This is a genomic window from Pseudonocardia sp. MH-G8 (genome assembly GCF_002262885.1).
In the GTDB taxonomy this organism is placed as follows: domain Bacteria; phylum Actinomycetota; class Actinomycetes; order Mycobacteriales; family Pseudonocardiaceae; genus Pseudonocardia.
Window position 1 is genome coordinate 1 of sequence record NZ_NKYF01000005.1, and the last position, 115343, is coordinate 115343.

General features: G+C 73.4%; 101 protein-coding genes (1 of these 101 running past the window's edge). 62 read left to right on the plus strand and 39 right to left on the minus strand.

Going from position 1 to position 115343, the window contains the following annotated elements:
* Positions 1-923: 923 nt before the first annotated feature.
* Genes CFP66_RS14120 through CFP66_RS14130 form a run of 3 tightly spaced genes read left to right on the plus strand, consistent with a single transcriptional unit; the run spans position 924 to position 2909 of the window.
* Positions 924-1889: an NADPH:quinone oxidoreductase family protein gene (locus CFP66_RS14120; RefSeq protein ID WP_094924698.1), complete on the plus strand. Its 966-nt coding sequence runs from the start codon at positions 924-926 to the stop codon at positions 1887-1889.
* A 35-nt stretch (positions 1890-1924) separates the two neighbouring features.
* Positions 1925-2353, plus strand: a complete 429-nt coding sequence (locus tag CFP66_RS14125; protein ID WP_094923970.1) for an STAS domain-containing protein — start codon at positions 1925-1927, stop codon at positions 2351-2353.
* A 40-nt stretch (positions 2354-2393) separates the two neighbouring features.
* Positions 2394-2909, plus strand: a complete 516-nt coding sequence (locus tag CFP66_RS14130; protein ID WP_143517257.1) for an ATP-binding protein — start codon at positions 2394-2396, stop codon at positions 2907-2909.
* 6 nt (positions 2910-2915) lie between these two features.
* Here the strand turns inward: CFP66_RS14130 and CFP66_RS14135 are convergent, their stop codons facing one another.
* Both CFP66_RS14135 and CFP66_RS14140 read right to left on the minus strand, forming a co-directional pair.
* Complete coding sequence (locus CFP66_RS14135) at positions 2916-3566, minus strand: response regulator transcription factor (protein ID WP_094923976.1); 651 nt, start codon at positions 3564-3566, stop codon at positions 2916-2918.
* The gene (locus CFP66_RS14140; protein ID WP_094923979.1) at positions 3563-4720 is read right to left on the minus strand and encodes a sensor histidine kinase; all 1158 of its coding nucleotides are present in this window, start codon (positions 4718-4720) and stop codon (positions 3563-3565) included. Before CFP66_RS14140 ends, CFP66_RS14135 begins: the two co-directional genes overlap by 4 nt.
* Positions 4721-4851: 131 nt before the next feature.
* On the opposite strand from CFP66_RS14140, the gene CFP66_RS14145 reads away from it, so the two are divergent.
* Positions 4852-5307: a hypothetical protein gene (locus CFP66_RS14145; RefSeq protein ID WP_094923982.1), complete on the plus strand. Its 456-nt coding sequence runs from the start codon at positions 4852-4854 to the stop codon at positions 5305-5307.
* Here the strand turns inward: CFP66_RS14145 and CFP66_RS14150 are convergent.
* Positions 5294-5974, minus strand: a complete 681-nt coding sequence (locus tag CFP66_RS14150) for a FadR/GntR family transcriptional regulator (RefSeq protein ID WP_158228097.1) — start codon at positions 5972-5974, stop codon at positions 5294-5296. The two genes, CFP66_RS14145 and CFP66_RS14150, sit on opposite strands and share 14 nt — an antisense overlap.
* 171 nt (positions 5975-6145) lie before the next feature.
* Here CFP66_RS14150 and CFP66_RS47900 point away from each other — a divergent pair, with 171 nt between their 5' ends.
* The 7 genes from CFP66_RS47900 to CFP66_RS47905 all read left to right on the plus strand — a co-directional run bounded on the left by CFP66_RS47900 (position 6146) and on the right by CFP66_RS47905 (position 12636).
* The gene (locus CFP66_RS47900) at positions 6146-6352 is read left to right on the plus strand and encodes a hypothetical protein (RefSeq protein ID WP_158228098.1); all 207 of its coding nucleotides are present in this window, start codon (positions 6146-6148) and stop codon (positions 6350-6352) included.
* A gap of 79 nt (positions 6353-6431) precedes the next feature.
* Complete coding sequence (locus CFP66_RS14155) at positions 6432-7352, plus strand: carbohydrate ABC transporter permease (RefSeq protein WP_158228099.1); 921 nt, start codon at positions 6432-6434, stop codon at positions 7350-7352.
* Positions 7353-8219 carry a carbohydrate ABC transporter permease gene (locus CFP66_RS14160; RefSeq protein ID WP_198961445.1) on the plus strand — a complete coding sequence of 289 codons (867 nt, stop codon included), beginning with the start codon at positions 7353-7355 and terminating at the stop codon, positions 8217-8219.
* A gap of 28 nt (positions 8220-8247) precedes the next feature.
* Positions 8248-9639 (plus strand): ABC transporter substrate-binding protein, encoded by a 1392-nt coding sequence (locus tag CFP66_RS14165; protein WP_094923991.1) that lies wholly within the window; start codon positions 8248-8250, stop codon positions 9637-9639.
* 23 nt (positions 9640-9662) lie between these two features.
* Complete coding sequence (locus tag CFP66_RS14170; RefSeq protein WP_094923994.1) at positions 9663-10859, plus strand: enolase C-terminal domain-like protein; 1197 nt, start codon at positions 9663-9665, stop codon at positions 10857-10859.
* Between the two features lie 20 nt (positions 10860-10879).
* A complete protein-coding gene (locus tag CFP66_RS14175) occupies positions 10880-11677 on the plus strand; it encodes an HpcH/HpaI aldolase/citrate lyase family protein (RefSeq protein ID WP_094923997.1) in 798 nt (265 codons plus the stop codon).
* Positions 11674-12636 (plus strand): 2-hydroxyacid dehydrogenase, encoded by a 963-nt coding sequence (locus CFP66_RS47905; RefSeq protein WP_158228100.1) that lies wholly within the window; start codon positions 11674-11676, stop codon positions 12634-12636. The genes CFP66_RS14175 and CFP66_RS47905 overlap by 4 nt, the downstream gene beginning before the upstream one ends.
* Positions 12637-12901: 265 nt before the next feature.
* On the opposite strand, the gene CFP66_RS14185 is transcribed toward CFP66_RS47905, so the two are convergent.
* Positions 12902-14272 carry an MFS transporter gene (locus tag CFP66_RS14185; protein ID WP_094924000.1) on the minus strand — a complete coding sequence of 457 codons (1371 nt, stop codon included), beginning with the start codon at positions 14270-14272 and terminating at the stop codon, positions 12902-12904.
* On the minus strand, positions 14269-16638 hold the full coding sequence (locus CFP66_RS14190) for a PEP/pyruvate-binding domain-containing protein (RefSeq protein ID WP_094924003.1): 2370 nt from the start codon (positions 16636-16638) through the stop codon (positions 14269-14271). The genes CFP66_RS14185 and CFP66_RS14190 overlap by 4 nt, the downstream gene beginning before the upstream one ends.
* 96 nt (positions 16639-16734) lie before the next feature.
* Between CFP66_RS14190 and CFP66_RS14195 the strand changes: the two genes are divergently transcribed.
* The 4 genes from CFP66_RS14195 to CFP66_RS14210 all read left to right on the plus strand — a co-directional run bounded on the left by CFP66_RS14195 (position 16735) and on the right by CFP66_RS14210 (position 21187).
* Positions 16735-17346 carry a TetR/AcrR family transcriptional regulator gene (locus CFP66_RS14195; protein ID WP_094924005.1) on the plus strand — a complete coding sequence of 204 codons (612 nt, stop codon included), beginning with the start codon at positions 16735-16737 and terminating at the stop codon, positions 17344-17346.
* A 138-nt stretch (positions 17347-17484) separates the two neighbouring features.
* Positions 17485-18687, plus strand: coding sequence for an acetyl-CoA carboxylase biotin carboxylase subunit family protein (locus CFP66_RS14200; RefSeq protein ID WP_094924704.1), 1203 nt, complete (start codon positions 17485-17487; stop codon positions 18685-18687).
* Positions 18687-20711: a CocE/NonD family hydrolase gene (locus CFP66_RS14205; protein ID WP_094924008.1), complete on the plus strand. Its 2025-nt coding sequence runs from the start codon at positions 18687-18689 to the stop codon at positions 20709-20711. The genes CFP66_RS14200 and CFP66_RS14205 overlap by 1 nt, the downstream gene beginning before the upstream one ends.
* 77 nt (positions 20712-20788) lie before the next feature.
* On the plus strand, positions 20789-21187 hold the full coding sequence (locus CFP66_RS14210; RefSeq protein ID WP_143517259.1) for a hypothetical protein: 399 nt from the start codon (positions 20789-20791) through the stop codon (positions 21185-21187).
* 4 nt (positions 21188-21191) lie between these two features.
* On the opposite strand, the gene CFP66_RS14215 is transcribed toward CFP66_RS14210, so the two are convergent.
* Entirely contained in the window at positions 21192-21617 is a 426-nt protein-coding gene (locus CFP66_RS14215) for a TetR/AcrR family transcriptional regulator C-terminal domain-containing protein (RefSeq protein WP_158228101.1), read from the minus strand.
* 709 nt (positions 21618-22326) lie between these two features.
* On the opposite strand from CFP66_RS14215, the gene CFP66_RS48545 reads away from it, so the two are divergent.
* The gene (locus tag CFP66_RS48545; RefSeq protein ID WP_233159416.1) at positions 22327-23010 is read left to right on the plus strand and encodes an amidohydrolase family protein; all 684 of its coding nucleotides are present in this window, start codon (positions 22327-22329) and stop codon (positions 23008-23010) included.
* A 15-nt stretch (positions 23011-23025) separates the two neighbouring features.
* Here the strand turns inward: CFP66_RS48545 and CFP66_RS14225 are convergent, their stop codons facing one another.
* Both CFP66_RS14225 and CFP66_RS14230 read right to left on the minus strand, forming a co-directional pair.
* Entirely contained in the window at positions 23026-24441 is a 1416-nt protein-coding gene (locus CFP66_RS14225; protein ID WP_094924014.1) for an NAD(P)/FAD-dependent oxidoreductase, read from the minus strand.
* A gap of 34 nt (positions 24442-24475) precedes the next feature.
* On the minus strand, positions 24476-24919 hold the full coding sequence (locus CFP66_RS14230; protein ID WP_158228102.1) for a MarR family winged helix-turn-helix transcriptional regulator: 444 nt from the start codon (positions 24917-24919) through the stop codon (positions 24476-24478).
* A gap of 139 nt (positions 24920-25058) precedes the next feature.
* Between CFP66_RS14230 and CFP66_RS14235 the strand changes: the two genes are divergently transcribed.
* The 5 genes from CFP66_RS14235 (at position 25059) to CFP66_RS14255 (ending at position 30057) form a co-directional block, all read left to right on the plus strand.
* A complete protein-coding gene (locus tag CFP66_RS14235) occupies positions 25059-26300 on the plus strand; it encodes a TIGR03618 family F420-dependent PPOX class oxidoreductase (RefSeq protein ID WP_198961474.1) in 1242 nt (413 codons plus the stop codon).
* A 200-nt stretch (positions 26301-26500) separates the two neighbouring features.
* The gene (locus CFP66_RS14240; RefSeq protein ID WP_094924021.1) at positions 26501-27691 is read left to right on the plus strand and encodes a cytochrome P450; all 1191 of its coding nucleotides are present in this window, start codon (positions 26501-26503) and stop codon (positions 27689-27691) included.
* Between the two features lie 2 nt (positions 27692-27693).
* A complete protein-coding gene (locus CFP66_RS14245) occupies positions 27694-27891 on the plus strand; it encodes a ferredoxin (protein ID WP_094924023.1) in 198 nt (65 codons plus the stop codon).
* A gap of 19 nt (positions 27892-27910) precedes the next feature.
* Positions 27911-29104: an acyl-CoA dehydrogenase family protein gene (locus CFP66_RS14250; RefSeq protein WP_094924025.1), complete on the plus strand. Its 1194-nt coding sequence runs from the start codon at positions 27911-27913 to the stop codon at positions 29102-29104.
* An 80-nt stretch (positions 29105-29184) separates the two neighbouring features.
* Positions 29185-30057 (plus strand): SDR family NAD(P)-dependent oxidoreductase, encoded by an 873-nt coding sequence (locus CFP66_RS14255; protein ID WP_094924027.1) that lies wholly within the window; start codon positions 29185-29187, stop codon positions 30055-30057.
* A gap of 64 nt (positions 30058-30121) precedes the next feature.
* On the opposite strand, the gene CFP66_RS14260 is transcribed toward CFP66_RS14255, so the two are convergent.
* On the minus strand, positions 30122-31093 hold the full coding sequence (locus CFP66_RS14260) for an ABC transporter substrate-binding protein (protein ID WP_094924029.1): 972 nt from the start codon (positions 31091-31093) through the stop codon (positions 30122-30124).
* 220 nt (positions 31094-31313) lie between these two features.
* On the opposite strand from CFP66_RS14260, the gene CFP66_RS48550 reads away from it, so the two are divergent.
* The 3 genes from CFP66_RS48550 (at position 31314) to CFP66_RS14270 (ending at position 33785) form a co-directional block, all read left to right on the plus strand.
* On the plus strand, positions 31314-31979 hold the full coding sequence (locus CFP66_RS48550; RefSeq protein WP_233159418.1) for an ATP-binding protein: 666 nt from the start codon (positions 31314-31316) through the stop codon (positions 31977-31979).
* Between the two features lie 78 nt (positions 31980-32057).
* Entirely contained in the window at positions 32058-32183 is a 126-nt protein-coding gene (locus CFP66_RS49925; RefSeq protein ID WP_255413864.1) for a hypothetical protein, read from the plus strand.
* Positions 32184-32453: 270 nt separating this feature from the next.
* Positions 32454-33785: an ABC transporter substrate-binding protein gene (locus CFP66_RS14270; RefSeq protein ID WP_094924031.1), complete on the plus strand. Its 1332-nt coding sequence runs from the start codon at positions 32454-32456 to the stop codon at positions 33783-33785.
* Here CFP66_RS14270 and CFP66_RS47215 read toward each other — a convergent pair.
* Complete coding sequence (locus CFP66_RS47215) at positions 33728-33973, minus strand: hypothetical protein (protein ID WP_143517262.1); 246 nt, start codon at positions 33971-33973, stop codon at positions 33728-33730. The genes CFP66_RS14270 and CFP66_RS47215 overlap by 58 nt on opposite strands.
* On the opposite strand from CFP66_RS47215, the gene CFP66_RS14275 reads away from it, so the two are divergent.
* The 3 genes from CFP66_RS14275 to CFP66_RS14285 are packed head-to-tail and all read left to right on the plus strand — an operon-like array spanning position 33954 to position 38483.
* The gene (locus tag CFP66_RS14275; protein WP_094924710.1) at positions 33954-34808 is read left to right on the plus strand and encodes a carbohydrate ABC transporter permease; all 855 of its coding nucleotides are present in this window, start codon (positions 33954-33956) and stop codon (positions 34806-34808) included. The genes CFP66_RS47215 and CFP66_RS14275 overlap by 20 nt on opposite strands.
* Positions 34805-35644, plus strand: coding sequence for a carbohydrate ABC transporter permease (locus CFP66_RS14280; protein WP_094924033.1), 840 nt, complete (start codon positions 34805-34807; stop codon positions 35642-35644). Before CFP66_RS14275 ends, CFP66_RS14280 begins: the two co-directional genes overlap by 4 nt.
* Positions 35645-35666: 22 nt before the next feature.
* A complete protein-coding gene (locus tag CFP66_RS14285; RefSeq protein WP_094924035.1) occupies positions 35667-38483 on the plus strand; it encodes an alpha-L-rhamnosidase in 2817 nt (938 codons plus the stop codon).
* Between the two features lie 12 nt (positions 38484-38495).
* On the opposite strand, the gene CFP66_RS14290 is transcribed toward CFP66_RS14285, so the two are convergent.
* Positions 38496-39704: a CynX/NimT family MFS transporter gene (locus tag CFP66_RS14290; RefSeq protein WP_094924037.1), complete on the minus strand. Its 1209-nt coding sequence runs from the start codon at positions 39702-39704 to the stop codon at positions 38496-38498.
* 219 nt (positions 39705-39923) lie between these two features.
* Between CFP66_RS14290 and CFP66_RS14295 the strand changes: the two genes are divergently transcribed.
* Positions 39924-41015 carry a LacI family DNA-binding transcriptional regulator gene (locus tag CFP66_RS14295; protein ID WP_198961446.1) on the plus strand — a complete coding sequence of 364 codons (1092 nt, stop codon included), beginning with the start codon at positions 39924-39926 and terminating at the stop codon, positions 41013-41015.
* A gap of 161 nt (positions 41016-41176) precedes the next feature.
* Here CFP66_RS14295 and CFP66_RS14300 read toward each other — a convergent pair whose 3' ends face one another.
* The gene (locus CFP66_RS14300; RefSeq protein ID WP_233159420.1) at positions 41177-42229 is read right to left on the minus strand and encodes a LacI family DNA-binding transcriptional regulator; all 1053 of its coding nucleotides are present in this window, start codon (positions 42227-42229) and stop codon (positions 41177-41179) included.
* A gap of 256 nt (positions 42230-42485) precedes the next feature.
* On the opposite strand from CFP66_RS14300, the gene CFP66_RS14305 reads away from it, so the two are divergent.
* The 5 genes from CFP66_RS14305 to CFP66_RS14325 are packed head-to-tail and all read left to right on the plus strand — an operon-like array spanning position 42486 to position 47408.
* Positions 42486-43808: an ABC transporter substrate-binding protein gene (locus tag CFP66_RS14305; RefSeq protein ID WP_198961447.1), complete on the plus strand. Its 1323-nt coding sequence runs from the start codon at positions 42486-42488 to the stop codon at positions 43806-43808.
* Positions 43805-44698: a carbohydrate ABC transporter permease gene (locus CFP66_RS14310; RefSeq protein ID WP_094924039.1), complete on the plus strand. Its 894-nt coding sequence runs from the start codon at positions 43805-43807 to the stop codon at positions 44696-44698. The genes CFP66_RS14305 and CFP66_RS14310 overlap by 4 nt, the downstream gene beginning before the upstream one ends.
* 1 nt (position 44699) lies before the next feature.
* The gene (locus CFP66_RS14315; protein WP_094924041.1) at positions 44700-45614 is read left to right on the plus strand and encodes a carbohydrate ABC transporter permease; all 915 of its coding nucleotides are present in this window, start codon (positions 44700-44702) and stop codon (positions 45612-45614) included.
* A gap of 10 nt (positions 45615-45624) precedes the next feature.
* Complete coding sequence (locus CFP66_RS14320) at positions 45625-46320, plus strand: ThuA domain-containing protein (protein WP_094924043.1); 696 nt, start codon at positions 45625-45627, stop codon at positions 46318-46320.
* Complete coding sequence (locus CFP66_RS14325) at positions 46317-47408, plus strand: Gfo/Idh/MocA family protein (protein WP_233159422.1); 1092 nt, start codon at positions 46317-46319, stop codon at positions 47406-47408. The genes CFP66_RS14320 and CFP66_RS14325 overlap by 4 nt, the downstream gene beginning before the upstream one ends.
* Before the next feature lie 19 nt (positions 47409-47427).
* Here CFP66_RS14325 and CFP66_RS14330 read toward each other — a convergent pair whose 3' ends face one another.
* Complete coding sequence (locus CFP66_RS14330) at positions 47428-48105, minus strand: GntR family transcriptional regulator (RefSeq protein ID WP_094924047.1); 678 nt, start codon at positions 48103-48105, stop codon at positions 47428-47430.
* Positions 48106-48299: 194 nt separating this feature from the next.
* On the opposite strand from CFP66_RS14330, the gene gcl reads away from it, so the two are divergent.
* From gcl to CFP66_RS14390, 12 genes are all read left to right on the plus strand, one after another.
* Positions 48300-50069: a glyoxylate carboligase gene (gene gcl, locus CFP66_RS14335; RefSeq protein WP_094924051.1), complete on the plus strand. Its 1770-nt coding sequence runs from the start codon at positions 48300-48302 to the stop codon at positions 50067-50069.
* A gap of 34 nt (positions 50070-50103) precedes the next feature.
* Positions 50104-51249, plus strand: coding sequence for an allantoicase (gene alc, locus CFP66_RS14340; RefSeq protein ID WP_094924054.1), 1146 nt, complete (start codon positions 50104-50106; stop codon positions 51247-51249).
* Positions 51250-51531: 282 nt separating this feature from the next.
* Entirely contained in the window at positions 51532-52629 is a 1098-nt protein-coding gene (locus CFP66_RS14345; protein ID WP_094924057.1) for a zinc-binding dehydrogenase, read from the plus strand.
* An 18-nt stretch (positions 52630-52647) separates the two neighbouring features.
* Entirely contained in the window at positions 52648-53877 is a 1230-nt protein-coding gene (locus CFP66_RS14350) for an acyl-CoA dehydrogenase family protein (protein ID WP_094924060.1), read from the plus strand.
* A gap of 23 nt (positions 53878-53900) precedes the next feature.
* Positions 53901-55178, plus strand: a complete 1278-nt coding sequence (locus tag CFP66_RS14355) for an MFS transporter (RefSeq protein WP_158228103.1) — start codon at positions 53901-53903, stop codon at positions 55176-55178.
* A gap of 12 nt (positions 55179-55190) precedes the next feature.
* Positions 55191-56465 carry an MFS transporter gene (locus CFP66_RS14360; RefSeq protein WP_158228104.1) on the plus strand — a complete coding sequence of 425 codons (1275 nt, stop codon included), beginning with the start codon at positions 55191-55193 and terminating at the stop codon, positions 56463-56465.
* Entirely contained in the window at positions 56462-57718 is a 1257-nt protein-coding gene (locus CFP66_RS14365) for an acyl-CoA dehydrogenase family protein (protein ID WP_094924068.1), read from the plus strand. The genes CFP66_RS14360 and CFP66_RS14365 overlap by 4 nt, the downstream gene beginning before the upstream one ends.
* A 53-nt stretch (positions 57719-57771) precedes the next feature.
* The gene (locus tag CFP66_RS14370) at positions 57772-58482 is read left to right on the plus strand and encodes a GntR family transcriptional regulator (RefSeq protein ID WP_198961449.1); all 711 of its coding nucleotides are present in this window, start codon (positions 57772-57774) and stop codon (positions 58480-58482) included.
* Between the two features lie 118 nt (positions 58483-58600).
* The gene (locus CFP66_RS14375) at positions 58601-58822 is read left to right on the plus strand and encodes a hypothetical protein (protein ID WP_094924070.1); all 222 of its coding nucleotides are present in this window, start codon (positions 58601-58603) and stop codon (positions 58820-58822) included.
* Between the two features lie 2 nt (positions 58823-58824).
* Positions 58825-60858, plus strand: a complete 2034-nt coding sequence (locus CFP66_RS14380) for a hydantoinase/oxoprolinase family protein (protein ID WP_094924072.1) — start codon at positions 58825-58827, stop codon at positions 60856-60858.
* Positions 60855-62789, plus strand: a complete 1935-nt coding sequence (locus CFP66_RS14385) for a hydantoinase B/oxoprolinase family protein (RefSeq protein ID WP_233159423.1) — start codon at positions 60855-60857, stop codon at positions 62787-62789. The genes CFP66_RS14380 and CFP66_RS14385 overlap by 4 nt, the downstream gene beginning before the upstream one ends.
* Complete coding sequence (locus CFP66_RS14390; RefSeq protein ID WP_094924074.1) at positions 62786-63901, plus strand: zinc-binding dehydrogenase; 1116 nt, start codon at positions 62786-62788, stop codon at positions 63899-63901. The genes CFP66_RS14385 and CFP66_RS14390 overlap by 4 nt, the downstream gene beginning before the upstream one ends.
* Here CFP66_RS14390 and CFP66_RS14395 read toward each other — a convergent pair.
* Positions 63876-64550, minus strand: a complete 675-nt coding sequence (locus CFP66_RS14395; RefSeq protein ID WP_094924076.1) for an FCD domain-containing protein — start codon at positions 64548-64550, stop codon at positions 63876-63878. The two genes, CFP66_RS14390 and CFP66_RS14395, sit on opposite strands and share 26 nt — an antisense overlap.
* 109 nt (positions 64551-64659) lie before the next feature.
* Between CFP66_RS14395 and CFP66_RS14400 the strand changes: the two genes are divergently transcribed.
* Positions 64660-65700, plus strand: coding sequence for an ABC transporter substrate-binding protein (locus CFP66_RS14400; protein WP_094924078.1), 1041 nt, complete (start codon positions 64660-64662; stop codon positions 65698-65700).
* Between the two features lie 53 nt (positions 65701-65753).
* Here the strand turns inward: CFP66_RS14400 and CFP66_RS14405 are convergent, their stop codons facing one another.
* Positions 65754-66602 carry an alpha/beta fold hydrolase gene (locus CFP66_RS14405; protein ID WP_094924081.1) on the minus strand — a complete coding sequence of 283 codons (849 nt, stop codon included), beginning with the start codon at positions 66600-66602 and terminating at the stop codon, positions 65754-65756.
* 123 nt (positions 66603-66725) lie between these two features.
* On the opposite strand from CFP66_RS14405, the gene CFP66_RS14410 reads away from it, so the two are divergent.
* Together CFP66_RS14410 and CFP66_RS14415 are read left to right on the plus strand one after the other, a co-directional pair.
* Entirely contained in the window at positions 66726-67286 is a 561-nt protein-coding gene (locus CFP66_RS14410) for a TetR/AcrR family transcriptional regulator (RefSeq protein ID WP_094924083.1), read from the plus strand.
* Between the two features lie 249 nt (positions 67287-67535).
* The gene (locus CFP66_RS14415) at positions 67536-68483 is read left to right on the plus strand and encodes a U32 family peptidase (protein ID WP_233159424.1); all 948 of its coding nucleotides are present in this window, start codon (positions 67536-67538) and stop codon (positions 68481-68483) included.
* Between the two features lie 11 nt (positions 68484-68494).
* Here the strand turns inward: CFP66_RS14415 and CFP66_RS14420 are convergent, their stop codons facing one another.
* Positions 68495-69631 carry a hypothetical protein gene (locus tag CFP66_RS14420; protein ID WP_094924085.1) on the minus strand — a complete coding sequence of 379 codons (1137 nt, stop codon included), beginning with the start codon at positions 69629-69631 and terminating at the stop codon, positions 68495-68497.
* Positions 69632-69760: 129 nt separating this feature from the next.
* On the opposite strand from CFP66_RS14420, the gene CFP66_RS14425 reads away from it, so the two are divergent.
* Positions 69761-70729: an LD-carboxypeptidase gene (locus CFP66_RS14425; protein WP_369805049.1), complete on the plus strand. Its 969-nt coding sequence runs from the start codon at positions 69761-69763 to the stop codon at positions 70727-70729.
* Here CFP66_RS14425 and nikE read toward each other — a convergent pair.
* The 4 genes from nikE to CFP66_RS14445 are packed head-to-tail and all read right to left on the minus strand — an operon-like array spanning position 70726 to position 76032.
* A complete protein-coding gene (nikE, locus tag CFP66_RS14430; protein WP_233159425.1) occupies positions 70726-72318 on the minus strand; it encodes an ABC transporter ATP-binding protein in 1593 nt (530 codons plus the stop codon). The two genes, CFP66_RS14425 and nikE, sit on opposite strands and share 4 nt — an antisense overlap.
* A gap of 8 nt (positions 72319-72326) precedes the next feature.
* The gene (locus CFP66_RS14435) at positions 72327-73214 is read right to left on the minus strand and encodes an ABC transporter permease (RefSeq protein WP_094924091.1); all 888 of its coding nucleotides are present in this window, start codon (positions 73212-73214) and stop codon (positions 72327-72329) included.
* Positions 73211-74245: an ABC transporter permease gene (locus tag CFP66_RS14440; protein WP_094924093.1), complete on the minus strand. Its 1035-nt coding sequence runs from the start codon at positions 74243-74245 to the stop codon at positions 73211-73213. Before CFP66_RS14440 ends, CFP66_RS14435 begins: the two co-directional genes overlap by 4 nt.
* Before the next feature lie 2 nt (positions 74246-74247).
* Positions 74248-76032 carry an ABC transporter substrate-binding protein gene (locus CFP66_RS14445; protein ID WP_158228105.1) on the minus strand — a complete coding sequence of 595 codons (1785 nt, stop codon included), beginning with the start codon at positions 76030-76032 and terminating at the stop codon, positions 74248-74250.
* A gap of 162 nt (positions 76033-76194) precedes the next feature.
* On the opposite strand from CFP66_RS14445, the gene CFP66_RS14450 reads away from it, so the two are divergent.
* The 3 genes from CFP66_RS14450 (at position 76195) to CFP66_RS14460 (ending at position 80390) form a co-directional block, all read left to right on the plus strand.
* A complete protein-coding gene (locus CFP66_RS14450; protein WP_233159426.1) occupies positions 76195-77517 on the plus strand; it encodes a M20/M25/M40 family metallo-hydrolase in 1323 nt (440 codons plus the stop codon).
* Between the two features lie 114 nt (positions 77518-77631).
* Positions 77632-78906, plus strand: a complete 1275-nt coding sequence (locus CFP66_RS14455; RefSeq protein ID WP_094924101.1) for an MFS transporter — start codon at positions 77632-77634, stop codon at positions 78904-78906.
* A gap of 11 nt (positions 78907-78917) precedes the next feature.
* Positions 78918-80390 carry an amidohydrolase family protein gene (locus tag CFP66_RS14460; protein WP_094924104.1) on the plus strand — a complete coding sequence of 491 codons (1473 nt, stop codon included), beginning with the start codon at positions 78918-78920 and terminating at the stop codon, positions 80388-80390.
* Between the two features lie 5 nt (positions 80391-80395).
* Here CFP66_RS14460 and CFP66_RS14465 read toward each other — a convergent pair whose 3' ends face one another.
* Genes CFP66_RS14465 through CFP66_RS14475 form a run of 3 tightly spaced genes read right to left on the minus strand, consistent with a single transcriptional unit; the run spans position 80396 to position 84084 of the window.
* Positions 80396-81193, minus strand: coding sequence for an ABC transporter ATP-binding protein (locus CFP66_RS14465; RefSeq protein WP_094924106.1), 798 nt, complete (start codon positions 81191-81193; stop codon positions 80396-80398).
* Positions 81190-83088 (minus strand): dipeptide/oligopeptide/nickel ABC transporter permease/ATP-binding protein, encoded by a 1899-nt coding sequence (locus tag CFP66_RS14470; RefSeq protein WP_233159427.1) that lies wholly within the window; start codon positions 83086-83088, stop codon positions 81190-81192. Before CFP66_RS14470 ends, CFP66_RS14465 begins: the two co-directional genes overlap by 4 nt.
* Positions 83089-83091: 3 nt before the next feature.
* Positions 83092-84084 (minus strand): ABC transporter permease, encoded by a 993-nt coding sequence (locus CFP66_RS14475; protein WP_094924108.1) that lies wholly within the window; start codon positions 84082-84084, stop codon positions 83092-83094.
* A 215-nt stretch (positions 84085-84299) separates the two neighbouring features.
* Between CFP66_RS14475 and CFP66_RS14480 the strand changes: the two genes are divergently transcribed.
* The gene (locus CFP66_RS14480) at positions 84300-85892 is read left to right on the plus strand and encodes an ABC transporter substrate-binding protein (RefSeq protein ID WP_158228106.1); all 1593 of its coding nucleotides are present in this window, start codon (positions 84300-84302) and stop codon (positions 85890-85892) included.
* Positions 85893-85909: 17 nt separating this feature from the next.
* The gene (locus CFP66_RS14485) at positions 85910-86842 is read left to right on the plus strand and encodes a serine hydrolase (protein ID WP_094924112.1); all 933 of its coding nucleotides are present in this window, start codon (positions 85910-85912) and stop codon (positions 86840-86842) included.
* A gap of 4 nt (positions 86843-86846) precedes the next feature.
* On the opposite strand, the gene CFP66_RS14490 is transcribed toward CFP66_RS14485, so the two are convergent.
* Genes CFP66_RS14490 through CFP66_RS14510 form a run of 5 tightly spaced genes read right to left on the minus strand, consistent with a single transcriptional unit; the run spans position 86847 to position 95071 of the window.
* Positions 86847-88544 carry a CdaR family transcriptional regulator gene (locus CFP66_RS14490; RefSeq protein WP_094924114.1) on the minus strand — a complete coding sequence of 566 codons (1698 nt, stop codon included), beginning with the start codon at positions 88542-88544 and terminating at the stop codon, positions 86847-86849.
* A 27-nt stretch (positions 88545-88571) separates the two neighbouring features.
* Entirely contained in the window at positions 88572-89681 is a 1110-nt protein-coding gene (gene menC / locus CFP66_RS14495; RefSeq protein ID WP_094924117.1) for an o-succinylbenzoate synthase, read from the minus strand.
* Entirely contained in the window at positions 89678-90577 is a 900-nt protein-coding gene (locus tag CFP66_RS14500; RefSeq protein ID WP_233159428.1) for a GNAT family N-acetyltransferase, read from the minus strand. Before CFP66_RS14500 ends, menC begins: the two co-directional genes overlap by 4 nt.
* Positions 90570-91673 (minus strand): M20 family metallopeptidase, encoded by a 1104-nt coding sequence (locus tag CFP66_RS14505; protein ID WP_198961476.1) that lies wholly within the window; start codon positions 91671-91673, stop codon positions 90570-90572. The genes CFP66_RS14500 and CFP66_RS14505 overlap by 8 nt, the downstream gene beginning before the upstream one ends.
* Before the next feature lie 56 nt (positions 91674-91729).
* Positions 91730-95071, minus strand: coding sequence for a serine hydrolase (locus CFP66_RS14510; protein ID WP_094924119.1), 3342 nt, complete (start codon positions 95069-95071; stop codon positions 91730-91732).
* A gap of 186 nt (positions 95072-95257) precedes the next feature.
* On the opposite strand from CFP66_RS14510, the gene CFP66_RS14515 reads away from it, so the two are divergent.
* The 4 genes from CFP66_RS14515 to CFP66_RS14530 all read left to right on the plus strand — a co-directional run bounded on the left by CFP66_RS14515 (position 95258) and on the right by CFP66_RS14530 (position 99764).
* Complete coding sequence (locus CFP66_RS14515; RefSeq protein ID WP_094924121.1) at positions 95258-95554, plus strand: DUF3040 domain-containing protein; 297 nt, start codon at positions 95258-95260, stop codon at positions 95552-95554.
* A gap of 139 nt (positions 95555-95693) precedes the next feature.
* The gene (locus CFP66_RS14520) at positions 95694-96176 is read left to right on the plus strand and encodes a MarR family winged helix-turn-helix transcriptional regulator (RefSeq protein WP_143517263.1); all 483 of its coding nucleotides are present in this window, start codon (positions 95694-95696) and stop codon (positions 96174-96176) included.
* Positions 96177-96231: 55 nt separating this feature from the next.
* Entirely contained in the window at positions 96232-98961 is a 2730-nt protein-coding gene (locus tag CFP66_RS14525) for an MFS transporter (protein WP_198961450.1), read from the plus strand.
* A complete protein-coding gene (locus tag CFP66_RS14530; RefSeq protein WP_094924125.1) occupies positions 98958-99764 on the plus strand; it encodes a YceI family protein in 807 nt (268 codons plus the stop codon). The genes CFP66_RS14525 and CFP66_RS14530 overlap by 4 nt, the downstream gene beginning before the upstream one ends.
* A gap of 73 nt (positions 99765-99837) precedes the next feature.
* Here the strand turns inward: CFP66_RS14530 and CFP66_RS14535 are convergent, their stop codons facing one another.
* The 7 genes from CFP66_RS14535 to CFP66_RS14565 form a co-directional block, all read right to left on the minus strand.
* Positions 99838-100869: a 5-methyltetrahydropteroyltriglutamate--homocysteine methyltransferase gene (locus CFP66_RS14535; RefSeq protein ID WP_094924127.1), complete on the minus strand. Its 1032-nt coding sequence runs from the start codon at positions 100867-100869 to the stop codon at positions 99838-99840.
* Positions 100870-100884: 15 nt separating this feature from the next.
* On the minus strand, positions 100885-101829 hold the full coding sequence (locus CFP66_RS14540; protein ID WP_233159430.1) for a zinc-binding alcohol dehydrogenase family protein: 945 nt from the start codon (positions 101827-101829) through the stop codon (positions 100885-100887).
* Positions 101826-102188: a hypothetical protein gene (locus tag CFP66_RS14545; RefSeq protein WP_094924129.1), complete on the minus strand. Its 363-nt coding sequence runs from the start codon at positions 102186-102188 to the stop codon at positions 101826-101828. Before CFP66_RS14545 ends, CFP66_RS14540 begins: the two co-directional genes overlap by 4 nt.
* Positions 102185-103045, minus strand: coding sequence for an extradiol ring-cleavage dioxygenase (locus tag CFP66_RS14550; protein ID WP_094924131.1), 861 nt, complete (start codon positions 103043-103045; stop codon positions 102185-102187). Before CFP66_RS14550 ends, CFP66_RS14545 begins: the two co-directional genes overlap by 4 nt.
* On the minus strand, positions 103038-103856 hold the full coding sequence (locus CFP66_RS14555; protein ID WP_094924133.1) for a citryl-CoA lyase: 819 nt from the start codon (positions 103854-103856) through the stop codon (positions 103038-103040). Before CFP66_RS14555 ends, CFP66_RS14550 begins: the two co-directional genes overlap by 8 nt.
* Positions 103853-105040 (minus strand): CaiB/BaiF CoA-transferase family protein, encoded by a 1188-nt coding sequence (locus tag CFP66_RS14560; protein WP_094924135.1) that lies wholly within the window; start codon positions 105038-105040, stop codon positions 103853-103855. The genes CFP66_RS14555 and CFP66_RS14560 overlap by 4 nt, the downstream gene beginning before the upstream one ends.
* 96 nt (positions 105041-105136) lie before the next feature.
* Positions 105137-105943, minus strand: coding sequence for an IclR family transcriptional regulator C-terminal domain-containing protein (locus tag CFP66_RS14565; protein ID WP_094924137.1), 807 nt, complete (start codon positions 105941-105943; stop codon positions 105137-105139).
* Positions 105944-106137: 194 nt separating this feature from the next.
* Here CFP66_RS14565 and CFP66_RS14570 point away from each other — a divergent pair, with 194 nt between their 5' ends.
* Together CFP66_RS14570 and CFP66_RS14575 are read left to right on the plus strand one after the other, a co-directional pair.
* On the plus strand, positions 106138-107598 hold the full coding sequence (locus CFP66_RS14570) for an amidohydrolase family protein (protein ID WP_094924139.1): 1461 nt from the start codon (positions 106138-106140) through the stop codon (positions 107596-107598).
* A gap of 26 nt (positions 107599-107624) precedes the next feature.
* Entirely contained in the window at positions 107625-108893 is a 1269-nt protein-coding gene (locus CFP66_RS14575) for an MFS transporter (protein ID WP_094924141.1), read from the plus strand.
* Here CFP66_RS14575 and CFP66_RS14580 read toward each other — a convergent pair.
* Positions 108877-109749, minus strand: a complete 873-nt coding sequence (locus tag CFP66_RS14580; RefSeq protein ID WP_198961451.1) for a ketopantoate reductase family protein — start codon at positions 109747-109749, stop codon at positions 108877-108879. The two genes, CFP66_RS14575 and CFP66_RS14580, sit on opposite strands and share 17 nt — an antisense overlap.
* Positions 109750-109795: 46 nt before the next feature.
* A complete protein-coding gene (gene fucP / locus CFP66_RS14585; RefSeq protein ID WP_233159432.1) occupies positions 109796-111145 on the minus strand; it encodes an L-fucose:H+ symporter permease in 1350 nt (449 codons plus the stop codon).
* A 213-nt stretch (positions 111146-111358) separates the two neighbouring features.
* On the opposite strand from fucP, the gene CFP66_RS14590 reads away from it, so the two are divergent.
* A complete protein-coding gene (locus tag CFP66_RS14590) occupies positions 111359-113860 on the plus strand; it encodes a molybdopterin oxidoreductase family protein (protein ID WP_094924146.1) in 2502 nt (833 codons plus the stop codon).
* Positions 113857-114342 carry a hypothetical protein gene (locus CFP66_RS14595; RefSeq protein ID WP_094924149.1) on the plus strand — a complete coding sequence of 162 codons (486 nt, stop codon included), beginning with the start codon at positions 113857-113859 and terminating at the stop codon, positions 114340-114342. The genes CFP66_RS14590 and CFP66_RS14595 overlap by 4 nt, the downstream gene beginning before the upstream one ends.
* On the opposite strand, the gene CFP66_RS14600 is transcribed toward CFP66_RS14595, so the two are convergent.
* Positions 114284-115084, minus strand: coding sequence for an ABC transporter ATP-binding protein (locus tag CFP66_RS14600; RefSeq protein ID WP_094924736.1), 801 nt, complete (start codon positions 115082-115084; stop codon positions 114284-114286). The two genes, CFP66_RS14595 and CFP66_RS14600, sit on opposite strands and share 59 nt — an antisense overlap.
* A gap of 20 nt (positions 115085-115104) precedes the next feature.
* On the minus strand, positions 115105-115343 hold the 3' portion of the coding sequence (locus CFP66_RS14605; RefSeq protein WP_233159433.1) for an ABC transporter permease. It continues 586 nt past the right edge of the window; 239 of the gene's 825 nt are visible here — the last part of the coding sequence; its start codon lies off the right edge, out of view — the gene reads right to left on this strand; it ends in the stop codon at positions 115105-115107.

The following is a 115343-nucleotide window of genomic DNA, read 5'->3' on the forward strand; positions in this document are numbered from 1 at the left end:
CGATCACCGCGGACCGCGCCCCGACCGGCAGCAGCAGTCACAGGCGGACGATCATGATCGAAGATCGCCGACCGCCATGCGCCCATGCTCGAGGCAGCGCGGGAGCGCGCAGCGTGTCAACGTCGGCTGAAACTGACCCCTTGTCGACCCCGCCGCATGGGGGTCAGTCTTCAGGCGCCGTCGACACAGCGCGGGAGCGGCACGGCCGGGACCGATTCTGCAACGCCCGCCCCCTGCCGCCCATGTCCCGATCCCGCCGACCATGGCCGGAAACACGCCCGAACCGGCCCGACGATCGTTGTGAGGGGGTGGAACGGGACCACCGCAAAGTGCGCGAGCACGCGGCAGCGACGGGCTCGTCCCGGACAGGCCTGGGCCCGCGCCGGGAACGGCCGCCCACCCAGCCACGATATTCGGTCGGCAGTTGCGCCAACCCGACCACCCCGCCAACGATCGAGAACAGGGAAAACCCGGCCGATCACATGGAAGGCCCAGACCTGGCGTGAGGCAGTGGCAGCGAGCCGGGAACGGCGCGCCCACAGGAGATTCCACGACGACGTAGACGTGAGAGGGGCTGGATCTTCCTCGAATTCCTCTCACGTCTATCGGATCATGAAAACGGGAATGCTCGGGGAGCGCGAGCGGCAATGATCGGAGAAAGTGTCGCCGAGTTCGGAACAGCCTTGTGCCGGGAACGCCGCCCCTGGCCGCTCCGCCGACTTCGAGCCGGGACCGGGGGTGCTCACGAGACGACGGTCGTGACCCCGCGGCTCTCGACGCAGGCTTCCACGCCGGCTCGGGCTGTCCGACCGGGAGATCACCTGCGGCCGTGGGGTCTCCGGCTGGAGCTGATCTGGCCGACTCGATCCTGCTGCGCCTGGGACACTGGCAGCGCCGATGGTTGATCGACAGGGGTGGTGCGCGTGCGTGCGGTGCAGGTGAAGCGGCTCGACGGGCCGGAGGCGGTCGAGGTCGCCGACGTCGCGGACCCGGTCCGCGGCGAGCAGGACGTGCTGGTCGAGGTGAAGGCGGCCGGGGTGAACTTCCCGGATCTGCTGCTGACCAAGGACATGTACCAGTACAAGCCCGAGGTGCCGTTCGTGCTGGGCGGCGAGTTCGCCGGGGTGGTGCGCGAGGCCCCGCCCGGCTCGGAGTTCGCGCCCGGCGACAGGGTCGCGGCCACGAGCACCATCGGCGGGTTCGCCGAGCTGGCCGCCGTGCCCGTGCAGAACGTCTACCCGCTGCCGGACGCGGTCTCGTTCGCGGCCGGGGCCTGCGTTCCGCTGAACTACCTGACGATGATCTTCGCGCTGACCACGCGCGCGCAGCTGGTCGAGGGCGAGACCGTGCTCGTCCAGGGCGCGGCGGGTGGGATCGGCACGGCGAGCATCCAGCTGGCGAAGGCGTTGGGGGCGCGGGTGATCTCGGTGGTCTCCACGCCGGAGAAGGCCGAGTTCACCGCATCCGTCGGTTCCGACGAGTCGGTGCTCGCGGACGGGTTCAAGGACGCGGTCCGGGACCTGACGGGCGGCAAGGGTGTCGACGTGGTGGTCGACCCGGTCGGCGGTGACCGGTTCACCGACTCCCTGCGCAGTCTCGCCCCGCTCGGCCGGTTGCTGGTGATCGGCTTCACCGCGGGCGACATCCCCACGGTGAAGGTCAACCGCCTCCTGCTCAACAACATCGACGTCCGCGGCGTCGGCTGGGGCGCCTACGCCGCGTCACGGCCGGGGTTCACCCGCGCGGAGTGGGACCGGCTGCTGCCGCACCTCGGGTCCGGCGTGATCGATCCGCCGATCAGTGCGACGTTCCCGTTGGAGCGTGCGGGCGAGGCCGTGGCGTTGCTGGGGGCGCGCAGCGTGCTGGGCAAGGTCGTCGTCGAGCCGTGAACCGGCAGTGAACGCCGGGCCGTTAGGGTCGTCGCGTGAAGCCTGCTGGGGACGAACTCACTCCTGACGGTGGCGAGGCGACGACAGTGCACCCGCCGGTGGAGCAGCTGATCGGCCTCCGGCGAGAGGATCGGCCCGATGCCGTCGTCGTACAGGTGAGCGGCGCGGTCGACGGCCTCACGGCGCCCCGGCTCCGCACGCTCATCGTCGCCGCGCTCGACCAGCTCGACGGGCGCCCGCTCGTCCTGGACCTCACCGAGGTCGGGTTCTTCGGGTCGTCCGGGCTGCGCGCGCTCGCCGACGGCACCGAACGGGCGGCGACGCGCCCCGGGTTCGAACCGCTGCGCGTCGTCGTCGACCACAACCGGCCGGTACTGCGGCCGATCGAGCTCACCGGCTACGACGCGGTCCTCGCGCTCTACCACGACGTGGACGCCGCCGTGGCCGGCACCGTGACGGAGTGATCGGTCTGCGGGCCGAGTACTCCGGGAGGACGATCCTGACGTGAAACCGCCATCCGACCAGGACGAGCATCCGGGCCGCCCGCCTCGGGTGCCACTGTCGGGCGCCGCCGCGCGGTCGCCGTCCACCGTTCCCCCGCTGCGGATGGCGCTGCCGGCCGACTGGGTGGCGCCCTCCATCGCGCGTGACCGGCTCGAGCACTGGCTCCGTGACCTGGTCTGGCCCGCCGCGCAGCGCGAGGACCTGGTGTTGGCGCTCAGCGAGGCCGTCAGCAACAGCGTGGAGCACGGTTACGGCGTGCGGTCGGGCAGCGCGGGGCACGAGGACGCCGTCGTCGAGGTGGTGGCCGAGCTGGTGGCAGATCCCGACAGCGCCCAGCGGGTGGCGCTCACGGTCCGCGACTCGGGCGGGTGGCGGCAGCCGAGCGACGCCGCGCACCGCGGCCACGGGCTGCGGATGATCCGCGCCGGCGGCGACGAGGTCGTCATCGACGGCGACGAGGGTGGCACCACCGTGAGGCTGACCAGCCGGCCGGCGCCGCGGGCACGGCGGGGCTGAGGCCGGTCAGCCCGTCAGCCCCGAACGGTGGGCGATCACGGCGAGCGCGGTGCGGTCGCGGGCGTGCAGCTTGCCGAGCAGCCGGCTGACGTAGGTGCGTGCGGTGGCCGGGCTGATGTACAGGGCGCGCCCGATCTCGTCGTTGGTCTCGCCGAGCCCGACCCGGGCGAGCACGGCCAGCTCGCGGTCGGTGAGCAGGGACAGACGCGGGTCGGGTTGCGGCGGGGCCGGCGCGGCGGCCAGCCGGTCCATGACGCGGCGGGTGATCGCGGGGGACAGCAGGTTGTCGCCCGCGGCGACGGTGTGGACGGCGCGGCGGAGGTCCTCGGCACCGATGTCCTTGAGCAGGTAGCCGGCGGCGCCGAGGGTGACGGCCTCGACGATGTCGGCGTCGTCGTCGAACGTGGTGAGGATGACGGTGCGGACGGCGGCGAGTGCGGGGTCGGCCCGGATCGCGGCCACCGCCTCCAGCCCGGTCATCACGGGCATGCGGATGTCGACCAGCACGACGTCGGGCCGGTGCTGCCGGACGACCGACAGCCCGGCGCGACCGTCCGCGGCCTCGCCGACGACGGTGATCCCGGGCTCGGTCTCCAGCAGCGCCCGCAGCCCGGCGCGCACGAGGTCCTGGTCGTCGACGAGCGCCACGCGGATCACGGCGGGGGCTCCAGGGGGATTCGGGCCTGCACGCCGAACCCTCCCTCCTCGCGGGCGCCGGCCGTGAGCTCACCGCCGAGGGCGTGGGCGCGTTCGGTCATGCCGGCGATGCCGTGGCCGCCGGTTCCCGGCGACGCCACCGCGCCACCGTCGTCGGTGACCGACAGCGCGAGCGCGGTCCCGTCCGTGCGGGCGACGACGTGGACGTGCTCCGCCCCGGAATGTCGCACCGCGTTGGTCACCGCCTCCTGCACGATCCGGTGGGCGGCCGCGTCGACCGTCGCCGGGAGTGTGCCCGGCGCGACGTCGATGTCCTCGATGACGCGGATGCCCGCCTCGCGCGCGGTGCGCAGGACCGGCTCGACACCCGAGAGCGACACCAGCCGGTCGGTGGCCTCGTCGGGCGCGCGCAGCACGGCCACGGTGGTGCGCAGTTCGCGCATCGTGCGACCGGCGGCGTCGCGGATGAGCGCGAGGGCCTCGCGGGCCGCGCCCTCGTCGCGACCGACCGCCTCGCGCGCCACGTCGGCGTGCAGGGAGATCACCGCGACCGTGTGGCCGAGTGAGTCGTGCAGGTCGCGGGCGATCGCGAGGCGTTCGGCGTGGACGCGCCGCTCGGCGTCCTGCGCGTATTGCCGCGCCTGCAACCGCGTGAGCTCGTGCTGCTGCGCGCGCTGGGCCCGGCGGCTGCGCAGCGTGTCACCGAGCGCGATGGCCGCGGCCATGAGCGTGACGTGCGGGACGAGGTCGTAACCCAGGACGAACGCGACGTCCTGCCCTTCGAGCAGCCGGAACCACAGTGATGTGCCGACGGCGACGAGCGAGGCCCCGATCGCGGTGGCCAGGCGTCCGGCCTCCGCCGCCGAGAACAGGGCGGCGGCCACCGGGACGGCGAGGCCGACGGCGGGGTAGCCCGCGGCGTAGTAGGCGAACAGGCCGAGGACGCTGACGGCCAGCACGGCACGGGGGTAGCGGCGCCGGGCGAGCATGAGCGCGCCGAGGCCCACCGCCCACAGGTACGCGGCCGCGTCCGGGTGCTGGCGCCCGCCCTGCCCGGCGGAGATCACCACCGAGACCACGACCGCGACTCCCACGCCCAGCGCGGTGTCCACCGACCACGCCGGGAACGGCCGGCGCCTTGCGTGATCGTCCACGTGAGGAGCGTAGGGAATCCGGGGCGGCGCGGTCAGCGTCGAGGAGCGACCCGATCCGTCGCTCCTGGACGTACCCGGTCGAGATCGGAGACGGATGGCGCGCGGTTCCCGCGCTCCTAGCGTCGCCCGACATGGAGAACACCCGCCGGCAGGAGCGCTCCGCGCTCGGCCTCCCCGTGCTCGCCCTCGTCGGCCTGGCGCTGCTCGCCGCGCCGCGGGTGGTGTTGCACGACCTCGACGTCATCCAGGAGGGCACCTTCCCCAACGCCCTGTTCGTCTTCGTGCCCCCGGTGGCCTGGATCGCGGTGGTGGTGCTGCGGCGGGTGCCCAACCCGTTCCTGACCCTCCTGGTGATCGGCGCGATCTACGGCGTCCTCCTCGCGCTGGGTCACCAGCTGCTCTGGGACGTGAGCTTCCCCGACGGCACGCCCCGGCTGGGCGGGAACCTCGCCGACGTCCCGGCGGCGACCAGCGCGGTCGTGGTGCGGAGCTTCGCGGCGGTCGGCAGCGTCTTCACCGGTGTCCTCGTGGGCGCGGTGAGCGGGCTGGTGGCCTGGGGGATCAGCAAGGTCGTCAGCCGACGATGAGCTCGTGCCAGTAGCTGCCTGCGCTCACCAGGTGGGCGCCGAGGAGGTCTGCGGCGCGGTCCTCGTCGCGCTCGAGGACGGCCTGGAAGATGCGCCGGTGCTGGGCGTCGGACGTGCGGCAGCGTTCGCGGTCGCGGAAGTAGTACTCCCGCTGGCGCACGGTCATCAGGTAGAAGATGTTGACCAGGCGCAGGAGCACCGAGTTCTGGGTGGCCGAGACGATGCCGCAGTGGAAGTCGCGGTCCAGCTCGCCGACCGGGCCGCCGGTGGCGAGGGCGTGGTCCCACTCGGCGAGGCAGCGCCGTAGCGCGTCGATGTCCTCCTCGCGGTGGCGGCGGCAGGCGAGGCGGATGGCCTCGAGCTCCTGGATGCGCCGGACCTCGGCGGTCTGGTCGATCTCGTCGCGGGACAGCGGGATGCCGAGCTCGGCGAACAGGGCGAGCGCCTCGATGCTGGCCGACTCGGTGGTCATGTAGATGCCCGACTTCGGGCGGCGCTCGATCACGCGCAGCGCCTCGAGGACGGACAGGGCCTCGCGCACCTGGGGCCGGCTGGCCCGGAACCGCTCGGCGAGCTCGCGCTCCGACGGCGCCCGCTCGTGAGGGGCGTAGCCCCGGGAGAGCAGGAACGGGACGAGCTCGGCCACCAGTGCGTGCGGTTCCTTCACGACCACTCCTCCATGCCCACTCCTCCTGTGCCGACCGGGCGGGCATCGGGGACGCGCGGTCTTCCAATCTGGTCAGACCAGATGTTACGCTTCGGCCACGTTCCTACGCTCCCGGGGGCCACCGCCGTCCCCGCTCGCCGCTGGTTTCCACGTCGAGAGGAGTTCCGCCCGATGCTCGACGCGCTCGATCCGTCCGTGCCGGAGGCGCCTCGCGGGTACGACTCGCCGACCCCGTCCGATGCGATCGAGACGTTCGACGTGCGCCCGCCTGACGAGGGGTACCCGGGCGCAGACGTCGGTCGGATCCGCTCCCCGGGCTCCGACCTCGACCGGACGGGAGAGCGGCTCGCCGCTCTCGGGAAGGCCCTCGCCGGGTAGCCGCGCCCACTTCCGCCCCGCCGATCGTCCGACCGGCTCGGACGGTGGTCGCCGCACGCCCCGAGGAGGAGGACCCGCGATGACCAGGCACACGGTCGACCGTTCGCCGCGCCCTGCGCCGGACGGGGACGCCGCGCCGTCCTGGCCCGCGGAACGCACGCCCTGGCCCGCCCGCCTCCCGCCGCTGGCCAACTGGCCGGTGATCTTCGCCGTCCCGTTCGTCATCACGTCGCTGCTGGTCGTGGGCTACCCCGTGGTCTACGGGTTCTGGCTGGGCAGCGACCTCGATCTGTACGAGGACCTGTTCACCGACGAGACCTACCTCTGGACGGTCTGGAACACGGTGCTGTTCGTGGGCGTGGGGGTGAACCTCAAGCTGGTGCTGGCGCTGCTGCTCTCCGGGTTCTTCGCGTTGGGGTCGGGGTGGATCCGGGCCCTGCTCGCGATCAGCCTGCTGCCGTGGGCGATCCCCTCGGTGCCCGCGTTGCTGTCGATCCACTGGATGCTCAACCCGCAGTGGGGGATGCTGGGCACGCTGCTGGGCACGGTGGGGGTCGAGAACCCGGCCTGGCTGATCGACTACTGGTGGGCGATGGCGGCCGCGATCGGCGCCCACATCTGGAAGTGGCTGCCGTTCTGGACGCTCATCATGCTCGCGGCCCGGATGGCGATCCCGCAGGACGTGTACGAGGCGGCCGCGGTGGACGGCGCCACCGGGCTGCGGCGCTTCTGGTGGGTGACCTTCCCGATGCTCAGCAACGTGTTCCTGACCAGCGCGCTGCTCTCCACGATCTGGACGCTCTCGGACTACAACAGCATCCACTTCATCACCGGGGGCGGCCCTGCCGACTCCACGCACGTGCTGGCCACGCTCGGCATCCGGTACGCGTTCGCCGTCGGCGACATCGAGCAGGGCGTCGCGGTGGCGCTGAGCGCACTCCCGGTGATCGTCCCGCTGATCGTCGTGCTGGTGCGCAGGCTCGGCAGGGAGGGGGTGTAGGTGGCCACGACGACGATGGGCACGCCTGCCGCACGGGCGCGGCGGGCGGTGGGGCTCGGGGCGATCGCGGTCGTCCTGCTGGTGTGGACGCTGCTGCCGATCTACCACATGGTGATGATGGCGCTGAGCCCCGACGGCGAGGTGTTCGAGCGCCACCTGTGGCCGCAGAACCCCACGCTGGAGAACTTCTGGACCGTTCTCACCGCGGGCGACTTCTTCATCGAGCAGTTCTGGCGGCAGCTGTGGAACAGCATCTACGTCGCCGTGGTCACCACACTGCTGGTGCTCGCGATCGGCACGCTCGCCAGTTTCGCGATCGCGCGCCTGCGGCCCCGCTGGGGCAACGCGCTGTCGAATGCCGCGCTGGCCACCTACGTCGTTCCCACGAGCTTCCTCGCCATCCCGCTCTACCAGGCGATGGCCACCTACAGCCTGCTCGACACGGCGTGGGCGCTGATCCTCTCGATGACCGCGTTCGCGTCGCCGTACGCGATGTGGGTGTTCACGCAGTACGCCAAGAGCGGCATCCCGCGGGAGCTGGACGAGTCCGCGCGCGTCGACGGCGCCACCAACTGGCAGATCTACTTCCGCATCTACCTGCCGCTGATGCGACCGGTGCTCGTGGCGATCGGCACCTACGCGATGTTGAGCGCCTGGAACGAGTACCTGCTCGCGTTCCTGCTGCTGAACTCCGCGGAGAACATGACGCTGCCCGTGGCGCTCGGGTCGTTCCTCAACACCGACCAGGTGCCGTGGAACCTGCTGATGGCCACATCGCTGTTCTACGCGGTCCCGCCGGTGATCGTCTACTACGTGTTCCGCAAGAACGTCACCAGCGGGATGACCGCCGGGGGCGTGAAGACGTGACCTGCTCGACGAGGAGAAGGGAACGGCGATGAGAACGGGGATGCGCTCCGACCACCGGTTCATGGGAAGGCGCGAGTTCCTGCGCGGCGCCGGGCTCCTGGCCGCAGGCGCGTCGGCCGCGCCGCTGCTCTCGGCCTGCGGCAGCTCCGGCGCCGGCAGCAGCGACGCGCTGGTCGTGTGGTGGAACCAGGGCTTCTACCCGGCGGAGGACGAGGCCGTGATCCAAGTGGGCCGGGCGTGGGAGCAGCAGTCCGGTCAGCGCCTGGACCTGCAGTTCTACGGCACGCAGGACATCGCGCAGAAGGAGCAGAGCGCGGTGGCCGCCGGTCAGACGCCCGACGTGCTGTTCGCCGAGAAGGGGATGACACCCAAGCACGCGTGGGAAGGGCTGCTCGCCGACGTGACGCCGGTGGTCGAGGCGCTGGACCTCACCGAGGGCGCGCTGCGGTCCGCCCAGCTGTACAACAACGAGGAGGAACGCACCGCGTACTACTGCGTGCCGATGTGGCAGTTCACGGTGTCGCTGTTCCACTGGCGCAGCATGCTGGCCGACGTCGGCATGGACCACGCCCGGGCGCCGGCCGACTGGGCGGGCTACTGGCAGTTCTGGCGCGATGCGCAGGACGCCCACCGCGCCCGTGGCAACGACGAGGTGTTCGCCCTCGGCTGGCCGATGGGCACGGCTGCGGGCGACACCAACTACGACACCCAGCAGGCGCTACTGGCCTACGGCGTGGACATGTTCGACGACCAGAACAACCTGCGCCCCGTCGACGAGCTGCGTGGCGGGATCGCCGACGCGCTGGCCTGGATCACCGATCTGCACAAGCAGGCCTACACCCCGGGCGACGCCGTCAACTGGCAGGACAGCAGCAACAACACCTACTTCCTCAACCACTCGGTGCTGTGCACGCCGAACGGGTCGCTGTCCATGCCCGGCGCGGTGAAGGACGAGGACCCGCAGCAGTGGCAGGACATCGTGACCACCGGCTTCCCGGAGCGGGCGGTCGGCGGACCGATGCCCTCGATCACGCTGGTGCACGACGCCGTCGTGTTCGAGGCGAGTGAGAAGAAGGAGATGGCGCTCGACTTCCTCACGTTCGCCATGCGCCCGGAGAACATGGTCGAGATCCTGAAAGGCGGTCAGGCCCGCTGGTTCCCGGTGCACACCCAGCTGCTCGAGGACCCGTACTTCGCCCAGTCCGAGGACCCGAACATCCAGGCGGTCGTGGCGCAGCTGCGCGGGCCGACCGTCCCGTCCTGGGCGAACCTCAACCCGGCCTACGCCCAGGTCGAGAGCTTGCAGGTGTGGGGCAACGCGCTCGGCCGGGTGGCGTTGCAGGGCCAGTCACCGCAGGAGGGTGCCGACTGGGCACTCGAGCAGATCCAGGAGCAGTTCGAGGACTTCGACCGCGGCTAGCGGCCAGGAAGGGGACCGGACACGTGAAGATCGCAGCCGTTCGCTGCGTGGAGTACACCGGCACGCTCGACCACCCGGGTGCGTTCTGGGAGGAACGCCTCATCCGCCCGGTCGACATCTACCCGCAGTTCCGGGCCGAGGGTCCGGGCTTCCTCCCGCCCACCGGTTCGGGCTCCTACCGGGTCACGTCGGTGTTCGTGCACATCCAGACCGACGAGGGCGTCACGGGGACGGCGGGGCCGATCACCCGGGAACAGGCGCACGTGATCGAGACCGGCTTCGTGCCGTTGCTGACGGGCCAGGACCCGCTGGCCACCGAGTACCTGTGGGACGTCATGTACCGCTACGCGGTGCACGGCCGCAAGGGTGTGGAGATGATGGCGATCAGCGCGCTGGACTGCGCGCTGTGGGACCTCAAGGGCCGCTTCTTCGGCGTGCCGGTGCACGTCCTGCTGGGCGGGCCGACACGGGCGACGATCCCGGCCTACGCCTCCGCGCTGGGCTACTCGCTCGACCCGGACAAGGCGCGGGAGCGCGCCGCGGAGATCGTGGGCCGCGGCTTCACCGCCACCAAGTGGTTCCCCCGGCACGGGCCGACCGACGGCAAGGCCGGGATCGAGGCCAACGTCGCGCTGGTCGCGGCGCTGCGCGAGACGGTGGGTCCGGACGTCGACATCATGGTCGACGCCTGGATGTCCTGGGACGTGCCGTACACGCTGCAGATGGCCGAGCGGCTCGCCGAGTACGCGCCGCGGTGGATCGAGGAGCCGGTCATGCCGGACAAGCCCGCGTCCTACGCCGAGATCACCCGCCGGATGCGCCCCGGGATCCTGGTGTCGGGCGCCGAGCACGAGTACACGCGCTGGGGCATCCACCAGCTGATGGCCGCCGGCGCCATGCACCTGTACCAGCCCGACACCTACTGGGCGGGCGGCATCAGCGAGATGCTCAAGATCGCGGCCCTGGCGAGCGCGTACGACGTGCAGCTCATCCCGCACGGGCACTCGGTGCCGGCCAACACCCACCTGAGCTTCGCGCTGTCGCCGACGCTCACACCGATGATCGAGTACCTGATCAAGTGGAACACGCTGCACCAGTGGTTCCTCGCCCATCCCGTCCACCCCGTGGACGGCGTGCTGACCCCGCCGACCCAGCCGGGTCTGGGCATGGATCTGGACGAGAACCGCATCGAGAGCAGGCAGGAGCTGACCTTCGCGTGACGACGAGCAAGGGAGACGGCATGGCACGGACGCTGCGGGAGCACTGGGACGGCACCGAGGCGACGATCGGGGGGTGGTGCTCGATCCCGAGTGCCTTCTCCGCTGAGCTGATGGGCCGCTCGGGCTTCGACTGGGTCTGCGTGGACACCCAGCACGGCCTGATCGGCTACGACCAGCTGGTCCCGATGTTGCAGGCACTGTCGATCACCGCCACGCCCGCGTTCGTGCGCGTGCCGTGGAACCAGCCCGACCACATCATGAAGGCCCTCGACGCCGGCGCGCAGGGAGTGATCGTGCCGATGGTCAGCTCGGCCGACGAGGCGCGGGCGGCGGTGGCGGCCGTGAAGTACCCGCCGATGGGGATGCGGTCCTGGGGGCCGATCCGCGCGGCCCTGGACGTCGAGGGCTACAGCCCCGAGCTCGCCAACCGGCGCACCGTCGTCGCGGTGATGATCGAGACGCCGGGCGGGGTCGAGAACCTCGACGCGATCCTCGCCGTGCCCGGCGTCGACGCGGTGTACGTGGGCCCGTCGGACCTGGCGCTGGGCCACGGCATGACCCCCACGCTCAACGTCACGGACCCGGAGCACGAGGCGCTGATCGAGACCGTCATCGAGGGCTGCCGGCGGGCCGGGATCGTCGCGGGCATCCACTGCGACAGCGTCGAGACCGTCCGGCGCTGGCACGCCCGCGGGTACGGCATGTTCACCGTCGGTTCCGACGCGGCGCTGATGCGGCAGGCGGCCACGACCGTGGTCGCGCAGGCGTTCGAGGGCAGCCGCGACGTCGTGCTGCCCTCGACGGGGCAGTACGCGTGACGGCCCCGGCAGACCGGGTCGAGCTAGCCGTGATCGGCGGTGCCCGTCCCGCGGTGCTGGAGGCGCTGGGTGCCGAGTTCACGCTGCACCACGTCGGGGCGGGTGACGATCTCGCCGCCGCGCTGGGGCCTGCGGCCGAACGGATCCGCGGCGCGCTTTCCAGCCCGATGGTGGGGCTCTCGGCGGCCACGATGGAGGCGTTGCCGAAGCTGGAGATCGTGGCGCTGTTCGGCGTCGGGCTCGAGCGCACCGACCTCACCACGGCGGGAGAGCGCGGCGTCGTGGTCACGACCACCCCGGTGCTCTACGAGGACGTCGCCGACACCGCCGTCGTCCTGGCCATGGACGTCTCCCGCCGGGTCACCGCGGGGGACCGGTGGGTGCGGGCGGGCCGGTGGGGGACCGGCGGGCCCCCGGCGTCGGGGCGCCGGTTCTCCGGTAAGAAGGCCGGGATCCTCGGGATGGGCCGGATCGGGCGGATGCTCGCGAAGCGCCTCGCCGCGTTCGACATGGAGATCGGCTACTACGACCCGCGGCCCGCGCCGGACGTCGAGTACCGGCTCCACCGCACCGGCGTGGAGCTGGCCGAGGCCTCGGACTTCCTGTTCCTGTGCGCGGCGGGCGGGCCGGGGCAGCGCGACCTCGTCGGCGCCGAGATGCTCGCCGCGCTCGGCCCGGAGGGCGTGTTCGTCAACATCTCCCGCGGCTGGCTGGTCGACGAGCAGGCGCTGGTGGACGCCGTGGTCTCGGGCACGATCGGCGGGGCCGGCCTGGACGTGTTCGCCGAGGAGCCGCACGTCCCTGCGGCGCTGCGCGAGGCGGACAACGTGGTGGTGCTCCCGCACATCGCGAGCAACACGGAGGAGACCCGCCAGGACATGGACCAATGCATGATCGACAACATCCGGAGCTGGTTCGCCACGGGTCAGGCGGTCACCCCGGTGCCGCCGCCCGGCTGAGGCGCGAATCGTCGCGGTGGTCCGGGACGCACCGTCCTCGTGGCGGCCGGTGCAGCACGAGCGAGACGTGAGCGGGGTCGCGCCCTGATCGAACCCCGCTCACGTCTCGCTCGTCGTGGGATCTTCCTCCAGCAGGGCTCGCGTCTGTGATCGTCGGACCCCGGGCGGCGGCGAGGCAGGAAGTGTCGAGCCGGGAACGGCACGCCCACCGCAGCCCGGGCTACGAGGCAGGGCCACGGGGAGGAGCTCACGCCCACGAGCCGGCTCAGCGCCCCCCGCGGGAAGCCGGGCTCGCCTGCGCTCCGGAGGGCAGGGCGGCGGCCGCCGCGACACCGGCTGCCGCGGCGATCGCGAGCACGATGAACAGCAGCGTCTCCGTGCCGGGGCTCGTGGGGGCCAGTGGGCCTGCCAGCAGGCTCGCCCCGGCCACGCTGCCCAGGTAGCGGCTCGTGAAGAAGACACCGGTCGCCGTCCCGGTGTCGTGCTGCGCCACGTCGTGCAGGGCGCCGAGTTGGAAGGCGGGCATCGACAGGCCGACGCCCGCGCCCATCACGGCCAGCGCGGCGACCAGCAGCGGGAGGGGGAGCCCTGCCGGGTCGAGCACCAGCGGCACCAGGCCGGCCAGGACCAGCGCGAGCCCGGCGACGGCGGGCAGCCGCAGCCCGGCGCGGTCCGCGAGCCGGCCGCCGAACACGGCCAGGGGGGAGGACGCGAGCGTCAGCGCCCCGAGGACGAGGCCAGCCTGCGCGCCGTCGATCCCGCGGTCGTGCAGCAGCAGCGGCACGGCGAGCAGCGTGACGTAGAAGGCGAGGTTGGACAGCCCGATGCCGGCGGCGGCGGCGACGAAGCTGCGGTGCGTGAACAGCCGCGGCGGGAGCACCGCGTCGGGATGGCGCCGCTCGTGGCGGACGAAGGCCCACGTGGCGACGGCCAGGACCGCGCACGCCGCGGCGAGCACGGCGCCGCCGGGAGCGGTGTCCAGCAGCACGGTCAGCCCGATGAGCAGGGCGCACAGCCACCCGGCTCCCACGACGTCGAACCCGCCGGCGCTGCGGTTGGCGGGGCGCGGGGCGTGCGGGATGACCCACCAGCCCAGCACCAGCGCGAACAGGGTGACCGGGAGGTTGACCAGGAAGATCGCCGGCCAGCCGCCGAACTCGACGAGGACGCCGCCGAGCACCGGGCCGACCGCCGCCGCGAGCGGCAGCACCGCGCCGACCACCCCGAACGCCCGCCCCAACCGGTCGGGCGGAGCGGCTTGACGCAGCAGCGCGAAACCCGTCGGTGCCAGCAGCGCGCCCGCGACGGCCTGGACGACGCGGCACGTGACGAGCAGCGGCAGGCTGTGGACGAACGCCGCGAGTCCGGAGGCGAGGAAGAGCAGCGCGTACCCGGTGAGCAGGACCGGTCGCGGCCCGAGCCGGTCGCCGAGCTTGCCCGCGAGGGGCTGCAGCGCGGCCATCGTGATCAGATAGGCGGTGACCAGCCAGCTCATCGTGCCCGCGTCGACGCGCAGGTCGGCCGCCATCGGTGGCAGCGCCACCGCGATCATCGTGGAGTTCAGCGGGCCGAGCACCGCGCCGCACAGGACGACGGCGGTGATCGCGCCGGGCCGGAGGGGGCGGGTCGTGGTCAACCCGCCGCACCGACGTGCGCGACGGTCCCGGCGTTGCCGTCCACCACGACCCGTTGCCCGTCGACCAGCAGCCGGGTGCCGTTGACGGTGCCCATGACCGCCGGGATCCCGTGCTCCCGCGCCACGATCGCGGCGTGCGACGCGGCGCCGCCCGCGTCGACGACCACGGCTGAGGCGAGTGCGAACAGCGGCGTCCACGTCGGGTTGGTGTAGGGGCAGACCAGGACCTCGCCGTCCTGCAGGGTCGCGAACTCCGACTCGTCGTGGACGACTCGGACCGGGCCGACGGCGGTGCCCCGGCTCGCGGGGGTGCCGCGCACCCCGCTGCCCTCGGCGGGCAACGCCATCAGCTCCGCCGGGATGATCGTGTAGCCGGGGAGGGCGGCCCGGCGGGCGGCCTTGCGCCGCGCCACGGTCTCCCGGACGGCGGCGGGCACGAGGTCGGACACCTCGGCGCGCTCCAGGTAGGCGATGTCGTCGGGGGTGTCGAGCAGGCCGCGTTCGCAGTACCGGCGTCCGAGCTCCAGCAGCACGCGCCGCACCACGGCGATCGTCATCATGAGCTGGTAGTGGCTGTCCTCCCGGAATCCCGCGGCCGTGCGGGCCGCGTCGACCAGCCGCCGGACCACGGGGGCGAGCAGCCGCGCGCGCGGCCCGCGGGCGCAGGCGAGCTCGGCGCGGGCACGGGCGAGGCGGGTGGCGGCGTCGACGTCGGCGGGCCGGCCCCGGGCGAGGCCCTTGATCAACCCGTGTGCCACCTCCGGGGTCTCCCGCAGCGGTGGCAGGCCGACCGTGAAGATCGACATCTCGCGGAAGCCGAACTCGCGGAGGTAGGCGTCGACGTCGGCGAGCAGCGCCCGCCCGGCCGCCGACCCGCGCAGCCGCTCGGCCACCTGCGCGGGTTCCTCCTCGCAGTAGGCGTCGCGCAGCTCCGGGTCCGCCCGGACGGTGGCGGCCATCCGCTCGAGCGCGGCGTTGGCACTGGTCGTGACGCAGGGGATCGCGGACATCAGCCCGGCGTGCAGGGAAGCCACCCGCTCCCGGCCGACGACCGCGGCCAGCAGCCGCTCGGACATCGCGCCGGCCAGCACGCCGCGGGGAACGGCCCCGAACCGCGACGGCATGAGCCCGCCCGTCGTGGCCAGCAGGGCGTCGACCTGCTCGAGCAGCTCGCGGTCGGAGAGCCCGCGCAGGTCGGCTGCGTCCGCGCGCCGGCAGCCCGCCACCAGGGTGCGATCCGACCGGTCCCGCCACGCGGTGGTCGAGGTGCACAGCAGCCGGACGAGGCCCGGCAGGGCGCGGGGGAGGCCGGTGACGGCCCGTCCCGTGAGCCGCACTCCGGGCGGCGGGACGAGCTGGACCACGCCGTCGTCGATCTCGACCACGGTCTCCTCGAGCGTCGGCGTGGCGAGGCCTGCCGACCGGGTGGCGGCGAGGACCGCGCGGAGCGCGGGGCGCAGGAAGAGCGAGGTGTCCATCGGGAACGGCGGGAACGGCATGTGGTCGGCGGCCATCCCGTAGTCCCGACGCCGGCGCCCGCCGCGCGGCGGCGCGTCCGGCTCGTCCGGGAGGGCCGTCAGCGGCCGGGCCTGCACGAGCTGGAACCGCCCCGCCGTGTAGGCCCACTCGATGTCCTGCGGCGCGCCGAACGCCTCCTCGACGTCGCGGCCGATCCGCACCAGCTCGCAGGTGCCGGGCACCGCCGCGGCGCCGCTCACCGGCCGCCCGGTGGCCTTGTCGGCGACGAGGTGCTCGCCGGTGGCGGTGCCGGAGACCAGCGCCTCGCCGAGGCCGCGGACGGCCTCGACCACCACGCGGTCGCGCCGTCCGGTGACGGGGTCGGCGGTGAAGAGCACGCCCGCCCACTCCGCGTCCACCATCTCCTGGACGACGACGGCGAGCGCGAGGTCGCTCTCGTCCCAGCGGTAGCGCTCGCGGTAGGCCACCGCCCGCGGCGTCCACAGCGACGCCCAGCAGTTGCGGACGGCCGCGAGCACCGCCTGTTCGCCGTCGACGCCGAGGTAGGTGTCGTGCTGCCCGGCGAAGGAGGCTCCGGCCAGGTCCTCCGCGGTACCCGAGGACCGGACGGCCACCGGCCCGCGCAGCCCGGCGCCGGCGGCTCGCACGGCCGCGACGATCCGTTCGGGAACCGGTGCGCACGGGATCCGCTCGTGCAGCTCCTGCGGTCCGCGTCCGGCCAGGCCGGTGGTGTCCAGGAAGTCGCGGTAGGCGGCAGTGGTCACGACGAACCCGTCCGGCACCGGGAAGCCCGCCCCGATCAGTGCGCCGAGCCCGGCGGCCTTGCCCCCGACGAGGTCCGCGTCGTGACGTCCGACGTGCGACAGCGCAAGCGTGTAGTCGGCCACGGCAGGCCTCCCGTACGGATTTGTTCACCAGTTGGTGGAGTTCACGCTACCGCGGCGACACCTGTTGTTCAACATCCGATGAACTAAGCTGCGCCGATGACCGTCGAGGAGTCGGAGGGCCGACCCGGCCGACCCGGCCGGTGGCGCACGGGGGAGCGCAGCCGCCGGCGCATCCTCGACGCGGCCCGGGCCTGCTTCGCCGAGCGCGGGTACGCCCGGGCCACGATCCGCCAGATCGCCGCGGAGGCGCAGGTTGACCCGGCGATGGTCTACTACTTCTTCGAGGCGAAGTCGCAGCTGTTCGCCGCGGCGCTCGCGATGCCGGTCAACCCGGCCGAACGGGTGGCGTCCGAGCTCGCGGGCGGAATGGACGGCCTGGGGGAGCGCATCGTGCGGCACTTCCTCGCCGCGTGGGACCACGCCCCCGTCGAGCCGCTGCTGACCCTGCTGCGGTCCGCCCCCACCGACGAGCGCTCGGCCACGATGTTCACCGAGTACGTCGAACGGGAGATCGTCGCCCGCATCGCCGCGGCCGTACCGGAGCCCGCGCGCCTGCGCGCCGAGCTCGTCGGTTCGCAGCTGATGGGCCTGGCGCTCGCCCGCTACGTGGTCCGCATCGAGCCGCTCGCCTCCACCCCGGCGGACGCGCTGGCGGACTGGATGGGACCGACGTTGCAGCGCTACCTCACCGGCCCCGCACCGGCGTGACGGGCGGCACGCGGGCCCCCTGCCGGGTTTCGGCGGGCCCGGCACGGGCAACGGAACCGTGTGGATCGAGAAGCAACGGACGACACGACGATCGCGGTCCTCGGGGCCGACGAGACCAACCTGGACGTCCTGCGGGCGATGCCGGGCCATGAACGGCAGCGCTTCGTGCCGGTGTTGACGCCGGAGGAGATGCAGCTCGGCGAGGTGTCCGTCCCGGACCTGCTCGACCGCGCCGTCGCCACCCTCGACGAGCGGGAGACACCCGTCGACGCGATCGTCGGTTTCTGGGACTTCCCGATCAGCACTCTGGTCCCGCTGCTCGCGCGCCATTACGACCTGCACTCCGCGCCGCTGTCGGCGGTGGTGAAGTGCGAGCACAAGTACTGGAGTCGGCTCGAGCAGCAGAAGGTGACCGACGCCTACCCCCGCTTCGGGCTCGTGGACCTCGACGAGCCCCGGCTGCCCGACGGGATCGAGTTCCCGGTCTGGCTCAAGCCGGTGAAGTCCTACTCCTCCGAGCTGGCCTTCCACGTGCGCGACGCGCAGCAGTTCGCCGACGCCATGGCCGAGATCGCCGACGGGGTGGGCCGGCTCGGCAGGCCGTTCGAGTGGGTGCTCGACCAGGTCGACCTGCCGCGGGAGATCGCCGAGGTCGGCGGGCAGGCGTGCCTGGTCGAGCAGGCGATGACCGGGGCGCGCGCGGCCACCGAGGGCTACGTGCACGACGGGCGCGTGGTGGTCTACGGGGTGCTCGACTCCATCCCCTACCCGCAGCGGTCCAGCTTCCTGCGCCACCAGTACCCGTCGCAGCTGCCCGAGCGCGTGCAGCGGGAGCTCGTCGACGTGTCCGAGCGCGTGATCGCGCAGGTCGGGCTGGACTGGACCACGTTCAGCGTCGAGTTCTTCTGCGATCCGGACTCGGGCGCCGTCTCCGTACTGGAGATCAACCCGCGGCACTCGCAGTCGCACGCCGAGCTGTTCGCCGACGTCGACGGCATCGCCAACCACCACGCCATGGTGGAGCTGGCGCTGGGGCACGACCCCGACATGCCCCGCGGCAAGGGCCCCTACGAGATCGCGGCGAAGTGGTACCACCGCCGCTTCGACGACGGGGTGGTGCGGCGCGTCCCGACCGCGGAGGAGATCGCCCGCATCGAGCGCGACATCCCCGGTGTGCGGCTGTCGCCGGTGCCGCAGGAGGGGCAGCGGCTGTCCGAGATGCCCGCCCAGGACAGCTACAGCTACGAGCTCACGGACGTGATCGTCGGTGCGCGCGACGAAGCGGAGCTGGTGGCCAAGTACGAGAGCGCGGTCGCCGCTCTCGACTACGAGTTCGACTGATGCGCACCGTCACCTCCCTCCCGCACGAGCTCCGCCCGGCCGAGGCCGTCCGCATCCCGATGTCGGACGGCGCCGAGCTGGCGGGGAGGCTGTGGCGGCCGATGTCCTCCGACGGCGAGCCCGTGCCCGCGGTGTGCGAGGCGATCCCGTACCGCCAGCGTGACCTGACCTCGGTGCGCGACTCCGTCCACCACCCCTACCTCGCCGGTCACGGCTATGCCTGCCTGCGGCTGGACCTGCGCGGCAGCGGCGACTCCGACGGCGCCCTGCTCGACGAGTACACCGAGCAGGAGCACCGCGACATCGAGGAGGCGCTGGCCTGGCTCGCGGAGCAGCCGTGGTGCACCGGGCGCACCGGGATGATGGGCATCTCGTGGGGCGGGTTCGCGGGGCTGCAGGTGGCCGCGCGCCGGCCGCCGAGCCTCGGTGCGATCGTCATCGCGTCCTTCACCGACGACCGGTACGCCGACGACATGCACTACATGGGCGGCTGCCTGCTCTCGGACAACCTCGCAGAGGCGGGCACGATGTTCGCCTACTCGACGCTGCCGCCCGACCCGGCCGTGGTCGGCGAGCGCTGGCGGGAGATGTGGCACGAGCGCCTCGAGGCGGCGGAGCCGTGGATCCTCAAGTGGCTCGCCCACCAGCGTCGCGACGACTACTGGCGCCGCGCGTCGGTGTGCGAGGACTACGCGAGCGTGCAGGTGCCGGTGTTCGCCTCCAGCGGCTGGGCCGACGGCTACTCCAACGCCGTCTTCCGCGTGCTCGAGCACCTCGACGTGCCGCGCAAGGGTCTGGTCGGACCGTGGTCGCACAAGTACCCGCACCTGGGCGTGCCGGGCCCGGCGATCGGCTACCTGCAGGAGGTGGTCCGCTGGTTCGACCGGTGGCTGCGCGACCGCGACAACGGCGCCGAGGACGGGCCGATGGTGCGCACGTGGATGCAGGAGAGCGTGCCGCCCTCCACCGCCTACGAGGAGCGGCCGGGGCGCTGGGTCGGGGAGCCGAGCTGGCCCTCGCCGCACGTGCAGCCCGTGAGCCGCGCGCTCGCCCCGCACCGGATCGCGCGTCCCGAGGAGGAGGTCGAGCCGGGCGAGGTGCACGTCCAGTCGCCGCTGTCGGTCGGCCAGTTCGCCGGGAAGTGGGCGTCCTACAACGCACCCCCCGACCTGCCCTACGACCAGCGCGAGGAGGACGGCGGCTCGCTGGTCTTCGAGACCGACCCGCTCACCGAACGCTGCGAGATCCTCGGTGCGCCCGCCGTGGAGCTGGACGTCGCCGCCGACCGGCCCGTCGCGATGGTCGCGGCGCGGCTGTCGGACGTGGCGCCGGACGGGCGGGCGACCCGCGTGACCTACGGGCTGCTCAACCTCACCCACCGCGAGCGTGACGACGCGCCGGAGCCGGTGGAGCCGGGCGAGTTCCAGCGGGTGCGGGTGCAGCTCAACGGCGTGGCCCAGGCGTTCCCGCCCGGGCACCGGATCCGGCTGTCGCTGTCCACCTCGTACTGGCCGCTCGCGTGGCCCCCGCCGGAACCGGCCGCCCTCACCGTCCGCACCGGGTCCAGTCGGCTGGTGCTGCCCGTCCGCCCGGTCGCCGAGGCCGACGAGGTGTCGCTGCGCCCGTTCGACGAGCCCGAGGGCGCGCCGCCCGCGCCCACCACGCAGCTCGAACCCGGCGACAACAGCTGGACGGTGTCGCGGGACCTCATCGACTACCGGTCGGTCCTGGAGATCGTGAAGGACGGCGGGGTGCTGCGCTACGACGACACCGGGATGACGAGCGGCCGGCGCGTGGTGGAGCGCTACAGCTCGCTCGCCGACGACTTCGCCTCCCCCCGCGGGGACGTCGAGTGGTCGCTGTCGCTGCACCGCGACGGCTGGAGCACGCGCACGATCACCCGTACGGTGCTGACGTGCACGCCCACCACCTTCGAGGTGCACGGCCACCTCGACGCGTACGAGGGCGAGCACCGCACGTTCTCCCGCGACTGGTCGCGCAGCATCGCCCGGGACCACCTGTGAAATGGCGCGCTATCGTGCCGGGTATGTCCGACTTCTGACGCAGGACGTTTGACGCAGGACGAGAGGCGGGAGCGACGATGGGGCGCAGCGGTGTGGGGTCGGAGCTCGTGCCGGCCCTGGTGCGTGTCCGGGTGCCGGATTCACCGGGGCCCGCACTGGTCGAAGCGGTGCTCACCCGCGCCCTCGCGTGCCTCGACCCACCGGTCGTCGCGGAGATCGTGTGGGTCCCGGTGCTCAGCCGCTCGTTGCGGTGGCGGGAGGAGCTGACCTTCGCCCTGATGTTCGAGCCGGCCTGCGACGCGGTGCCCGGTGACGACGAGGAGCTGGTGCGCCGGATCCGTCGCACGGTGCGCAAGGCCGTGCGGCGGGAGTTCGGCTCGAGGTCGGAGGTCGCGCTCCGGTTCGCCCGCGGCCACGAGGAGGTGGCCGCCTGCTACCGCGCGATGGTCGGCAACCCGCGCGAGGTCCACGCCTGAACGGTCAGACCCCGCTCGGGTGGGTCTGCGAGAGGCCGTCCAGGTAGGTGGTCAGGGCGTGGTCGAACACCCCGTCGACGTCGTCGACGACCGCAGCCTGCTCCACCTCCGCGAGCCGCGGGAGACGCCCGGAGCCCAGCAGGGAAGACACCTCGGCGTCGACCACCGACCACCACTGCGCGGTGCGCATCCGGGTCTCACGTTCGGCGCGCAGCTCGCCGGCGGCGCCGAGGGCGAGACCGCGTACGAGCGCGGGGAGCGCGAGGGCGGCCCGGGTCCGCTCGGGCGGTGGGAGGCCGAGCTCGTCCAGCGCCTGCAACGTCCACTCGCTGTGCGCCATCGCCTCGGGGACCAAGGGCGGCCTGGTGACCGAGAGGAGCTCGGCCAGCCACGGATGCCGCCGGTAGAGCCGCCACTGCAGCCGGTACACGCCGACCAGACCGTGCTGGTCGACGGCACGGTGATCACGGCGGTCGGCCCGTCGGCCCAGGTGCCCGTTCCCGAGGGGGCGGCCGTCGTGGACCTGACGGGGAAGTACGTGATCCCCGGGCTGGCCGACATGCACGTCCACAGCGGTGGGACGGACATCGACGACGAGCGGCTGGCCCCCGCGCTCTACATCGCGAACGGCAACACCACGGTGCGGGAGATGTGGGGCCGGCCCCGGCTGCACGAGTGGCGCCGCCGCCGGGATGCGGGCGGGCTGCTGGCGCCGCGCTCGGTCATCGCCGGCCCGCTGGTGGACGGTGCTCCTGCCCTGTGGTCCGACATCCCCGGCGACGAACTCGGCATGGAACGACCGGTCGTCGTCGCCACCACGGCTGCGCAGGGACGCCGCGCCGTCGCCGACGCCGTGGACGGCGGCGCGGACTTCGTCAAGGTCTACTCGCGCCTGGACCGGGAGCCCTACTTCGCGGTGCTGGACGAGGCGTACCGCCGCGGCATCCCGGTGGCAGGCCACCGGTCGGACAGGTTCCCGCTGGCCGACCAGGTAGAGAGCGGCCAGCGCTCGTTCGAGCACCTCTTCGGGCTCGGGCCGGCCACGTCAGGCGACCCGGAGCGGGTGGAGGCCGCGCTGGCGCGCATCTCGCTGGAACCCGACTTTCTACTTCGGCAGCTGGTTCACCCAGGTCGGCGAGGTGGAGTGGGACGCGGTCGGCGCCCACAGCCGGTCGGCGGCCACCGCGCTGTTCGACCGCATCGTCGCCGCCGACGTCGCCGTCTGCCCGACCCTCGTCATGCACGCGGCCATCGACCTCCCCGACTTCGTGCGCACCGACGATCCGCTGCTGCGCTACCTGCCGCCCGACACCCCCGAGGCCTGGTCGTTCCTGCAGGATCAGGTCTTCCACGACGGCGGGCGCAGCCCCGAGGTCGAGGCGAGGCGGCGGGCCCTGTTCGAGCACCGCCGAGCGGCGGTGGCCGCGATGGACGCGGCGGGTGTGCGCCTGCTGGCCGGCACGGACAACGGCACGCCCGGCACCCTGCCCGGGTTCGCCCTGCACGACGAGCTCGAACTGCTGGTCGGCGCGGGGCTGACCCCGATGCGCGCGCTCCAGACCGCCACTCTGGAACCGGCGCGCTTCCTCGGCCGAGAGGACCGGGCAGGCACGATCCAGCCAGGGAGGACCGCCGACCTGGTCGTGCTGGACGCCGACCCGCTGCACGACATCCGCAACACCACGCGGATCCACGCGGTGGTGGTCGAGGGTCGCTGGGTGGGCCCCGCGGAACGTCGTGAGCTGCTCGCCACGGCCGCAGCCGTTGCCGCTCAGATCGGTGTTCCCGCGCAGCCCTCACCTGCCCGGACCCCGAGCCGGTGACCCCGTGGCCACCGCTCAGGCCGACAGGGCGGTCTCCAGCTCGGACCGCGTCGGCTGCGGCACCGGTGCCGGCGGGCCCGCGGCCAGTACCTCCCGGACCCGGGCGACGAGGGCCGGGTCGTCGTAGACGTCCGACGGGCGACCGAGCATGCCCATCACCCTCCACATCCCGCGGAACGCGACGGGGTCCACCTGCGCGGCGGAGCGCAGCTGCCCGAACGTGATCCGGCCCGCGATGGCCGGCGGCGGTGGGGGCGGGGGCGCGCCCAGGACGGTGTGGCGCAGCGCCGCCAGCCTGCCCGCGTCCGTCGCCGCCTGGTCCGCGTACCACGGCGCGACGTGGTCGGCGACGGCGCGGTCCATCGCCAGGGCCTGGGCGTGCAGGTCGTCCGGGTGGGCCGCCAGCGTGTCGGCGAGGTCGGCGACCCCGCGCATCATCATGCTCATCCCGCGCCCGAACGTCGGGTTGGTCGTGCACACCGCGTCGCCCACCGCGTGCAGGCCGGTGGCGATCGGGCGGCCGTCCACGACGAGGCGGCGCAGAGTGTTGTGCAGCCCGCCCATCACGGCGACGTCGGTGATCGGGTCCATGACGTCGAGCCACGAGGCGTACAGAGCCACCGTCCGCAGCACGGCGGTGAAGGCCCGCGGGTCGCGCGCCGCCCGGAAGCGCCGGTCGGCGGCCAGCGGGGCGAGCGCCACCTGCATGGTGGCGTTGTCGCCACCCCAGAGACCGATCGTGAACTCGTCGAGGCCGGCGACGACCCGCGTCGTGGGATGCCCGGGCAGCGGCCCGGGGCGCAACCGGAACTGGCGGCTGTAGTAGGCCACGCCGCAGTCCGCGCGGGTCCGCCGCGGAGGCCGGGCCCCGATCGCGGTGAGCCAGCGGTCCGTGGGCGAGCGCCGGCCGGTGGTGTCGACGACGAGATCGCCGGTGAGCGCTCCGCGGTCGGTTCGCACGCCACGTACGCGCGGCGGGTCGCCCGGATCGGCCAGCAGCCCGCTGACCTGCACCCCGTACCGCACATCGACGCCCGGTTCGGTGGCAGCGGCGCGGCCCAGCACCCAGTCGACGGTGGACCGGCGGGTCACGAGCAGGGGGAGCCGGTCGTCGCCCACCAGGGTGGCGCGGTCGGTGAGCGAGGGCGGCATCTGGGTCACCAGCGGCGCCTCGACGACCCCGGCCGCCAGCAGCCCGGCGTAGACGTCCGGGAGCCGCTCGCGCAGGACCTCCCGGAACGTCGCGAGCACGACGTGCGGCGCCACGATGTGCGGCGCGGTGGCACGCAGCGCACCCCCGGCGGCGGCCTCGACGTCCGCGGCCGGCGTCAGGTCGGCGCGTTCGACGACGATCACTTCATGCCCGGCACGGGCGAGCACCAGCGCCGCGGACAGTCCCGCCGCGCTCCCCCCGATCACGATGACCCGCACCCGGCACCCCCCGATGGACGAGTGGGCGCCGACGCTAGTGCAGTTCGCCGGCCTCCGGCAGGGTCGCGGCGGCCTCGGCGTCGGCCACCCGGTCGAGGAAGCCCGTGATGAGGTCCAGCTGCTCGGCGTCGTAGTCCCGCGTGATCGCGGCGAGCCGCCGGGAGCGGGCGTCCCCGGCGTCGAGCCGGTCCTCGTCGAGCTGGACGAGGACCTTGCGCCGGTCCTCGACGCACCGCTCGCGGTGCACGTAACCGGCGCGCTCCAGCCGGTCGATCACACCGGTGATCGTGCCGGAAGAGGTGAAGCCGGCCAGCTGCCCGATGCGGCCGGGGGAGAGCGGGCCGTGCTGCAGCAGCACGTTCACGGCGATCGCCTCGCAGCTGCTCACCGTGACGCCGGACATGGTGCCGACCTCGTGGTCGACCCGGGTGGACGCGGCCACGAGCCTGCGCAGCGCGATCTGGAGCTCGCTCGACACCCACTTCTCCATTCTGTCGCGCAGACGATAGAGTCGCGCAGACGACATAGTCGTCGGCGCGTCTGTGTCTCTTGAGCGAGATTCTAGGGCCGCGCGGCGCGCCGAAGGTGACGACAGGGGGAGACGGACCGTGGGATCGATGGTCATCAGCGGCGGTACGGACGGCATCGGGAAGGCCGTGGCGCTCGCCCACCTCGGCCGCGGCGGCGAGGTGGCGGTGATCGGGCGCGACGAGGCGAAGGGCGCCGCGTTCCTGGAGGACGCCGCGGCGCTCGGCGCGGCGGATCGCGCCCACTTCGTGCGGGCCGACCTGAGCCTCGTCGCGGGCACGCGCGCCGCGATCGACGAGATCCGGACGATCTTCACCAGGGTCGACGCGCTCGTGCTCTGCGCGCGCCACCACCGGTCCACGCGGCGCGTCACGGCCGAGGGTTTCGAGCACACCTTCGCGCTGTACTACCTGAGCCGCTTCGTCCTGAGCCACGAGATGGCCGACCTGCTCGACGCCGCCGACGCGCCGGTCGTGCTCAACGTCGCCGGCCGGCCCGGCGACGGCACGGACGCGGTCGACTGGGACGACCTGCAGGGCGAGCGCCGCTACGACGGCATGCGCGCCCTCGCGCAGGCCGGCCGGCTCACCGACCTGCTCGGGATCGGGTTCGCGCAGGACCGGGTGTCGGCGAAGGCACGGTACGTGCTGCTGTTCCCGGGCGTGGTGGCCACGAGCTTCTCCGGGGAGTACGACGCGGCCACCGCTGCCGCGGTCGAGGCGCTGCGGGCGAGCGCGACACCGGTCGACGAGGCGATCCTCCCGATCCTCGACGTGCTGGACCACCCGCCGGTCGAGCCGCTCAGCGCGTTCGACACCGGACGGCGGCTGGCGGTGGACACCCCGGCGTTCGACGTCGCGCCGGCGCGGCGGCTGCACGCCGAGACGGTCCGCCTGCTGTCCCGGCTCGCCTCGGCCGAGCCGGGCGTCTCCCCCGCGAAGCTGCGCCGGCTGCTGGACCGTCCCGTGTTCGCCACGGTGGCGACGGTCCAGCCCGACGGCAGCCCGCACCAGTCGGTGGTGTGGGTGACCAGGGACGGCGACGACGTGCTGTTCGCGGTGGCCGTGGGCAGTCGCAAGGAACGCAACCTGCGCCGCGACCCGCGGGTGAGCGTGCTGCTGACCCCGCCCGAGGCTCCCTACACCTACGCGGCGGTGCACGGCCGCGCGACGATGCGGGAGGACGGGGCCGGCGCGCTCCGCGACGCCCTGGCCGTGAAGTACACCGGCGCGACCTACGCCGAGCACAACCCGGAGGCCGCGGCCCGCAACGGCGAGGTCGCCATGACGGTCGTGCGCGTCGCCCCGGAGCGTGTGGTGGGTCGGCTCTGAATCCGCAGGAGCTGTGTCCGATCTGCCGGACGGCTGTCCGCATGGTGGCCGTCCGCGATCCGCTGTGCGCGCTTCCGGCGGGCGAGAGGAACCTTGACAGTCGTTCGAGGCCTCCGGCATCGTCCGGGCTGTCCGCGACGCGGACGACTGTCCACGAACAGTCTCGTGGGTCTGCAGCGTTGCCCCGGGAGGACCTCGGAATGCCCACCACCTCCGCCGTGCCGACGTACGGATCCGACATCTACGAGGACGACGCGCTCCTCGAACCGTACGAGCACTACCGCGCCCTGCGGGAGCTCGGGCCTGCGGTCTGGCTCGAGCAGCACGGCGCGTTCGCCGTCGCGCGCCACACGGAGGCCCGCGCCGTCCTGCTGGACACCGACACGTTCCGCTCGGCGGGCGGCATCGCCCTCAACGAGCCGGCCAACCAGGCGATCCTGGGCTGCACGCTCGCCAGCGACGGCGACCTGCACGCCACGCTGCGCAAGGTGGTGGCGCACCGGCTCACCCCGCGCGCGCTGCGCCCGATGCGTGACCTGGTGACCGAACGCGCCGACGAGCTCGTGGCGCGACTCGTCCGGCAGGGGTCGTTCGACGCGGTCTCCGACCTCGCCCGCGCGCTGCCGCTCTCGATCGTCCCGGACTTCATCGGCTGGCCGCAGGAGGGCCGCGAGCACCTCCTGGAATGGGCCGGCGCCAACTTCGACTCCTTCGGGCCGATGAACCCGCGCGCGGAGCGGGCGATGCCCAAGTGCGGCGAGATGGCCGCCTACGGCGCGGAGATGGTGCGCACCGGCAACGTTCTGCCCGGCAGCCTCGGTGCGGGCGTGCTCGAGGCGCGGGACCGGGGCGAGATCAGCACCGAGCAGAGCATGATGCTGATGCTCGACTACCTGGCGCCGTCGCTGGACACCACCATCAGCGCCGTCGGCAGCGCGGTGTGGCTGTTCGGGCAGCACCCCGAGCAGTGGGACCGCGTCCGGGCCGACCCCGGCCTCATCCCGAACGCGGTGAACGAGGTGGTCCGGTTCGAGTCGCCGATCCGCGCGTTCGGCCGCCTCGCGGAGGTCGACACCGAGATCGGCGGGATCGCGGTCCCGGCGGGGTCCCGGGTGCTCGTGATCTACGCGGCCGCCAACCGTGACGAGCGCGTCTTCGAGCGCCCCGACGACTTCGACGTCACCCGCAGCAACGCGGTCCAGCAGCTCGGCTTCGGCGTCGGCGAGCACGGCTGCGCGGGCCAGGGCCTCGCCCGGATGGAGACGGAGTCGCTGCTCGCCGCGCTCGCCCGCGACGTCACGCGGTTCCGCCTCGGCGCGCCCGAGCGCGCGCTGAACAACCTGATCCGGGCGTTCGGGTCGCTGCCGGTCACCGTCGAGACGGGGTCCTGAACGTGCGGATCACCGTCGACCACGACCGGTGCGAGGGCCACGGCCTGTGCGAGGAGCAGGCACCCGAGGTCTACACGCTCGACGACGCGGGCGACGTCGTGCACCGGTTCGAGGGCCGCGACGTGCCCGACGAGCTCGCCGACGCCGCGGAGCGCGGTGCGACGGTCTGCCCGGTGGCCGCGTTGCGGGTGGCGAATTGATCCCCGAGAGGAGAGATCGATGACGACAGCACCCGAGACGATCGGGCGGACCGGTGGATCCGACCAGCAGGCGGACCTGATCACCGCGGCGCGCGGGCTCCAGCCGCTGCTGCGCGAGAACGCCGCCGCGGGCGAGGCCGCGGGGCAGCTCACCGCACCCGTGGTCGACGCCCTGCACGACGCCGGCCTGTTCGGCATGTGGGTGCCCGCGCCGCTCGGGGGAGCCGAGCTCGACCCGGTCTCCTCGCTCGAGGTCGTCCAGGCGCTGGCCGAGGCCGACCCGTCGGCGGCGTGGGTGACCATGGCTGCGGCACTGGCCACCGGCACCGGTGGTGCCTACCTCGGCGACGAGGCGGTCGCGGAGCTGTTCGGCGGCCCGCGCTTCCCCGTCGTGGCGGGCCAGGGCACCCGACCGGGTCGTGCCGTCCGCGATGACGGCGGCTACCGGCTCTCGGGCTCCTGGGGCTTCGCCTCGGGGATCAAGCACGCGAGCTGGATCCACACCCTCGCCGTCGTGGAGGAGACCGGAGACCCGCTGATCTTCGTGCTCCCCGTGGGGAAGGCCGACCTGGCCGACAACTGGGACGTGCTGGGCTTGGCGGCCACCGGCAGCATCGACTACACGATCGACGACGTGCACGTCCCGGCCGCGTTCACCCACCTCGGCCCCACCGAGACCCCGGTGCGCGGCGGCGCGCTGTTCACGCTCGGGATCATGCATCTGGCGTTGATCGGCCACTCGGGGTGGGCGTTGGGCGTCTCACGGCGCATGCTCGACGACCTGGCGCAGCTGGTCCGTGCCAAGGCGGGCCGCCCGGGAACGATGGCCGACAACCCGCGCTTCCAGGCCGTCTACGGCGAGGCCGAGGCCCGCTGGCACGCCGCGCGCGCCTTCGTCCATGAGACGTGGCGGGCGGTGGGCGCCACCATCGCCTCCGGTGCCGCACTGGACGTCGAGCAGAAGACGATGGCCCGCCTCGCGCTCTACCACGCCACCTGGACCGCGGAGGAGATCAGCGTGGCCGTGTACCGCGCGGGCGGCACCACCGCGCTGCGCTCGGGCGCGCTGCAGCAGTACTTCCGCGACATGCACGCCGGCACCCAGCACGTCACCTCCGCGCCGGGCGTCATCGAGGCCTGTGGACGGTCCCTCGGCGGCCTGGCTCCCGGTCACGACTGGCTCTACATGAACCTGGTGCCGCCGAAGGAGTAGCGGGCGCCTCGATCGGGTGGCAGTCACTAGGCTGGGTGGCGCAGGCAGCCGACGTGGTCGGCCGCCACGGTGGGGGAGTCATGAGCCAGGTCTTTCTCGTCACGGGCAGTTCACGGGGGCTCGGGCGCCGGATAGTCGATGCGGCTCTCGCGGCGGGGCACCGTGTCGTCGCCACCGCGCGTCGGCCGGAGCAGCTCGCGGACCTGGCCGACCGGTACGGGGAGCGCGTGCGCACGGCGGCCCTCGACGTCACCGACCCGGTGGCGGCCGTGGCGGCCGTCGGCGTGGCGGTGCAGGCCTTCGGCCGCCTCGACGTCGTGGTCAACAACGCCCGTCACGCCGACCTCGTGGCGATCGAGGACGTCGACCTCGAGGGCTTCCGCGCGCAGGTGGAGACCACATTCTTCGGCCTCGTCACCGTCACGAAAGCCGCCCTCCCCGTGCTTCGGGAGCAGGGCCGCGGGCACATCGTGCAGGTGTCGTCGGTCGGCGGCCGGCTCGCCAGCGCCGGGTTCGGTGCCTACCAGGCGTCGACGTGGGCGGTCGGTGGCTTCGCGGGCGTGCTCGACCAGGAGGTGCGTCGACTCGGCATCCGGGTGACGGTCCTCGAGGCCGGCGCCATGCCGGTCGACCGGGCGGAGTCGGCGATGACGACTCCGCCGATCAGTGCGCCCTACGCGGCCACCGTCGGCGGCCGGGCGCGCATGGTGGCGGCGGGCGCGCGCGGCCGGGCCAGCGACCCGGCGAAGGTCGCCCAGGTGGTACTGGCCGTCGCGGCGATGGACGACCCGCCACTGCGGCTGCTGCTCGGCAGCGACGCCGTGCGCGTCGCCGGCATGGCGGCCCGCGACCTGGCCGACGCCGACGAGCGGTGGCACGAGCTCAGCGTCTCCACCGACCAGGACGAGTCGACCGCTGCCGATCTCGACCCGCTCGGCGCCGCCTCGCGCTGACCACGGCCACGCCGCCGAGGCGCGCCGCACGTCCTCCGCGCGCGCCTGTGGCTCGTCGCGCCCGTCACGGTGTGGACCGGGAGCGGTAGCCGCGCAGCCGCGTCAGGCCCGCCGGTGAGGCCGCCCCGAGGACGGGCGCAACCCCGTGGAGCAGGAGCGAAGCCAGGTCGTCGAGCACCCAGCAGCTGCCCAGGAGGCACGACATCGATGCCCAGCGCATCGCGTCGACCTCGACGACGCGGCCGTCCCGCACCGCCCCGAGCCGTCGCCACAGGGGTTGCTCGCGCAGGAAGGCCGGGTTCGCGGTCGGACCGGTGAGGAGCAGGACGAGGTCGGCGTCGTGCTCGGTGAACCGCTCCGCGGAGATCGGGACGAAGGGCTGCGCCGGGTCGGTCTGGCTGCGCTGCGCCCCGGGGCGGGGCAGATCCAGTTCCGCGATCACGGCTCCGGCGGGGGTGGCGGTGCCGAGCGCGTACAGCGACGCGCCGTCGAGGCCGGGGGAGAGCACCGACACCGTGGGCGCGCGGCCGCCGCGCAGCCGCGCGGCCGTCTCGGCCGCCCGGGCGTGGACGTCGGCCAGCACGTGCTGGACGCGGTCCGCGCCGCCCATACCGGCGGCGAGGGCTCGGCAGTCGGTGTCGACGTCGCCGGTGCGCGGCACCGCGTGCAGGGGTGCGAGGCTGCTCAGCGCCCGGTCCGGCGGCGGGGTGTCGAAGCCGACGAGCAGGTCGGGCGCCAGCCGGGCCAGCCGCTCGAGGTCGATCTCGCCGCCGGCGTCGGACACGTCGGCCACGGGTGTCTCCTGGATCCGGGCGATGGCGTCCAGGAGCGGGTCGGCGGACAGGAACGACGCCGTGCCGACCTGCGTCGGGCCCAGGAGCAGGGCCAGTCCGGCCGCGGCGCCGCCGAGGGTGACCAGCCGGTCGGGCGGCGCCGTCGCGCCCGGGCCCGCGGTCGCAGAGGTGGCGCAGCCGGCGAGCAGAGCTCCCGCGCCGGCGAGCAGCGTCCGTCGGGTGAGCGGGCGACGACCAGGCATCGTGTCCTCCGGGGCTCGGCGCGGCCGTTCGGCAACGCCCGCAGCGGAGGTCGTCCTGCGCCCCGCACCGGTTCCCGGCTCGCAGGAGAGGGCCCGAGCGCGAGGCGAGCGCGACTCGTCCACATCGACACCCCGACTCGCGAGCCCGCGTGCCCGCGAGCCCGCGAGCCGGGCTGTGGCTGCACGTGTGTCGCGGTGCGGGGGCACTAACGTCCGGCCGGTGCGGGGAACTCGTCGGGGCTGGGTGAGCTGGTCGTCGGGCAAGGACGCGGCGTTCGCCCTCGAGGCCGTGCGCGGCACCGTCGAGGTCGTCGGCCTGCTCACCACGCTTGACGCCGGGAGCGGGCGGGTCCCCGTGCACGGGGTGCCGCACGAGTTGGTGCGGGCGCAGGCCCGGGCGCTCGGGCTGCCGCTGCACGCCGTCGAGCTCCCGTGGCCGTGTCCCGGCGAGGTCTACGAGGCGCGGGTCGGTGAGGCGGTGGCCGGGGCGCGGCGCGACGGCGTCGAGCGGCTGGTGTTCGGCGACCTGCACCTGCGCGATGTCCGCGACTACCGGGAGGCCTCGCTGACCGGCTCGGGGGTCGTGCCGCTGTTCCCGCTGTGGGGAAGTCGCACCGCTGCGCTCGCGGCGGGGATGGTGCAGCGCGGGTTGCGCGCCGTCGTCACGTGCGTCGATCCCGCGCAGGCGCCCGGTGACCTGGCCGGCCGGTGGTTCGACGCGCGCTTCCTGGCCGACCTCCCGGGGGGTGTCGACCCGTGCGGGGAGCACGGGGAGTTCCACACGTTCGTCGTGGACGGCCCGGGGTTCGTCCACCCCGTCGAGGTCGAGGTCGGGGCCACGGTGGAGAGTGACGGCTTCGTGGTCGCCGAGCTCTCCGCAGGCTGATCCTCGTCACCCGTTCGGCCCGGACGGGGAGAAGCTTGCTACCGTGTGGTTCGAGCGACCGCGTTGAATGGATGAGGCATGGACGATCTCTGGGAAGTCGTACTGGACTACTGGACGGTGACGATGTTCCTCCCTGCCGTCCTGCTCCTCCTCGCTTCGCTCGCCTTCGTCACGAGGGTGATGGACAAGAAGGCCGAGCGGTAAGAGTCATCGCTGCGCCGTGAGGCGCTGAGCGACCCGATCCGGCAGCGGAGCTCCTCCGCAGGCCGTTGATCCCCCGTGCGTCAGGTCGTCGCCTGGGTGAAACGTTTCACGCCGCTGGAGACGCCCGTGCCGGTCCTCGCCGGCCGGCGTTCTCGCGCCCTCGTGGTGCCGCCCTCCAGGTCTTGACGCCGTCGAGGGCGAGCCCTATCGTCGGCCGCGCCTTCTGAAACGCTTCAATTCGAGCGCTCCCGTCCTGACAAAGAGGTCCCGATGCGGAAGCACACATCCTCGCGGCGGCAGATCCGCCTGCTCGCCCTCGTCGCCGGCGCCGCGCTGGCCCTCACCGCCTGCAGCGCGGGCAGCCTCGGCTCGAGCGGAGGTGGCGGGGACGGGGTCTCGTTGACGTTCCTCGTCGACAGCAACGAGAGCAACCTGGCGGCCGCCGAGAGCGCGGCCGCCGCGTTCACCGCGCTGCACCCCGACATCACGGTCGAGGTCGAAGGGCGCCCCGGTGGCTCCGAGGGCGACAACATCGTCAAGACCCGGCTCGCGACCGGCGACATGCCCGAGGTCTTCCTCTACAACTCCGGCTCGCTGTTCCAGGCGATCGGGCCGGTGCAGAACCTCGTGCCGGTCTCCGACCAGCCCTGGGTCGCCGACCTCGAGACGAACTTCAAGAACGTCGTGACCGCCGAGGGTCAGGTCTACGGGGCGCCCTTCGGCCCGCAGATGACCGGCGCCGTGCTCTACAACAAGCGCGTCTACGCCGACCTCGGGCTCGAGATCCCGACGACGTGGGAGGCGTTCACAGCCAACAACGCCGCCGTGGCGGCGGCGGGCCTGACCCCGGTGATCCAGACCTACGGCGACACCTACACCTCGCAGCTGTTCGTCCTCGGCGACTTCCACAACGTCGCCTCGGCCGAACCGGACTTCGCGCAGCGCTACACGGCGGGCGAGGCCAAGTACGCGACGTCGCCCGCGGCGCTCAAGGGCTGGCAGCACCTGCAGGAGCTGCACGACGCCGGCTACTACAACGAGGACTTCCCGACCGCCAAGCTGGAGGACGGTCTGCGCCAGCTCGGTGCGGGCGAGGGCGCGCACTACCCGATGCTGTCCAACGCGCTCGCCGTGCTCGCCCTGACCTCGCCGGAGGGCGCTCAGGACGTGGGGATCTTCCCGATCCCGGGCGAGGATGCGGGTGCCAACGGTCTGACCGTCTGGTCCCCGTCCGGCGTGTACATCCCGAAGACGACCGAGGGCGCCCAGCTCGACGCCGCGCGGCAGTTCCAGGCGTTCCTCGCCGGCCCCGAGGGGTGCGCCGCGCAGGCCGAGGGCGCCACCCCGACCGGCCCGTACGCCGTGAACGGTTGCGAGCTGCCCGACGACGTGCTGCCCGCGACGCACGACTTCCAGTCCTACATCGACGCGGGCGCGTTCAGCCCGGCGCTGGAGTTCCTGTCGCCGATCAAGGGCCCGGCGCTGGAGCAGATCACGGTGGAGGTCGGTTCCGGCATCCGCCCGGCGGCCGACGGTGCCGCGCTCTACGACGAGGACGTCCGCAAGCAGGCTCTGCAGCTCGGGCTCGAGGGCTGGGAGTAGCAGGACCCGGAGCGGGAGGACGCCGCCATGGCCGCGACGACCAGGACGACGACCAGGACGACGACCAGGACGACGACCAGGACGACGACCGACACGACCGGGCCGGCGACCGGCACCACGCCGGGAACCGCCGCCGTGGAACGGAGCGCGCCCTCGCGGAAGCGGGGGATGCGCAGCCCGTACCCCACGTGGTTCTACCTGCCGGCGGCGATCATCTACGCCGTCCTGTTCCTGGTCCCGACGTTCGCGTCGTTCTACTTCAGCCTCACCCGCTGGAGCCTGTTCGACTTCGAGTTCATCGGGTTCGACAACTTCGTCCAGTTCTTCCGGGAGCCGGCGCTCGTCACGGGGTTGACCAACACCGTGATCTACGGGGTCGTGACCTCGGGCCTGAAGGTCGTGCTGGGGCTGCTGCTCGCGGTCCTGCTGACCTCCCAGGTCATCGCCCGTGGCTTCCTGCGCTCGGTGGTGTTCTTCCCGGTGCTGGTCAGCTGGATCGGCATCGGGATCACCTTCCAGGTGCTGATGGACCCGTTCGGCGGGTTCATCAACGAGTCGCTCGCGGTGATCGGGATCGAGGGGCCGGGCTGGTTGACCGACCCGTCGCTGGCGCTGTTGTCGGTGGCGCTGGTGGACGTCTGGAAGGGCGTCGGGCTGGCCACGGTCATCTACATCGCCGGCATCGTCTCGATCCCGCAGGAGTTCTTCGAGGCGGCGAAGGTGGACGGCGCGAGCGCGTGGCAGAACTTCTGGCACATCCTGCTGCCGCTGGCCCGCCCGGCGACGACCACGGTGATCATCCTGTCGCTGATCGGCGGGCTGCGCTCGTTCGACCTGATCTGGGCGATGACGCGCGGTGGGCCCGGGTTCACCTCCGACGTGATCGCGTCGGTGATCTACAAGCAGTACCAGGCGGGCTTCTACGGGCTGTCCACCGCGGGCAACGTCCTGCTGTTCGTCCTGGTCACCGCGATCGTCCTGCCGTTGTCGCGGTTCCTGAACCGCAAGGAGGTGGAGCTGTGAAAACGGCGACGAAGACCGCGAGCCGCTACTGGCTGGGCGCGGCCGCGATCATCGCGTTCTCCGTCGTCTTCATCATCCCGTTCGCCTTCATCCTGGTCACCGCGCTGAAGACGCGGCAGGAGGCGAGCATGCTCCGGTTCTCCTGGCCCACGGAGATCGCGCTCATGGAGAACCTGCGGGCCGTGTTGGAGGCCCGGGACTACATCCTGATCATCGCGTTCATCAACAGCACGATCCTCACCGTCGCGAGCGTCGCCGGAATGGTGGTGCTGGCCGCGATGGTCGGGTTCGTGCTGCAGCGCCGGAAGACCCGCTGGACCGGCTTCGTCAACTTCCTCGTGCTGTCCGGGCTGATCATCCCGCCCGCGGTGGTCCCGACGATCTGGGTGCTGCAGGGGATGGGCCTGTTCCGGACCATGCCGGGGCTGATCCTGGTGGAGATCGCCTTCGGGCTGTCGTTCTCGATCCTGCTGTTCCGGGCCTTCATCTCGACGATCCCGCGCGAGCTCGACGAGGCCGCGATCATCGACGGCGCGGGCCCGTTGCGCCTGTTCTTCCGCGTGATCTTCCCGCTGCTGCGCTCGGTGGTCGTCACGGTGATCGTCGTGCAGTCCGTCGTCGTGTTCAACGACTTCACCAACCCGCTGTACTTCCTGCCCGGTGAGGAGAACGCGACCGTCCAGCTGACGCTCTACAACTTCCAGAGCCAGTACGAGACCCAGTACAACCTGCTGTTCATGAACATCCTGCTCATCACCATCCCGCCGCTAGTGATGTTCCTGTTCTTCAACCGCCAGATCGTGGCGGGAATGACCGCCGGAGCCGTCAAGGGCTGAGAAGCCCGCACCAGGAGGATTCGTGCCCATCCGCGTTGCCCGCATCACCGCCGAGTACGCCACCGACCGCGCGACCGTCGCCACCGCGCGCCCACGCCTGTCGTGGGTGACCGAGTCCGACGGCACCGACTGGCGGCAGGCGGCGGCGGAGGTGCAGCTGCAGACCGGCGAGGAGCGCCGATCCGTGCGCCTGGACGGGCAGGGCTCGGTGCTCGTCGACTGGCCCTTCGACGCCCTGGAGCCGGGTGCGGCGCACGAGGTCCGGGTCCGCGTCACCGGCACCGACGGCGAGACGTCGGAGTGGAGCGCGCCGCAGCCCGTCGTCGCCGGGTTCCTGCCCGAGGGCGGCTGGACCGCGCGGATGGTCGGGCTGGCCGAGCCGGCGGCGGAGGCCCAGCCCGCGCTCGTCCGGGCGGCGTTCACCGTGGACGGGGCGCTGCGCCGTGCCACGTTGTACGCCACGGCGCACGGCGTCTACCAGGTGGAGCTCAATGGCCGCGAGGTCGACGACGAGGTGCTCAAGCCGGGCTGGACGACGTATGCGCGGCGGCTGCTCCACGAGACCACCGACGTCACCGGTCTGCTCACCGAGGGCGAGAACGCGGTGGGGGTGTGGCTGTCGGGCGGCTGGTTCTGCGAGCGGTTCGGTTTCCGGGACAGCGCGGCGCGGTTCTACGGCACGCAGCCGGCGGTGGCCCTCCAGCTGGTGCTCGACTACGCCGACGGGCGCACCGAGACCGTGGCCAGCGGCCCGGACTGGCGCGCGACGGGGGAGGGGCCGATCACCGCGGGCGGCATCTACGCCGGCGAGTCCTACGACGCCACCCGCGCGCTGCCGGGCTGGTCGGCGCCCGGTTTCGACGACTCCGGCTGGTCGCCGGTGCGGGTGGACGGGCAGTTCCCCGTGCCCGAGGCCCGGATGTCCCCCGGCGCCCGGCGCACCGAGGAGGTCGCGGTCCGCGAGGTGCTGACCACCCCGAGCGGCGCCACCGTCCTGGACTTCGGCCAGAACCTGGTGGGCTGGCTGCGGATCACCGTGCGCGGCGAGCGGGGCAGCACCGTCACGCTGCGCCACGCCGAGGTGATGGAGGACGGGGAGCTGAGCACCCGCCCGCTGCGGGCGGCCGCCGCGGTCGATCACTACACCCTCGCCGGCGGCGAGGCGGAGACCTGGGAGCCGCGCTCGACGTTCCACGGTTTCCGCTACGCGCAGGTCGAGGGCTGGCCGGGTGCGCTGGACCCGGCCGACGTCGTCGCCGTCGTGGTGCACAGCGACATGCGCCGCACCGGCTGGTTCTCCAGTTCGCACGAGCTGGTGAACCGGCTGCACGAGAACGTGGTGTGGGGGATGCGGGGCAACTTCCTGCACGTGCCCACCGACTGCCCCCAGCGCGACGAGCGGCTGGGCTGGACCGGCGACATCCAGGTGTTCGCCCCGACCGCGTCGCTGCTGTTCGACTGCGACGGCTTCCTGGCCTCGTGGCTGCGCGACCTCGCCCTCGAGCAGCGTGCCCACCACGGGGTCGTGCCCTACATCGTCCCGAACGTCCTGGAGAAGGCGCGCACGCCGGCGGCCGCGTGGGGCGACGCCGCGACCGTGCTCCCGCTCGTGCTGCACGAGCGCTTCGGGGACCGCGCGGTGGTCGCCGCCCAGTACGACAGCATGCGCGACTGGGTCGAGGTGTTGCTCGGGCTGTCCGGGTCGCGGTTGCTGTGGGAGGGCGGGTTCCAGTTCGGTGACTGGCTCGACCCGGCCGCCCCGCCGGAGCGTCCGGGTGACGCGACGACCGACCAGGACCTCGTGGCCAGCGCGCACCTGTTCCGCAGCAGCGATCTGCTCGCCCGTGCCGCCGCGCTCCTGGGGCGGGAGCAGGACGCCGCGCACTACCGGGAGGTCGCGGAGCGGGTGCGCGCGGCCTTCCTGCGCGAGTACGTCACGCCGGCCGGGCGGATGCTCTCCGACACCCAGACCGCCTACGCGATGGCGCTGGTCTACGGCATCGTCACCGACCTGGACCTGCGGCGGGTGATGGCCGAGCGGCTGGCCGCGCTCGTGCGGACGGCGGGCTACCGGGTGGCCACCGGCTTCGTCGGCACGCCGATCGTGCAGGACGCGCTGACCGCCGCGGGGCACACCGACGCCGCGGCGCGGCTGCTGCTGCAGACCGACTGCCCGTCGTGGCTCTACCCGGTGACGATGGGCGCCACCACGGTCTGGGAGCGCTGGGACAGCCTGCTCGAGGACGGATCGGTCAACCCCGGGCAGATGACCTCGTTCAACCACTACGCGTTCGGGGCGATCGCGGACTGGTTGCACCGGGTCGTCGCGGGACTGGCCCCCGCCGCACCCGGGTACGCGGAGATCACGATCGCGCCCCAGCCGCTGCCCGGCCTGGAGTTCGCGCGCACCGCGCACGACACCCCGTACGGGCGCGCGTCGGCGGGGTGGGAGCGCCGCGGGGACCGGATCGTGGTCGACGCCGTCGTGCCGGCGAACACCACCGCCACCGTGCGGCTGCCCGGCGCGTCGCAGGTGCTGACGGTCGGGTCGGGCGCCCACCGCTGGGAGGTGGCCGCACCGGCGGCGTCCAACGGCCACGGCCCGGTCGGCCTGGACACCCCGCTCGCCGAGGTCATCGACGACCCGGAGGCCTACGAGGCGCTCGTGACCACGCTGCGGACACAGGACGCCGCGCAGGCGCGGGACTTCCGCGACCGCACGCGCTGGCTGCCGAACCAGCCGCTGTCCGAGGCCCTGGACCGGGTGTCGCCGCAGGTCAGGGAGCACGTGCGGGCTGCGCTGGAGTCGGTCAGCAGCGGTCGGACCGGCGTGCGCTGACCCCGCAGGCGGTCAGGCCGCGCGGCTCGCCCGCTGCCCGACCGCCACGGCGGTGGCCGCCGTCGCGAGCAACGCGATCGCGGCGACCACGACGAGGAGCGGCGCCGTCCAGCCGCCGGTAGCGGCGTGGACGGCGCCGATCACCGGCGGCCCGGCCGCGGCGACGGTGTAGCCGCCGCCCTGGACCAGGGCCGAGAACCGCCGGTTCTCCGCCTCGTCCCGGGCGACCCGCACGACCAGCGAGAAGATCACGGTCAGGCCGCCGCCCTGCGCGGCGCCGCCGAGGACGCACCAGAGCGCCCACAGGTGCGGTGCGAGCAGCAGGCCGAGCGGGAGCGTCACCCACGCGGCGCACACGACGAGCACGGTGGTGCGCGCGCGGCCGTACCGCAGCAGCACGGGCACGCCGAACGCCCCGCCGAGCGCGGCGATCTGGAAGACCGACGACGCCGCGCCCGCACCGGCGGCGGGCATCCCGAGCTCGTCGCGCAGCAGCTGCGGCAGCCACGCCGTCACGCCGTAGTAGGCGAAGGACTGCCCGGCGAACGCCGCCGTGAGACCCCAGGCGGCCGGCTGCCGCCACGACGACGCGGGTGCTCCCGCCGGTGCTGTGGTGCCGGCCGCCGGTTCGATCCGGGGCCTGCGGGTGGCGTGCCACCAGAGTGCGGCGGCCACGACGACCAGCACGCCCCAGCTCGCGAGCGCGGCCCGCCAGCCGGTGGCGGCCGCGATCGGCACCGTCAGCGTGAGCGAGAGCATCGACCCGACGTTCAACGTGGCGGTGTAGGCGCCGAGGATCGCGCTCGCGTGCCCGCGCAGATCCCGGCCGATCACCACGGGCACGGCGATGTTGGCCGTCGTGATCGCGAGCCCGAGCAGGAGCGTCCCGGCGATCGCGGCGGGCAGGCCGCCGAGCGAGCGGACCACGATCCCGACGAGCAGGACGGCCAGCGCGACGAGCACCCCGCGGCCGGTGCCGGTGCGGGCGAGCAGCGCGGACGCCAGGGGAGCGGCCAACCCGAAGCACAGCACCGGCAGGCTCGTGAACAGGCCGACGGTGGCGGCGTCGATCCCCAGATCGGCGCGGATCGGGTCGACGACCGCCGACACGGCGACGAGGGGCCCGCGCAGGTTCAGAGCCAGCAGCAGGATCGCGGCGATCAGCAGCGCCGCCGGTACCGCCCGTGCGTCGGTCGGGGTCGCGGGACGGACGGTGTTCACCGGTCCTCATCGTCCTACCCCGCGTCCGCCGCGTCATGCGGAGGTGAAAAGCCCGACAGGACAGTCGTAGCCACGGTCGCCGGCTTCGACCATGGGCGGCGAGCGATGTGGGCTGCAGGCGAGGCCCTCGACGCCGTCATGATCGCCTCCCGCGGTGGCCGCGGGCCGGCCGCTGCATGACCCGGTGAACGTTCGTGGCCGCCGCACTAAGGTGCCCCCATGTCCTCCGGCGGCTCGGCACGGTCGGGGCGGGTCAAACCGAGCATGACCGACGTGGCGGCGCGTGCGGGGGTCTCGCTGGGCACCGTCTCGCACGTGCTCAACCACCCGGAGCGGGTCAAGGAGTCCACGCGGCGGCGCGTGCACGCCGCGATCGACGCCCTCGGCTTCGTGCGCAACTCCCAGGCCCGCTCGCTCGCGGCCGGCGAGAACCGCACCATCGGGCTCGTGCTGGTCGACCTGGGCAACACGCTGTTCGTCGACATCGCCCGGGGCGCGCAGCAGGAGGCCACCGCCCGCGGGATGACCTTGCTGCTGGCCAACAGCGACAACGACGACGATCTGCAGGACGTCCACCTGGACTTCTTCGAGGGCGCCCGGGTCAGCGGGATCCTGCTGGCCCCGATGACCGACCCGCGCACCGGCGTGGACCGCGTGCGGCGCCGGGGCACGCCGGTCGTGGTGCTGAACTACGACTCCGGCCGCCCCGACTGCTGCACCGTGCTGGTCGACAACGAGCAGGCGGGCCACCTCGCCGCCCGGCACATGCTCGACCTCGGGCACCGGCGGCTGGCCTTCGTCGCCGGACGCGACCACCTGCAGCCGGTCCGGGACCGCCGCCGGGGCGTGCGCCGCGCGGTCACCGACGCCGGGGCCGAACTGGTCGAGATCCCCACCGAGGACCTGAGCGCCGGAGGCGGACCCGGTGCGGCCGCCCGGCTCGCGGCGCTGCCGGCGCATCGGCGTCCGGACGCCGTGATCGCGGTGACCGACCTGCTCGGCATGGGTCTGGTGCAGGAGCTCGGGCGGGCCGGCCTCGCGGTGCCCGGCGACATCGCCGTGATGGGCTGCGACTACGACAAGCGCGCCTGGGGCGGGGCCGTGCCGCTGACGTCGGTGCGCATGCCGGGCGAGGAGATCGGTGTGGCCGCCGTCGGCCTGCTGGTCGACGAGGTGGCCCGTGGCGGCGAGCACCGGCACGAGACCGTGGTCGTGCAGCCCTCGCTGGTGGTGCGCGAGAGCAGCGCAGGCCGCGAGCACGACCCGCTGGTCGCCGCGAGGAGCCCTGCGGAGCCCCGCCGGAGGGGCTGAACTCCAGCCGCAGCCGTGCGCTTCCGCCGCGCCCGGCGCGGGCACGCTCGAGGCCATCGCGCGCCTCCAGCCCCGACTCGCGGAATGGGGGGGAGCACCCGCTCCGCGAGTCGGGGTCCGTACCCCGCGAGTCGGGGTCTGGGTGCGCGTGTGTCGCTCTGTCAGGCGCCGGGCGGCGGGGCCGTGGTGTTGCGGACGACGAGTTCCGTGGCCAGCTCCACGTGGTGGGAGTCGAGCGTCTCGCCTGCAGCCAGGCGCAGCACGGTCTTGAGGGCGACGCGGCCCATCTCGCGCAGCGGCTGGCGGATCACCGTGAGCGGGGGAGCGGCCATCGTGGCCACCTCGGTGTCGTCGAAGCCGGTGACGCTGAGCTCGTCGGGGATCCGCAGGCCCCGCACGCGCGCCGCCTCCATGATCCCCAGCGCGATGGTGTCGCTGCCGCCGACGATGGCCGTGGGCCGGGTCGGCAGGTCCAGCAGCGCGGCGCCCGCGCGGCGTCCGACGTCGTAGCTGAAGTCCTCGCCGTGGACGAACTCGGGACGCGCGGTGATCCCGGCGGTCTCCAGCGCGGCGCGGTAGCCGTGCAGCCGTGCCTGGTTGCAGCCGGCTGTCGGCGGGCCTCCGACGTAGGCGATGTCGCGGTGGCCGAGACCGATCAGGTGCTGGGTGGCGGTCATACCGCCGGCGAAGTTCGTGGAGCCGACGCTGGTGACCTCGGCGCGCGGCAGGTTCAGCGGGTCCATCAGGACCAGCGGCACGCCGGCGAGCGCGAGCGCGTGGATGTGCGCCTGGGTGAGGGCACCGGTGACGACGATGACGCCCACGCGCCCGGCGGCGGCGAGGCGGCGGGCCCACGCCTGCGGGGTGGTGCCGGAGAGGCGGTCGTCGAGCGCGCCGACCACGACCGAGGCGCCTGCCTGTGCGCCCGCGTGGACCAGCCCCTCGATGACCTGGGTGGAGTACGCCCCGAACGAGCCGTGGATGAGCAGCTCCACCGTGGCCGGCGCGGTCGAGGTGCGCCGGGTGGACGGAGGCACGTAGTCGTGGCGGCGCAGCAGTTCCTCCACGAGCGCGCGCGTGCCCGCGGCGACGTCGTCCCGGCCGTTGACGACCTTGGAGACCGTGGCGACCGACACCCCGGCCGACGCTGCGACGGTGGCGAGCGTCGCGCGTGTGGCGGACCGGCGTGGGGCAGGCCTTTCCAGTGCACCCACGGCAATGCCTCCTCCTCTGACGACGCGCAGTCTAGGCAGACCACGGAGCACAGCGCCACCGAAACTTTTCGAGATCGAGCCCGGGAAGACGTTTCGATATCGGGCTGGCCACGGGCTGTATCTGGCTATTGACCCGCTTCCGCTCCACTGCCTATCGTCTGCGGCGCACGCCAGCTGTTTCGAAAAGTATCGGCATGGCGGCCCCCGCTCGAACGGAGCGGCCGCAGTGGTGCGGCCCGGCGCAACGGAGATCGACGTGGATCAGAACCCGCTTTCCCGAAGGTCGTTCCTGGCCCTCGCGATGGCCGCACCTCTTGGCGCGAGCGCGCTCGCCGCATGCGGCACCACGGGCCCCGGCCAGGCGGCCGCAGGCGAGGCGAGCATCTGGTACCTCACCGGCCAGCCCCAGGAGGGCCTTCGCAAGGCGACGGTCGACGCGTTCAACGCCTCGCACCCCGACGGGCAGCTCGCGGCCACGTTCTTCGAGAACGACGCGTACAAGACCCGGATCCGCACGGCCGTCGGCGCGAACCAGGCGCCCTCCGCCATCTGGACCTGGGGCGGCGGCGGCCTGCGCGACTACGTGAACAACGGTCAGGTGGACGACCTCACCGACTGGTTCGCGCAGAACCCCGAGATCAAGTCGAAGCTGTTCGAGAACGCGTTCCCCGCGGCCACGATCGACGGACGCATCTACGCGATGCCGTGCGAGCAGGTGTCGCCGATCGTCATGTTCCACAACAAGCAGCTGTTCGAGCAGGTCGGCGCGCAGCCGCCGACCACGTGGGACGAGCTGATGGCGCTCGTGCCGGTGTTCAACGACGCGGGCATCGCACCGTTCTCGCTCGCCGGGCAGTCGCGCTGGACCAACATGATGTGGCTGGAGTTCCTGTTCGACCGGCAGGGCGGCCCCGAGGTCTTCGACGCCATCGCGGCGGGCGAGCCGGACGCCTGGTCGCACCCGGCCGCGATCGCCGGGCTGACGAAGGTGCAGGACCTCGTGCGGGCGAACGGGTTCGCCAACGGGTTCCAGTCGATCTCCGCCGACGCCAACGCCGACCAGGCGCTGCTGCACCAGGGCCGGGCCGCGATGATGCTGCACGGCGCGTGGACGTACGGCTCCATGAAGGAGGAGGGCGGCGACTTCGTGACCGGCGGGCACCTGGGCTGGTCCCAGTTCCCGGCCATCGAGGGCGGCGCGGGTGACCCCACCGCCGGCGTCGGCAACCCGGCGTCGTTCCTCGCGCTGTCCTCCCAGGCCTCGGAGGAGCAGAAGGCCATCGCGCTGGACTACTTCGCCAACGGCCTGCTCACCGACGCCGACATCGACGGCTGGGTCGCCAGTGGTGCCGTGCCGATCGTCCAGGGCGTCGACAGCAAGTTCTCCGGGCCGGACGCTCCGTTCCAGCAGTTCGTCTACGACTCGGCCACCCAGGCGTCGAGCTGGGTGCACTCCTGGGACCAGGCGCTGCTGCCCGGCCCCGCGGAACAGCTGCTCAACAACATCGAGCAGCTGTTCTCGCTGTCGATCACACCGGAGCAGTTCGCCACCAACATGAATGCGGTCCCCTCGTCGTGAGCAGCGGTTCGGTCAGCGTCCGGCAGGGCGGGTCACTCACGTGGCTCGTGCTGCCGGCGTTGGCATTCTTCACGGCGTTCGGGATCATCCCGCTGATCGGCGTGCTCGTCCTGAGCTTCACGAGCTGGAACGGCATCGGCGAGATCACGCCCACCGGGTTCGGCAACTGGGTGTCGGTGCTCGCCGACCCCGGCCTGCTGCACTCGCTCGGCGTCACGTTCCTGATCATGGCGCTGTCCTGGGCGGTGCAGACCCCGCTGAGCATCCTCCTCGGCGTGTTCATCTCGGGCCCGCACCGCTACCGCGCGGTGCTCGCGGTGCTGTACTTCACCCCGCTGCTGCTGAGCTCGGCGGCGATCGCGATCACCTACAAGGCGCTGCTGGACCCCAACTTCGGTCTCGGTGCGTCGCTGGGGATCCCGCTGCTGGTGCAGAACTGGCTGGGTGACCCCGTCCTCGCGGTCGGCACGGTGGTCTTCATCGTGTCCTGGCAGTTCATCCCCTTCCACGCGCTGATCTACCAGGGCGCGGTGCGCCAGGTCCCCGCTTCGCTCTACGAGGCCTCCCGGATCGACGGTGCCGGGCGGGTGCGGCAGTTCTTCTCGATCACGCTGCCGCAGCTGAAGTACACGATGATCACGTCCTCGACGTTGATGGTGGCGGGATCGATGACGTTCTTCGACCTGATCTTCGTGCTCACCGGGGGCGGCCCGAGCGATGCCACCCGGGTGCTGGCGCTCGACATGTACCTGCGCGGTTTCCGGGGCAACGCGATGGGGCCGGCGAGCGTGATCGCGCTGATCATCGTCGTCGTCGCGGTGCTGCTCGCGATGGGCATCCAGCGCCTCGGCGGCAAGGACGCGGGCGCGAGCCAGCTGGAAGGAGCCTGACATGGCCACACCGACCAGCACCACCGTCCCCGACGTGCGCTCCGGGGGCCCCGTGCCGGGTCCGCCGCCGAGGCGGGCGTCGCGACGGCGTCCGGCGGGCGCGGACCGGCCCAACTACCTCGGGGGCCTCGCGGGCTACGTGTGGCTCGCGATCATCATCGTCCCGATCTACTGGGTCGTCATCACCAGCTTCAAGCCGCAGTCGGCCTACTACACGAGCAACCCGATGCTGCCCGCCGAGCCGACCCTGGAGAACTACCAGGCGGTGTTCGAGGCCGACTTCCTCACCTACTTCCTCAACTCGGTGATCGTGACGCTCGGCGCGACGATCCCCGCGGTGCTGGTCTCGTTCATGGCGGCATTCGCGATCGTCCGCGGCGGGCGCGGCCGGTTCCTGCGGGTCAGCAACACCATCTTCCTGATGGGGCTGGCCTGCCCGCTCCAGGCCGTGATCATCCCGGTCTACCTGATCATCATCCGGCTGAGCCTCTACGACAGCCACCTCGCGCTGATCCTGCCCTCGATCGCGTTCGCCATCCCGCTCTCGGTGCTGATCCTGGCGAACTTCATCCGGGACGTCCCGAACGAGCTGTTCGAGTCGATGCGCCTGGACGGTGCCAGCGAGTGGGGCACGATGTGGCGGCTGGCGTTCCCGCTGACCAAGCCTGCGCTCATCACGGTGTCGATCTACCAGGGGCTGCAGGTGTGGAACGCGTTCCTGCTGCCGCTGGTGCTCACGCAGAGCCCGGAGATGCGGGTGCTCCCACTCGCGCTGTGGGCCTTCCAGGGCGAGTACGGGATCAACGTCCCGGCCGTGCTGGCGTCCGTGGTGCTCGCGACGCTGCCGATCCTCGCGCTGTACGTGGTCGGTCGGCGACACCTGTTGGCGGGAATGACCGCCGGTTTCTCGAAGTGAAGGGGTTCTCGTGACGGATCGGCAGGCACTGGTGGTGCGCGGCGGCTGGGAAGGACACCACCCGGTCGCGGCGACCGACCACTTCATCCCGCACCTGCAGGAGAACGGCTTCGCCGTCCGGGCCGAGGACTCGCCGAAGGTCTACGCCGACGCCGAGTTCATGGCGGGCGTCGACCTGGTCATGCAGTGCATGACGATGAGCACCATCGAGAAGGACGAGCTCGCCGGGCTGACGAGGGCCGTCGCGAACGGCACCGGCCTCGCGGGCTGGCACGGCGGCATCGCCGACTCCTACCGCAACTCCAGCGACTACCTGCAGATGATCGGCGGCCAGTTCGCCTGCCACCCGCCGAAGAAGGCCGAGGAACGCACCGGCGAGCAGGCCGACTACTTCATCCCGTACCGGGTGGAGATGCAGCCGGCGGCGGCGGATCACCCGATCACGCGGGGAATCGCCGACTTCGACCTCGTCACCGAGCAGTACTGGGTGCTCGCCGACTCCTACAACGACGTGCTGGCCACCACGACGGTGGCGTCGCACGAGTGGGAGCCGTGGCACCGGCCGGTCACCACACCCGCCATCTGGACCCGCGGATGGGGCCGGGGCAAGGTCTTCGTCTGCACCCCGGGCCACGACATGGACGTGGTCCGCGACCCGAACGTCAACACGATCATCGAGCGGGGGCTGCTGTGGGCGGCCCGATGAGGGTCGGGATCGTCGGCGCGGGCAACATCTCCGGCCAGTACTCGGCCTCCCTTGCGCGGCTGCCGCAACTGCAGGTCACCGCCGTCTGCGACCTGCGAGCCGACCGCGCCGAGGCGCTCGCCGCCCAGCACGGGGACGCGCGCGTGCTGGGGATGCCGGAGCTGCTCGCGGCGCCGGACGTCGACGTCGTGCTGGCGCTCACGCTGCCGGCCACGCACGCCGACGTCGCGCAGGCGGCGCTGGGCGCGGGCAAGCACGTGTACGTGGAGAAGCCGCTCGCCGCTTCCGTGGCGGAGGGCCGGGAGGTCGTCAAGGCGGCCGCCGCGTCCGGGCTGCGCGTGGGTTGCGCGCCCGACACGGTGCTCGGCACGGGCGTGCAGACCGCGCGCGCCGTCGTCGACGCGGGCCGCATCGGCACGCCGCACGCCGCCACGGCGTTCATGACCACGCCCGGGCACGAGCGCTGGCACCCGGACCCCGAGTTCTACTACCAGCCCGGCGGCGGCCCGCTGCTGGACATGGGGCCCTACTACCTGACGTCGCTGGTGCACCTGCTCGGCCCGGTCGTGCGGGTCACGGGTGCCTCCGCGCGCCCGTCGGCCACCCGCACGATCGGGAAGGGCGCGCGGGCGGGGGAGTCGTTCGACGTCGCGATCGACTCCACGATCACCGGTGTTCTCGAGCACGCTTCCGGCGCCCTGTCGACGCTGATCATGAGCTTCGACATCTGGGCGGCCCGGCTGCCGCGCATCGAGGTGCACGGCACCGCGGGCTCGCTCTCGGTGCCCGACCCGAACCACTTCGACGGCCCCGTCGAGCTGTTCTCGGCGAGCGCGCCCGACGATGGCTGGGTGGACGTCGGCGTCGAGGCCGGCTACCGGGATGCCGGGCGCGGGTACGGGTTGGCCGATCTGGCCCTGGCGGTCGCGGCGGACCGCCCGCACCGCGCGGGCGACGAGCTGGGCCTGCACGTGCTCGACATCATGGAATCGGTCCAGCAGGCAGCTGACGATCACACGTCGGTGCAGCTCACGACGACGTGCCGCCGTCCGGACCCAGTGGCCGGGGTGGTGGACCTGACGGCCTGAGCACCCGCTCCCCGACCGGTCATGCGTCTCTCAGCATCGCCAGGACCATCCGGCGGGAGGCGCGGATGTGGGCCAGTGCCAGTTCCGCGGCCTTCTCGGCGTCGCGGTCGGCGAGGGCCCGGGCCAGGCGTTCGTGGTCGTCGAGCACCCGCTCGTGCTCGACGTTCTGGCGGAACAGCCAGCGCAGTCGCCCCGTCAGCGGTCCCAGCATCTCCGGGACGAGCGGGTTGCGGCCCAGCTGGTGCACCTGCTCGTGGAAGGCGGTGTTGGCCGCGTCGACACCCGGCGCGTCGCCGGCGCGGTGGGCCTCGCGGGCGGTCGTGACCAGCCGGCGCAGCTCCGCCAGCCCCACCTCGTCGGCCCGTTCGGCGGCCCGCCGGGCGGCGAGCACCTCGAGGGCCTCGCGCACGTCGAACAGGTTCTCCACGTCCTCCCGGTCGAGCTGCCGGACGAGCACCCCGCCGCGGCGGGGCAGGACCGAGACCATGCCCTCGCTCTCGAGCATCCGGATGGCCTCCCGGACGGGTAGCCGTGAGACGCCCAGCTCCGCGGCGAGGGCGATCTCGTAGAGCCGCTGGCCCGGCTCGATGCGGCCGTCGGCGATGCGCTCCCGCAGCTCGTCGCGAACCCGGTCACGCAGGGGGCCGCTGCCGCGATGGCGCACATCCGGGGCATCACCCGCGGCGTCGACGGCCATCGCACCTCCCCGCTCGCCGGACCGCGGAAGTCTAGACGGCGGCAGAACGTGCATCGGGCCGCGCCGGAACCCCTTGACGTCAGCGCGGGCAGAACCTCACACTTGTTCCCGCAATGAGAAAGTATACATCCACGATGCGGAAGTTGATCCGGTAGCAACTGCCTGACCTGCGCTGATCCGAGAGGTGACCGACCATGCCCCGAATGACCGCCGCCCGCGCCGCCGTCGAGATCCTGGCGCGCGAGGGCGTCACCCGCGCCTTCGGGCTGCCCGGCGCCGCGATCAACCCCTTCTACGCCGAGATGCGGGCGGCCGGCGGCATCTCGCACGTGCTCGCGCGGCACGTCGAGGGCGCGGCGCACATGGCGGAGGGCTACACGCGGGCCCGCGCGGGCAACATCGGCGTCTGCGTCGGCACCTCCGGGCCCGCGGGCACGGACATGATCACCGGTCTCTACTCCGCGGCCGCCGACTCGGTCCCGATCCTCGCGATCACCGGGCAGGCTCCGGTGGCGAAGCTGCACAAGGAGGACTTCCAGGCCGTCGACATCGCCGCCGTCGCGGGCCCGCTCACGAAGATGGCCACGACGGTGCTCGAGGCCGCACAGGTGCCGGGGGTGTTCCAGCAGGCGTTCCACCTGATGCGCTCCGGGCGGCCCGGGCCGGTGCTGATCGACCTGCCGATCGACGTGCAGCAGACCGAGATCGAGTTCGACCCGGAAACCTACGCACCGCTGCCGGTGTACAAGCCCGTCGCGAGCCGCGCGCAGGTCGAGAAGGCACTGGACATGCTCGCCCGCGCCGAGCGGCCGGTGATCGTCGCCGGCGGCGGTGTGATCAACGCCGACGCCGCGGACCTGCTCGTGGAGTTCGCCGAGCTCGTCGGCGTGCCGGTGATCCCGACGCTCATGGGATGGGGCGCGATCCCCGACGACCACCCCCTCGCCGCCGGGATGGCGGGGCTGCAGACCGCGCACCGCTACGGCAACGCCACGTTCCTGGAGTCGGACTTCGTGCTCGGCATCGGCAACAGGTGGGCCAACCGGCACACCGGCGGCCTTGCCACCTACACCCGCGGCCGCACGTTCGTGCACGTCGACATCGAGCCCACGCAGATCGGGCGGGTCTTCGCGCCCGACTACGGCATCGCCTCCGACGCGCGCGCGGCGCTGGAGCTGTTCGTCGCGGTCGCGGGGGAGCGGCGGCACGCGCTGCCGGACCGCTCGACGTGGGTGGACGCCTGCGCCGAGCGCAAGCGCACGATGCTGCGCCGCACCCACTTCGACGACGTCCCGATCAAGCCGCACCGCGTGTACGAGGAGATGAACCGCGCCTTCGGGCCGGACACCCGCTACGTCACGACGATCGGGCTCTCGCAGATCGCCGCGGCGCAGTTCCTGCACGTCTACCGCCCGCGGCACTGGATCAACGCGGGGCAGGCGGGCCCGTTGGGCTGGACCCTGCCGGCGGCGCTGGGTGTGTGCGCCGCCGAACCGGAGGCCACCGTGGTGGCGCTCTCGGGAGACTACGACTTCCAGTTCATGATCGAGGAGCTGGCGGTGGGGGCGCAGTTCCAGCTGCCCTACATCCACGTGGTCGTGAACAACGCCTACCTCGGCCTGATCCGCCAGGCCCAGCGCGGGTTCGACATGGACTACTGCGTGCAGCTGTCGTTCGAGAACATCAACGCGCCCGAGCTGGGCGGGTACGGTGTCGACCACGTCGCGGTCGCCGAGGGCCTGGGCTGCAAGGCGCTGCGCGTGCGCCGCCCCGACGACCTGGTGCCCGCGTTCGAGAAGGCGCGCACGCTGATGGCCGAGTACCGGGTGCCCGTCGTCGTCGAGGTGGTGCTCGAGCGGGTCACGAACATCGCGATGGGCACCGAGCTGGACAACGTGAACGAGTTCGGGGAGCTCGCGACGACCCGCGAGCACGCTCCCACCGCGCTGGGCGCGCTGGCGTGAGCGGGCCCGTGACCCGGCTGCAGAGAGGTGGAGGATGACTGACGGGCGTGAGTTCCTGCGACTGCCCGACCTCGCGTCGCGGACGCTCGGCGGCGGCGTCCCTTACGCCAACGACGAGCTGTTCGCCCCGCGGGAGAACCTGATCACGCCGGGCCCCGCGGTGTTCGACACCGAGGACTTCGGGCACAAGGGCAAGGTCTACGACGGCTGGGAGACCCGGCGCCGCCGAGAGCCCGGCCACGACCACGCGATCGTGCGGCTCGGGGCGCCGGGCATCGTGCGCGGGGTGGTGGTCGACACCGCCTGGTTCCGCGGCAACTACCCGCCCTTCGCCTCCGTGGAGGCCACCGGCGTGGAGGGCTACCCGTCCCCGGACGAGCTGGCGGCGGCCGAGTGGCGCACGATCGTGGCTCGCTCGCCGCTGCAGGGCGACACGGCCAACCCGTTCCCGGTGACGGCGGGGGAGCGGTTCACCCACGTCCGGCTCTCGATCCACCCGGACGGTGGGGTCGCGCGGTTCCGCGTGCACGGCGACGTCGTGCCCGACCCGCGGCTGCTGCCGTCGACGTTCGACCTCGCGGCACTGGTGAACGGCGGCCGGATCCACGACTGCTCCGACATGTTCTACTCGTCACCGGTCAACCTGATCCTGCCCGGGCAGGCGCGCACCATGGGTGAGGGCTGGGAGAACGCGCGGCGCCGCGACGACGGCAACGACCACGTGACGTTCGCGCTGGCGGCGCCCGGGGTGGTGGCGATCGCCGAGCTCGACACCAGCCGCTTCGTCGGCAACGCGCCCGGGTGGGCGTCGCTGCGCGGGATCGACGCCCGCACTGCCGCACCGGACGATCCGCAGGCGTGGGCCGAGCTGCTTCCCCGTACCCGGCTGCAACCCGACACCCCCCACCGGTTCCGGCTCGCCGCCGGTGACGTGGTCACCCACGTCCGGATGGACGTCTACCCCGACGGCGGGCTGTCGCGCGTCCGGTTGCACGGCGCCCTGCCCCCGGACGAGCGCCGGGAGCTGGGGTTGCGCTGGTTCCACGCGCTGCCCGGGACACAGGCCCGCGAAGTGCTCGCCCCGCTGGTCGGGGCCGAGCGGGCCGGTGGGCTCGTGTCGGATCGGCCGTTCGCCGGGTTCGCGGACCTGCCCGACGCGCTGCGGGCCGCGCTGGGTTGATCGTCACGCGCGACGCGCCCGCCGCTCGTGATCGACGCCGAGGACCGTTGATCGGCCCGAGATCCGGCGCAGCGCCCCGAGGAGGGCGCTGAGCTCGACCTCGCAATGATCGATCGTTCCGAGGTCGAGCTTTCCGCCCTTACGAGGGCGCTGAGCGCGATCTCGGAACGATCATGGCCCGGGTGGCGGGACGGTCGTCGCCGCGGCGCTGTCGTCTCGCGCGGACACTTGACAGTCCTCACGCTCGCCTGGATTGTATGACCATCCGACAAGGAGGTCCAGGTGCGCGCAGCGGTGCTCCCCGAGTTCGAGGCCCCGCTGGTGCTGGAGGAGCTGGAGCTGCTTCCGCCCGGTCCGCGCGACGTCGTGGTCCGCCCGGGCGCGGTGGAGGTGTGCGTGACCGACTCCTACGCCACCCGCCCCGGCCCGCTCTCCCGGCCGCCGGCGATCCTCGGCCACTCCGCGGCCGGCGTCGTCGAGGCCGTCGGCTCGGCCGTCACGACGGTGGCGCCGGGCGACCGGGTGCTCGTGGCGGGCACGCCGGCCTGCGGCGACTGCTTCTGGTGCCGGCGCGGCGAGGGCCACCAGTGCCGGGAGATCTTCGAGGGCGGGGTGCGTCACGTGGCGCGCCGCGCGGACGGCACGCTCGTCAGCGCGGCCGGCGGTGTCGGCACCTACGCCGAGCAGTTGCTGGTGCGCGAGTACGGGGTCGTCCGGATGGACACCACACTGCCCGACGAGCACCTGTGCCTGCTCAGCTGCGGTGCGGCCAGCGCGCTCGGCGCTGTGTTCGGCATCGCGCGGGTCGGCCTCGGCGACACGGTCGCGGTGCTGGGTGCCGGCCGGATCGGCGGCTGGCTCCTCCAGGCCGCCCGGCTGGCCGGGGCGGTGCGCGTCGTGGCCGTGGAGCCGCTGCCGGAGCGGCGGAAGCGGGCGGCCGCACTCGGGGCCTCCGACGTGCTCGACCCGGCCGACGGGGACGTCGTGGAGCAGGTCCGCGACCTCACCGGGGGCCGCGGGGTCGACGCCGCCTTCGAGGCGACCGGCGGGCCGGGCACCGCGGCCGCGGTGCGCACGGCGTTCGCCGCCACCCGGCGCGGCGGGGTCGTCGTCCCGCTCGGGATGACCGACTTCGGCGTCACCGTGGACCTGCCCGTGAACGACCTGGCGATGCGCGGGCGGGAGGTGCGCAGCTGCCAGTACGGCAACGTCGACCTGCAGCGCGACCTGCCGCGGTACGCCCGCGTGCTGGAGTCGGGGCTGCTCGACCCCGTCGCCATGGTCGAGCGCACCTACCCGCTGCCCGACGCCGGCAGCGCCCTCGCCGCCGCGGAGGACCGCGAGGTGCTCACCGCCGTCCTGCTGCCGAACTCCGACTGACCGACCACCGGGGGGACCATGACCACCACCGCGACCGCCACCACCGCCACCACGCCGGAGCAGCTGATCCGCACCGTGGTCGACCTGCGCCCCACGCTGGTCGCCGCCCAGGCCGAGACCGAGGAGCGCACGTACTACTCGCAGGAGATGCACGACGCGTTCGTGGCGGCGGGCCTGTACCGGGTGGTGCAGCCGCGACGCTACGGCGGGCTCGAGTTCGACTTCCCCACCTTCACCCGCCTGCAGATCGAGATGGCGCGCGGGTGCGTGTCCACCGCCTGGTGCTGGGCGCTGGCCAGCAGCCACGCGGTCCAGATCGCCTCCTACTTCCCGGAGGCCGCGCAGGAGAAGATCTTCGGTGACGGTGACTTCCGCTGCGCGTCGGTGGCCGCCCCGGACGCGAAGGCGCAGCGGGTGGAGGACGGCTGGCGGCTCGACGGCACGGTCCGCTACTGCTCGGGCATCCCGTACTCCACCCACTTCATGGGCCAGGCGTTCCTCGCCGGGCTGCCCCCGCAGGACGCGGCGCAGCACATGTTGCTCTACGTGGCCCCACGCAGCGAGTGGGCGATGGTCGAGGGCTCCTGGGGCGATTCGCTGGGCCTGCGCGGCAGCGGCTCGCACAGCATCGTCCTCGACGACGGGCGGATCCCGGCGGAGTTCGCGGTCGAGGACACGAGCATGGTCAACGTCGACGTCAGCGGCGGCACGCCGGGCCTGGCGCTGCACGGCAACCCGATGTACGTCGGGCGCGCACTCTCGCCGTTCACGATCTCGCTGGCGGCGCTGACGCTCGGGGCCGGCTACCACGCGCTCGACGAGTTCGAGCACCAGATGCGCACCCGCAAGACCACCGTCCCCCCGATGGTGCCGCGGCTGGGCGACCCCGACTACCAGCGCTGGTACGGCGCCGCCCTCGGGAAGCTCGCGACGGCCGAGGCCGCCGTGCTGCATTGCGCCGAGGAGCACATGCAGCTGTGCGAGCGCACGGCGTCGGGTGGCGAGCCCTACAGCGAGGAGGACGAGCAGCGCATCGGGATCATCGCCCGCGAGGCGATCGTCGCCGTCTGGGAGACCGTCGACGAGCAGCTGTTCCGCAACATCGGTTCCAGCGCGCTGCGCGCGGGGGAGCGCTTCGAGCGCGTCTGGCGGGATCTCACCATGATCGCCAGCCACCGCAACACGGGCTTCCGGGAGCTGATGTTCCGCAAGCTCGCCCAGCTGCACCTCGGGCTGCCGGTGACCTGATGGTGGCGAAGGACCGGACAACGGTGTCCACCTGGCGCGTCGCGTCGGCGAGCTTCGCCGGCACCACCGTCGAGTACTACGACTTCGCCATCTACGGCACGGCGGCCGCGCTGGTCTTCCCGCGGCTGTTCTTCCCCGCGGCCGACCCGTTCCTGGGAACGCTCGCCGCGTTCGGGACGTTCGCGGCCGGCTTCCTGGCCCGCCCGATCGGCGGCCTGGTGTTCGGGCACTTCGGCGACCGCATCGGGCGCAAGCGGATGCTGGTGGTCACGCTCGTCCTGATGGGCGTGGCGACCACCGCGATCGGCCTGCTGCCCGGCTACGCCTCCGCGGGTGCGCTCGCCCCCGCGCTGCTGATCGGCCTGCGCCTGGTGCAGGGGTTCGCGTTCGGCGGGGAGTGGGGCGGCGCGGTGCTGCTCGCCTACGAGTACGCCCCGCCGGAACGCCGCGGGTTCTTCGCGAGCCTGCCCCAGACCGGGCCCGCCGCCGGTGTGCTGCTGGGCAATCTGGTCTTCCTGCCGGTCGCGGCGCTGCCCGACGCGGCGCTCTACTCCTGGGGTTGGCGGGTGCCGTTCCTGGTCAGCATCGTGCTGATCGTCTTCGGGATCGTCGTGCGGCTGCGCATCGCGGAGTCACCGGAGTTCGTGCAGGTGCAGCGCTCGGGTACCGAGGCGCGGGTCCCGCTGTTCGAGGTGCTGCGCCACTACCCGTGGAAGGTGCTGCTCGTCTGTGGTGGCTTCCTGGGCTTCGGTACGCTGCCGATCGTCGCCACCACCTTCCTGCTCGGCTACGGCACGACGATCGGGGTGGACCGGACGTCGATGATCACGGCGATCCTGCTGGGCAACGTCGTGCAGCTGGTGGTGGTCCCACTGTCCGGGGCGCTGTCGGACCGCATCGGCGCGCGCCCGATCGTGCTGGTCGGGTCGGTCACGGCGATCGCCGCCATCTTCCTGCTGGTCGCGGCGGTCGGCACGGGCAGCTTCGGGGTGATCGTGGCCGGGTACGTGTTCGGGTTCGGGTTCCTGTACTGCATCGGCTACGGCGCGCAGCCCGCCGTCTACGCCCGCGCGTTCGACGCCCGGGTCCGCTACACCGGCATGTCGCTGGGCTTCCAGCTGTCCAACGTGCTCGGCAGCGCGCTCGGCCCCGGCATCGCGACGATCGTGCTGCGGGTGACCGGGCAGCCGATGGCGGTGGCCGGCTACGTCGGGCTGATGCTGCTGATCTCGATGGCCTGCCTCGCCGTGCTGACCGGCCGGACGCACGCGGCCGCGGTGCCGGCGACGGTCGCGGACTGAGGGGTGCCGGTCGTGGCCACCGAGGGACGCGCGCCGTGGCGGGTGGGCGCGGCGAGCTTCGTGGGGACCGCCGTCCAGTACTACGACTTCTCGATCTACAGCACAGCCGCGGCACTGGTGTTCCCCGCGGTGTTCTTCCCGTCGTCGGACCCGCTGTTGGGCACCGTCGCCGCGTTCGGCACCTTCGCCGCGGGGTTCCTCGCGAGCCCGCTGGGCGCCGTCCTGTTCGGGCACCTCGGCGACCGCTACGGCCGGCGGACGACGCTGTGGATCACGCTCGTGCTGATGGGCGGGGCGACGATCGGCATCGGGCTGCTCCCCGGCTTCGGTGCGATCGGTGTCGCCGCACCGATCCTGCTGGTGCTGCTGCGGGTCGTGCAGGGCGCGGCGTTCGGCGGGGAGTGGGGCGGGGCGGTGCTGCTGGCGTACGAGAGCGCGCCGGACGGGCGCAAGGGCCTGCTGGCCAGCCTCCCGCAAGCCGGTCCGGCTGCGGGGGTGCTGCTGGGCAACCTCGCGTTCCTGCCGGTGCTCGCGCTGGGGCCGGCCGCGGTGTCGTCCTGGGCATGGCGGGTGCCGTTCCTGGCCAGCGTCGTCCTCGTCGGCCTCGGGCTCGCGGTGCGGCTGTCGGTGGCCGAGACGGCCGACTTCGTCGAGACGCAGCGGGTGGGCACCGTCGAGCGACTCCCGCTGATGCGGGTGGTCCGCCGGTATCCCCGCGAGGTGCTGCTCGTGGCGGGCGGGTACCTGGGCTTCGCCGCCGTCCCCGCGGTCGCCGTCACGTTCATGCTGGGCCACGCGAGTGTGGTGAGCGCGGTGTTGCTGTGGGCCGTCCTCGCCGGCAACGTGGCGCAGCTGGTGACCGTCCCGATCTCCGGCGCGCTCGCCGACCGTTGGGGGCCGCGCCCGCTCGTGCTCGCCGGCAGCGTCACCGCCGCCGCGGGAATCGTGCTGGTGTTCGCGGCGGTGCAGAGCGGCGACGTCGGCATGATCGTCGCCGGCTACCTGCTCGGCTTCGGCGTCCTGTACTGCGTCGGGTACGGAGCGCAGCCCGTGGCGTTCGCGGAGGTGTTCGACGCTCCCGTGCGCTACTCCGGCATCGCCGTCGGCACGGCCATCGGCACCGTGCTCGGCAGCGGGTTCGGCCCGCTCGTCGCAACGGGGCTCGTGCACGCCACCGGGACGTCGTGGTCGGCCGCCGGGTACGTGGTGCTCACCCTCGCGCTGTCGTTCGCCTGCCTCGCCGTGCTCACCAGACCGACCCGCCGGCCCGTCGAGGTCACGACATGAGAGGCACGATGACCCAGATCCAGACCCCTACCGCCGTCCCCGTCCCCGAACCGGACCTGACCCCGGAGGCGATGATCGCGCGCGCCGTGGCGATGCGCGAGGAGCTGATCGAGGAGGCGCCTGCGGGGGAGGAGCGCGGCGGGTACTCCGCCCGCCTGCACGAACGGTTCACCGAGGCCGGCTTCTACCGGGCGCTGCAGCCGCGCCGCTACGGCGGGTACGAGCTCGGGCTCGACACCTTCTTCCGGCTGATCACCGAGCTCTCGCACGGCGACCCGGGCACCGGGTGGTCGGTGTGCCTGGCCTCGGACCACATCTTCCACATCGCCTCGTTCTTCTCCGAGCAGGCCCAGGAGGAGCTCTTCGGTACCGACGGGCACTTCTGCGCGCCGCACCGCGCGGCCCCCACGGGCACGGCCGATCCGGTGCCCGGCGGGTACCGGGTGAGCGGCACCTGGGACTACTGCTCCGGCATCACCCACGCCACCCACTTCATCGCGACGGCGATGGGGCCCGCCCGCGGGACCGACGGCCCGCCCGTTCCACTGGCCTGCGTGCTGCCGCGGGGCGACTACACCGTGCTCGACGACTGGGGCGGCGGTGCGACGCTCGGGCTGCAGGGCACGGGGTCGAACTCCGTGCGGGTCGACGACGTGTTCGTGCCCGAGCACCTGGCCGAGCACTACGACTGGAAGGGCTTCGCGATGCCCGACGGCGGTACGCCGGGCTACCGCCTGCACCGCAACCCGATGTACCTCGGCCGCTCGCTGACGATCTACTACGGCGGTCTGGCCGCTCCCGTGGTCGGAGCCGCCCGCGCGGCGCTGGACGAGTACGAGCACATGCTGCGCACCCGCCAGACCACCGTGCCGCCGAAGGTGCTGCGCTGCGAGTCGCCGGACTACCAGCGCTGGTTCGGGGAGGCCCAGAGCCTCGCCGACTCGGCGCTGGCCGTGCTCGTCGCGTCCGGTGCGGGCTACCTGGCCGCGGGACGCGAGTGGGAGCGCACGGGCTCGTTCGGCATCGCCGAGGACGTCCGGTACCGGGGGATGGCCCAGCAGGCGGCCCTGCTCGCGGCCGCCGCCGTCGACCGGCTCTTCACCACCGGCGGGACGGGCGCGTCGAAGCGCGGGTCGCGGCTGCAGCGCTGCTTCCGCGACGTCGCCATGTACCGCACCCACATCGGCGCCCAGGCCGATCTCCACTACACCGCGAACGCCCGCGTCCACTTCGGGCTCCCGACCGCCTTGTAGCGCGCGTCGTGCAGCATCGGAGACGTATGACGAACATGCCGTACTCTGAGCGGGTGAACGACGCCGAGCTGCCCTCGCTCGCATCGCAGATCGGGCGGGTGGCGGCGCCGCTGCGCACCCAGGTCCTCGACGTGCTCCGCGAGGCCATCCTCACCATGCGGTTCGCGCCCGGCCAGCGGCTCATCGAGCGCGAGCTGATCGACCTCACCGGAGTCTCGCGCACCACCATCCGCGAGGTGTTGCGCGAGCTGGCGGCCGAGGGCCTGGTGCGCACCATCCCGCAGAAGGGCGCGGTGGTCGTGGCCCTGTCGGTGGAGGAGGCGGAGGAGCTCTACGAGATCCGCGAGGTGCTCGAGGGCCACCTCGCGCGGCGGTTCGTCTCGCACGCGACGGACGGCCACCTCGTCGCGCTGCGCCGGGCGTTCACCAGGCTGGAGAACGTCGTGGAGTCCGGCGGCGGCACCCTGGAGGTGTTGCGCGCCAAGGACGCGCTCTACGACGTCCTCCTGGAGGGCGCGGGCAACAGCGCGCTGCGCACGAGCCTGTCCCAGCTGCACGCGCGCGTGAGCCTGCTGCGTGCGAGCTCCCTGTCCTCGGACGCGGGGCGGCCCGCGCAGTCGGTCCAGGAGCTGCGCGGTCTGGTGGAGGCGGTGGAGGCGCGGGAGGCCGGCCGGGCGGCCGCCGCGATGACGGCGCACGTGCGCGCCGCCGCGCAGCTCGGGATCGCGGCGATGCGCGACTCCGCACTGCAGCAGATCGTCTGACCGGCGCCCGCTTCTCATGACCGTCTGATTGTCATACGATCTGTGTGGGCGCTCAGCGGCCACCGGCTGCGGCGCGCGAGCTGCTCGTCCCGAGCACACCTCGACCCGCGGAGGCGCCGTGCACTCGTTCCCCAGGCCCCGGGAGACGCACCTGCACGTCGAGAGGCGCGCGCTGCCGGGGCCCTGCCCGGCGTGCGGTGCGCCGGAGCTGGCCGCCTACCGCGTGCTCGGTGAGGGCGGGTGGTGGGACGTCGAGAAGTGCCGCTCGTGCCTGCACTCGGTGCGGCGCGTCCCGGTTCCGGTGCTCGGGGCCTTCCGCCCGCTCGGTAGCGGGAGCTGAGGGTGTTCGGCGTCGACGTGGGCGGGACCTTCACCGACGTGGTGGCGTTCCGCGACGGGCGCATCGCGGTCACCAAGGTGGCGAGCAGCCCCGCCGCGCCGGCGGAGCCGGTGGTGGAGGGCGCCCGGCGGCTCGGCGTGGCCGGCAGCCGCGCGTTCCACCACGCGAGCACGATGGGCCTCAACGCGGTACTCGAACGCCGCCTGCCCAAGGTCGCGTTCCTGACCACCGACGGCTTCCGCGACATCCTCGACCGCGGCACGGTGCACCGGCCGTTGGACGCGCAGACCGATCCGGCGTGGCGGCGCTCGTTCGGCGACGCCGCACGCCCGCTCGTGCCCCGCTACCTGCGCCGCGGCGTGGTGGAGCGGATGAGCGCCGCGGGCGGGGTCCTGCTCCCGCTCGACGAGGGCCAGGCCGTGGGCCAGCTGGAGGTGCTGCGGCGCTGCGGGGTCCGCGGCGTGGCGATCTGCCTGCTGCACGCCTACGCCGACGCGCGCCACGAGCGGCGGCTGCGCGAGCTCGTGCACGACGTGCTCGGGCCGGACGTGGCGGTGTCGATCTCGTCCGAGACCTCACCGCTGGCCAAGGAGTACGCGCGGGCCTCCACCACGGTCGTCGACGTGCTGATGAAGCTGCTGTTCCACGAGTACGCGGGCGTGCTGCACCGCGACCTCGGTGCGCTGGGCTTCGACGGCGACCTGCGCTTCGCCGACTGCACCGCGGCGTTGCTGCCGTGGGAGTCGGCGATGCGCACGCCCTTCCGGATCGTCTTCGCCGGCCCCGCGGCCGGCACGGTTGCGGGCGTTCAGCTCGGCGGCGCGCTCGGACGTGGGGACCTGATCTGCGCGGACGTCGGCGGGACGTCCACGGACGTCTCGCTCGTGGTGGGCGGCAGGCCGTTCGTGCAGAACACGTTCGAGCTGGAGCACGACCTGGTGATCAACGCGCTGTCCACCGAGGTGGCCAGCGTGGGCGCCGGGGGCGGCAGCCTCGTCACGGTGTCCGCCTCCGGCGGTATCCAGGTCGGCCCGGGCAGCGCGGGCGCCGACCCCGGCCCGGCCTGCTACGGGCGCGGCGGCACCGTCCCCGCGGTCACCGACGCGTGCCTGCTCATGGGCGTGCTGCGCGGCGACGGGTTCGCCGGCGGCGAGATCCCGCTCGACGCCGACGCGGCCCGCCGCGCGTTCGAGGCGCTCGACACGCCCGTGCCGTTCGAGGACCGGGTGCGCTCGGCGTTCCACGTCGCCGTCACGCACGTGGCGGAGGAGATCGCGGGGGTCGCGGTCCGCCACGGTGTCGACGTCCGCGACTTCTCCCTCCTCGCCTACGGCGCCGCCGGGCCGATGCTGCTGCCTGCTGTGCTCGACCTGGTGCCCCTGCGCGAGGTGGTCGTGCCGCCGCACCCGGGGCTGTTCTCCGCGCTCGGCCTGCTCTCGACCGACCTCGTGCACCACGAGAGCTGCAGCGCCTACCTGCCGTTCACCCCGGAGAACGCCGACCGGATCGAGGAGGTCTTCGCCGGCATGGAGCGCGACCTGCGCGCGCAGGTGGGCCCGGCGGCCGACGGGGTGCCCGCGCGCCGCAGCTTCGACGGCCGCCTGCTCGGCCAGTCCTGGGAGACGCCGTTCGTCGAGATGTCCGGGGGCCCCGTGACGGCGCGGTCGATCGGCGAGCTGGTGCGCCGGTTCCACGACGGTTACGAGGCGCGCAACGGCAACCGCTTCGACGCGATCCCGGTCGAGGGCGTGACCTACCGGGTGCACCTGACGGTGCCGGCAGGCAAGGTCACCTACCCGCGGCTGCAGCCCGCACGCGAACCCGCGCACGCAGAGGCGACCTTCCTGCTGGAGTACCTCACGCCCGAACCCCTGCCGGCCGGTGAGTACCGGCGGGCGGCCCTCGGCGCGGGCGCCGTCGTCCCCGGGCCCGCGGTGATCCGCGAGGACCTGGCCACGACGTTCGTCCTGCCCGGCCAGCGCGCCACCGTGGGTGCGCTCGGCGAGATCGTGATCGAGAGGACGGGTGGCGGATGACCGCGATGCAAGAGCGGGCCCCGAGCATCCGGGAGCTGTCCGAGCCCGAGTTCGCCGCCCGCTACGGCTGCGACCGGTTCACCGCCACCGTGCTGGGCCACCGCTTCGACTACGTCGTCGAACACATGAGCGTGCGGCTGCTGACCGGCGCGTTCTCGCCGGTCCTCCGCGACTTCTACGACCTCGCCGCCACGCTCAGCGGCCCACCCGGGCTCGGCTACCCGGTGCCCGCGGCGAGCAACGGCATCGTGCTCATGGCCGGCACCACGATCGACGCGGTCCGCAACACGGTGGCCGAGTTCGGGCCCGAGCGGCTCGTGCCGGGTGACGTCCTGATCGCCAACGACCCGTACCGCACCGGCAACCACAACAACGACCTGCTGTTCGTCCGGCCGGTCTTCCACGACGGCGAGATCGCCGCGTTCGTCAACCTCAACGCCCACCAGCTGGACATGGGCGGCACGGTGCCGGGCGGGTTCAGCTGCACCAAGCGCAGCGTCTACGACAACGGCCTCGTCATCGCGCCGCAGCTGATCGTCCACGCGGACGAGCCGGTCGAGGCGGCGTGGAACCTGATCTTCGACAACGTGCGGATGGGTGAGGTGATCCAACCCGACATCCACACGTTGTGCTCGGGCCTCGAGTTGGGGGAGCGGCTGCTGCGGGAGTCGATCGGGCGCTACGGGCTCGCCGCGGTGCACGGGGCGATCCGCTACGCCTGCGACGTGGCCGCCGAACGCATGTCGGCCGCGCTCGCCGAGCTCCCGGACGGCGACTGGAGCGGCCACGAGGTGATCGACTGCGACGGCGTCGACGACACCGAGCAGTACGAGATCCACGTCCTGCTCCGCAAGCGGGGCCGGCGGGTCGAGGTGGACCTGTCCGGCACGTCGCGGCAGGCGCGAAGCTCGATCAACGCGACCGCGCTGGACGTCAAGACCACGGTCGGGATCGCGCTCAAGTACCTGTTCGACCCGCGCGGGCGGTTCTGCTCGGGCTCCTACCGCGACGTCGACATCGTCATCCCGGACCAGACGATCGTCAGCGCGCTGCCGCCCGACGGGGTCGTGTTCATGTACTTCGAGCAGAACCAGGCGTTGCTCTCGGCGTTGCTGCGGGCGCTCTCGCGCGCGGTGGGGGAGGCGGCGATCGCAGGGGACCGGGGTAGCACGGACCTGCACACCGCCTTCGGCGTCGACGCGGACGGGCGGGCGTGGGTGTCGGCGATGCAGTGCGGGGGCGAGATCGGGCCGCTCGGGGCGAACCGCTTCGGCGACGCCGACACGCAGTGCATGACCTACCAGGCCAACGGCGTGGCCCCGGAGATCGAGGCCATCGAGGCCGCGAGCCCGGTGGTCGTGCTGCGCCACGAACCCGTGCCCGACACCGCGGGCGCCGGCTACCACCGGGGTGGTGCGGCGATGCTGCGCGATTCGGTGTGGCTCACCGCGGCGGCGCACACGATCAACCAGATGCGCTACAAGCGGGTGCCCGGCTTCGGTGTCTGCGGTGGACGGGACGGGAGCACCGGCGGGGTCTGGACGTTCCCGCCGGCGCGGGCGCCGCTGCCCCGCCCGGGCACCGGCGCCGCCTCCTACCGCGACGCCACCCCGCTGGCCGGGGTGATCGACGACGCCACGCACCTGCCGTCGCCGGGCGGGCGCTACCACTACCCCTTCGCGCAGGCCGCGCACCCGACCGCACCGATGGCCGTGCTGCGCTACCTGACCAACGGCGGCGGTGGCTGGGGCGACCCCTTCCGGCGTGAGCCCGAGCGCGTGCGCGTCGACGTGCGCGACGGCTACGTCAGCATCGCCGGCGCGGCACGCGATTACGGGGTGGTCGTCATCGGGGATCCGGAGCGCGACCCGGAGGGCCTCGTCGTCGACGAGGAGGCGACGGCGCGGCGGCGAGCGGGAGGACGAGCATGAGAGCGGCCGTGATGACCGCGGCGGGACGCGTCGAGGTGCTGGAGGTCGAGCTCCTGCCGCTCGCGCCGGGGCGGATCCGGGTCCGCACCGGGGCCACACCCTTCTGCGTCACCGACGTCATGAATGCCGACGGCGTGTTCGGCAAGGTGCCGCCGACCATCCTCGGGCACGCCTCCATGGGCGTCGTCGAGGAGCTGGGGCCCGAGGTCAGCGGGGTGCGGGTCGGGGACCGGGTGGTCGTGCACGGCACCGCGGAGTGCGGTCGCTGCTTCTACTGCGCCCGCGGTCGCGCCGACCAGTGCTCGCTGATCTTCGACCGCCCGGACGGCCCGCCCGGGGTCGCCCGGCTGCCCGACGGGCGGATCGTGACCGCGGCCGGCAACGTCGGCGGGTACGCGGAGTTGATGTGGGTGGACGCGCGCCAGGTCGTCCCGGTCCGCAGCACGCTGTCCGACGTGGAGCTGGGCCTGCTCGGGTGCGGGGTGACCACCGGGCTCGGGTCGGTGTTCAACGTGGCCGCCGTGGTGCCGGGCTCGGACGTCGCGGTGGTCGGGTGCGGGCAGCTGGGGCTCTGGATGATCCAGGCCGCGCGGCTCGCCGGCGCCGGGCAGATCATCGCGCTGGACCCGGACGCCGGCCGGCGCGAGCGGGCCGCGAAGGCCGGCGCGACCGCCACCCTCGACCCGGATGAGGCCGACCCCGTCGAGCAGGTGCGCGCGCTGACCGCGGGGTTCGGCGTGACGTACGCGCTGGAGGCGGCAGGTCCGGCGCTCGCCCAGCGGCAGGCGATCCTCATGACCCACCGCGGCGGCACCGCCGTGCTGACCGGCTGCGAGCCGCTGGGTGCGGAGCTCAACCTGCCCCAGGTGCCGATGGCGCTGCAGGGCCGCGCCGTGCTCTCCAGCCAGAACGGGAGGGTCCGGATGCACCACGACATCCCGCGCTACGTGCGGATGCTGGAGGACGGGCGGCTCGACGCGTCGCTCGTCGTCAGCGCCGAGTTCGCCCTCGAGGACGTCGAGCGGGTGCGGGAGGCCTCGCGCACGCACCGGGTGGTCACCGGCGTGATCGTGCCCGGCGCTGCGGTCAGAGGTGGCGCTGGAGGCGTCTGAGACCGGCGTCGGTGGAGGTGCGCCGGTGGCGGTCGCACGCGGCGATGGCCGCCGCGGCGTCGCGTGCGGCGAGGGCGAGGTAGATCTCGCGCAGCTCGTCGGCGATCTCGGCGTCGCGACCCGGGCCGGCCGCGGCCAGCGACATCACCAGTCCCGCGTGCGGGCGCAGCGTGCGCAGCAGGTCCGCGGTGGCGAGCCCGGCGGTGCTGCGGAGCATGACGACGAAGAACCAGTCCCGGGCGCGGACGAGCTGCTCGAGCGAGGAGTCGGGGGCGGCCACGACCTGCTCGACCGCCGCCAGGGCGCGGCGCAGCGCGCCGATCTGGGTGTCCGTGGCCTGCTGGACGAAACGGCGGACCGCCACCTCCTCCAGGATGTGGCGCACCTCGTCGGTGTCGGCCATGTCGCCGGGCGTCGGGTGCGCGATCACGACGCCGCGCGGCTCCCGGCGCGCGACGCCGAGGTCGACGAGCTCGCACAGGGCGTCGGCCGCCGTGGCGGGGGTCGCGCCGGTGCGCCGGGCGAGCTCCGAGGTGGTCAGGACGTCGCCCGGGGACGACGAGCCGCGCACGATCCACCCGAGCACGGCGTCCCGGACGGAGGAGGACCCGGGCGGGGGCGGCGTGGCCGCACCATCGTCGGTGGACACAGCGCCACGGTAGCACCGGCCGGGTGTTGAAGATCGACTTTCAGCGATCGCTTGACAGGATCACCAGACCGTCGGATTGTATGACAAAAGCTGGAGCGAGGAGACGACGATGTCCTCAAGCCCTGCGGCGGGTCCCACCCGGCGCGCGCTCGTCGCCCTGCTGGCGTGCGCTGCGCTCCTGGTCGCCTGCGCGGGCCCGGACGAGCAGGGTGGCCGGGACGAGGTCACCTTCCTCAACTTCCTCCCGCTGGACGGCCTGACCTTCGCGCCCGAGATGCTGGCGCAGGCGGCGGGCTACTTCGCCGAGGAGGGGCTGGACGTCCGGTTCGAGGCGACCCAGGGATCGGGGCCCGCCATCCAGACGGTCCTGACCGGCCGCGCGCTGCTGACCCGGATCGGTGACATCGAGACGATGGTCGCGGTGGGGGAGCGCGGGGCGCCGCTGGTCACGATCGGTTCGGCGGTGAAGTCGAGCCTGTTCCGGATCGTCTCCAGCGACCGCCGTCCGATCACCACCGCGGCCGGGTTCGAGGGCGCGCTCGTCGGCGTCGCCTCCGAGGGCGGGGGCAGCGAGGCCATGCTCGACCTCATCGCGGGGTCGGCGGACCTGCCGCCCGACGCCGTGCGCCGGCAGGTGGTCGGCATCGCGCCCGGGATCTTCGAGCTGGTCCGCAACGGGCGCATCGATGCCTACGCGGTGGCGCTCGACACGGCGGTCCAGCTGGAGCGCGCCGAGCCCGCCGCGGTGGTCTACCGGGCGAGCGACGACGTGAGCGCGGGCGCGCAGGTGTTCGTCACCTCCGCCGACCAGGCGCGGGACCCCGCGAAGAGCGACCGGATGCGGCGCTTCCTCGCCGCCGTGGAGCGGTCGATGGAGTTCATGGTCGCGGACGCCGACACCGGCTTCACCGAGACGATGCGCCTCATCGACGAGGAGTTCGACGTGACCGTGCTGGAGGAGCCCGAGGTCGCCCGGGAGAGCCTGCAGGCCTACGTGGAGTCGTTCGTCGCGGACGGCGGCGAGAACCTGGTGGCGAACTCGCCCGAACGCTGGCGCACCACCTACGAGGAGCTCGCCGGGATCGGGATGGTCCGGCCGGGGCTGGACCCGGGTGCCTGGAACGACCCCGGATTCGCCCCCGGTGCCTGAACGGCGCCCCGTCCCGCGGAGCCGGGCGGGAGCGCCGTTCGGCGCAGCGGTCGTCAGTCGGCGAGGAACTCCACCAGCAGGTCGCTGACCTCGTCGGCGTGGGTCCACAGCATGCCGTGCGGGGCGCCTTCGATCTCCACGTAGCGGGCTGCCGGCAGGCGCTTGGCGAACTCGCGGCCCGTGGCGTCGATCGGGAGGATCCGGTCGTGGGTGCCGTGCACGATGAGGGTGGGCACGCTGTCGCCGAGTTCGGCGATCTTCTCGACATCGGCCCGGAAGTCGGTGCCCCAGGTGGGCACGACCGCCCAGGACGCCCGGGCGCCGGCTCCGGCCGCCACGTTCCAGCTGTTGCGCACGGCCTCCTCCCCGATGCGCGAGCCCAGGTTCTCGTCGAGGTTGTAGAAGTTGTTGTAGAACTGCGTGAACCAGGCGTAGCGGTCGCTCCTGGCAGCGGCGAGGATCTCGTCGAACCCGCTCTGGTCGAGGCCGGTGGGGTTGTCCGCCGTCTTGATCAGGTAGGGCTCCAGCGACGCCAGGAAGACGGCCTTCGCCACCCGGCCGGCGCCGTGCCTGGCGAGGTAGCGGCCCACCTCGCCGGTCCCCATCGAGAAGCCGACGAGCACGACGTCGTTCAGGTCGAGCGCCGACAGGACCGCGTCCAGGTCGTCGGCGAAGGTGTCGTAGTCGTAGCCGGTGCTGGGCTTGCTGGACCCGCCGAACCCGCGGCGGTCATAGGTGATCACGCGGTAGCCGGCGTCGAGCAGGCGATCCTCCTGCTTCTCCCAGGACGCCCCGTCCAGCGGGTAGCCGTGGATCAGGACGACCGGCCGGCCGCTGCCCCGGTCGGTGTAGTGCAGGTTGATCTCGGTGCTGTTCTCGTGGCCGACCGTGATGTGAGACATGACCGTGGCTTCCCTTCGGAGGTGGCGGTGCGAACGGTGACGAACGTATTACCGAACGATCGGTAATACAACGTGACGAGGACGACTCTTATCCTTACCGTCCGTTCGGTAACATCGGATCCCATGCCCCGCCCCCAGACCGTGCCCGACGACGAGCTGTTCGACCGCCTCGCGGCCGTCTTCCGCGTGGCCGGTTTCGAAGGCGCTTCCCTCGGCGCTCTCGCCGAGGGGTCCGGGTTGCGCCGGGCGAGCCTCTACCACCGCTTCCCCGACGGCAAGACCCAGATGGCCGAGGCCGTGATGGGCCGGGTACGGGAGCGCTTCGTGCACGCCCTCGATCCGATGACGAGCGATCGGGACGTCACGGCGGGCATCGTCGAGTCGGCCGGCCGCATCCGCGCGATCTACGCCGACGGCACGCTGCCCTGCGTCCTGGACACGCTCACGCTCTCGGGCGCGCCGGAGAGCATCCGCGCGAGCGCCGCCGGGATCACCGCGGGGTGGATCGAGGCGATGGCCGCCGCCGCCCGACGCGGTGGCGCCGCCGTCGACGCCGCCCGTCTCCTCGCCGAGGAGGCGTTCGTCCGGATCGAGGGCAGCCTGGTGCTGGCCCGTCTCCACGGCGACCCCACGGCGTTCCGCCGTGCGATCGCCGAGCTCCCGCAGATGCTGCTGGCCCGCTGACACGCCGCGAGTCGGGTCCGGCGTCCCGCGAGTCGGGGTCCGGGAACGGGTGTCGCAGTCCGGGTCGGGCGGGGACGTGTCCTGCGCCACTGCCGCGACCACGTGTCGACCTGCCCCGTTGCGGTAGCGCCGCTCCGCCACGGAGGATCCCGGCGACAGCGAGACGTTGCGACACCCCGGGAGGGAACTGGTGAGGTCTCCGTGCGAGGCGAGCGGTATCGGCTGGAGCGGCAAGGCGGTGGCGTCGTGGTGAGCCCCGATCCGCACCGCAGCGCCGTCATCGATCTGCTGACCCGCCTCGGCTACCCGGCCCGGGAGGTCAACGACCTGCCCGACTCGCCGGTGCGCTTCCCCGACGGTGCGCACTACCGCACCGAGATCCCGAGCGTGGAGGGGCCGGCCGCCTTGGCGGCGGTGTTCGACGAGGCCGACGCGCGCGGGGTCCGCGTGCACCGCGTGTCCTCCGGCAGCGGGATCATGCTGGCCACCGATGCGGAGATCACCGACATGGTGCAGGCCTGCGCCGCCCGTCGGGTGGAGCTCTCGCTGTTCGTCGGGCCGCGGGCGCCGTGGGACATCGGCGCCCAGGCCCGCACACCCACGAGCGGGCTGGTCGGCTGCCGGCACGAGGGCGCCGACCAGCTCGCCTACGCGATGCAGGACCTGGTCCGCGCCAATGAGCTCGGTGTGCGCGGCGCCCTCGTCGCGGACGAGGGGCTGCTGCTGATGACCAAGCACATGAAGGAGGCCGGGCTGCTGGCGGCCGACTTCGTGGTGAAGGTGTCGGTGCAGATGATGGCGTCCAACCCGGTGAGCGTGCGGCTGATGCAGGACCTGGGCGCCGACACCTACAACGTGCCGCCGGGCCTGTCCCTGCCACGGCTGGCGTCGATCCGGGCGGCGGCGCAGCTCCCGATCGACATGTACGTGGAGTCCCCGGACACCCTGGGCGGGTTCGTCCGCCACCACGAGATCGCGGAGCTGGTGCGCGTGCTCGCGCCGATCTACGTCAAGTTCGGGCTGCGCAACCACCCCGACGTCTACCCGAGCGGCGGCCAGCACGAGGCGCTGAACGTCACCCTGTCCCGCGAGCGGGTGCGGCGCGCCGAGATCGGGCTCTCGCTCCTGCAGCGCGGGGCTCCCGAGCTGGTGACCTCGGAGCTGGGGGCGGCCGGTCTCGCGGTGCCGGTGACCTGACGCCGCGGGGCTCAGGCTCCGAAGCCTGCGCGGCGCTGCTGCTCGCGGGTGCTGTAGGCCGCCTTGCGGACGGTGGCGTCGTTCTCCAGCCCGGACCCGACGGCTCCGGCCACCGTGCCCATGCCGGTGGCCATGAGGGCGACGCGCAGGTAGTCGACCCAGCCGACCGGGTGGCCGACGACCTCGCCGAAGTACTCCGGCGGGATGATCAACGCGGCCGCGGTGACGTTGAGGGCGAACAGCGCGAGGTAGAACACCAGGGTGCCGCTGATGACGGTGAGCAGCGTGGCGGTGTTCAGCAGGTCACCGAGCTGACCGGGCCCGTGGAGCCGCCGGCGCTGCCACAGGCCGTGCCCGGCGATCAGCCACACCGCGAGGACCGTGATCGAGGCCAGCGTCCCCGCGACCAACCGCCACGGCGACAGCACCGTCCCGAGTATCCAGATCGACGAGTACAGGATGCCGAAAGCGCTCCCGGCCGCGGCGCCCGCGAGTGCCGTCGAGAGCCCGACGACCAGCTGCCAGGGTTGGTTCGCCCGCACCGTCCCCGCGAGCAGCCGCGCCATCCCCAGCCTGCGGGGGATCACCAGCTCGATGTCGACGTCGCGGTCGACGGGGGCGACGCGGCGGGCGAGGTGCGGGATCGCCGGCCGGTGCTCGCTCGTGGAGGGCGCGCCGTCGGGCGAGTGGGGCAGCGCGGGGTCGAGGCACGCGGCCAGCTCGTCGATGATCTCGAGGGCGAGTTCGCGGGTCCGGTGCCGCAGCCGAACGCCGCCGAGGGCCGGCAGCGACACCAGCGCCACGCAGTCCTGCATGCTGACGTCGGCGACGACGATCCCGTTGCCCGTCGAGATCGGGATGTCGGTGATGCAGATCGCGATGTCCCAGTCGGTGCCCTCGACCCGGGAACGCGCCTTGTCGATCACGCGGTCGAACGAGGTGGCGATCTCGAAGGGCTCGTCGACGACCTCGATCGCCCAGTCGACGACGTTGCTGATCTGCGCTGCGAGCACCTCGGGGAGGTCCTCGGCCAAACGGTGGGCGATGCGCGTCGGGAGGCCGGGGTCGGCGAGCAGGCCCACCACGACGGTTCGGCGGCCCGTGCCGGCGTCGGAGGGCGGGTCGGGGTCGGTGGCGCTGGTGGACACGGCTGCGGATACCCGGCGGTTGCCCCGGGGATGCCGCTTTCGGGTGAGCGGCTGAGATCGGGTGACGCAGGTCGCTACAGTGCAGCCCGTGATGGGGAGGATCGGGACCTTGCGTCCACAGGTGGACTGGTGGCCCCGATCCCGGCGGCCGGTGCCGACCACCGGGCGGTGCGGGACCCGGCCCTGAGCGGCCGCGTCCGGCCCGGGCCGCTGCGTGCGGGCGACCGGGTGGCGGTCGTGGCGCCGGCGGGTCCCGTGCCCGCGGACCTGCTGGCCGCAGGGCTGGCGGTGCTGGAGTCCTGGGGTCTGCGGGCCACGCCGTGCTTCGCCGCGGGGGGCCGGGACGCGCGGCTGCCCTACCTCGCCGCCGACGACGCCACGCGGGCGGCGCAGCTGCAGCGCGCCTGGTGCGACCCGGACGTCGACGCCGTGCTCTGCGCCCGCGGCGGGTACGGCGGGCTGCGCGTGCTCGACCACCTCGACCGGGACGCGATGGCGGCCGCCGGTCCCACGCTGTTCGTCGGGTCGAGCGACACCACCGCCCTGCACGCCGTGCTCGGGCCGCGGTGCGGGCTGGTCACGCTGTTCGGGCCGATGATCGCCACGGCGGCCGTCACCGACGACCCGGCGGCGCGGGAGGGCCTGCGCCAGGCGCTGTTCGAGCCGCCCGCGGTGCTGCACGGCGGCCCGGACGCCCGCGCGCTGGTGGGCGGGCGGGCCCGCGGGACCACGGTGGGCGGCACCCTGAGCCTGCTGGTCTCGGGCCTCGGCGTGCCCGGCGTGCCACGGCCACCGGACGGCGCGATCGCGCTCCTCGAGGACGTCACGGAGGCGCCGTACCGGATCGACCACTTCCTCACCCACCTGTTGCGCGCGGGCTGGTTCGACCGGGTGGCGGGCATCGCGCTGGGCTCGTGGAAGGACTGCGGGCCGCCCGAGGAGGTGCGCGACGTCGTGCTCGACCGGCTGGGCGGCCTGGGCGTGCCGCTGGTGGAGGAGATGGGCTTCGGCCACTGCAGAGGCCAACTGACGGTGCCGCTGGGCGCGGAGATGGAACTGGACGCAGAAGCCACCACCCTCCGCGCCGTGCACGCCTAACGATCGATGGGGGCGGGGAGGGCGCCTAGCAGCAGTTTTGTGTATGCGTGCTCCGGGTTCAGCAGGACCTGTTCCGTCGGGCCTTCCTCCACGATCCGGCCCTCGTGCATCACCGCCACGCGGTCGGCGATCGTCCACGCCAGGCCCAGGTCGTGGGTGATCACCAGCGCGCCGAGCCCCAGCGTCTCGCGCAGGCGCACGAGCAGGGCCAGGATCTCGCCGCGCACCGAGGCGTCCAGGGACGCGACCGGCTCGTCGGCCACCAGGAACCGCGGCGCCAAGGCCAGCGCACCTGCGATCACCACCCGCTGGCGCTGGCCACCGGACAACTCGCTGGGCAGCGCGGCGAGGTAGCGCTCCGGTGGGCGCAACTCGGCCTGGTCGAGCGCGGCGGCCACCAGCTCGCGCTCGTCGCCGGGCAACCGGTGCACCCGGGGACCCTCGGCGACCGCTTCGGAGACGGTGTGGCGCGGGTTCAGGGCGCCCGTCGGGTCCTGGAGCACGAGCTGCACCTGGCGGCGGTAGGCCTTCAGCCCCTTCGCCGTGCGGGGCAGCGGCTCGCCCTCGAACCGCACCTCGCCGCCGTCGGGCCGCTGCAGCCCGAGCAGGCAGCGCGCCAGCGTGGTCTTGCCCGAGCCGGACTGCCCGACGAGCGCGACGATCTCGCGCGCCCCGAGCGTCAGCGAGATGTCGTCGACGGCCTGCACCGCGCCGCCGCCGCGCACCGGGAACCGCACGCTCAGCCCGTCGGCCTCCAGCACGGGCGGGCCGGGGTCGGCCCCGGCCACCACGCGCCGGGACGCGGGATCGCCCACGGTGGGGAACGCCGCGGCGAGCGCGCGGGTGTGCGGGTGCGACGGGCGGCGGATCACCGAGCCGGACGGCCCGCTCTCGACGACCTCGCCGTGGCGCATCACGGCGACGCGGTCGCAGCTCGCGGCGAGCACCGACAGGTCGTGGCTGATCAGCACCATGCCGATGCCGCGGTCGGCGACCAGGGCGCCGAGCTGCTCCAGCACCTGCTGCTGCACGACGACGTCGAGTGCGGTGGTCGGCTCGTCGGCGATCACGAGCTGCGGGTCGCAGGCCAGCGCCATCGCGATCATGACGCGCTGCCGCTGCCCGCCGGACAGCTCGTGGGGGTAGGCCGCCGCGGCGCGCTCGGGCGGCAGCTCGACCTGGGCGAGCAGGGCCGCGACCCGGGCCGGCACGTCGGCGCTGCCCGGGTGGTGCAGGTGGATCGGCTCGGCGATCTGGTCGCCGACCCTGCGCACCGGGTTCAGCGAGTGCATCGCGCCCTGGAACACGATCGAGGCCTGCGCCCAGCGCAGCGCCCGCAGCTTCCCCCAGGACAGCGCGCCGACGTCCGAGCCGGCGACGAGGACCTGGCCGCCGATCCGGGCGGAGCGGGGGAGCAGGCGCAGTGCGGCCATGCCCAGCGTCGTCTTGCCGCAGCCGGACTCGCCGGCCAGGCCCAGCGTCTCCCCGGCGTGCAGGGCCAGCGAGACCCCGCGCACCGCGGGCTCGTCACCGCGGGCCGTGCGGTAGGAGACGGTGAGGTCCTTGTACTCCAACAGCGGCGCGGTCATCGGCGCGGTCATCGGCGTGCCGCCAGCGCCGGGTTGAGCACGATCTCGAGCGCGCGCCCCACGAGCGTGAAGCCCAGCACCACCACGACGATCGCGAACCCGGGCGGGAGCAGGTACCACCAGGCGCCCGCGGTGATCGCCCCGGAGTCGAGCGCGGACTTCAGCATGCCTCCCCAGGACACGACCGTCGGATCACCGAGGCCGAGGAACGCCAGCGTCGACTCGGCGATGATCGCGCTGCCCACGGCCAGCGTGGTGCTGGCCAGCACCAGCGGCAGCACCGCGGGCAGCACGTGGCGGCCCAGCACGTGCAGGTGCCCGCCGCCGAGCACGTGCGCGCGTTCGATGTAGGGGCGCGCCTCCACGGTGAGGGTCTGCGCGCGCACCAGCCGCGCCGTGGACGGCCACGACGTCAGCCCGATCGCGACGATGATCGTCAGGACGCCGCGCTCCAGCACGGTGGACAGCACGATCGTGAGCACCAGCGAGGGCAGCACCAGGAAGAAGTCGGTGAGCCGCAGCAGCAGGGCCGAGAGCCAACCGCCGAAGTGCGCGGCGACCATGCCGACCAGCGTGCCGATCACCACCGACAGCAGCGCGGCCGAGACCCCGACCAGCAGCGAGATCCGCGTGCCGGTCAGGGTCAGGGCGAGCACCGACAGCCCGTTCTCGTCGGTGCCGAGCGGGAACGCGACGCTCGGCGGCTCGAGCACCCCGCCGGTCGCGGTGATGACCGACAACGCCTCCGCCGGCACGAGCAGCGGCGTGGCGAGCGCGACCAGCAGCACCATGAGCAGCCCGGCCGCCCCGACCACACCCGGCGGCTGCGCCAGGTAGGAGCGGGCGAAGCCGGCGGCGGCCGCCCTCCTTCGCTGCCACGTGATGGCCGCCGTCACGTCGCACGCACCCGCGGGTCGAGCAGCCGGTAGCCGAGGTCGGCGAGGACGTTCATCAGCACGACGGCCACCGACAGCGCGATCAGCGTGCCCTGCAGCAGCGGGATGTCGGGCACCGCGAGCGCCTGGTAGGTCAGCAGGCCCAGGCCCGGCCAGGAGAACACCGTCTCCACCGTGACGGCGCCCGCGATCACCAGCCCGACGTGCAGGAAGATGATCGTGACGGTCGGCAGGAGCGCGTTGGGCACGGCGTGCCGGCGGCGCACCAGGTCCTCCCGCAGGCCCTTGGCCCGGGCCGTCGTCAGGTAGTCGGCCGTCATCTCCTCCAGCAGCGAGGAGCGCATCACCATCAGGTACTGCGCGTAGACCACGGCCACCATCGTCAGGCTCGGCAGCACGAGGTGGTGCGCGACGTCCAGCACCGCGGGGAGGAACCCCTCGACGCCGCCGGGGGAGGTCATGCCGCCGGTGGGGAACAGGTCCAGCCCCACGGAGAACACCATCAGGGCGATCAGGCCCAGCCAGAACGTCGGCACCGACCACAGCACCAGGGCCGTGCCCGTGGCGAGCCGGTCGAAGGTGCTGCCGTGCCGCCAGGCCGCCCGGCTGCCCAGCCACAGCCCGAGCGCCACGGCGATGACCAGCGCCGTGCCGGTGAGCAGCACCGTCGGGCCCAGCCGTTCGAGGATGATCGTGGTGACCGGGCGGCTGTAGACGTAGGAGGTGCCCAGGTCGCCGTGGGCGAGGTCGACCACGTAGTCGACGAACTGCAGGGGCAGCGGCTGGTCCAGGCCGAACTCCGCGCGCAGCCGCGCCAGCTGCTCGGGGTTGCCCGGGCGGTCCCGGGTCATCGTGCGCACCGGGTCGCCGGGCAGCACCCGGAACAGGAAGAACCCGAGCACGACGATCAGCGCGATGCTGACCAGACCGCCGCCGAGCGTGCGGGCGACGAACGCGCCGGTCCCGCGCCCGCGTCCGGACGGAGGTGGCGCGCGGTCGACGGGAACGGCGGTGGTGGGGAGTTCGGACACGGCTACTCGCGCTCGTCGCGGCCGCGCCGCCGGTTCCGCGTGACGAGGAACGCGCCGCCGCCGGCCACGACGACGGCGGCCGCGACCACCGCGGCGATCGTGGCGCCGCTGCCGCCCCCGGAGTCGCCGGCCGCACCCGCCTCGTCGGCGGCGACCGGGGTGGCGCCGTAGTAGCCCCAGTAGCCGGTCTGCCCGGTGATGACGCCGCCGTCCTCGGGCTGGGTGACGAAACCGGTGAAGCGGTCGGCCCGGTAGGCCTCGAGCAGCGTGTCCGAGGTCAGCACGATCGCGTGGACGTCGTCGTAGAGCAGCGACTGCATCTGCTGCACCAGCTCGCGCCGCTGCCCCTCGTCGACGGCGGCCCGCTGCGCGGCGTAGAGCTGGTCGTAGGCCGGGTTGCAGTACCCGGAGTCGGACTTCGACGTGCCGTTCACCGCGCACGTCTGCTGGGAGAGCATGTCGTCCGGGTCGGGGTTGACGCTCCAGCCGCTCACGGCGAGGTCGAAGTTGCCGGCCACCGTGGCGTCGTCGATCTGGTTGGACGACATGATCTGCGGCTGCACGCCGACGCCGACGGCGCCGAACCAACCGGCGAGGAACTCGAGCAGCTGCGGGTTCGTGGCCACCTGGTTCCCGGCGATCAGCCGCAGCGAGAGCGGTGTGCCGTCGGGGCCGACGCGGACGCCGTCGGGCCCGGGGCGGTAGCCGGCCTCGTCGAGCAGCGCCTTCGCCCGCTCGGGGTCGTGGTCGCGGCGCTGCCCGTCGGACGGGGTGAACGTCCAGTCCGGGTAGACCGGCGGGATGAGGCCGTGGATCACCTCCGAGTGGCCCTGCTTCACGCGCTCGACGACCGCGTCCGGGTCGACGGCGTGGTGCAGCGCCTGGCGCACCCGCAGGTCGCGCAGCGCGGCGTGGCCGTCGCCGAACGGCTGCCCGTCCACGCCGCTGGGATTCGACCAGTTGGCCAGGATCTCGGTGAAGCGGCGGTTGCGGCCGTCGTTGCGGGCCACCGTGTCGTTGCCGGCCAGCGAGTCGTACTGCGCGGGGGTGAGGTCGCGGACCAGGTCGACGTCGCCCTTGAGCAGGCCCTGCACGGCCGCGTCGGTGTTCTCGTAGCGGACGAACTGCACCGTGTCGACCTTCGGCCGGCCCCGCCAGAACCGGTCGTTGGCGCTGAGGGTGACCGACTGGCCCTCCTGGTAGCCGGTGACGACGTACGGGCCGCTGCCGACCACCGGGAGCTCTTCGGCGTTGTTCAGCGTGCCGATCTCGGCGACCCGCCCGGCCCAGACGTGCTCGGGCACGATCGGGACGTCGGTGGCGAGGATGGAGGCCTGCGGCTGCGTCGTCGTGATCTGCACGGTGCGGTCGTCGACGGCGGTGACGGAGGCGAAGTTCGAGACCGCGGAGCCGTTGGCGTCCTGGGCGGCCGGGTTGGTCATGATCTGGTCGTAGGTGAACGCCACGTCCCGCGCGGTGATCGGCGTGCCGTCCGACCACTGCGCGTCCCGGAGGTGGAAGGTCCAGGTCAGCGCATCGGGCGAGGCCTCCCAGCGCTCCGCGAGCCCGGGCTGCACGGCGTTGTCGGGGCCCACCACGGTGAGGTTCTCGTAGTTGAGCCGGTTGATCTGGGTGGAGGACAGGAACACCGCGACGAACGGGTTCAACGAGTCGATGTCCTGGGTGAGCGCCACCCGCAGCGTGGCGCCGGGCGCCGGTTGCGCCTGCCCGACGCCGGCCCCGGACAGCGCGAGCGCTGCCGCGGCGAGCACCGCGGCAGCGGACATGACGGATCTGCGGACGATTCCCCCGAGCATCGCTTCCCCCCGATCGGCCCCGCAGCGCTGCGGCGGTGGGGGGAAACCAACCACCGCGCCGGGATGGCGTCAATGGGTAACCCGCCGATAGCGTGGCGTGACATCACGAAGATCACGGGCGGGGTGGTGCGGGTGCCTACGGCTGATCCGTCGGATGGCGTCGCCGAGCTGTGCGCGGCGCTCGTGCGCATCGACACGACCAACCGGGCGTCCGGCGACGCGGAGGGGGAGCGGGAAGCGGCCGAGCTCGTGGCGTCCGTGCTGGCCGACGAGGTCGGGGTCGAACCGCGCGTGCTGGAGTCGGCGCCCCGGCGGGCCAACGTGGTGGCCCGCGTCCCGGGCGAGGACCCGGCGTTGCCCGCCCTGTTGGTGCACGCGCACCTCGACGTCGTCCCGGCAGACCCCGCGGGCTGGTCGGTGCCGCCGTTCTCGGGGGAGGTCCGCGACGGCTACGTGTGGGGCCGCGGCTCGGTCGACATGAAGGACATGTGCGCCACCGTGCTGTCCGCGCTGCGTTCCTGGCGCTCGCGCGGGACGGCGCCGCGGCGCGACCTGGTGCTGGCCTTCGTCGCCGACGAGGAGACCGGCGGCGAGTACGGCGCCGGGTGGCTCGTCGACGAGCACCCGGAGCTGTTCGCGAACTGTGGCGCCGGCATCGGGGAGGGCGGCGGGTACGGCCTCGGCGTCGACGGGGTGCGGCTCTACCCGGTCGGCACCGCCGAGCGCGGCACGATGCACCTGCGGCTCACGGCATCCGGCCGGGCCGGGCACGGTTCGCGCCCCAACGCGGACAACGCGGTGGTGGCGCTGGTCGCCGCGCTCGCCCGCATCGCGGCGCACCGCTGGCCCGTGCGGTTGACCCCGACGGTGCGCGAGTACCTCGTGCGCACCGGGGAGGCGCTGGACGTGCCCGTGGACCTGGGCTCCGACGCCGCGGTCGACGCCACCGTCGCGCGGCTGGGCGGGGCCGGCGCGCTCGCTGCGGCGGTGGTGCGGCCCAGCACCACGCCCACCGTGCTGTCGGCAGGCAGCGCGGTGAACGTCATCCCCTCCACCGCGGAGGCGCTGGTGGACACCCGCGTGCTGCCCGGCGGCACCGAGGAGGTGCTTGCGGCCGTCGACGAGCTGCTCGGCCCGGACGTGCGGCGGGAGTTCCTCACGTACGGGGAGCCGGTGCAGGCCCCGTTCGACGCGCCGTGGTTCGCGGCGATGACCGCGGCGCTGCGGGCGGAGGACCCGGACGCGGTGGTGGTGCCCTACTGCCTGGGCGGTGGCACCGATGCGAAGGCCTTCTCCACGCTCGGCATCCCCTGCTACGGCTTCGGCCCGCTCGGCCTGAGCACCGATGACGGCTACGACCACCGCGCGATGGCCCACGGTGTGGACGAGCGGGTCCCGGTGGCCGCCCTGGAGTTCGGCGCGCGGGTGCTGGACCGGTTCTTGCGGGAGGTGTGAGCCGGTCGGTTCGTCGGCTCGTCCGAGATCCGGCCATCGGTTTGTGCTGTTCCGACGAAGGCGGGCGGGCGCGGGATGGCGACAATCGCTACACACCGCAGCCAGGGAGGTCTGATGGAGCCGGGTACCGGTAGTTCCACCGACCAGTCGTGGACGCCCTCCCGGGTCCGCCGGACCGCGTCGGCCACCGTCGGCCTGCTGATGGCCGTCTGGGTGATCGACTATGTCGACCGGACGATGGTGGCGATCGCGCTCCCCTTCATCGGGGAGGAGTTCGATCTCAGCAAGACCGAGCAGGGCTGGCTGGTCACGACGTTCGCGCTGGCCTACCTGGTCTTCCAGGTGCCGGGCGGCATGCTCGCCGACCGCTTCGGCGCCAAGCGTCTGCTGCTGGTGTCGCTGCTGCTGTGGTCGGCGTTCACCGCGCTGACCGGCGCCATGTGGGGGTTCTTCGCGCTGGTCGCGGTGCGCGGGCTGTTCGGGGTGGCGCAGGCGCTGTTCCCGGGCGCGTCGTTCAAGGCGCTCGCCGAACGCACCACACCGGACCGGCGGGCCACCGCGGCGGGCTCCATGCTGGCGTCCAACTCGCTCGGCGCGGGCCTCGCGCCGCTCGTGGTGGCTCCGGTGCTGCTGGCGTTCGGGTGGCGCGACACCTTCTGGATCGTGGCGGGCGCGGGCGCGCTCGTCGGCACGCTGCTGTGGGCGCTCCTGCCGCGGCCGCTCCCGGCCCGGCTGTCGGAACCCGACACCGCCGACGACGCCCCGGCGCCCGGCATCGCGAGGGTGCTGCGCTCGGCGGCGGTGTGGAAGTTCGCCGCCCTGTTCTGCGCCACGAACATGCTCGTCTACGGGCTGATCACCTGGGTGCCGAGCTACCTGATCGAGGAGCGGGGCATCTCGCTGCTGGGCACCGGTCTGGCCACCGCGATCCCGAGCCTGGTGATGACGGTGACCACGTTCGTCGGCGGTGTGCTGTTCGACCGCTGGTTCTACTACCGCGCCCGGGTGCTGGTGATCCCGGTGCTGCTGGTGGCCGCCGTGATGCTGCTGCTGATGCTGCGGGCCGGCAGCGCCGTGGAGTTCACGATCTACCAGACCCTCGCCATGGGCGTCGCCGGGCTCTCGACGATGAGCGTGCTCGGCATGCCGGTGCGCGCGCTGCCCCGCGCGGTGATCGGTTCCGGCATGGGCGTGGTCAACGTGGGCGGCCAGGTGGCCGGGGTCGTCGCGCCGGTCCTGATGGGGTTCCTGGTCGACCGGTTCTCCTACACCGCCGCCTTCGGGTTCCTGATCGGCACCACGGTCCTGGGTGCGCTCATCGCCACCTGGGTGCCGCAGCGACCGGAGCGGTTCGAGCTGGCGGACGGGCCCGCGGGCCCGGCGACGTGAAGCGGAGGCACATGAACACGACCTACGACCTGGTGCTCGCCGGCGGGCGGGTGATCGACCCGGAGACCGGCCTCGACGCCGTGCGTGACGTCGGGATCTCCGGCGACACGATCGCCGCCGTCAGCGCGGAGCCGCTGGAGGGCCGGACGCGGGTGGACGTGTCCGGCCTCGTGGTCGGCCCCGGGTTCGTCGACCTGCACAACCACACCGACGACATCGCCGGCCAGCGGCTGCGCGCCCTGGACGGCGTCACCACCGCGCTGGAGCTCGAAGCCGGGGTGAGCCCGGTGGAACCCGCCTACCGCGCGGCGGCCGCGCAGGGCCGCCCGATCAACTACGGCTACTCGGCGTCGTGGGCCGCGGTGCGGATGGAGGTGGTCGCCGGGCTCGAGCCCACCGCCGACATCGACGGGTTCATGGCGAACATCGGGCGCGCGGAGTGGCAGCGCGAGGCGAGCCCCGCGCAGGTCGAGCGGATCATGGGGCGGTTGGAGGAGGAGCTCGCCGCGGGCGCGCTCGGCGTCGGCATCCTGGTCGGGTACGCGCCGCGCGTCGGGCCGCAGGAGTACCTCGCCGTCGCCGCGCTGGCCGCGCGTGCCGGTCGCCCGACCTACACCCACGCCCGCGAGCTGATCGAGCAGGACCCGACCACGCCGGTCGACGGCGCCGAGGAGATCACCCGCGCGGCCGCGGAGACCGGCGCGCACATGCACTACTGCCACGTGAACAGCACGTCGGTGCGCCACGTGGACCGCGTGCTGGCACTCGTGGAGAAGGTCCGGCGCGAGGGCGCGCGGGTCACCACGGAGGCCTACCCCTACGGCAGCGGCATGACCGGGATCGGCGCGGCGTTCCTCGCCCCCGAGCTGCTGCACCGCCGCGGCCTCACCCCGCACTCCATCGGCCACCTCGGCACCGGGCGCCGGATGGCCGACGAGGCCGAGCTGCGGGCCATGCGCGAGTCCGACCCCGGCGGCGCCGCGTTCGTGCACTTCCTCGACGAGTCCGACCCGGAGGCGTTCGCGCACGTGGAGCGCGCGCTGGCGTTCGACGACGCGGCGGTCGCGAGCGACGCCTCCCCGCTCCTGTGGCGCGGTGGCGAGCCGGACCCGCTGCGCTGGCCGCTTGCGCCCGACGCCGTGACGCACCCCCGCACCGCGGGCACCTACGCCCGGACGTTCCGGATGCTGGTACGCGAGCGCGGCCTGCTCGACGTGGCCGAGGCCGTCCGCCGCTGCACGCTCGTGCCGGCCGAGGTGCTGGGTGCGGGCGTCCCCGCGATGCGCCGCAAGGGCCGGATCCAGCCCGGGTGCGACGCCGACGTGACGGTGTTCGACCCCGCCACGGTCACGGACCGGGCGACGTACGAGGACACTGCAGCCCCTTCGACGGGCTTCCACCACGTGCTGGTGGCCGGGGAGTTCGTGGTGCGAGACGGGAAATTGCGAACGGACGTCCTCCCCGGCCGCCCCGTCCGCGCCTGAGGTGCTCAGGGCGCCGTGAGCCGTTCGCCCAGGCGGGGGACCGCTCCCAGCAGCTGCTGGGTGTACTCGTGTTCCGGCGCACCCAGCAGCTGCTCCGTCGGGCCCGTCTCGACCAGCTCGCCGCGGCGCATCACCGCCACCTCGTCGCTGACGTAGCGGACGAGGGCGAGGTTGTGCGAGATGAACAGCATCGTGAGCCCGAGCTCGTGGCGCAGTTCGCGGACGAGGTTGAGGATCGAGCCCTGCACCGAGACGTCGAGGGCGGAGGTGATCTCGTCAGCGATGATCACCTCCGGCGCGGCGGCCAGCACCCTCGCGAGCGCGATGCGCTGGCGCTGCCCGCCCGACAGCGCGCCCGGCCGGGCCGCCGCCAGCGCCGGATCCAGGTGCACCAGGTCGAGCAGCCGCTCCACCTCGGCCGCCCGCGAGCGCCGGGTGGCGGCCACCGGGCCGACGCGGTCCCGGTTGGCGGTGAGCGCCTCCTCGACCGAGCGCCCCACCGGCATCCGCGGGTCCAGCGACGAGTACGGGTCCTGGAACACCATCTGGACGCCGCGCCGCCGCCCGCCGCGCCGGCCGCGGGCGCGGGTGACGTCCTCCCCGCCCAGCAGCACCTGGCCCGCCGCCACGGGGGTGAGGCCGATCGTCGCGCGCGCCAGCGTCGACTTCCCCGAGCCGGACCCGCCGACCAGGCCGACGACGGTGCCGGTGGGCACCACGAGGTCGACGCGGTCGACGGCGGTGACGCGGTGGCGGCCGGAGCCGAACTCCACGGTGAGCCCGCGGTACTCGAGGGTGGTCACGAGGTGGCCTCCAGGGACGGTGACGCTGCCGGGCCGACCGGGCCGACCTGCGGGTGCAGGCACGCCACGCGGTGGCCGGCGGCGTGGGGCTCGAGCGGCGGCACCTCGTCCGCACAGCGGTCGGTGGCGTGGGCACACCGCGGCTGGAACGGGCACCCGGGCGGGCGGGACCCGGGGTCGGGCGGCCTGCCGGTGATGGTCGCCAGGGGGAGGGCGCGGTCGGCGTCCATCTGCGGCACCGACGCCAGCAGCGCCCGGCTGTAGGGGTGGGCGGGTCCCGCGACGAGCGTGCTCACCGGGAGCTCCTCGACGATGCGGCCGCCGTACATCACCAGGACCCGGTCGCACACGCTCGCCACCACGGCGAGGTCGTGCGAGATCAGCAGGAGGGCGGTGCCGTGCTCCTCCCGCGCCCGCTGCAGCAGCCGCAGCACCTGCTGCTGGACGGTGACGTCGAGGGCGGTGGTCGGCTCGTCCGCGATGATCAGGCGCGGGCCGGCCATCAGCGCCATGCCGAGCATCACGCGCTGGCGCATGCCGCCGGAGAACTCGTGCGGGTAGCGGCGGGCCCGCCGGCGCGGGTCGGGGATCGCGACGTCGGCGAGCCGCTCGACCGCGCGCTCGTGGGCCGCCCGGCGGGAGCTGCCCAGGTGCTCCTCGGCGACCTCCGCCAGCTGCCGCCCGATCCGCAGAGCCGGGTTGAGCGAGGTGAGCGGGTCCTGGAACACCATCGCCAGGTCCGTGCCGAGCACGCGGCGCAGCGTCCGGTCCGGGACGTCCCGGATCTCCTGCCCCGCGACGGTCAGGGCGGTGGCGGTGCGGACGGCGCCCTGCGGGAGCAGGCCGGCCGCGGCGAGTGCGGTGAGGCTCTTGCCGGACCCGGACTCGCCGACGATGCCGACGGCCTCGCCCTCGCGCACGTCGAAGGAGACACCGGAGACGGGGACGGTCCACGCGCCCGAGCGCGGGAACGCCACACGCAGGTCGCGCACCTGCAGCACCGATCCGGACGGGTCCGGCGGTGCGGCCGGCGGCAGGGCCGGGAGGCGCGGGAGGCGGCCGTGCGAGGCGGTGGCGCGCAGCCCGATCGCGGCCGCCGCCGCCTCGCCGAGCAGGGTGAAGGCCAGCCCGGCGAGGACGACGGCCGCCCCGGGCGCCAACGCTGCCGCCGGGTTGAGGTAGATCCGGTTGAGGCCTTCGCCCAGCAGGCTGCCCCAGTCGTAGGAGGGTTGCTGGACCCCGAGCCCGAGGAAGGAGAGCCCGGCGAAGGCGAGCAGCGCGTTCCCGGCACCGAGCGCGGCGTTGACCACCAGCGGTTCGGCGATGTTGGGCAGCACGTGGCGGACCAGCAGCCGGGTCCGGCCCACACCGAGCGCCCTGGCCGCCGCCACGTAGTCCTGCCCGGCCACCGATGCGGCGAGCGTCTGCGTGAGCCGGGCGAACGGCGGCGCGATGGCGAACCCGATCGCGAGCACGGCCCCCTGGGACCCGACGCCGAAGACGACGGCGAGGAAGATCGCGAGCAGCAGCGCGGGGAAGGCGACGGCCAGGTTCACCGCGGCGACGACGAGACGTCCGGCCCGGCGGCCGAGCACGGCGGGCAGCGCCCCCAGCACCACGCCGGACAGGACACCGATCGCGGTGGCGAGCAGGGCGAGGCCGAGCGAGGTGCGGGTGGCCACCAGCACCCGGGCGAGCACGTCGCGTCCCAGGCCGTCGGTGCCCACGAGGTGCTCGGCCGAGGGTCCGTCGCGCAGGGCGTCGACGTCGATCGCCTCGGCGGCACCACCCCAGACCGCAGGGCCGATGATCGCGAGCACCACGAGCGCCAGCACCGCCGCCCCGGCCGAGGCTCCCAGCGGTGTGCGCAGCAGACCTGACCAGCGCGATCCCACCCCTCAGCCCTCCCGGATCGTCGAGCGGGGGTCGAGCAGCGCGAGCAGCACGTCGACGACCAGGTTGACCAGCAGCACGGCGACCCCGTAGACTAGGACGATCCCCTGGACGAGCGGGTAGTCCTTCTCGGTGATGGAGCCGACGATCGTCGTGCCCAGGCCGGGCCAGGCGAAGATGTTCTCCACCAGCACGGTGCCCGCGATCAGCCCGGACAGCAGCAGCCCGCCCACGGTCAGCGCCGCGGTGAGCATGTTGGGCAGGGCGTGGCGCAGGTGGATCAGCCGCGGGCGCAGCCGTTTGGCGCGGGCGGTGCGGATGTAGTCCTGCCCGAGCACGCGCAGCCCCTCCACCCGGACGATGCGCGAGAGCGCGGCGGCCGGTGCCACCGCGAGGGCGATCACGGGGAGCACGAAGGACTCCGGCCCGGACAGCCCGGCCACCGGCAGCACGGTGAAGGTGACGCCGAACAGGAACACCAGGCCGACGGCGATCAGGAAGTCCGGGATCGCCGCCAGCACCCCGGTGACCCCGGCGAAGGCGAGCTCGCCGCCGCGGCGCCTTCCGCCGTGGGTGGCGATGGCGGCCACGATCCCGAGCGGCAGCGCCACGACCATCGTCACCACGAAGGCCGCGACGCCGAGGCCCGCGGTGGCCGGCAACCGGTCGCCGATGACCTGCGCGACGGGGAGCCCGGAGACGGTGGACGTGCCGAGGTCGCCGCGCAGGAGCCCCCACAGGTGGCTCGCGAACTGCACCGGGAGCGGTTGATCGAGCCCGAGCGCCCGGGTGCGTTCCTGGATGAGCTCCGGCGAGGCGGTGATGCCGAGTGCGGCGCGGACGGGGTCGCCCGGGATCAGGTGGATCATCGCGAAGGACGCGGTCACCAGCACCAGCACGGACACCAGCAGCCTGCCGGTGCGGCGCACGGCGAACTCGAGCCACGGGCCGGCCCGGCGCGGGCCGGTGAGCCGGGGGGACCCGGCGAGCTCGGTCATCGCCCCAGAGTGGTGTGGAGCACTCCGGGAAGCATCGTCGCCGACGACGAAGAATGGACTCCTGGTCGGTGGTGGCCGCACAAGACCCGCGCGCCCGACCCGATTCGGCGCCACGCACGACCGGGCCCGTCGATCTCGGTCGGTTTCGACGATGCGCGCGCCCGGCGCGATCCCCAGGCTGGGCGGAACCCGCCGCGGCCGGCCTGGAGGAGACGATGAGACGCGCCCCGATCCCGTCCCTCGCCGCGTGCCTCTGTGCGCTCGCCCTGCTGGCCACGGCCTGCGGCGGCGCCGACCGGTCGGCAGGCCCGCCGGTGGACGGGGCCACCTTCACCTACGTGATCAGCGCCGACCCGGGCAACCTCGACCCGCACCAGACGGTGCTGTCGGTGACCAACGACTTCAACACGCTCACCTACGACACCCTGGTCGCCTACGACGCCGACAACGAGATGGTGTCGGGCATCGCCGGGTCCTGGGAGGCCGACGCCACCTCCGCCACGTTCACCCTGCGCCCGGACGTGGTCTGCGACGACGGCACGCCGATGACGGCGTCGGTGGTGCAGGCGAACTTCGACTATCTCAAGGACCCGGCCAACGCCTCGCCGCTGATCGGGACGACGTTGCCGCACCGGGACTTCACCACCACGGCCGACGACGCCGCCGGCACGGTGACGGTGACCATGGCGCGGCCCTACGGCTTCCTGCTGGAGGCGGTGGCGACCCTGCCGATCGTCTGCCCGGCGGGCCTGGCCGACCGGGAGCTGCTGGCCAGGGGGTCCGCCGGGACGGGCCCGTTCACCCTGACCGAGGCCGTCGCGGGCGACCACTACACGCTCGTGCGCCGGGAGGGCTACACCTGGGGCCCGGGCGGCGCGTCCACCGACGCCGCCGGTTTCCCCGACCGCGTGGTGGTGCGCATCGTGGACAACGAGGCCACCGCCGCGAACCTGCTGCTCGCCGGCGACGTCAACGCGGCGGCGATCACCGGCGTCGACCAGGAGCGCCTGCGGGTGCGGGGGATGTTCGAGTCGTCGACCGACCGGATCACCGGGCAGCTCTGGTTCAACCACAAGCAGGGCCACCCCGGCAGCGATCCCGCGGTGCGCCGCGCGCTGACGCTCGCGCTCGACCTGCACGAGCTGCGGATGGTGATGACCAGCGGGCTCGGTTCGGCGCCCACGGCCATGGCGGTCCTGGAGCCGCGCGGCTGCACGGGCGACACCGTGGCGGGCACGCTCCCCGCCCAGGACGTCGAGGCGGCGCGGCGAGCGCTCGACGAGGCGGGCTGGACGGTCGGCGCCGACGGCACCCGGTCGCGCGACGGCACGCCGCTGACGCTGCGGCTGCTCTACAAGAGCGGGTTCGACGACCTGTCCGCGGGCATGGAGCTGCTGGCGCGCCGGTGGCAGGAGAACCTCGCCGTCGTGGTCGAGAGCCAGGCCATGACCGACACCGGGATCATCGAGGCGACGTTCGGCGGCGACGCGTGGGACGTCGCCAACCTCCCGCTCAACGCCTACCTGCCGGTGACCATCTCGCCGTTCGCCACCGGGGCGCTGCCGCCCGAGGGCTCGAACTACACGGCGATCGACAACCCGCTCTACACCGATCTGTCGGCGCAGGCCCAGGTCACCGCAGGGGAGGCGGGCTGCGAGTTGTGGAACCGCGCCGAGGCCGCCCTGTTCAGCGCGTTCGACGTGGTGCCGATCGCGCAGGCCCCGAGACCGGTGTTCGGTAGCGGCGCGCGGTTCGGCAGCCGCGGCGGCGCCGTGATCCCCACCAGCATCACGATGCCGGCCGGCTGAGCAGGAGAGGAGACGGCATGCCCAGCGCAGCCCCCACCCCCGAGCCGTCCGGGCCACCCGATCCGGCCGAGCGGGTCCGGGCCGTCCTCGAGGCCGCCGACGCCGACGGTGCGGTCCACGTCCGCCGGATCGGCGGCCCGCAGCGGTTCGCGCTCGCGGCCGACCGGCCGGTGCCGAGCGCGTCGGTGTTCAAGATCCTCGTCCTCCTGGAGTTCGCCTGCCAGGTGGCCGCGGGCACGCTCTCGCCCACCACCCGCATCCGGGTGCCTGCCGACGAGCGGACGATGGGCCCGACCGGCCTGTCGGTGTTGCGCGACGACGTCGAGATGTCCGCCCGCGACCTGGCCGTGCTGATGATGCAGATCAGCGACAACACGGCCACCGACGTCGTGCAGCGCCTGGTGGGCACCGCGTCCGTCGCCCGCAGGGTGGCCGCTCTCGGCCTCACCGCCACGGTGGTCGAGCACGACTGCCGCGACCTGCTGGCCCTGCTGGTCGACGAGCTGGGTGGTGCTCCCGACGTCCTCGACACCCTCCACGCGCTCGACACCGACGAGCGGGCCCGCGTGCTCGCCGCGAGCCCGTCCCTGCGCGCCGAGTGCGGCAACCGGACCACCGCCCGGGAGATGACGGCGCTGCTGGAGCTGATCTGGCGCGACGAGGCCGGGCCCGCGCAGGCCTGCGCGGAGACGCGCCGCGTGATGGGGCTGCAGCACGCGCCGCACCGGCTCTCCACCGCCTACGCCGACGGCCCGGTGATCAGCGGGAAGACCGGCACGCTGGTCGGCGTCCGCAACGAGGTCGGCGTGATCGACTTCGGCGCGGGGGAGCAGTACGCCGTGGCCGTGTTCCTGCGCGGCCGCACCCACGCGCAGCGCGACCCTGCGGTCGACCGCGCGATCGGTCAGGTGGCCCGGATCGTCGTCGACGCGCTGCGCACGCCGGCCTGATCGCTCACCCGGCACCACCCGCGTGGCGCAGCAGGCGCAGCTGCAACATGGCGGCGAAGCGGGTGTCGGCGTCGTCGAGGTCGAGGTCACCGATCTCGGCGATGCGCCGCAGCCGGTAGCGGAAGGTGTTGGGGTGCACGTGCACGGCGGCCGAGGCCGCGTTCACGTCGCCGAAGGCGTCGAGCCACGCCTCCAGGGTGCGCACCAGGCGGCTGCGGTGGGCGCCGTCGTAGCGCAGCAGGCGCCCGACGGGCCCGGACTGCTCGTGGCCCTCGGCGGCGTTGAGGTCGGCCAGCCGCAGCAGGAGCGACTCCACCTGCACGTCGGCGGCGCGCGCCACCCGCCGTGAGGTCGTGCCGCCCTGCAGCACGCGCAGCGCCCGGTCGGCGTCCTCGCGGGCACGCGTGAGCGTCGCGACGTCGGTGGCCACGCGGCCCACGCCGACGAACCCGGGCGCGCGGTCGCCGGTGCGCTGCAGGAAGCCCGACGCGATGGCGACCACGCGCTCCTCGCCGGCGTCGACCGCGTCCGGCGGCACCGGCACGATGCCGTAGGCGACCCCGCGGATGGCGGCGACGACCGCGTCGGGGTGCAGCGCGGACAGGTGGACGGCCAGCGCGTCGGCCGCGCGCTGGCGCTCGGTCTCGCGGCGGGCCAGCGCCAGCGTCTCGGGCTCGCCGCCGGGCTCGGGCAGGCCGAGGGCGAGCACGACGAGCGGCCGGTCGGCCAGCCCCAGCCGGGACAGCGCGTCCCCGGCGCCCGGGCCGCCCTCGAGCGCGGTGGCCACCAGGTCGGCCACCAGCCTCCGTTCGACGTCGGCGCCGGCGCGCATGCGCAGCAGGTGCAGGGCCACCAGCTTGGCGGCGTCGACGAGGCTCTGCGCCCGCGCGGGGGAGAGCGCCGCGGGCACGGCGGCCCAGATCGAGCCGAGGATCTCGTCGCCCGCGCGGACGGCGACCGCGGCCCGCCCGAGGGAGACCTCGGGCATGCCGAGGTCGTCCGGGCTGACGAACACCGGGCCTTCGCGGGTGTAGAGGCGGCGGAACGCGCCGCACTCCTCCAGCCTGCGCATGTAGCGGTCCGGCACCTGGCGCCCCAGGATCGTCTCGATCCGGCTCTCGTCGGCCTCGTCCTGGCGACCGGAGAAGGCCAGCAGGTGGGAGCTGCGGTCCTCGATGGTGACCGGGGCGTCGAGCAGCGCGCCGATCGCGTTGGCCAGGGCGAAGAGGTCACCGGCCGGCACCCCGCCGAGCGATTCCGGTTCCGCGCCGGCGGCCAGGGCGACGTCGCCCTCGCCGAGCAACGCGCGCAGCAGCGCCGCCAGCTGGTTCCAGGTCGCGCCCCGGGTGAGCCCGAGCAGCACGGTGCCGGTGTCGGCGGCGAGGGCGCCCAGACGGGGGTCGACCGGCACCGGCGCGCGCACGACCAGCCCCGCGCCGCCCTGGTCGGCGACGTGGCGCAGCAGCGCGGCGATCTCCTCGCCGCCGGTGACCCCGACCGCGAGGACCAGGGCCCCGGGCGGCAGCACCGGCTCGTCGGTGGGGTCGTGGATGACCACGCCGCCGATGCCGTGCGCGGCGGCCGGGCCGTGCGGGTCGCCGGCCGCCACGTCCAGCAGCGTGGTGCCCAGCCGATCGAGCACCCGACCGAGGCTGGCCCGGGCCGGCGACGGCGCCCCACGTCCGTTCCGGTCACGATCCACGACGCCACCGTAGTGGCGCGGGAACGATCAGCGGAGCGGAACGGACTCCCGGGCGGTGGTCACGGCGTCGAGGATCTCGGGCAGCGGCTCGACCCCGAGCCCGGGCCCCGTCGGCACCGGCAGGTGGCCCTCCTGCAGCGTGAAGGGCACGGTGACGTCGGTGGCGTAGTAGCGGTCGGACGCCGAGGTGTCCCCGGGCAGCGTGAACCCGGGCAGCGCGGCCAGCGCGACGTTGGCCGCCCGGCCGAGCCCGGTCTCGAGCATGCCGCCGCACCACACCGGCACGCCGTTGGCCACGCAGACGTCGTGGATGCGCCGCGCCTCCAGGTACCCGCCGACGCGCGCGGGCTTGACGTTCACCACCGCGCACGCGCCCAGCCGGATCGCGGCAGCGGCCGTGCGCGCCGACGTGATCGACTCGTCCAGGCAGATCGGGGTACGCAGGTGCCGGGCGAGCTCCGCGTGGCCCAGCACGTCGTCCTCGTCGAGCGGCTGCTCGATCAGGAGGAGGTCGAAGGGGTCGAGGCGGGCCAGGTGGCGCGCGTCGGCCACCTCGTACGCGCAGTTCGCGTCGACCTGTAGCGCGATCGCGTCACCGAAGCGCTCGCGCACGGCGCGCACCGGCTCGACGTCCCACCCGGGCTCGATCTTCAGCTTGATCCGGACGTAGCCCGCGTCGAGGTACCCGCCCACGGCGTCGAGCAGCTGCGGGATCGAGTCCATGATCCCGACCGAGACTCCGCACGGCACGCGGTCGCGGGCGGCCCCCAGGAAGCGCCCGAACGACTGCCCGGCGGCGCGCAGCTCGGCGTCGAGCACGGCGGTCTCCAGGGCCGCCTTCGCCATCCAGTGGCCCTTGAACCGCCCGAGGACGCGCCCGACCGCGTGCGCGTCGAGGTCGGGTACCGCCGCCAGGGCCGGGACGAGGAAGCGCCGCATCACGTCCGCCGCCCCGTCGACGTACTCGGCCGAGTAGAGCGGGTCCGCGAGCGCGGCGCACTCGCCCCAGCCCTGCGACTCCGGCGTCGTCACCCGCACCAGCAGCAGCTCGCGGACCGTCTGCGTGCCGAACGACGTGCGGAACGGCGCCACCAGCGGCATCGCCACCCGCCGGAGCTCGACAGCGGTGAGTTTCATCGAGTGGACCCCCCTGATCCGGAACGGTCGATCACGTACCAGCCCTCGCGGTCGAAGCCCGTCACGCGGGCGCCGCTGCCGAGCGCGTCGCCGAGCACCTCGCGCAGCGCGCGCCGCCAGCGCCGGGCGAGCTCGGGGTGCTCGGCGCGCAGTGCCTCGATGTCGGGCGGCACCGCCGCCAGGGACACCGGGCCTGCGCGTCCGGGTGCCGTCCGCGGTTCGCCCGACGGGTCCACCGCCAGCGACTCCGTCGCACCGGCGGCGCGCAGCGCGGTCGGGTCGACGGTCCGCGGGCGCCCGCCGCACGCCGACACGGCCTCTGGCGACGCCAGTTCCCACCTCGTGAGCAGCCGGTCGGTCTCGTCGCCGCCGTTGATCGAGTCCTGCATCGGACCGTAGAAGTCGGGCAGGTACTCCGACGCCACCGCGCCCAGCTTCGCCAGGTTGAAGTACGCGTTGCGGCGCACGAGCGGGTCGAACGTCCACGTGATGGTGGTGATGCCGCGCGTGAGGGCCCAGGCGCGCTGGTGCAGTTTGAGGGCGTAGCCGACGCTGCGCCGGCGCGCCGAGCCGGCGACCCCGGTGACGTGGCTGTGCAGGCCCGCACCCGCGGGCGCGGCGAAGAAGCCGACCGTCACCCCGACCAGCACCGGACCGTCGTACGCCCCGGCTACGTAGTTGCCGGCCTTCGCGAACACCCGCAGCAGCTCCGCGGTGATCGGTGGGTTCGAGGGGTCCGGGCGCCAGATCCGGTCGACCAGCGCGTACGCCGAGTCCATCGCCGCGACGTCGGTGAGCTCGCTGATGCGCACACCGCTGTGCCGCGCCGCGCGTTCGGCGTCGGCGATCGCCTGCGCCGGCTGCGGGTCCCGCGCGGTGACCGTCGTGTCAGCCACGCCCGCCGCCCTCCAGCACGGTGGCGAGCAGGCCCGCGAGCAGGGCCGTGCGCCCGGGCATCTCGGCCACCCGCACGTGCTCGTCGTCGGCGTGCGCGCCCCCGCCGACGGCGCCGAGCCCGTCGAGGGTGGGAACGCCCTCGCCCGCGGTGAAGTTGCCGTCGGACGCGCCGCCGACCGTCACGCCCTCGAGCGGGGGCAGCCCGAGCCGGCCGGCGACCTCGCGGGCGAGCGAGAACAGCGCCGCCGACGAGTCCGGGGACAATGGGGGCCGGTTGGGACCGCCGGACACGGTGGTCCGCGCCCCGGCGACGGTGGTGCGCAGCGCCCGGACGGCCCGGTCGACCCGGTCCTGCTCGGCGACCGAGAGGACCCGGACGTCCACGGCGAGACCGGCGCTCGCCGGCACGGTGTTGGTGGTGGTGCCCGCGCGCAGCACGCTCGGGGTGACGGTGGTGGCCTGCGCCGGGTCCGCGAGCGCGGCGATCGCGAGCACCTGGTGCGCGAGCTCGATCCCGGCGTTGACCCCCTTCTCGGGCTCGAGGCCCGCGTGCGCGGCGCGGCCGTGCACCTCGATCTCGTAGATCGACGCGCCCTTGCGCCCGGTCTTGAGGGCGCCGCCGTCGGCGCTCGCCTCCAGCACGAACGCGGCGTCGCAGCCCCGCGCCTCCTGCCGGATCAGCGCTTCCGAGGACGGGGACCCGATCTCCTCGTCGCCGGTGACGAGCACCGTGACGCCGTCCAGGTCGTGCCCGTCGGCGCGCAGGGCGGCCAGCGCGTGGAAGGCCTGCACGACACCGGCCTTCATGTCGAAGCACCCGGGTCCGGTGGCGATGCCGTCGCGCAGCGACCACGGGTGCGTGGCGAGGGAGCCGAGCGGCCAGACGGTGTCGTGGTGGCCGAGCACGAGCGCGCGCCGGCGGCCCGCACCGAAGCGCCAGCGCAGGTGCGTGGAACCGTCGACGACCAACCGCTCGCCCGCGACGCCGAGCGCGGCGGCGCCCTGGCGGGCCACCACCTCGGCGCTCGCCGCGACGGCGGCCCGGTCCGCCGAGGGCGACTCGCAGGTGACCAGCTGTTCGAGGTCGGCGAGCATCGCCGGCAGGGCGGCCTCGAATCGGGCCGTGGTGAGGGCGCCCGCGGGGGCGGCCATCACGACCGCCGCTTCGGGTTGGCGCGCACGCCGTAGTGCAGGTACTCGGCGCCGTCGGGCAGCCGGTAGAACGTCACCGGCGTCCACGTCTCGGTGCCCGGTGCCCGCATCGCGAACAGGTCCTCGGCCACCGCGACGAGGTCGTACTCGTGCGTGGGCTCGCCCAGCGCCGCGGCCACCGGTCCCGTGCTCGTCGTGCGCATGACGAGCGCGCCGTCGCGCTCGAACACCTCGGTGGTGACCGACGTGCGCTCGTAGGTCCCGGTGTAGCGGGCGGTGTCCACGGGCGGCGGATCCGCGGGCGGGGCGAGCGGCGCCGGCATCGCCAGGCCCGTGGTCTCGGCGAGGACCTCCCGGTACAGCTGCTGGAACAGGTCCCGCGCGTGCCCGCCGTTCGTCAGCAGCACCACGGCGATCCCGGCGTCGGGCACGACCCGCAGGAAGGCCGACTGGCCGATCGTGTTGCCGTCGTGGCCGATCACCTGCCTGCCGTCCCACGTGAACCGGATCCAGCCCAACCCCCAGGAGTCGCCGAGGGTGTGCCGGTCGGGCAGCTCGACCTCGCACTCCTGCATCGCGGCCACCGACGCCGCGCCCAGCACCGGCGTGCCGTCGGGAGCGGTGCCGCCGCGCAGGTGCATCGCGGCGAACCCCGCCACGTCCCGCGGCGTCGCGTTGACCAGCCCGGCCGGGCCCGCCGAGCGGGGCAGCAGCCAGACCGGCGTCGGCCGGGGCTCCTCGTCGGGTTCGCCGACGTGGCCCACGGCGACCCGCCCGAGGACGGCCTCCTCGGGCAACGTCGAGGTGCGCGCGAGGCCCAAGGGCGTCGTGAGGCGCTCGCGCAGCGCCGCGTCCCAGGTCAGCCCGGTCAGGACCTCCACGACCCGGCCGGCGAGGATGAACCCGGAGTTGCAGTAGGAGAACGTGGCGCCCAGCGGGTGGTTCTGGGCGGCGCCGTCCAGCTGCCGGACGTAGGCCTCCACGCAGTCGTCGCCGCGTCCGGTGTCGGTGAAGATGTCGCCGTCGATCCCGCTGGTGTGGCTGAGCAGGTGGCGCATCGTGACCTTCTCGGTCACCTCGGCGTCCCCGGCGCGGAAGTCGGGCAGGACGTCGGTGATCGGGGCGTCCAGGTCCAGGCGGCCCTCGTCCACCAGCTGCATCACCAGGGTCGCGGTCCAGACCTTCGTGATCGACCCGATCTGGAACGCGGTGTCGGTGGTGACCTCGACGCCGGTGTCGCGGCTCAGCACCCCGTGGGTGGCCTCGACGAGCTCGTCGACGCCACCGGGCCCGGAACCGAGGCGCAGGACGGCGAGGCCGGCGCCCGGGACCTGGCACCGCGCCGCCAGCTCGCCCAGCCTGCGCTGCCAGTGCGCGGCGTCGAGGGCGGGCCGCCCGCCGACGTGGCGCTCCAGCCAGTCGAGGACGCGGTGGCCGTAGTCGCTGCGGTGCGAGGGGCGGCCGTCCAGGATGAACAGGTGCGACGCGCCCGGGTAGAGCACCAGCCGGGCCGGGACGCCGCGGGTGCGCAGGGCGCTGAACCACTGCTCGGCCTGGCCCACCGGGCAGCGCTCGTCGGCCAGGCCGTGCAGCACGAGGGTCGGTGTCCGGACCTGGTCGACGTGCTCGAGGGGGGACTGGGCGCGCACCTGCTCCGGTGCCTCCCCGAACTCCAGCGAGCCCAGCCCGCGGCCGAGGTCGCTGGTGCCGGCCAGCGCCCGCAGGTCGACGACGACGCCACCGCTCACCGCGGCCGCGAACCGGTCGGTGCGCCCGGTCAACCAGCACGTCATGAACCCGCCGTAGCTGTACCCGCTCACCGCCAGCCGCGCCGGGTCGGCCACCCCCTCGGCGACGAGCTGGTCCAGCGGGTCGAGGAAGTCGCGCTCGTCGGCGAGGCCCCACGCGCCGACGGCGCCGGTGTAGAAGTCGCTGCCGTAGCCGTCGCTCGCGCGCGGGTTCAGGGTCAGCACCGTCCAACCGCGCGCGGCCAGGGCCTGGTGGTAGGAGTGCGCCGCGTCGGCGGCCGGGTGCCACGCGTTGTGCGGCCCGCCGTGCACGTCCAGCAGGAGCGGGGCGGGGGAGGGCGCGGCCGGGTCCCGCAGCAGCCAGCCGTGCACCACCGTCCCGTCGTGCACCGTGAACTCCCGCGGTTCCGCCCGGAACAGCGTGACGTCGGGAAGGGCGTCCGCGGTGTGGGTGGTGAGCCGCGTGAGCGCGCCGGTGCCGAGCTCGAGGACGGCGACCTCGCCGTAGGTGGCGCCGTCGGCCACGACCACCGCAGCCCTGTCGGCGTCGCGGGCCACCGACAGGCCCGACACGACCACGTCGGCACCGGTCAGCAGCGGGCGGGGCGCGGTCGTGGCGTCCACGTCGGTCGCGTGGACGTGGGTGCAGCCCCGGTCACGCACGCAGAACACGACCGTGCGCCCGTCCGCGGCGAGCTGCGCAGCGCCACCGGGGTAGCCCGGCCCGCCCGGCATCACGTTGCGGTCCAGCGGCGCCGCGAGGTCGACCGGTGGTGCGCCGGCGTCGGGGCCGGCCGGGATCCGCAGCAGGGCCGCGTGCCGGATCGCCACCTCCGGCGTGCCCGTCACGAGCAGGTGCTCGCCGTCGCGGGTCCACGTCACCAGGCCCGCCGTGCCGCCGGCGGGGCCGACGCGCCGCGGCCCGGCGCCGGCGGGGGCGGCGTCCAGGTCGAGCACGTGCACGGCCGAGGCCAGGGTGAGGTCGGCGTCCGGCTCGGGGGCGGCGGCGAACGCGAGCCTGCGCCCGTCGGGGGACCACGCAGGGGGCCCGGCGTCCCAGTCGCCGTCCGTCAGCTGCGCGACGCCGCCGGTGGCGAGCTCGAGGAGGTGCAGGTGGCGGCGGCGGGTGCGGCGCAGGCCGGCGCCGTCGACCTTGTGGTCGAGCCGGTCGACGACCACCGGCGCGTCCTCGCCCTGCGCGGTCCGATCGACGCCTGCGACGAAGGCGATCCGGCTGCCGTCCGGGCTCCAGACCGGCGGGCCCGCACCGTGGGGCAACGCCGTCAGCGCCTCGGGCTCCCCGCCGTCCAGCGGCAGGAGGTGCAGCTGCGGCCCGTCGGCGGTGCGGCGCAGGAACGCCACCCGCTTCCCGTCGGGCGCGATCGCGGGCGCGGTGTCGGCGTCGCCGCGGGTGAGCCGCACCGGCGCGCCGTCGCCTCCGGTCGTGATCGACCAGAGGGCGTACCGGTCGGCGTCGGCCGCCACGTCCGTGGTGCGGAGCACGTACACGATCCGCCGGCCGTCCGGCGAGATGCTGGGCGCGCTCGGTAGCGGCACCTGGTGGACGTCGTCGAGCTCGAGCGGCGTTCCCATGGACAGCAGCCAACTCGCTCCCGCGGAGCGGGTCTTCGTGCTCCTCGACGAAGTTCGGGGTGTCCCGTTGTGCCCGGGCGCTCGCCGGGTGGTGCCCCGTTTGGCGGCGTCGCGCAGGGGAACCCGCTGCTCACGCTGCTACGTGCACGGGCGGATGTGCACGGACGGACCGCTGACGGAGACGCGATGCTCAACCAGAACGATCGACGCCGGCTCGAGGCGATCGAACGGCAGCTGCGGGACGAGGATCCCGAGTTCGCGCGCCGCTTCTCCCACTGGCCTCCCGAGGGGACGCGCCGGTGGCGCTCCTGGCCGGTCCTCGTGCTCGTGCTGGGCTGCCTGGGGGTGTTGCTCGCGCTGGTGGTGCTGAGCCCCGCCCTCTTCCTGCTCTCCGCCGCGGGCGTGACCGCCGGGTGGATCGGGCTGGCGCGGCGCCACCGCAAGGAGGCCGGCCCGCCCGGTGACAGCCCGTCGCTCTGGTAGGCCGTCCTGCAGCCCGCCGGGCCACGTCCCGGCGCTGCCGCTCGTACGCCGCGCTGGTGAGCGACCGCACACACCCCGGAAGTTGTAGAGCACAACTAACGGCGTACCGTTGCTGGTAGCAACCAACTGGGAGAACGGCGTGATCACCACTGCAACGGCGGACGAACTGATGGACGTCCTGCGCGCCATCGCGCGGGCGAGCCGGACCGCACGGCAGATCCCCCTCGAGGACGACCTGCCGGCGTGGACGGTGGCGGTGCTGAGCATGCTCGCCCGCGAGGGTGAGCAGCGCCTCGGCCGGGTGGCGGCGCACCTCGAGGTCGACCCGTCGGTGGCGAGCCGCCAGGTGGCCGCGCTGGAGCAGCTGGGGCTCGTGCTGCGCAGGCCCGACCCCGCCGACGGGCGTGCGCAGCTGTTCGCCGCCTCCGACGCGGGCATCGCCACGCTCGGCGGCTACCGGGACATGCGCGCCCGCTGGGTGGCCGACGCCCTCGAGGGCTGGGACGACGCCGAGGTCGCGCAGCTCGTCGCCCGGCTCGAACTGTTGGTGCACGACCTGCATCACGCGCTGTGCGAGCGGAGCGAGCCCGCCCTGCGGGCCGTAGCCCGGCCGGCCTCCTGACCCGGGCAATGCCGCCCCGCCCCACCCATCGCACGACCTGCCCGAGGAGAAGGACTTGACCACGTCCACAGAGGGGACGCTCGCCCCGCCGGCGAGCGCCGCCCGGGAACCGGCCGCCGAGGAGGGCGGCCGGATGACGCACCGGCAGACCCTGGAGGCCCTCTCCGGGATGTTGCTGGCGATGTTCACGGCGTTCCTGTCCTCGACGATCGTGTCGAACGCCCTGCCGACGATCATCACCGACCTGCACGGCTCGCAGAGCCAGTACACCTGGGTGGTCACCGCGACCCTGCTCGCCTCCACGGCCACCACGCCGATCTGGGGCAAGTTCGCGGACCTGTTCAGCAAGAAGCTGCTCGTGCAGCTGGCGATCACGATCTTCACGGTCGGCTCGATCTTCGCCGGGTTCTCCCAGTCGGTCAGCACCTTGATCGCGTGGCGCGCGCTGCAGGGCATCGGCCTCGGCGGGCTGCAGGCCCTGATCATGATCGTGATCGCGGCGATGATCAGCCCCCGGGAGCGCGGCCGCTACACGGGCGTGATCTCCACGGTCATGTCGGTCGCCCCGGTGGCCGGCCCGCTGATCGGCGGGATCATCGTCGACACCGAGTGGCTGGGCTGGCGCTGGTGCTTCTGGGTGGGCGCGCCGCTCGCCGTCCTCGCGCTGATCGTCGTGCAGCGCACGCTCAACCTCCCCGTCGTCAAGCGCAAGGTCAGCATCGACTACCTCGGCGCGGCGCTGATCGCGGGCGGCGTGTCCGCCCTGCTGATCTGGGTGACGCTGGCAGGAAACCAGTTCGCCTGGGGCTCCACCACGTCGCTCGGCCTGGCCGGGCTCGGCGCGCTGCTGATCGTGCTCTTCCTCATCGTGGAGACCCGGGCCAAGGAGCCCATCATCCCGTTGCGGCTGTTCCGAGACAGGACCACCACGCTCGCCACGATCGCGAGCATCTCGGTGGGTGTCGCCATGTTCGGCGGCGCCGTCTTCCTCGGGCAGTACTTCCAGATCGCGCGCGGCTACTCGCCCACCATCGCCGGCCTGCTCATGCTCCCGATGATCATCGGGTCGACGATCTCGGCGACGGTCTCGGGCTGGCTCATCACCCGCTACGGGCGGTGGAAGGGCTACCTGGTCGCCGGCGCGTTCTTGATGATCGGCGCCTTCGGCATGCTGTCGACGATCGACCACGACACGAACATCGTGCTGGTCGGCGCCGCCCTGTTCGTCCTCGGCTCCGGCATGGGCATGTTGATGCAGAACCTCGTGCTGGCCGTGCAGAACTCCGTCGCCGCCACCGATCTGGGCTCGTCGACGTCCACCGTCACGTTCTTCCGCTCGATGGGCGGCACGGTCGGGGTGTCCGTGCTCGGCGCCATCCTCGCCGCGCAGGTCGCGACCCTCACCACGCAGGGGCTGATGTCGGCCGGGGTGCCCGCACCCGAGGGTGGGGTCGGCGAGGTCGGGATCGGCAGCCTGAACGAGCTGCCGCCCGCCCTCGTGGGGATCGTCCGGGGTGCCTACGGCGACGCGACGGCACAGATCTTCATGGTGGCCGGAGTGCTCGCGATCATCACGCTCCTCGCGGTGCTGTTCATCCGGGAGGTCCCGCTGCGTACCGAGACAGGCATGGAGCGCGAGCGCGCCGAGGCCCGCTCGGGCGGTGCGGGCGACGAGAACCCGGGTGTGGCGAACGGCCACGGCGCCACGGCGCCGGTGCCCGCCGTCGCCGCACCGGCCAACGGGCACGCGCGCGCCGGGTGGGAGACCCCCGCGCAGGCCATCGCCCAGGCCCCGGCCTTCCGGCCGGCCGACGACCACGCGCCCGTGGGCAACGGCAAGCACGCGGTGGCCGGCGAGCCCGCGGCCGAACGCCCGACACCCGGGCCCGGAGTCCACGGCACCGTCTTGCGGGGTGACGGTGCCGGACTCGGTGGCGCCGTCGTCACCGTGGCCGACCAGGGCGGGCACCACGAGACGAGCACCACCACCGGCCGCGACGGCGCGTACCGGCTCACGCTGCCCACCGGCGGCACCTACCTGGTCGTCGCGGCCTCCGGTGCCTACGAGCCGCACGCGGCGCTGGTGCCGGTGGCCGACAGCCCGGTCCGCCACGACATCGCGCTGAGCGGCACGAGCGCGGTGCAGGGCGTCGTCACCTGCGTCGACTCTGCCGGAGAGCCCGCTCCCGTGGTCGGCGCGGCCGTCACCCTGATCGACGTGCAGGGTGCCGTGGCCGGCGCCACCACCACCGACGCCGGCGGGCGCTACCGGCTCGCGGGCGTGCCGCACGGGCAGTACACGCTGGTCGCCGCCGCCCCCGGTCGCCCGCCCGCGGCGGCGAGCGTCCGGTTGGGCGCCGGCACGCGCACCGAGCGAAACCTCGCGCTGCCCGCGCGGGCGGTGCTGCGCGGCAGCGTCTCCGCGGCGAGCAGCGGGGCGCCGGTGGGGGAGGCGTTGGCCACGCTCGTGGACGTCGAGGGCACCGTCGTGGCGTCGGCGGTCACCGGGCCGGACGGGGCGTTCGAGTTCCCCGACCTGGCACCGGGCACCTACACCCTCACCGCGCGCGGCTACGCGCCGGTGGCGCAGGTGGTGCAGGTGGCCGCCGGGTCGGTGGCGAACGCCGCGGTGGCGCTCACCGCGCCGACCGGGACCGCCCAGCCCTCCCCGGTTGCCCAGCCCTCCCCGGTTGCCCAGCCCTCCCCGGTTGCCCAGCCCTCCCCGGTTGCCCAGCCCTCCCCGGTTGCCCAGCCCTCCCCGGTCGACGCCCGGAGCCTGGGATGACCGGCGGCGCCGTCACCGGCAGGCTGACCACGCCGGACGGGTGGCCGATCGGGGGCGGCACCGTCACGGCGGTCGATGCCGCGGGCGGGCAGGGCGCCCGCACGACCAGCGGCGACGACGGGCACTTCCTGCTCGACGGGCTCGCCACCGGTGCCTACACCCTGGTCGGCGCGAGCCCGGGCCACGAGCCGATGGCCACATCGGTCACGGTGGCCGACGGGGGCCTCACCCCGCTCGGCGTGCTGGAGCTGGCTCGCGCGGGTGGCGCGGTGCTGCCCGCGCCGGGCACGTGGACCATCGACCCGCAGCACTCCAGCATCCGGGCCACCGCCCTGCACCTGGGGCTGAGCCGGATCCACGGTCGGGTCCGCCGCTTCGGCGGCCGGATCGAGGTGGCGGATCCCCTGGAGGGCAGCTCGGTGGAGGTGACGATGGATCCGGGCAGCGTCGGATCCGACGACCCGGACCGCGACGCCCACCTGCGCAGCGCCGACTTCCTCGACGTCATGCGCTACCCGGAGATCGGTTACAAGAGCGAGGGGCTGCGGCGCCTCGACGCCGAGCACTGGATCCTCGACGGCGTGCTCACGCTCAAGGACGTGAGCGCGCCCGTCCCGCTGTACGTCGTGTACGGCGGCACCGGCCCGGACCTGTTCGGCGGAGTGCGCGCCGCGTTCGCCGCCACCACCGAGATCGCGCGCGACGACTTCGCCGTCAGCTGGAACCAGTCCGTGCTCTCCGGAGTGCTGGCGGTAGGCCGGACGCTGCGGTTGGAGATCGACATCCAGGCCGTCCGTTCCTGAAGAACAAGGCCGACCTGAACGAGGCCGTGAGTGGATACGAGTGCTGTGGCACTCGTATCCACTCACGGCCTGGTCAGGCGAGTTCCTTCCGCAGCAGGCGGGCGGCGGCGGCCAGGGCCTGCATCTTGCCGAAGGCCGAAGCGCGGGGCAGGTACTTCATCCCGCAGTCGGAGGCCGGGACGATCTGTGCGGGCGGGAGGTGGTCGAAGGCGCGGCGGATGCGCCCGGCCACCGTCTCCACGCTCTCGACCTCCGGCGTGGACAGGTCCAGCACACCCAGGATGATCGTCTTCTCGCTGAGGTCGGCCAGCACGCCGAGGTCCAGTTCGGACTGCGCGGTCTCGATCGAGATCTGGTCGGCCGAGCAGCCGGCGAGCTCGGGCAGGAACGAGTAGCCCTCCGGACGCTCGTGGATGATCGCGGCGTAGCCGAAGCACAGGTGCACCGCGGTGGTGCCGGTGACGCCGTCGAGCGCGGCGTTGAGCGCCTTGAGACCGTAGGCGCGGGCGGCGTCGGGGCGGGCCTGCAGGTACGGCTCGTCGATCTGGACGACGTCCGCGCCGGCCGCGAACAGATCGCTGATCTCGGCGTTGACGGCCTCCGCGTAGGCCATAGCGGCCGCTTCGGCGTCGGGATAGTGGTCGTTCTGCGCCTGCTGCGCCATCGTGAACGGGCCCGGGACCGTCATCTTGATCGTCCGGTCGGTGTGGGCCCGCAGGAAGCGCAGGTCCTGCACCTCGACCGGGTGCGGCCGCCCGATCGGCCCGACGATGCGGGGGACCGGGTTGGGGTGGCCGCTGCGGTCAAGGGCCGTGCCGGGGTTGTCGACGTCCACGCCGTCGAGCGCGGTGGCGAAGTGGTTGCTGTAGCTCTCCCGGCGGATCTCGCCGTCGGTGACGATGTCGAGCCCGGCCTCCTCCTGGGCCCGGATCGCGACGATGGTGGCGTCGTCCTGGGCCTCTCCGAGGTGCTCGGGCGGGATGCGCCACAGCTCCTGGGCGCGCACGCGCGGCGGGAACCGGCCGGCGAGCTTCGCGCGGTCGATCAGCCAGTCCGGCTGGGCGTAGCTCCCGACCAGGGACGTCGGCAGCAGGGGAAGCGACACGGGTACTCCTCGGATCTACGGGGTCAGGACGATGCGCCCGGCGCTGCCACCGGCGGCCTGGCGTTCCCAGGCGGCCGGGGCCTGCTCCAGCGGCACGCGTTCGTGCGCGACCGCCAGCACACCCCGGGCGACGGCGTCGGCGACCGTGCGGATCGCGGCGCCACGGCGCTCGGGGGAGAGCTCGTTGTTGGTGTAGCCGAGCACGCGCAGCGAGCGGCTGCGCAGGGTGGACGAGTCCAGGGGCGAGGTCTCCCCGGCGGAGCTGCCGAGGTTGACCAGCCGCCCGCCCGGGCGCAGCACGCGCGCGGCGGCGGCCGCGGGAGCACCGAACAGCGGATCCAGGACCAGGTCGGCGGGCCCGTCGCAGGCCTGGGCGAACCGGTCGGCGAGCGCGAGGTGGTCGTCGGTGTCGAGCGCGACGACGGCGTCCGCCCCGGCGTCGCGGGCGCGCTCCTGCGCCGCGGTCGACCGCGCACCGGCCACCACCCGGCGTGCCCCGGCCGCCCGGGCGAGCTGCACCGCGGCCTGGCCCACCACGCCGCCCGCTCCCAGCACGACGACCTGCTCGCCCTCGACGAGCTCGCCGCGCCAGGTCAGTGCGAGGTACGCGGCGACGGCGGACAGGCCCGCGGCGGCGACGGCAACCGGGTCGGCCTCGGCCGGGAGGTCCACCAGGTCGGCCTCCGGGACCGACGCGACCGCGGCCATGCTCCCGTCACCCGGGGCCATGCCCGCCGACGTCGGGAACCACACGACGCGCCCGCCGACGGTGCCGACGCCCTGCACCCCGGGCACGTAGGGCGTCTGCGGCGCGCCGAAGTACGAGGTGCCGGTGGCACACAGCAGGTCGAGCGGGGTGATCGGGGCGGCGAGCACCTCGACCAGCACGTGCCCCGCGGGCGGCGCCTGCTCGGCGACCACCGGCGGCCGGCCCGGCTCGCGGACCTGGACGGCTCTCACGTCGCGATGTCCGGGTAGGGCAGGCGGTGGTGCGACAGCCGCTGCGCGTACTCCAGCTGGAAGCCCAGCGGTTCGGCGTGGTCGCGCTCGAACATCGCGATGAACAGCGTGAGCGTCAGGAACGGGTGGGCGCCCATCGCGAACAGCGTGGGGTAGTCGTGGGTGGCCAGCGCCTCGCGTTCCGCGTCGTCGAAGGCGAGCCAGGTGGAGCGCTCGTCGTCGACGCAGTTGAGCAGCCGGTTGGCGTACTCGGCTTCCCACCGGGTGACCGTCTCGCGCGGCTGCTCGCGGTAGCGCTCCACCAGGTCGGCGTCGCGGTCGACGGTGAACAGGAACTTGTTCAGCAGGTACTTGCTCACGACCGACCTCCCGGATACCAGGTGAAGTAGGCCTCCATCGTGTGGAACAGGTCGTAGGTGTCGACGTAGTCGGCCTTCTGCCCCTCGCCGGCGACTCCCATCATCAGCATGAAGTCCATGAAGCCGTGGGTGGCGTTGCCGGGGGCGTGCAGGCTGTCGAGGGTGACCTCGGCCAGGCAGCCCTCGATGTCGCCCGACGAGATCCACTCCACGGCCCGCTGGTCGAACTGGGGGTCGGGGCCGTGCGGGCCGAACTGGCGCGGCCCGCCCAGCTCCAGCGACAGGTGCCCGGTGCCGATCACCGCGACGCGCTGCTCCGAGGGCCAGGACTCGATCAGCTCGCGGATGGTGCGCCCGAGCTGCACGAACCGCTTGGGCTGCGGCAGCGGCGGGGCGAAGATGTTGGTGTAGATCGGCACGATCGGCAGGTCGGCCTCGGGGCGCAGCGTGATGATCGGGCACGTGATCGAGTGGTCGATCCGCAGCTCGTTGGAGAACGCCAGGTCGAAACCCGCGTCGAGGCCTTCGCGCAGGACGTACGCCGAGAGGTCCTCCTGGCCCTTGAGGACCATCCGGGGAAGGCCGAACTCGCGCTCCTCGTTGTACCAGTTGGCGTCGTAGACCGGCGCCTTCCCGACCAGGAACTGCGGCATGTTGTCCAGCCACAGCTGGTGGAAGTGGTCCGAGCCGACCATCACGAGCACGTCGGGGCGCGCCTTCGTCAGGGTCTCGCGGAACGCCTCGATCTTGCGCACCCACTCGTCGGCGAACGGCGGGCGGTCCTCGCCGGTGGACGTGCTGGCCCGGTAGTAGAAGGGATGGTGGGTGGACGCGATCACCGCGACCAGTTCAGCCACGTGGACCTCCGGGCTCGTCGGGTTCGTACGGATCGGGCGCGACGGACCGGTTGTGCAGGTCCACCGACAGGAAGATGTCGTTCGCGACGGGGTGGCGCAGCTCCTCCGCGAGCTGGCCGATGAGGCCCGCGGTGCGGGCGAGCAGCGCGAAGCCGCGCAGCAGCTCCAGCGGCAGGCCCAGGTCCGCCAGCGCCGCGCCGCAGACGCCGGCCCCGTTGAGCGGCAGCGTCTTGCCCAGCACCTGCGGGTGGACCCGCCCGATCGCCGCGAACAGCGCCAGGTGCGGGCCGACCAGGTCCTCCTCGGCGGCGATCTGCATCAGGCGCGGCGTGCGCGGATCGCCGTTCTTGTGCACGTGGTGGCCCAGACCGGGGACGAACCTCTTCGCCTCCCGCTGCTGGGCGACCACGCGCAGCGCGTGCGCGTCCCAGCCCGCGTCGTCGGTCGGGAGCTCGGCGGGCAGGTGGTCGTGCAGGAAGCGCCCGCAGTCCTCGGTGACCCCGAGGAACCGCGAGCCGCCGCCGAGCAGCCCGGCGGCGAGCGCGCCCTGGATCGAGTCGGGCGCGGACAGGTAGGTCAGGCGGGTGGTGATCGCGGTCGGGGTGAAGCCGTGGTCGGCCAGCGCGGCCAGCACCGCCTCGAACACCCGCGTCTCGCCCGGGGTGGGGCGACGCTGGGTGGCGAGCCAGAACGCCAGCTCGCCGAACCCGACCGAGCCCATCACGTCCTCGGCGAGGTCGTGCCCGAGCAAGGTGATCTTCTCCAGGCTGGACGCGCCCAGAGCCGTGGGGTACTCGCGCCGCTCGGTCATGCCTGCGCCTCCTCGCGCGGGGCGGAGAGCCACTTGCGCAGCTCCACACCGTGCTCGTCCAACTCGGGTGGCGGCAGCCGGTAGCCGACCGGGGTCTCGGAGAAGCGGATCGGGTGCCGGGTGGTGGGCACCGCGCGCTCGCCCTCGCCGACCGTGACGATCGGGTCGAGCTCGAAGCGCTCCGCCATCGCGAACCCGCCGTCGATGGTGTTGATCGGTCCGCTCGGTACCCCGGCCGCGGTGAGCAGGTCGAACCACTCCAGCGCCCCGTGCTCCGCGAGCCGCTCCACCAGGATCGGGCGCAGCTCCTCGCGGCGCTCGGTGCGGTCGGCGTTGCGGGCGAAGCGGGCGTCGTCGGCGACCTCGGGGATGCCCAGCACCTCGCACAGCTTGCGGAACTGCCCGTCGTTGCCGGCCGTGATGATCAGATCGTTGTCGGCCGTGGGCAGCGGCTCGTACGGGAAGACGCTGGGGTGGGCGTTGCCCATCCGGTAGGGCACCACGCCCGCCGCGGCCCAGGCCGAGCTGTGGTTGACCAGCCCGGTCAAGGCCGAGGACAGCAGGTTGACCTCGACGTGCTGGCCCTGCCCGGTGGCGTCGCGGTGGCGCAGCGCGGCGAGGATGCCGATGGCGGCGTGGTTGCCGGCCATCACGTCGAACACCGAGATGCCCGCGCGGTAGGGCGGTCCTTCGGGGTCGCCGGTGAGGCTCATCAGCCCGGAGATCGCCTGCACCATGAGGTCGTATCCCGGCACGTCGCGGCCCGCGCCCGACCCGAAACCGCTGATCGAGGCGTAGACGACGCCGGGGTTGGTCGCGCGCACGGCGTCGACGTCCAGCCCGTACTTCGCCATGCCGCCCGGCTTGAAGTTCTCGATCACGACGTCGGCGCGGCGCGCGAGCTCCCGGGCCACCCCGGCGTCGTCGGCGTCGCGCAGGTCCAGCGCGATCGAGCGCTTGCCCCGGTTGATGCCGAGGTAGTAGGTGGACACGCCCTCGTGCTCGGGCGGGGTCCACGTGCGCGTGTCGTCGCCGCGCGGCCCCTCGACCTTGACGACCTCCGCGCCCATGTCGGCCAGCAGCATCGTGGCGTAAGGGCCGGCGAGGATCCGGGAGAAGTCCGCGACGAGGAGCCCGCGCAGCGGTCCCCCGGTCGGCGGCTGCCCCGCGCCGTTCTCGGTCACTGACAACACCCCTGCACTGACAACACCTCTGTCCGGTCCTCGGACATTCGTCCGACGCGCTGGATTGTTCTGGCGGATGCGAGGGGCGTCAAGGGCTCAGGAGGCGCTCACCGTGACGTGCGGGACCTCGGCCAGACGCGCGAAGTCGGCGCTGATCTCGCCTGCCGCCTGCAACAGCAGCGGGAGGTGGTGCTCGACCAGCCGCTCGACGGTGGTCTCGGCGGCGTGGCAGTTGACGTTGACCCCCGCGACCACCCGGCCGGACCCGTCGCGCAGGGGAGCGGCCACGGAGCGGATGCCGAGCGCCAGCTGCTCGTCGGTGAGCGCCCAGCCCCGCGCGCGCACCTCGCGCAGCGCGGCCTCGCGCTCGGCCCGGTCGGGCTGCCAGCGCGGCACCAGCCCGGACCGCGTGGGCTCGGCGAGCACCCGCTCCAGCTCGTCCGCGGGCAGCGCCGCGAGCTGCACCTTCCCCAGCGACGTGGCCATGGCCGGGAAGCGGGTGCCGATCTGCACCGCGAGCGAGACGATCTTCGGGACGGATACGCGGGCGACGTAGACGATGTCCGACCCGTCGAGCTGGGCGATCGAGCACGACTCGTTCGTCTGCGCGACCAGGCGCTCCAGGTGCGGCCTCGCCACGTCCCACAGCCCCATCGACCGCACGTAGGAGACGCCGAGTTCCAGCACGCGCGGGGTCAGCGAGTAGCCGCGTTCCACGACCCGCACGTACCCGAGCTCCTCGAGCGTCAGCAGGATCCGACGTGCGGTCGGGCGGGCGAGGTTCGTGGCCGCGGCCACCTCGGCCAGCGTCATCGCCGGCCGGTTCGGCGGGAAGGCGGCGATGACCTCGAGCCCCCGGGCCAGCGCCTCGATGAAGTCGGGGCCGGTTCCTTCGCGTGGCATCCACCACTCCTCACGTGCCGATCGTCCGAGGGTAACGCCTCGGTGTCCGCGATGCGGACAGACCGGCAGCCCTCCGGTGCTCACGATCCTCCGAGGAGCGGATTGACAGTGGCTCCGAGCCTGCAGCAAGCTGCGCCCCCAGGGATCGACCGTCATGCGGACGGACGTCCGCTCCAATGAGGGAGTTTCAGGCGATGAGTGAGCCCGACACGGTCGCGGTAGGTCGTCCCGTGGTCCTGCGCGGTGGCACGGTCCTCACCGTCGACGCCGCACGCCGGGTGCTGCCCGGCGAGGACGTGCTGGTCATCGGGGACACCATCGCCGCCGTCGGGCCCGGTCTGACGGTGCCCGAGGGCACGGTCGAGATCGACGCGACCGGCGGGATCGTCATGCCCGGGATGATCGACACGCACCGGCACCTGTGGCAGACGGCCATGCGCGGCTACGGCGCCGACTGGACGCTCACGCAGTACTTCGTCTGGTACTACCTCGAGTGGGGAAAGGTCTTCCGGCCCGAGGACGTGTACGCCGGCAACCTGCTCGGGGCGATCGAGGCCCTCGACGCCGGCGTCACCACCACCGTGGACTGGTCGCACGGCCTGCAGACGCCCCAGCACGCCGACGCCGCGGTCGACGCGCTGGAGGCGGTGCCGGGCCGGTTCGTCCTCGCCTACGGCAACATCCAGGACGCACCGGCGAGCTGGACCGCCTCGCCCGGGTTCCGCGACTTCGTCTCCCGCCGCATCCCGGGCGGCGGGCGCGGGGACGAGATGCTGGGCTTCCAGCTCGCCTTCGACGTCACCGGCGACCCCGCCTTCCCGGAGGAGCCGGCGTTCGAGGTGGCGCGCGAGCTCGGCGTGCCGGTGACCACGCATGCCGGCGTCTGGGGCGCCACCGGCGACGACGGGATCCGGCTCATGCACGAGCACGGGTTCATGACGCCGGAGACGGTCTACGTGCACGGCGCGTCGCTCTCGGCCGACTCCTACCACCGCATCGCCGCCACCGGGGGCACCGTGTCGGTGTCGACCGAGAGCGAGCAGAGCGCGGGGCAGGGCTACCCGCCCACGTGGGCCCTGCGCGCGCACGGCATCCCGGTCTCGCTGTCGATGGACACCTCGGTCTGGTGGAGCGGTGACCTGTTCTCCGCGATGCGCGCCACGCTGGGCGCCGACCGCTCGCGCGAGCACCTGGAGGCGCACGCGAAGGGCGAGACCGTCACCCACGCCGCGCTGCGGGCCGAGCAGGTGGTCGAGTGGGCCACCCGCGGCGGTGCCCGCGCCCTGGGCCGGGAGGCGCAGCTGGGCAGCATCGAGCAGGGCAAGAAGGCCGACATCGTGCTGATCAAGAACGAGCACTCGCCGGTGATGACGCCGTTGCTGCACCCGCACGGCCACGTGGCGTTCCAGGCCCAGCGCGGCGACGTGCACACCGTGCTGGTCGGCGGCCGGGTCGTGAAGCACGAGCACCGCCTCGTGGGGATCGACCTGGACGCGGCGCGCCGCGCGGTCGGGCGGACCGTCGAGCACCTGCGCGCAACGCTCGGTGAGGAGGCCTGGGAGAAGGGGATGAACCCCGACGTCCCGCAGACCTCGATCCTCGACAACCCCTACACCTACACCGATTACCACAGCGCCAGCACCCGCGGGCACTGACGGCCGAGTCATCGCCAGGAGCATCGATGGTGCAGCGCACCGTGTCCGGAGGTCGGGAGAAGCAGGCGTCCACGGCGGCGATCGGGATCGGCTTCGCCGTCCTGTGCCTGTCGTACCTGCTCAACGCGATGGACCGGCAGGTCTTCTACCCGCTCCTGCCCGAGATCCGGGAGGAGTACGCCTTCTCCCTCGACCAGTCCGGCCTGCTCGCCACCGGCTTCACCCTCGGGCTCGCCCTCACCGGAATCCCGGCGGGATACCTGCTGGACCGGATGTCCCGGCGCACGATCGTGGTCGTCAGCGTCGTCGTGTACTCGCTCGGGACGAGTGCCATCCCGCTGGCGGCGGGCTTCGCCGACATGGCCGTCTACCGGCTCGTGTCCGGCGTCGGCGAGGGCGTGCAGGCCACCGCCATCTACGCGATCATCGGGGCGTTCTTCTTCCACCGCAGGGCGCTTGCCGCCGGGTTCATCGGCCTCGCGTTCGGGCTGGGGGTCTTCCTCGGCCCGGTCATCGGGCAGGCGCTGGCCGCCGCCGGCGGCACCTGGCGCGCCCCTTTCTACCTGTTCGGCGTCCTCGGTCTGGTCATGGCCGCGGTCATCCTGGTGACGGTGCCGCGCACGATGAGTGAGGCCGTCGCCGGTCGCGCCGCGGCCGCCGGAGCGGGCGACTTCGACCACGTGCCCGCCAGCCCGTACAACCGCAACACGCTGGCGTTCGGCACCACCTCGGCGGTGTCGGGCCTGGTCTTCTACGGCTTCCTCGGCCTCTACCCGACGTTCCTGCGCGAGGAGCTCGCGTTCGACGCCGGGCAGGCGGCGCTCGCGGCGTCCCTGATCGGGTTCGGCGCGATGACCGCGCTGCCCGTCGGCTGGCTGGCCGACCGCGTGGACCAGCGGATCCTCATGGCCGTCGGCTTCGCCGGCACCTCGCTCACCGCGTTGCTCGCCTACCAGGTGGCCACCGGGGTGCTCGCCCAGTACGTGCTCGCCTTCCTGATCGGCATGTTCGCCAGCGGTGTGCTGTTCACCAACTGCACCACGGTGCTGCAGCGCTCGGTGCGGCCCGAGCACGTCGGGCGCGGCGCCGGGCTGTTCACCCTGACCTACTACGTCGCCGCCGCGGTGTCCGGGCTGCTCTTCGCCCGCCTCGTCGCGGGTCTGGGCTGGTCGGGCGCCGGGCTGGTGCAGCTCACCCTGCTCCCGGTGGTGGGTCTCGCGGCGCTGGCCCTGGTCGACCCGCGGCGGATGCTGCTGCCCCCGGCGGTGCGCGCCCGGCTCAGGCCGCGCGGCTGATCGCGGCGACGACTTCGCGCGTGACCGGTGCGCCGTCCGGCGCGGCCCGCAGGATCGGGCCGGCGATGGCGTCCAGCTCGAGGGTCGCCCCCGCGACGGCGTCCTTGAGCATCGAGGACCGCATGCCGGCCGGCAGCCCGCGCAGCCGCTCCCGCACCCCCTGCGGGTCGACGGCGGCACCGCCCGCGGCCGCCGCAGCAGCGGCCTCGTCCACCAGCGCGTCGAGCAGGTCGGGACGGGCGTCGCGGGCCGGCCCGAGCGCGTCGCGGGCGTGCGTCGTGAGCAGCGCGAGCGGGGCGAGGAACGACAGCTTGCGCCACAGGAGCGTGGCCTCGTCCGGCGCGGAGACGTCGACGTCGAGGCCCGCGCTGCGCAGGAGCGGGCCGGGGGCGCTGTCGGCGTGGGCACCGCAGAGCGCGTAGTCGACGAACGGCGACACGTGCTCGATCACGCCCGGGGCCACCCGGGTGGCCTCGACCGACACCGTCATCGGCACGACGGTGGCGCCCGGGAACGCCGCGCGCAGCAGCGGGACGTGGTCGACGCCGTTCAGCAGCGGTGCCACGACCGCGCCGTGCACCAGGGCAGGCGCCACCCGGCCCAGCGCGGCGAGCAGGTCGGGCGCCTTCACGGCGACGAACAGGACGTCGACGGGGGCGGTGAGCCACGGCCGCGCCGGTACCCGCGCGTGGTGCTCGCCGAACCGGCCGCTGCGCAGGCGCAGGCCGTCCAGGTTGATCGCGGTGCTGGTGCGGTCCGACGCCAGCAGCGTCACCTCGTGGCCCGCCTCGGCGAGCAGCACGCCCAGCATCCCGCCGACCGCGCCTGCCCCCAGTACCGCGACCTTGTCCGCCACGCCTGCTCCTCCCACGATGGTCCCGCCATGATCGCAGGCGGCGGAACTACCGGGTGGGGTGCTCTCCCCGCTCATCGCCGGGCGGGACGTCGGAGATGCCGCGGCGGCGCTGGTCGACGAAGTAGAGCAGGATCAGCACGAAGCAGATCGCGCTGACCACGAACGATCGTTGCAGCGAGCCGACGGTGTCGGAGACGAATCCCTGGACGACCGGGACGACCGCGCCACCCACGATCGCCATCACCAGGATCGCGCCGCCGGTCTCCTGGTGGCGCTTGTCGTCGATCGTGTCGAGCGTGCTGCCGAAGATGGTGGGCCAGCACGGCCCCATCAGCAGGCTGGTCGCGGGGACCGCCCACACGGCCAGGTGAGCGGGGCCGAAGGCGACGAACAGGAGGACCAGCGCGCCGAGGATGCTGTAGCCGATGAGCACCGTGGAGGGCTGGTACCTGCGCATCAGCAGGTTGGCGGGGAACTTGCCGAGGAAGAAGCAGGCGAACCCGAAGATCATGTAGTTCGCCGCGTCGTACTCGGTGAGGCCGGGGGTGTTCTCCACGGCGAGGCGGATCGTGAACGACCAGACCGTGGTCTGCAGGCCGACGTAGAGGAACTGGGCGGCGATCCCCTTCCAGTACTGAGGGATCCGGGCGAGGTAACCGAGTGTCTCCCGGATGCCGGCCTGCTCCTCGGCGTCCTGCTTCTCGGCGGGCCGGCACCGCGGGTACGTGGTGATCATGAACAGGACCAGCAGCACCACCAGGACGACCAGGATGTAGACGTAGGGCAGCAGCGTCTGCCCGAGCAGTTGCTCGGCCAGCGCCTCGCGCTCGGCGCCCTGGACCTGGTCGAGCCGTTCCTCGATCTGCCCGGCGTTGTCGAAGATCAGGAACTTGCCCAGGAGCACCCCCGTGAGGTTGCCCAGCGGGGTGAAGGTCTGGCTGATGTTGAGCCGCAGGGTGGCATGGCGCCGTGGGCCCATCATCGAGGAGTACGTGTTCGCCGAGGTCTCGAGGAAGCTGAGCCCGACGGCCACGGCGAAGATCGCGGCCAGGAACACCGTGTACGTCGCGACGTGCGATGCCGGGAAGAAGAGCGAGCAGCCGGCGATGTAGAAGACCAGGCCGGTGAGCACACCGGCCTTGTAGGACGTGCGCTTGATGATGCGCGAGGCCGGGATGGCGATCAGGAAGTAACCGCCGTAGAACGCGCTCTGGACGAACGCCGCGGCCGCGTCCGAGATCCCGAAGACCGCCTTGAACTGGGGGATCAGGATGTCGTTCAGGCCTGCTGCGGCGCCCCACATCGGGAACAGCAGCGACAGCAGGACGAACTGGAGGATCGGTGTGCGATCCAGGTATCCGTCCCCGGTCTCCCTGGCCTTGAGCGGGATCAGCACCGCGACACCCTCCGTACTCGTCGGTCCTGGCGCCGCGGGGCACCGGCGCCGGGGCGCGACGATACCCACCCGCGGTGCTGCGGCTCGGACGCATGGAAACCCCCGCGCTCGGTGCGCCGCTCGTCGAGGTGGCACACCGCCCTTTCCGGCGCTCGACATCACGGAGCGGGAACGGCGCGAGTCCCACCGCCCTCGGACGGGTATGCGCGGATCATGCGACGGGAACCGGGTGCCGGCAGGGACGCGATCGGCGAGCCGTGGGGGAGCCGCACGCCCTATCCGGCGGGTGGGAGCTGGCCGGTCCGGGTGGACCAGCACCTCGCCGAGGGCGTCGCCGAACAGGACGTGCAGCGCTGGGTGCGGACGGCGTCGCTGCTGCACTCCAACGGCGATGCGATGGACATCGCCGTGCGCGACGGGCGGATCGTCGGCGTGCGGGGCCGGGCCGACGACCGGGTCAACCGCGGACGGCTCGGTCCGAAGGACCTGTTCGGCTGGCGGGCGAACGCCTCGCCGGACCGGCTGACCCGCCCGCTGGTGCGCCGCGACGGGCAGCTCGTCGAGACGGACTGGGACACCGCGATGGGACACCTCGTGGAGCGGACGAAGGGGCTGCTGTCGGAGCGGGGGCCGTCGTCGATCGGCTTCTACACGACGGGCCAGCTGTTCGCCGAGGAGTACTACACGCTCGCCGCGATCGGGCACGGCGCGATCGGCACCAACCACATGGACGGCAACACCCGCCTGTGCACCGCGACGGCGGCGGCAGCGCTGAAGGAGACGTTCGCCTGCGACGGGCAGCCCGGCTCCTACACCGACGTCGACCACGCCGATGTGATCGCGCTGTACGGGCACAACGCGGCCGAGACCCAGCCGGTGCTCTGGATGCGCATGCTGGACCGGCTGGCAGGCGAGGACCCGCCGAAGATCGTGTGTGTCGACCCGCGCGACACCGAGGTCGCCCGCGCGGCGCGGGAGAGCGGTGGTGTGCACCTGGCGCCACTGCCCGGTACGAACGTCGCGCTGATGAACGGGCTGCTGCACGAGATCATCCGCAACGGGTGGGTCGACCGCGAGTACGTCGACGCGCACACCGTCGGGTTCGCCGAGCTCCAGATGCAGGTGGCCGACTACCCGCCGGAGGCGGTCGGGCGCATCTGCCGGATCGGTGCCGAGGAGATCCGTGCGGCGGCCCGGGTGCTCGGTCGGGCGCAGCGGCTGCTCTCGACCGTGCTGCAGGGCTTCTACCAGTCCCACCAGGCCTCGGCGGCCGGCGTCCAGGTCAACAACGTCAACCTGGTGCGCGGGATGCTCGGCCGGCCCGGCTGCGGGATCCTGCAGATGAACGGCCAGCCCACGGCCGAGAACACGCGCGAGTGCGGCGCCGACGGCGACATGTCCGGGTTCCGCAACTGGAACAACGACACCCACGTCGCCGACCTCGCGCGGCACTGGAACCTCGACCCGCTGCAGATCCCGCACATGGCCCCGCCCACGCACACGATGCAGATGGTGCGCTACGCGGAGGAGGGCAGCATCGGCATGCTCTGGGTGAGCGGCACCAACCCCGCGGTGTCGCTGCCCGACCTCACGCGCATCCGCGACATCCTGTCGCAGGAGCGGCTGTTCCTCGTGGTTCAGGACATCTTCCTGTCCGAGACCGCGCAACTGGCCGACGTCGTGCTGCCTGCCGCCACGTGGGGGGAGAAGACGGGCTGCTTCACCAACGCCGACCGCACCGTGCACCTGTCGGAGAAGGCCGTCGACCCGCCCGGCGAGGCGCGCTCGGACCTCGACATCTTCCTCGACTTCGCCCGCCGGATGGACTTCCGCGACTCCGACGGCCGGCCGTTCCCGCAGTGGCGCGACGCCGAGTCGGCGTTCGCCGCGTGGGCGGCCTCGACCGACACCCGCCCGTGCGACTACACCGGCCTGAGCCACGCCGCACTGCGCAGCGCCGCGTCGGGTATCCAGTGGCCCTGCGACGCCGAGCACCCCGACGGCACCGAGCGGCTCTACGTCGACGGGAAGTTCTGGAGCGCACCGGACCACTGCGAGAGCTACGGCCGCGACATGGTCACCGGGGCGCCACTGGAGGAGACCGAGTACCGGGCGCTCAACCCGGACGCGCGCGCGATCCTCAAGGCGGCCGAATACCTGCCACCGCACGAGCGGCCAGGTCCGGAGCACCCGTTCGTGCTGATCACCGGCCGGACGATCTACCACTTCCACACCCGGACCAAGACCGGCCGTGCCCCGCAGCTGCAGGCCGCCGCGCCCGAGGTGTGGGTGGAGTGCTCGGCGACCGACGCGCGGCGGCTCGGGGTGGCCGAGGGCGACCTCGCCGAGGTCGCCACGCCACGCGGCGCGATCCGCGCGACGGTGCGGATCAGCGGGATCCGGGACGGCGTGCTGTTCGTCCCGTTCCACTACGGCTACTGGGATTCGAGCGGCTCCGGCCCCGACGAGAACGGGGGTCGTGCCGCCAACGAGCTCACGATCACCGATTGGGATCCGGTCTCCAAGCAGCCCCTCTTCAAGTCGGCCGCGGCGCGGTTGACCCGCGTGGCCGCCGGCAGCGGCCCGTCCCCGGCACCGACCATCGGGGCGCCGCGCCCTGTCACGGAAGGCGTTCCGCCGACCCGCGGCGGCCCGGACGGCCGCGCCGAGGAGCAACGACCGGAACCGGCCCGCACGGGGGGAGCGACGTCATGAGCAAACTGCCACTGGTGCTGCGCGAACTGCACCGCTCGGAGACCTCGCTGGGGCGCGACCTGCTCGCCGTCGCCGACCGGCACCCCGCCGACCAGGAGATCTTCCACGTCGCCCGCGACATCGCGGGGTGGTCGAAGATCCACGTCCGGCGCCTCGCCGAGGTCGGCCACCAGCACGGCGTGCGGTTGAACCCGGAACCGCGCTGGGACGTGGCGCCGCTCGCCGACCTCGCCCAGCGCGCGGGTACGGCGCTGCGCAAGCGCCCCGAGACCGGGCTGCTCCTGCTGGCCGACCTGCGCCGCGTGCACCGCAAGGCGGCGGGCGTATCGCTGGACTGGGAGCTGCTGGCGCAGGCGGCGCAGGCGATGAGGAAGCGGGACCTGCTGGACCTCGCCCAGGCCTGCCACCCGCAGACCCTGCGCGTCATGCGGTGGGCGAACGCCCACCTGAAGGTGACCTCGCCCCAGGTGATCGCGTCCTGAGCAGCCGCGCCACCTCGGCCCGCAGGGCGACGAAGGCCGGCGACTCGCGGGTGGCGATCTGATCGCGCTGCTCGGGCAGCCCGACCGGCAGGTCGGCCAGCAGCCGGGCGGGCGCCGGGGTGAGCACGAGAACCCGGTCGGCCAGGTACACACTCTCGTCGATGTCGTGCGTGACCAGCAGGACCGTGGTGCCGCGCTCGCGCTGCACGCGCCGGAGCAGGTCCTCCAGCTCGAACCGCGTCTGCGCGTCGACCGAGGCGAACGGCTCGTCCATCAGCAGCAGGGCCGGTTCGGTGGCGAGGGCCCGCGCGATCGCCACGCGCTGCTGCATGCCCCCGGAGAGCTGCCACGGGTAGCGCGCCCCCACGTCGGGCAGCCCGACCCGCTCCAGCTCCCGCTGGGCCCGGTCCCGGCGCTCGGCGCGGGCGCACCTCCACCGCAGCGGGAACTCGACGTTGCGCGCCACGGTGAGCCAGGGGAACAGCGAGCGGCTGTAGTCCTGGAAGACGAACGCCAGGTCGGCAGGCACCCCGCGCACCGGACTGCCGTGCAACAGGACGTCACCGCTTCCCGGCGCGAGCAGCCCGGCGATGGCGCGCAGCACCGTCGACTTCCCGCAACCGGACGGACCGACGACGCAGGCGAGCTCGCCCGCGGCGACGGAGAACGACAGGTCGTCGAGCGCCGCGTGCGCGTCCGGGCCGGCGCCGAAGGTGTGGCGCAGGTGGCGCACGTCCAGCACGGGCGCTCCCGGCACGCCGCTCACCGCCGCGTCCCGTGCTGTGCCGTCCCGTGCTGTGCCGTCGAGCGCTGTGCCGTCGTGTGCAGGGCCGTCCAGTGCAGGGCGCGCCGCTCGACGGCGAGCAGCAGCGCGTTGAGCCCGTAGCCGAGCACGCCGAGCAGGCCGATCCAGGCCCACATCAGCGGGAAGTCGAACTGGCGCTGGGCGAGCAGCAGCTCGTAGCCGATCCCGTTCGCCGCGCCGACCAGCTCGGACACCA

What these genes read in the sequence shown, in the direction of transcription:
- CFP66_RS14505 (WP_198961476.1), bottom strand. Translation starts at nt 91,673, where the DNA reads ATGCTCGCCGACCTCGAACAGCTGGTCACCTGCGAGTCGCCCTCGGCG.
- CFP66_RS14270 (WP_094924031.1), top strand. Translation starts at nt 32,454, where the DNA reads ATGCGGAAGCACACATCCTCGCGGCGGCAGATCCGCCTGCTCGCCCTC.
- CFP66_RS14260 (WP_094924029.1), bottom strand. Translation starts at nt 31,093, where the DNA reads ATGCCTGGTCGTCGCCCGCTCACCCGACGGACGCTGCTCGCCGGCGCG.
- CFP66_RS14255 (WP_094924027.1), top strand. Translation starts at nt 29,185, where the DNA reads ATGAGCCAGGTCTTTCTCGTCACGGGCAGTTCACGGGGGCTCGGGCGC.
- CFP66_RS14475 (WP_094924108.1), bottom strand. Translation starts at nt 84,084, where the DNA reads ATGACCGAGCTCGCCGGGTCCCCCCGGCTCACCGGCCCGCGCCGGGCC.
- menC (WP_094924117.1), bottom strand. Translation starts at nt 89,681, where the DNA reads ATGAAACTCACCGCTGTCGAGCTCCGGCGGGTGGCGATGCCGCTGGTG.
- CFP66_RS14210 (WP_143517259.1), top strand. Translation starts at nt 20,789, where the DNA reads ATGGGGCGCAGCGGTGTGGGGTCGGAGCTCGTGCCGGCCCTGGTGCGT.
- gcl (WP_094924051.1), top strand. Translation starts at nt 48,300, where the DNA reads ATGCCCCGAATGACCGCCGCCCGCGCCGCCGTCGAGATCCTGGCGCGC.
- CFP66_RS14330 (WP_094924047.1), bottom strand. Translation starts at nt 48,105, where the DNA reads ATGGCCGTCGACGCCGCGGGTGATGCCCCGGATGTGCGCCATCGCGGC.
- CFP66_RS14455 (WP_094924101.1), top strand. Translation starts at nt 77,632, where the DNA reads ATGGAGCCGGGTACCGGTAGTTCCACCGACCAGTCGTGGACGCCCTCC.
- CFP66_RS14205 (WP_094924008.1), top strand. Translation starts at nt 18,687, where the DNA reads ATGCGCACCGTCACCTCCCTCCCGCACGAGCTCCGCCCGGCCGAGGCC.
- CFP66_RS49925 (WP_255413864.1), top strand. Translation starts at nt 32,058, where the DNA reads ATGGACGATCTCTGGGAAGTCGTACTGGACTACTGGACGGTGACGATG.
- CFP66_RS14485 (WP_094924112.1), top strand. Translation starts at nt 85,910, where the DNA reads ATGCCCAGCGCAGCCCCCACCCCCGAGCCGTCCGGGCCACCCGATCCG.
- CFP66_RS14410 (WP_094924083.1), top strand. Translation starts at nt 66,726, where the DNA reads ATGCCCCGCCCCCAGACCGTGCCCGACGACGAGCTGTTCGACCGCCTC.
- CFP66_RS14275 (WP_094924710.1), top strand. Translation starts at nt 33,954, where the DNA reads ATGCGCAGCCCGTACCCCACGTGGTTCTACCTGCCGGCGGCGATCATC.
- CFP66_RS14165 (WP_094923991.1), top strand. Translation starts at nt 8,248, where the DNA reads ATGAGAACGGGGATGCGCTCCGACCACCGGTTCATGGGAAGGCGCGAG.
- CFP66_RS14200 (WP_094924704.1), top strand. Translation starts at nt 17,485, where the DNA reads ATGCCGGGCCATGAACGGCAGCGCTTCGTGCCGGTGTTGACGCCGGAG.
- CFP66_RS14195 (WP_094924005.1), top strand. Translation starts at nt 16,735, where the DNA reads ATGACCGTCGAGGAGTCGGAGGGCCGACCCGGCCGACCCGGCCGGTGG.
- CFP66_RS47900 (WP_158228098.1), top strand. Translation starts at nt 6,146, where the DNA reads ATGCTCGACGCGCTCGATCCGTCCGTGCCGGAGGCGCCTCGCGGGTAC.
- CFP66_RS14350 (WP_094924060.1), top strand. Translation starts at nt 52,648, where the DNA reads ATGACCACCACCGCGACCGCCACCACCGCCACCACGCCGGAGCAGCTG.
- nikE (WP_233159425.1), bottom strand. Translation starts at nt 72,318, where the DNA reads ATGACCGCGCCGCTGTTGGAGTACAAGGACCTCACCGTCTCCTACCGC.
- CFP66_RS14510 (WP_094924119.1), bottom strand. Translation starts at nt 95,071, where the DNA reads ATGGGAACGCCGCTCGAGCTCGACGACGTCCACCAGGTGCCGCTACCG.
- CFP66_RS14590 (WP_094924146.1), top strand. Translation starts at nt 111,359, where the DNA reads ATGCGACGGGAACCGGGTGCCGGCAGGGACGCGATCGGCGAGCCGTGG.
- CFP66_RS14385 (WP_233159423.1), top strand. Translation starts at nt 60,855, where the DNA reads ATGACCGCGATGCAAGAGCGGGCCCCGAGCATCCGGGAGCTGTCCGAG.
- CFP66_RS14235 (WP_198961474.1), top strand. Translation starts at nt 25,059, where the DNA reads ATGGTCATCAGCGGCGGTACGGACGGCATCGGGAAGGCCGTGGCGCTC.
- CFP66_RS14570 (WP_094924139.1), top strand. Translation starts at nt 106,138, where the DNA reads ATGAGTGAGCCCGACACGGTCGCGGTAGGTCGTCCCGTGGTCCTGCGC.
- CFP66_RS14515 (WP_094924121.1), top strand. Translation starts at nt 95,258, where the DNA reads ATGCTCAACCAGAACGATCGACGCCGGCTCGAGGCGATCGAACGGCAG.
- CFP66_RS14565 (WP_094924137.1), bottom strand. Translation starts at nt 105,943, where the DNA reads ATGCCACGCGAAGGAACCGGCCCCGACTTCATCGAGGCGCTGGCCCGG.
- CFP66_RS14530 (WP_094924125.1), top strand. Translation starts at nt 98,958, where the DNA reads ATGACCGGCGGCGCCGTCACCGGCAGGCTGACCACGCCGGACGGGTGG.
- CFP66_RS14555 (WP_094924133.1), bottom strand. Translation starts at nt 103,856, where the DNA reads ATGACCGAGCGGCGCGAGTACCCCACGGCTCTGGGCGCGTCCAGCCTG.
- CFP66_RS14145 (WP_094923982.1), top strand. Translation starts at nt 4,852, where the DNA reads ATGGAGAACACCCGCCGGCAGGAGCGCTCCGCGCTCGGCCTCCCCGTG.
- CFP66_RS14575 (WP_094924141.1), top strand. Translation starts at nt 107,625, where the DNA reads ATGGTGCAGCGCACCGTGTCCGGAGGTCGGGAGAAGCAGGCGTCCACG.
- CFP66_RS14250 (WP_094924025.1), top strand. Translation starts at nt 27,911, where the DNA reads ATGACGACAGCACCCGAGACGATCGGGCGGACCGGTGGATCCGACCAG.
- CFP66_RS14240 (WP_094924021.1), top strand. Translation starts at nt 26,501, where the DNA reads ATGCCCACCACCTCCGCCGTGCCGACGTACGGATCCGACATCTACGAG.
- CFP66_RS14390 (WP_094924074.1), top strand. Translation starts at nt 62,786, where the DNA reads ATGAGAGCGGCCGTGATGACCGCGGCGGGACGCGTCGAGGTGCTGGAG.
- CFP66_RS14405 (WP_094924081.1), bottom strand. Translation starts at nt 66,602, where the DNA reads ATGTCTCACATCACGGTCGGCCACGAGAACAGCACCGAGATCAACCTG.
- CFP66_RS14315 (WP_094924041.1), top strand. Translation starts at nt 44,700, where the DNA reads ATGGCCACACCGACCAGCACCACCGTCCCCGACGTGCGCTCCGGGGGC.
- CFP66_RS14175 (WP_094923997.1), top strand. Translation starts at nt 10,880, where the DNA reads ATGGCACGGACGCTGCGGGAGCACTGGGACGGCACCGAGGCGACGATC.
- CFP66_RS14325 (WP_233159422.1), top strand. Translation starts at nt 46,317, where the DNA reads ATGAGGGTCGGGATCGTCGGCGCGGGCAACATCTCCGGCCAGTACTCG.
- CFP66_RS14155 (WP_158228099.1), top strand. Translation starts at nt 6,432, where the DNA reads ATGACCAGGCACACGGTCGACCGTTCGCCGCGCCCTGCGCCGGACGGG.
- CFP66_RS14445 (WP_158228105.1), bottom strand. Translation starts at nt 76,032, where the DNA reads ATGTCCGCTGCCGCGGTGCTCGCCGCGGCAGCGCTCGCGCTGTCCGGG.
- CFP66_RS14595 (WP_094924149.1), top strand. Translation starts at nt 113,857, where the DNA reads ATGAGCAAACTGCCACTGGTGCTGCGCGAACTGCACCGCTCGGAGACC.
- CFP66_RS14365 (WP_094924068.1), top strand. Translation starts at nt 56,462, where the DNA reads ATGAGAGGCACGATGACCCAGATCCAGACCCCTACCGCCGTCCCCGTC.
- alc (WP_094924054.1), top strand. Translation starts at nt 50,104, where the DNA reads ATGACTGACGGGCGTGAGTTCCTGCGACTGCCCGACCTCGCGTCGCGG.
- CFP66_RS14295 (WP_198961446.1), top strand. Translation starts at nt 39,924, where the DNA reads ATGTCCTCCGGCGGCTCGGCACGGTCGGGGCGGGTCAAACCGAGCATG.
- CFP66_RS14400 (WP_094924078.1), top strand. Translation starts at nt 64,660, where the DNA reads ATGTCCTCAAGCCCTGCGGCGGGTCCCACCCGGCGCGCGCTCGTCGCC.
- CFP66_RS14480 (WP_158228106.1), top strand. Translation starts at nt 84,300, where the DNA reads ATGAGACGCGCCCCGATCCCGTCCCTCGCCGCGTGCCTCTGTGCGCTC.
- CFP66_RS14460 (WP_094924104.1), top strand. Translation starts at nt 78,918, where the DNA reads ATGAACACGACCTACGACCTGGTGCTCGCCGGCGGGCGGGTGATCGAC.